General features: G+C 71.3%; 78 protein-coding genes and 15 pseudogenes. 42 read left to right on the top strand and 51 right to left on the bottom strand.

All coding sequences use genetic code 11. The annotated features are described in order from the left end of the window. Window positions 1-268 precede the first annotated feature (268 nt). From ACZ4V6_RS06565 to ACZ4V6_RS06555, 3 genes and pseudogenes are all read right to left on the bottom strand, one after another. Window positions 269-748 (bottom strand): MarR family winged helix-turn-helix transcriptional regulator, encoded by a 480-nt coding sequence (locus ACZ4V6_RS06565; RefSeq protein ID WP_467823078.1) that lies wholly within the window; start codon window positions 746-748, stop codon window positions 269-271. A gap of 34 nt (window positions 749-782) precedes the next feature. Continuing rightward, entirely contained in the window at window positions 783-1,697 is a 915-nt protein-coding gene (locus ACZ4V6_RS06560) for an NADP-dependent oxidoreductase (protein WP_467823075.1), read from the bottom strand. 153 nt (window positions 1,698-1,850) lie between these two features. Further along, window positions 1,851-1,991, bottom strand: a pseudogene (locus ACZ4V6_RS06555) (telomere-protecting terminal protein Tpg); the annotation flags it as partial. Window positions 1,992-2,044: 53 nt separating this feature from the next. Here ACZ4V6_RS06555 and ACZ4V6_RS06550 point away from each other — a divergent pair. From ACZ4V6_RS06550 to ACZ4V6_RS06540, 3 genes and pseudogenes are all read left to right on the top strand, one after another. Continuing rightward, window positions 2,045-2,791 carry a hypothetical protein gene (locus ACZ4V6_RS06550; protein ID WP_467823072.1) on the top strand — a complete coding sequence of 249 codons (747 nt, stop codon included), beginning with the start codon at window positions 2,045-2,047 and terminating at the stop codon, window positions 2,789-2,791. 47 nt (window positions 2,792-2,838) lie between these two features. Continuing rightward, window positions 2,839-4,390, top strand: a pseudogene (locus tag ACZ4V6_RS06545) (ISAzo13 family transposase); the annotation flags it as partial. A 639-nt stretch (window positions 4,391-5,029) separates the two neighbouring features. Then, window positions 5,030-5,575, top strand: coding sequence for an NUDIX hydrolase (locus ACZ4V6_RS06540; protein ID WP_467823070.1), 546 nt, complete (start codon window positions 5,030-5,032; stop codon window positions 5,573-5,575). A 30-nt stretch (window positions 5,576-5,605) separates the two neighbouring features. On the opposite strand, the gene ACZ4V6_RS06535 is transcribed toward ACZ4V6_RS06540, so the two are convergent. Beyond that, window positions 5,606-5,818 carry a hypothetical protein gene (locus ACZ4V6_RS06535; RefSeq protein ID WP_467823068.1) on the bottom strand — a complete coding sequence of 71 codons (213 nt, stop codon included), beginning with the start codon at window positions 5,816-5,818 and terminating at the stop codon, window positions 5,606-5,608. 366 nt (window positions 5,819-6,184) lie between these two features. Between ACZ4V6_RS06535 and ACZ4V6_RS06530 the strand changes: the two genes are divergently transcribed. After that, window positions 6,185-6,379 carry a hypothetical protein gene (locus ACZ4V6_RS06530; protein WP_467823065.1) on the top strand — a complete coding sequence of 65 codons (195 nt, stop codon included), beginning with the start codon at window positions 6,185-6,187 and terminating at the stop codon, window positions 6,377-6,379. Window positions 6,380-7,206: 827 nt separating this feature from the next. Here the strand turns inward: ACZ4V6_RS06530 and ACZ4V6_RS06525 are convergent. The 5 genes from ACZ4V6_RS06525 to ACZ4V6_RS06505 all read right to left on the bottom strand — a co-directional run bounded on the left by ACZ4V6_RS06525 (window position 7,207) and on the right by ACZ4V6_RS06505 (window position 23,842). Continuing rightward, window positions 7,207-9,030: a hypothetical protein gene (locus tag ACZ4V6_RS06525; protein WP_467823063.1), complete on the bottom strand. Its 1,824-nt coding sequence runs from the start codon at window positions 9,028-9,030 to the stop codon at window positions 7,207-7,209. 15 nt (window positions 9,031-9,045) lie between these two features. Beyond that, complete coding sequence (locus ACZ4V6_RS06520; RefSeq protein ID WP_467823061.1) at window positions 9,046-10,911, bottom strand: hypothetical protein; 1,866 nt, start codon at window positions 10,909-10,911, stop codon at window positions 9,046-9,048. Then, window positions 10,908-15,317 (bottom strand): hypothetical protein, encoded by a 4,410-nt coding sequence (locus ACZ4V6_RS06515; RefSeq protein WP_467823058.1) that lies wholly within the window; start codon window positions 15,315-15,317, stop codon window positions 10,908-10,910. The genes ACZ4V6_RS06520 and ACZ4V6_RS06515 overlap by 4 nt, the downstream gene beginning before the upstream one ends. Next, window positions 15,314-20,347, bottom strand: a complete 5,034-nt coding sequence (locus tag ACZ4V6_RS06510; RefSeq protein WP_467823055.1) for a hypothetical protein — start codon at window positions 20,345-20,347, stop codon at window positions 15,314-15,316. The genes ACZ4V6_RS06515 and ACZ4V6_RS06510 overlap by 4 nt, the downstream gene beginning before the upstream one ends. A 159-nt stretch (window positions 20,348-20,506) precedes the next feature. Next, window positions 20,507-23,842 (bottom strand): DUF6603 domain-containing protein, encoded by a 3,336-nt coding sequence (locus ACZ4V6_RS06505; RefSeq protein ID WP_467823053.1) that lies wholly within the window; start codon window positions 23,840-23,842, stop codon window positions 20,507-20,509. Between the two features lie 142 nt (window positions 23,843-23,984). Here ACZ4V6_RS06505 and ACZ4V6_RS06500 point away from each other — a divergent pair, with 142 nt between their 5' ends. Next, window positions 23,985-25,730: a phospholipase D-like domain-containing protein gene (locus ACZ4V6_RS06500; protein ID WP_467823051.1), complete on the top strand. Its 1,746-nt coding sequence runs from the start codon at window positions 23,985-23,987 to the stop codon at window positions 25,728-25,730. A 351-nt stretch (window positions 25,731-26,081) separates the two neighbouring features. Here ACZ4V6_RS06500 and ACZ4V6_RS06495 read toward each other — a convergent pair whose 3' ends face one another. Further along, complete coding sequence (locus ACZ4V6_RS06495; protein WP_467823048.1) at window positions 26,082-26,720, bottom strand: integrase core domain-containing protein; 639 nt, start codon at window positions 26,718-26,720, stop codon at window positions 26,082-26,084. Between the two features lie 294 nt (window positions 26,721-27,014). Between ACZ4V6_RS06495 and ACZ4V6_RS06490 the strand changes: the two are divergent. Next, a pseudogene (locus ACZ4V6_RS06490) lies at window positions 27,015-27,249 on the top strand (IS110 family transposase); the annotation flags it as partial. A gap of 330 nt (window positions 27,250-27,579) precedes the next feature. Here the strand turns inward: ACZ4V6_RS06490 and ACZ4V6_RS06485 are convergent. Next, window positions 27,580-27,801 carry a hypothetical protein gene (locus ACZ4V6_RS06485; protein ID WP_467823045.1) on the bottom strand — a complete coding sequence of 74 codons (222 nt, stop codon included), beginning with the start codon at window positions 27,799-27,801 and terminating at the stop codon, window positions 27,580-27,582. Window positions 27,802-28,304: 503 nt separating this feature from the next. Here ACZ4V6_RS06485 and ACZ4V6_RS06480 point away from each other — a divergent pair. Then, a pseudogene (locus ACZ4V6_RS06480) lies at window positions 28,305-28,445 on the top strand (IS5/IS1182 family transposase); the annotation flags it as partial. 777 nt (window positions 28,446-29,222) lie between these two features. Here ACZ4V6_RS06480 and ACZ4V6_RS06475 read toward each other — a convergent pair. Further along, window positions 29,223-31,625: a M4 family metallopeptidase gene (locus ACZ4V6_RS06475; RefSeq protein ID WP_467823044.1), complete on the bottom strand. Its 2,403-nt coding sequence runs from the start codon at window positions 31,623-31,625 to the stop codon at window positions 29,223-29,225. A 158-nt stretch (window positions 31,626-31,783) separates the two neighbouring features. Between ACZ4V6_RS06475 and ACZ4V6_RS06470 the strand changes: the two genes are divergently transcribed. The 3 genes from ACZ4V6_RS06470 (at window position 31,784) to ACZ4V6_RS06460 (ending at window position 36,266) form a co-directional block, all read left to right on the top strand. Next, window positions 31,784-32,743, top strand: a complete 960-nt coding sequence (locus ACZ4V6_RS06470) for a LysR family transcriptional regulator (protein ID WP_467823041.1) — start codon at window positions 31,784-31,786, stop codon at window positions 32,741-32,743. A gap of 958 nt (window positions 32,744-33,701) precedes the next feature. After that, the gene (locus ACZ4V6_RS06465) at window positions 33,702-33,941 is read left to right on the top strand and encodes a glycosyltransferase (RefSeq protein ID WP_467823039.1); all 240 of its coding nucleotides are present in this window, start codon (window positions 33,702-33,704) and stop codon (window positions 33,939-33,941) included. Window positions 33,942-35,012: 1,071 nt separating this feature from the next. Beyond that, complete coding sequence (locus tag ACZ4V6_RS06460) at window positions 35,013-36,266, top strand: hypothetical protein (RefSeq protein ID WP_467823037.1); 1,254 nt, start codon at window positions 35,013-35,015, stop codon at window positions 36,264-36,266. A gap of 113 nt (window positions 36,267-36,379) precedes the next feature. On the opposite strand, the pseudogene ACZ4V6_RS06455 reads toward ACZ4V6_RS06460, so the two are convergent. Next, window positions 36,380-36,838, bottom strand: a pseudogene (locus tag ACZ4V6_RS06455) (acetaldehyde dehydrogenase (acetylating)); the annotation flags it as partial. Then, window positions 36,835-37,503, bottom strand: a pseudogene (locus ACZ4V6_RS06450) (fumarylacetoacetate hydrolase family protein); the annotation flags it as partial. The pseudogenes ACZ4V6_RS06455 and ACZ4V6_RS06450, both read right to left, overlap by 4 nt. A 411-nt stretch (window positions 37,504-37,914) precedes the next feature. On the opposite strand from ACZ4V6_RS06450, the gene ACZ4V6_RS06445 reads away from it, so the two are divergent. Both ACZ4V6_RS06445 and ACZ4V6_RS06440 read left to right on the top strand, forming a co-directional pair. Beyond that, the gene (locus tag ACZ4V6_RS06445) at window positions 37,915-38,421 is read left to right on the top strand and encodes an ArsR/SmtB family transcription factor (protein ID WP_467823035.1); all 507 of its coding nucleotides are present in this window, start codon (window positions 37,915-37,917) and stop codon (window positions 38,419-38,421) included. A 25-nt stretch (window positions 38,422-38,446) separates the two neighbouring features. Beyond that, on the top strand, window positions 38,447-39,301 hold the full coding sequence (locus ACZ4V6_RS06440) for a M23 family metallopeptidase (protein WP_467823032.1): 855 nt from the start codon (window positions 38,447-38,449) through the stop codon (window positions 39,299-39,301). A 626-nt stretch (window positions 39,302-39,927) separates the two neighbouring features. On the opposite strand, the gene ACZ4V6_RS06435 is transcribed toward ACZ4V6_RS06440, so the two are convergent. Beyond that, window positions 39,928-40,116: a hypothetical protein gene (locus ACZ4V6_RS06435; RefSeq protein ID WP_467823030.1), complete on the bottom strand. Its 189-nt coding sequence runs from the start codon at window positions 40,114-40,116 to the stop codon at window positions 39,928-39,930. Between the two features lie 172 nt (window positions 40,117-40,288). Between ACZ4V6_RS06435 and ACZ4V6_RS06430 the strand changes: the two genes are divergently transcribed. Then, complete coding sequence (locus ACZ4V6_RS06430) at window positions 40,289-41,104, top strand: hypothetical protein (protein ID WP_467823027.1); 816 nt, start codon at window positions 40,289-40,291, stop codon at window positions 41,102-41,104. Between the two features lie 127 nt (window positions 41,105-41,231). Here the strand turns inward: ACZ4V6_RS06430 and ACZ4V6_RS06425 are convergent, their stop codons facing one another. The 6 genes from ACZ4V6_RS06425 to ACZ4V6_RS06400 form a co-directional block, all read right to left on the bottom strand. Further along, complete coding sequence (locus ACZ4V6_RS06425; RefSeq protein WP_467823164.1) at window positions 41,232-42,413, bottom strand: serine hydrolase domain-containing protein; 1,182 nt, start codon at window positions 42,411-42,413, stop codon at window positions 41,232-41,234. A gap of 380 nt (window positions 42,414-42,793) precedes the next feature. Beyond that, window positions 42,794-43,255 (bottom strand): hemerythrin domain-containing protein, encoded by a 462-nt coding sequence (locus tag ACZ4V6_RS06420; protein WP_382870784.1) that lies wholly within the window; start codon window positions 43,253-43,255, stop codon window positions 42,794-42,796. Beyond that, entirely contained in the window at window positions 43,245-44,045 is an 801-nt protein-coding gene (locus tag ACZ4V6_RS06415) for an alpha/beta hydrolase (RefSeq protein ID WP_467823024.1), read from the bottom strand. Before ACZ4V6_RS06415 ends, ACZ4V6_RS06420 begins: the two co-directional genes overlap by 11 nt. A 174-nt stretch (window positions 44,046-44,219) precedes the next feature. Continuing rightward, complete coding sequence (locus ACZ4V6_RS06410) at window positions 44,220-44,897, bottom strand: 4'-phosphopantetheinyl transferase family protein (protein WP_467823161.1); 678 nt, start codon at window positions 44,895-44,897, stop codon at window positions 44,220-44,222. A 137-nt stretch (window positions 44,898-45,034) separates the two neighbouring features. Next, window positions 45,035-45,883 carry a metallophosphoesterase family protein gene (locus ACZ4V6_RS06405; protein WP_467823022.1) on the bottom strand — a complete coding sequence of 283 codons (849 nt, stop codon included), beginning with the start codon at window positions 45,881-45,883 and terminating at the stop codon, window positions 45,035-45,037. Beyond that, window positions 45,880-46,734: a shikimate dehydrogenase family protein gene (locus tag ACZ4V6_RS06400; RefSeq protein ID WP_467823020.1), complete on the bottom strand. Its 855-nt coding sequence runs from the start codon at window positions 46,732-46,734 to the stop codon at window positions 45,880-45,882. The genes ACZ4V6_RS06405 and ACZ4V6_RS06400 overlap by 4 nt, the downstream gene beginning before the upstream one ends. Before the next feature lie 162 nt (window positions 46,735-46,896). Between ACZ4V6_RS06400 and ACZ4V6_RS06395 the strand changes: the two genes are divergently transcribed. Then, window positions 46,897-47,142, top strand: a complete 246-nt coding sequence (locus tag ACZ4V6_RS06395; RefSeq protein ID WP_467823017.1) for a hypothetical protein — start codon at window positions 46,897-46,899, stop codon at window positions 47,140-47,142. 13 nt (window positions 47,143-47,155) lie between these two features. After that, a complete protein-coding gene (locus ACZ4V6_RS06390) occupies window positions 47,156-47,566 on the top strand; it encodes a hypothetical protein (RefSeq protein WP_467823016.1) in 411 nt (136 codons plus the stop codon). 385 nt (window positions 47,567-47,951) lie between these two features. Here ACZ4V6_RS06390 and ACZ4V6_RS06385 read toward each other — a convergent pair whose 3' ends face one another. Beyond that, the gene (locus ACZ4V6_RS06385) at window positions 47,952-49,130 is read right to left on the bottom strand and encodes a TolB family protein (protein WP_467823013.1); all 1,179 of its coding nucleotides are present in this window, start codon (window positions 49,128-49,130) and stop codon (window positions 47,952-47,954) included. A gap of 651 nt (window positions 49,131-49,781) precedes the next feature. Here ACZ4V6_RS06385 and ACZ4V6_RS06380 point away from each other — a divergent pair. Further along, a complete protein-coding gene (locus ACZ4V6_RS06380) occupies window positions 49,782-50,210 on the top strand; it encodes a hypothetical protein (protein ID WP_467823011.1) in 429 nt (142 codons plus the stop codon). 126 nt (window positions 50,211-50,336) lie between these two features. Here the strand turns inward: ACZ4V6_RS06380 and ACZ4V6_RS06375 are convergent, their stop codons facing one another. Beyond that, window positions 50,337-51,194, bottom strand: coding sequence for an esterase/lipase family protein (locus ACZ4V6_RS06375; protein ID WP_467823009.1), 858 nt, complete (start codon window positions 51,192-51,194; stop codon window positions 50,337-50,339). 442 nt (window positions 51,195-51,636) lie between these two features. Here ACZ4V6_RS06375 and ACZ4V6_RS06370 point away from each other — a divergent pair, with 442 nt between their 5' ends. The 3 genes from ACZ4V6_RS06370 (at window position 51,637) to ACZ4V6_RS06360 (ending at window position 57,717) form a co-directional block, all read left to right on the top strand. Next, window positions 51,637-51,789: a hypothetical protein gene (locus tag ACZ4V6_RS06370; protein ID WP_467823007.1), complete on the top strand. Its 153-nt coding sequence runs from the start codon at window positions 51,637-51,639 to the stop codon at window positions 51,787-51,789. A gap of 1,353 nt (window positions 51,790-53,142) precedes the next feature. Next, window positions 53,143-53,976, top strand: a complete 834-nt coding sequence (locus tag ACZ4V6_RS06365) for a formate/nitrite transporter family protein (RefSeq protein WP_467823004.1) — start codon at window positions 53,143-53,145, stop codon at window positions 53,974-53,976. Window positions 53,977-55,566: 1,590 nt separating this feature from the next. After that, window positions 55,567-57,717, top strand: coding sequence for an FG-GAP-like repeat-containing protein (locus ACZ4V6_RS06360; RefSeq protein ID WP_467823003.1), 2,151 nt, complete (start codon window positions 55,567-55,569; stop codon window positions 57,715-57,717). A gap of 128 nt (window positions 57,718-57,845) precedes the next feature. Here ACZ4V6_RS06360 and ACZ4V6_RS06355 read toward each other — a convergent pair. From ACZ4V6_RS06355 to ACZ4V6_RS06330, 6 genes and pseudogenes are all read right to left on the bottom strand, one after another. Further along, a pseudogene (locus ACZ4V6_RS06355) lies at window positions 57,846-58,647 on the bottom strand (transposase); the annotation flags it as partial. Window positions 58,648-58,872: 225 nt separating this feature from the next. After that, window positions 58,873-61,032, bottom strand: a complete 2,160-nt coding sequence (locus ACZ4V6_RS06350; RefSeq protein WP_467823000.1) for a cellulose binding domain-containing protein — start codon at window positions 61,030-61,032, stop codon at window positions 58,873-58,875. 158 nt (window positions 61,033-61,190) lie between these two features. Further along, on the bottom strand, window positions 61,191-61,334 hold the full coding sequence (locus tag ACZ4V6_RS06345) for a hypothetical protein (RefSeq protein ID WP_467822998.1): 144 nt from the start codon (window positions 61,332-61,334) through the stop codon (window positions 61,191-61,193). A 220-nt stretch (window positions 61,335-61,554) separates the two neighbouring features. After that, entirely contained in the window at window positions 61,555-63,108 is a 1,554-nt protein-coding gene (locus ACZ4V6_RS06340) for an alpha/beta hydrolase (RefSeq protein ID WP_467822996.1), read from the bottom strand. Between the two features lie 419 nt (window positions 63,109-63,527). Further along, complete coding sequence (locus tag ACZ4V6_RS06335; RefSeq protein WP_467822995.1) at window positions 63,528-63,938, bottom strand: hypothetical protein; 411 nt, start codon at window positions 63,936-63,938, stop codon at window positions 63,528-63,530. 89 nt (window positions 63,939-64,027) lie between these two features. Next, on the bottom strand, window positions 64,028-64,723 hold the full coding sequence (locus ACZ4V6_RS06330; RefSeq protein ID WP_467822992.1) for a hypothetical protein: 696 nt from the start codon (window positions 64,721-64,723) through the stop codon (window positions 64,028-64,030). 882 nt (window positions 64,724-65,605) lie between these two features. Here ACZ4V6_RS06330 and ACZ4V6_RS06325 point away from each other — a divergent pair. Further along, window positions 65,606-66,001 carry a VOC family protein gene (locus tag ACZ4V6_RS06325; RefSeq protein ID WP_467822990.1) on the top strand — a complete coding sequence of 132 codons (396 nt, stop codon included), beginning with the start codon at window positions 65,606-65,608 and terminating at the stop codon, window positions 65,999-66,001. Window positions 66,002-66,263: 262 nt separating this feature from the next. Here the strand turns inward: ACZ4V6_RS06325 and ACZ4V6_RS06320 are convergent, their stop codons facing one another. Continuing rightward, a complete protein-coding gene (locus tag ACZ4V6_RS06320; protein WP_467822988.1) occupies window positions 66,264-66,734 on the bottom strand; it encodes an ArsI/CadI family heavy metal resistance metalloenzyme in 471 nt (156 codons plus the stop codon). A gap of 78 nt (window positions 66,735-66,812) precedes the next feature. Between ACZ4V6_RS06320 and ACZ4V6_RS06315 the strand changes: the two genes are divergently transcribed. The 3 genes and pseudogenes from ACZ4V6_RS06315 to ACZ4V6_RS06305 form a co-directional block, all read left to right on the top strand. Next, entirely contained in the window at window positions 66,813-67,220 is a 408-nt protein-coding gene (locus ACZ4V6_RS06315) for an ArsR/SmtB family transcription factor (protein ID WP_467822985.1), read from the top strand. Next, a complete protein-coding gene (gene arsB / locus ACZ4V6_RS06310; RefSeq protein WP_467822983.1) occupies window positions 67,217-68,317 on the top strand; it encodes an ACR3 family arsenite efflux transporter in 1,101 nt (366 codons plus the stop codon). Before ACZ4V6_RS06315 ends, arsB begins: the two co-directional genes overlap by 4 nt. Next, window positions 68,310-68,432: pseudogene (locus ACZ4V6_RS06305) on the top strand (arsenate reductase/protein-tyrosine-phosphatase family protein); the annotation flags it as partial. The gene arsB and the pseudogene ACZ4V6_RS06305, both read left to right, overlap by 8 nt. 1,572 nt (window positions 68,433-70,004) lie before the next feature. On the opposite strand, the gene ACZ4V6_RS06300 reads toward ACZ4V6_RS06305, so the two are convergent. The 4 genes from ACZ4V6_RS06300 to ACZ4V6_RS06285 all read right to left on the bottom strand — a co-directional run bounded on the left by ACZ4V6_RS06300 (window position 70,005) and on the right by ACZ4V6_RS06285 (window position 74,077). After that, a complete protein-coding gene (locus ACZ4V6_RS06300) occupies window positions 70,005-70,298 on the bottom strand; it encodes a DUF1330 domain-containing protein (protein ID WP_467822981.1) in 294 nt (97 codons plus the stop codon). A 33-nt stretch (window positions 70,299-70,331) separates the two neighbouring features. Beyond that, on the bottom strand, window positions 70,332-71,765 hold the full coding sequence (locus tag ACZ4V6_RS06295) for an MFS transporter (protein WP_467822978.1): 1,434 nt from the start codon (window positions 71,763-71,765) through the stop codon (window positions 70,332-70,334). Beyond that, entirely contained in the window at window positions 71,762-72,124 is a 363-nt protein-coding gene (locus ACZ4V6_RS06290) for a MarR family winged helix-turn-helix transcriptional regulator (RefSeq protein WP_467823159.1), read from the bottom strand. The genes ACZ4V6_RS06295 and ACZ4V6_RS06290 overlap by 4 nt, the downstream gene beginning before the upstream one ends. 1,101 nt (window positions 72,125-73,225) lie before the next feature. Beyond that, the gene (locus ACZ4V6_RS06285) at window positions 73,226-74,077 is read right to left on the bottom strand and encodes a universal stress protein (protein WP_467822975.1); all 852 of its coding nucleotides are present in this window, start codon (window positions 74,075-74,077) and stop codon (window positions 73,226-73,228) included. A 15-nt stretch (window positions 74,078-74,092) separates the two neighbouring features. On the opposite strand from ACZ4V6_RS06285, the pseudogene ACZ4V6_RS06280 reads away from it, so the two are divergent. Together ACZ4V6_RS06280 and ACZ4V6_RS06275 are read left to right on the top strand one after the other, a co-directional pair. Next, window positions 74,093-75,094: pseudogene (locus ACZ4V6_RS06280) on the top strand (MMPL family transporter); the annotation flags it as partial. Window positions 75,095-75,378: 284 nt separating this feature from the next. Continuing rightward, the gene (locus tag ACZ4V6_RS06275) at window positions 75,379-76,731 is read left to right on the top strand and encodes an endonuclease domain-containing protein (RefSeq protein ID WP_467822973.1); all 1,353 of its coding nucleotides are present in this window, start codon (window positions 75,379-75,381) and stop codon (window positions 76,729-76,731) included. 643 nt (window positions 76,732-77,374) lie between these two features. On the opposite strand, the gene ACZ4V6_RS06270 is transcribed toward ACZ4V6_RS06275, so the two are convergent. After that, complete coding sequence (locus ACZ4V6_RS06270; RefSeq protein WP_467822971.1) at window positions 77,375-77,662, bottom strand: transposase; 288 nt, start codon at window positions 77,660-77,662, stop codon at window positions 77,375-77,377. Window positions 77,663-77,758: 96 nt separating this feature from the next. Then, window positions 77,759-78,973 carry an MFS transporter gene (locus ACZ4V6_RS06265; protein ID WP_467822969.1) on the bottom strand — a complete coding sequence of 405 codons (1,215 nt, stop codon included), beginning with the start codon at window positions 78,971-78,973 and terminating at the stop codon, window positions 77,759-77,761. 307 nt (window positions 78,974-79,280) lie between these two features. Here ACZ4V6_RS06265 and ACZ4V6_RS06260 point away from each other — a divergent pair, with 307 nt between their 5' ends. The 3 genes and pseudogenes from ACZ4V6_RS06260 to ACZ4V6_RS06250 all read left to right on the top strand — a co-directional run. Beyond that, complete coding sequence (locus ACZ4V6_RS06260; RefSeq protein WP_467822967.1) at window positions 79,281-79,757, top strand: transposase; 477 nt, start codon at window positions 79,281-79,283, stop codon at window positions 79,755-79,757. Beyond that, window positions 79,730-80,004 (top strand): annotated as a pseudogene (locus ACZ4V6_RS06255) (transposase); the annotation flags it as partial. The gene ACZ4V6_RS06260 and the pseudogene ACZ4V6_RS06255, both read left to right, overlap by 28 nt. A 12-nt stretch (window positions 80,005-80,016) precedes the next feature. After that, window positions 80,017-80,312 (top strand): annotated as a pseudogene (locus ACZ4V6_RS06250) (IS5/IS1182 family transposase); the annotation flags it as partial. Window positions 80,313-80,655: 343 nt separating this feature from the next. On the opposite strand, the gene ACZ4V6_RS06245 reads toward ACZ4V6_RS06250, so the two are convergent. The 4 genes and pseudogenes from ACZ4V6_RS06245 to ACZ4V6_RS06230 form a co-directional block, all read right to left on the bottom strand. Further along, window positions 80,656-81,660, bottom strand: coding sequence for a helix-turn-helix domain-containing protein (locus ACZ4V6_RS06245; RefSeq protein ID WP_467822965.1), 1,005 nt, complete (start codon window positions 81,658-81,660; stop codon window positions 80,656-80,658). 456 nt (window positions 81,661-82,116) lie between these two features. Continuing rightward, a pseudogene (locus ACZ4V6_RS06240) lies at window positions 82,117-82,435 on the bottom strand (MBL fold metallo-hydrolase); the annotation flags it as partial. A gap of 251 nt (window positions 82,436-82,686) precedes the next feature. After that, a complete protein-coding gene (locus ACZ4V6_RS06235; protein ID WP_467822962.1) occupies window positions 82,687-83,724 on the bottom strand; it encodes an SWIM zinc finger family protein in 1,038 nt (345 codons plus the stop codon). A gap of 299 nt (window positions 83,725-84,023) precedes the next feature. Next, entirely contained in the window at window positions 84,024-86,747 is a 2,724-nt protein-coding gene (locus tag ACZ4V6_RS06230; protein ID WP_467822960.1) for a DEAD/DEAH box helicase, read from the bottom strand. A 1,348-nt stretch (window positions 86,748-88,095) separates the two neighbouring features. On the opposite strand from ACZ4V6_RS06230, the gene ACZ4V6_RS06225 reads away from it, so the two are divergent. Then, window positions 88,096-88,428, top strand: a complete 333-nt coding sequence (locus ACZ4V6_RS06225) for a trypco2 family protein (protein ID WP_467822957.1) — start codon at window positions 88,096-88,098, stop codon at window positions 88,426-88,428. Between the two features lie 41 nt (window positions 88,429-88,469). After that, window positions 88,470-92,330: a tetratricopeptide repeat protein gene (locus ACZ4V6_RS06220; protein WP_467822955.1), complete on the top strand. Its 3,861-nt coding sequence runs from the start codon at window positions 88,470-88,472 to the stop codon at window positions 92,328-92,330. Window positions 92,331-92,405: 75 nt separating this feature from the next. Here ACZ4V6_RS06220 and ACZ4V6_RS06215 read toward each other — a convergent pair whose 3' ends face one another. Further along, window positions 92,406-93,254 carry a phosphotransferase gene (locus ACZ4V6_RS06215; protein WP_467822953.1) on the bottom strand — a complete coding sequence of 283 codons (849 nt, stop codon included), beginning with the start codon at window positions 93,252-93,254 and terminating at the stop codon, window positions 92,406-92,408. 519 nt (window positions 93,255-93,773) lie between these two features. Here ACZ4V6_RS06215 and ACZ4V6_RS06210 point away from each other — a divergent pair. Then, the gene (locus ACZ4V6_RS06210; protein WP_467822950.1) at window positions 93,774-94,220 is read left to right on the top strand and encodes a hypothetical protein; all 447 of its coding nucleotides are present in this window, start codon (window positions 93,774-93,776) and stop codon (window positions 94,218-94,220) included. A gap of 35 nt (window positions 94,221-94,255) precedes the next feature. Here ACZ4V6_RS06210 and ACZ4V6_RS06205 read toward each other — a convergent pair whose 3' ends face one another. Next, complete coding sequence (locus ACZ4V6_RS06205; RefSeq protein WP_467822948.1) at window positions 94,256-94,651, bottom strand: SgcJ/EcaC family oxidoreductase; 396 nt, start codon at window positions 94,649-94,651, stop codon at window positions 94,256-94,258. A gap of 92 nt (window positions 94,652-94,743) precedes the next feature. Continuing rightward, a complete protein-coding gene (locus tag ACZ4V6_RS06200) occupies window positions 94,744-95,025 on the bottom strand; it encodes a hypothetical protein (protein WP_467822945.1) in 282 nt (93 codons plus the stop codon). 585 nt (window positions 95,026-95,610) lie between these two features. Between ACZ4V6_RS06200 and ACZ4V6_RS06195 the strand changes: the two genes are divergently transcribed. Both ACZ4V6_RS06195 and ACZ4V6_RS06190 read left to right on the top strand, forming a co-directional pair. Further along, window positions 95,611-96,540 (top strand): hypothetical protein, encoded by a 930-nt coding sequence (locus ACZ4V6_RS06195; protein ID WP_467822943.1) that lies wholly within the window; start codon window positions 95,611-95,613, stop codon window positions 96,538-96,540. A gap of 633 nt (window positions 96,541-97,173) precedes the next feature. Further along, the gene (locus ACZ4V6_RS06190; RefSeq protein ID WP_467822941.1) at window positions 97,174-97,818 is read left to right on the top strand and encodes a carbonic anhydrase; all 645 of its coding nucleotides are present in this window, start codon (window positions 97,174-97,176) and stop codon (window positions 97,816-97,818) included. Between the two features lie 114 nt (window positions 97,819-97,932). On the opposite strand, the gene ACZ4V6_RS06185 is transcribed toward ACZ4V6_RS06190, so the two are convergent. After that, the gene (locus tag ACZ4V6_RS06185; protein ID WP_467822938.1) at window positions 97,933-98,913 is read right to left on the bottom strand and encodes an L-threonylcarbamoyladenylate synthase; all 981 of its coding nucleotides are present in this window, start codon (window positions 98,911-98,913) and stop codon (window positions 97,933-97,935) included. 204 nt (window positions 98,914-99,117) lie between these two features. On the opposite strand from ACZ4V6_RS06185, the gene ACZ4V6_RS06180 reads away from it, so the two are divergent. Next, the gene (locus ACZ4V6_RS06180) at window positions 99,118-99,876 is read left to right on the top strand and encodes an integrase core domain-containing protein (protein WP_467822936.1); all 759 of its coding nucleotides are present in this window, start codon (window positions 99,118-99,120) and stop codon (window positions 99,874-99,876) included. A 211-nt stretch (window positions 99,877-100,087) separates the two neighbouring features. Here the strand turns inward: ACZ4V6_RS06180 and ACZ4V6_RS06175 are convergent, their stop codons facing one another. Further along, entirely contained in the window at window positions 100,088-100,258 is a 171-nt protein-coding gene (locus ACZ4V6_RS06175) for a DUF5670 family protein (RefSeq protein WP_037661814.1), read from the bottom strand. Window positions 100,259-100,554: 296 nt separating this feature from the next. Between ACZ4V6_RS06175 and ACZ4V6_RS06170 the strand changes: the two are divergent. After that, window positions 100,555-101,051: pseudogene (locus ACZ4V6_RS06170) on the top strand (leucine zipper domain-containing protein); the annotation flags it as partial. A 321-nt stretch (window positions 101,052-101,372) separates the two neighbouring features. Here ACZ4V6_RS06170 and ACZ4V6_RS06165 read toward each other — a convergent pair. The 3 genes and pseudogenes from ACZ4V6_RS06165 to ACZ4V6_RS06155 all read right to left on the bottom strand — a co-directional run. Further along, complete coding sequence (locus ACZ4V6_RS06165) at window positions 101,373-101,714, bottom strand: hypothetical protein (RefSeq protein WP_467822933.1); 342 nt, start codon at window positions 101,712-101,714, stop codon at window positions 101,373-101,375. 43 nt (window positions 101,715-101,757) lie between these two features. Next, entirely contained in the window at window positions 101,758-102,303 is a 546-nt protein-coding gene (locus tag ACZ4V6_RS06160) for a DoxX family membrane protein (protein ID WP_467822931.1), read from the bottom strand. A gap of 275 nt (window positions 102,304-102,578) precedes the next feature. Next, window positions 102,579-102,959, bottom strand: a pseudogene (locus ACZ4V6_RS06155) (transposase); the annotation flags it as partial. Between ACZ4V6_RS06155 and ACZ4V6_RS06150 the strand changes: the two are divergent. After that, window positions 102,954-103,516, top strand: a pseudogene (locus tag ACZ4V6_RS06150) (transposase); the annotation flags it as partial. The pseudogenes ACZ4V6_RS06155 and ACZ4V6_RS06150 sit on opposite strands and share 6 nt — an antisense overlap. Before the next feature lie 194 nt (window positions 103,517-103,710). Here ACZ4V6_RS06150 and ACZ4V6_RS06145 read toward each other — a convergent pair. After that, window positions 103,711-104,199 carry a GNAT family N-acetyltransferase gene (locus tag ACZ4V6_RS06145; protein ID WP_467822928.1) on the bottom strand — a complete coding sequence of 163 codons (489 nt, stop codon included), beginning with the start codon at window positions 104,197-104,199 and terminating at the stop codon, window positions 103,711-103,713. Between the two features lie 531 nt (window positions 104,200-104,730). Here ACZ4V6_RS06145 and ACZ4V6_RS06140 point away from each other — a divergent pair. From ACZ4V6_RS06140 to ACZ4V6_RS06130, 3 genes are all read left to right on the top strand, one after another. Next, window positions 104,731-106,416, top strand: a complete 1,686-nt coding sequence (locus ACZ4V6_RS06140) for a ribonuclease J (RefSeq protein WP_467822926.1) — start codon at window positions 104,731-104,733, stop codon at window positions 106,414-106,416. Between the two features lie 165 nt (window positions 106,417-106,581). After that, a complete protein-coding gene (locus ACZ4V6_RS06135) occupies window positions 106,582-107,658 on the top strand; it encodes an IS630 family transposase (RefSeq protein WP_467822924.1) in 1,077 nt (358 codons plus the stop codon). A gap of 146 nt (window positions 107,659-107,804) precedes the next feature. Then, on the top strand, window positions 107,805-108,986 hold the full coding sequence (locus ACZ4V6_RS06130; protein WP_467822921.1) for a carboxylate-amine ligase: 1,182 nt from the start codon (window positions 107,805-107,807) through the stop codon (window positions 108,984-108,986). A 200-nt stretch (window positions 108,987-109,186) separates the two neighbouring features. Here the strand turns inward: ACZ4V6_RS06130 and ACZ4V6_RS06125 are convergent, their stop codons facing one another. Together ACZ4V6_RS06125 and ACZ4V6_RS06120 are read right to left on the bottom strand one after the other, a co-directional pair. Continuing rightward, window positions 109,187-109,834 carry a response regulator gene (locus ACZ4V6_RS06125; RefSeq protein WP_467822919.1) on the bottom strand — a complete coding sequence of 216 codons (648 nt, stop codon included), beginning with the start codon at window positions 109,832-109,834 and terminating at the stop codon, window positions 109,187-109,189. Beyond that, entirely contained in the window at window positions 109,831-111,066 is a 1,236-nt protein-coding gene (locus tag ACZ4V6_RS06120; RefSeq protein WP_467822917.1) for a sensor histidine kinase, read from the bottom strand. The genes ACZ4V6_RS06125 and ACZ4V6_RS06120 overlap by 4 nt, the downstream gene beginning before the upstream one ends. Window positions 111,067-111,220: 154 nt before the next feature. Between ACZ4V6_RS06120 and ACZ4V6_RS06115 the strand changes: the two genes are divergently transcribed. The 3 genes from ACZ4V6_RS06115 to ACZ4V6_RS06105 all read left to right on the top strand — a co-directional run bounded on the left by ACZ4V6_RS06115 (window position 111,221) and on the right by ACZ4V6_RS06105 (window position 114,920). Then, window positions 111,221-111,964 carry an ABC transporter ATP-binding protein gene (locus ACZ4V6_RS06115; RefSeq protein WP_467822915.1) on the top strand — a complete coding sequence of 248 codons (744 nt, stop codon included), beginning with the start codon at window positions 111,221-111,223 and terminating at the stop codon, window positions 111,962-111,964. Next, complete coding sequence (locus ACZ4V6_RS06110; protein ID WP_467822912.1) at window positions 111,964-114,477, top strand: ABC transporter permease; 2,514 nt, start codon at window positions 111,964-111,966, stop codon at window positions 114,475-114,477. The genes ACZ4V6_RS06115 and ACZ4V6_RS06110 overlap by 1 nt, the downstream gene beginning before the upstream one ends. Before the next feature lie 209 nt (window positions 114,478-114,686). Further along, the gene (locus ACZ4V6_RS06105) at window positions 114,687-114,920 is read left to right on the top strand and encodes a hypothetical protein (RefSeq protein WP_467822910.1); all 234 of its coding nucleotides are present in this window, start codon (window positions 114,687-114,689) and stop codon (window positions 114,918-114,920) included. Window positions 114,921-115,343: the final 423 nt, after the last annotated feature.

Below are 115,343 nucleotides of genomic sequence, written 5' to 3'. Positions count from 1 at the left end.
AAGAGGAGCCGGCCGCGGCGCGGCTGCCCTGCGGGCGGTTGTGGTGTAGCGGCCGGAACGGCGTGGTCTGCGCCTGGGGGCTGTCGGGCCTGCGGTGCGCCGACGTACGTTCCTCGACCGTCGGGGTGATGTCCTCATACGCGGCGCTGAGGCGTCCGCGGAGGGTTCTTGGTGCCCGCGCAGAGCGAGGGCCGCCCTCGAGGCGGGCCTCGCTCTGCGCGGGGCAGGGAGGCGGTTCGCCCGGCGCGTGGCCGCCTCCCGTGCCCGATCAGGCGACAGGCGCCTGCCGGCTGTGGTCCCTGACCGACTTCTCGATGGTGCGCGCGCACGCAGTGAACATCTCGACCTGGTCAGGGGTCAGATCGCGAACGGAAATCTGCTCCAGGGTGCGCCACATGTCGGCGATGGGCTCCTGCAGGGCGCGCCCGGCATCGGTGAGGCTGACCACCATGACCCGCCGGTCGTGGGCAGCGGGCTCCCGGGTGAGCAGTCCGGCCTCCTGCATGCGACGAAGCGACTTGGAGACGGTGGAGTGGTCGAGGCCGACCCGATCCAGCAGCTCTGCCTGCGTCTGGCCGTCGCGGTCGAAGAGCTGCATCAGCAGCAGCTCCTGTCCCGGATGCAGGTTCAGGGCGCGCAGCATGGCGGCGGCGTGGCCTCGGTGGGCGCGGGCGAGCTGGAAGATGGCGTAGCTCAACCGCCCGTCGCGCGCCGCGTTCGGCGGCTGGGACGAGGTGGTGTCGGGCATGGCTGCTCCCTGGTCACGAGAGTGGAGTGATGGGCTAGTTGACAGTAAGGACGATCTTGCCGCGGTTGTGGCCGGCGTCGCTGGCCTGCTGCGCCTTGGCCGCTTCGGCGAGCGGGTAGGTGGCGCTGATCGTGGTCACCAGTGTGCCGTCGGCGGCCTGCCGGGCCAGTTCGGCCAGCCGGGCGGCGGAGCGGCGCTGGGGTCCCTCGGCGAAGACGATGCCGAGTTCACGGGCGCGGAAGTCGGCGGTGGTGACGATCCGGTCGGTGCCGCCGCGCAGGGTGATGGAGTCCTCCAGTGCGCCCTTGCCCGCGGCGTCGAAGACGGCGTCCACTCCGTCGGGGGCGAGCTCGCGGACCCGCTGGACCAGGTCGTCCCCGTAGACCAGCGCACTCGCACCGAGTGAGGCGACGTACTCCTGGTTGGCCGGTCCGGCGGTACCGATGACGCGGGCGCCGCGGGCGACGGCGAGCTGGACGGCGATGGTGCCGAGCGCGCCGGACGCGCCGTGGATCAGCAGCGTCTCGCCGTCCTTGACGTCGAGCAGGTCCAGGACCCGCTCGGCGCCGTCGCTCGCCACCGGCAGGGCGGCGGCGTGCGTCCAGTCCAGACCGGCCGGCTTGGGCGCGAGGACGGTCGCGGGCGCCAGGGCGTACTGGGCGTAGGAGCCGGTGTCGGACCAGCCCAGGACCTCGTCCCCCACCTTCAGGTGGTCGACGCCCTCGCCGACGGCGTCGACCACACCGGCGATCTCCCCGCCGGGCACGGCGGGCAGCGTGGTGGGGAAGATGGCCTCCATGACACCGGAGCGGATCTTGCCGTCCACCGGGTTCACACCGACCGCCCGGACGCGGACGCGGACCTGGCCGGGGCCGGGCTGAGGAATGCCGATCTCCGCCTCGTGCAGGACCTCGGTGCCGCCGAACGTGTCGAAAACGATGGCCTTCATGACTGGTCTCCTCGAGTGGGATGCCCCGCCGGCAACTTCTGTGGCCAGCCACATAAAAGTAGCACCGATTACGTGGCTAGCCAAGTAACCGCTTGGAGGAGCCTCGACGACGACTCCGTGGCCCAGCACCCAGCGTCGACGGCACAGCCGCCGCTACAGGTCGAACTCCAAGTGCTCGATGTCCGTGAACCGGACCTCCTCCAGGGAGCCGACGCGGCGGCCGCTGTCCAGGAAGTGGACCTCCTCGCGGTCGCCGGCGCCCGCCTCCTGGGCGGAGGCGCACACCGCCGGATGACCTGCGGCGAGAACACGACGACTGTCCCCGCAGTCAGCCCTAGGGTGTGCCCATGACCGCGAAGGTTCCCCTGGAGGAGACCGCCCTCAACGCCGAGCGCATCGTCCGCATCGGCCACGAGGTCCACGCTGTCTGCTCCGCGTTCGACGCCGACAGGTTCCTGGACTCGGTCATGGCGGACCTTTCCGAGCTGGAGCTGAGCGCCCGGATCGCCCGGGTCAGCGAAGGCCTGCACACCCACCTCCCGGTCACCGGCCCCGAGGCGCTCGACATCCTGCTGCGCTCACCACCGCCGACGCCCGCGGCCGCGGGGGTGACCAACGACTTCGGCCTGCACCTCTACAGCCCCCACTCCGGTTACGTCTCCCGCTACCTGCGCAGCGCCGAGCACCTGGGCCTGGCACTCGCCGCGCCGGCCCGCATGACGGGGTACTTCTCCGCTGAGCTCCCGGTGCGGCACTTTCTCGCCGACTTCCCCGACGAGACGATGAAGGCCGTCGATGCGTGGAGCCGCAACAAGGATTCCCGGGTACGCCGACTGGCGAGCGAGGCCATCCGGCCCAGCTGCCCTGGGCCCCACGGCTCGCGCTCCCCGCCGACGCGGGCCTCCCCATCCTTGAGAACCTCTTTGACGACGCGCACCTCTACGTCCGCGTCTCCGTGGCCAACCACCTGGGGGGCATCGCTGCCACCCAACCCGACCTCGTGCCGGCCACCCTTCAGCAAGGGAAGGAATCGGGCCGGCTCACCAGTGAACAGTTCGCATTCCACGCCCGGACCGCCCTGCGCAACCGGCTGAAGGAGGGCCGGCCCCCCGCCTACGCCGTCCTCGGCTGCGCCCACGACAGGCTGGCGGAGGTCTCGGAGTCGACTGTTGCACGAGGGCGTGAGGAACCTGCGGGTGGAGCAGTGGCGTTGGGGCGGGTGCGCAGACCCGGCGGTGGGCGCAAGTCTGCCGCCGAGCGCGACCCCGGTCTGGTGGCGGCTCTCGAGCTGTCGATCGAGCCGCGTGAGGTGGGTGATCCGGTGTCCCCGCTGCGCTGGACCACTGCGTCGCTGCGGGACTTGTCCCGGGAGTTGACCGATGCCGGTCATCCGGTCAGCGCCCCGGTGGTCGGCGGCCTACTGCGTGCGATGGGCATTCAGCTTGCAGGGTATGGCCAAGACCCGGTCCGGCAGTCAGGTGCCCGACCGCGACGCCCAGTTCCGGCACATCAACTCCGCCGCCGAACGCTTCCTGGCTGAGGGCCTGCCGGTGGTGAGTGTGGATACGAAGCAGAAGGAACCCATCGGCGACTTCGCCCGGCCCGGCCGCACCTACCGCCCCAAAGGCCGGCCGATCACCGCCCCGGACCACGATTTCGTCGACCCCGACACCCCGGTCGCCATCCCGTACGGCATCTACGACCTGGGGCGCGACAGCGGCTGGGTGAATGTGGGCACCGACCGCAGCACCGCCGCCTTCGCTGTGGAGGCCCTGCGCCGCTGGTGGAAGGTCCGAGGATGCCTCGACCACCCCGGAGTGGACCGCTTGCTGGTCACCGCCGATGCCGGAGGGGCCGACTCGGCCGACTCCCGCCTGCTCAAGATGGGCCTGGCCGACTTCGCCGACGAGTGCGGGCCGAGCATCACCGTCATGCACTCCCCGCCGGGTACTTCAAAATGAAACGAAGTGGAACACCGGCTGTTCTCCCGGATCACTCACAGCTTGCGTGGGCAGCCGCTGACCAGCTACGAGGTGCTGCTGGAGACCATCTCGGCCACCCGCACCAGCACCAGCACCAGACTGACGGTCCAGGCCGTGCTGGACGAGAATGCGTACCCCACCGGCCGCGCACTCACCCGGGCCGAGCGCAAGGGCGTCGAGCGGCGGGTCGAGCGTGATGAGTTCCACGGCGAGTGGAACTACACCATCGCCTCGCAGGATCCCGACCAGCGGCTTCCGGAAGATTCACGCGCCGAGTCGGGGCCACCGGTGCCGGCCGAGGCCACCTTCCTCCTCACCCATCCCGCACTCACGGGCATGCCCCGAGAACAGTTCGTGCTCCACCTCGAACCGTGCCAACAGGTCCTGACCGAAGCCGAACGCCAGAGCGCAGGCAGGGACGGCCGCGGCCGCAACCCCGGTTTCGGCACCCTCGATCACCGCCACCGCGTCCTGGCCGCCGTGCTCCGCAGCCGCAACACCGTCACCCTGACCCTCGCAGCCGAATGGATGGGCCGCAAGCGCAACGTGCTGAGCTACCACGCCGGGAGGTCCAAGCCCATGCCGGCACTCGCCGGCCCCGAACTCGCCAGAGTCCTCGTCTTCCGCCGGACCCGCCCTCCCCGCACGCTCGAAGCCTTGAAGCGCGTGATCGAGCAGCACGACAACGAGATCAACTCAAGCAGTAGTTAAATTACGGCTCCTCACCAGCGCGTCTCCCCCGGCGAAATACTTCGCCGCCTTCCGCAGGATCTCGCGTTCTTCCTCCAGCTCACGGGCCTTCTGCCGTAGAGCGGCGTCCTCCGCCTCCAACGGCGTCGGCGGCTCGGCCGTCGGAACCTCCGCCCGGCGCCACCGGGGCCGGCTCGCTCCGGCCGCCCGGACCCAGTTCCGCAGGGTCTCGGGGTTGATCCCCAGGTCGGCGGCGACCTACCTGGTCGTCGCCTCGGGCCGCGACTGGTACAACGCGACCGCGTCCGCCTTGAACTGCGGCGGACAGTTCTTCATGACCACGAGATGTCCGTTCTCAGATCCTCAGGATCCAGCGTCTCGCGTGTCCGACATCCAGGGTCAAGGCCCATGCACCTCTGCCCTGCGGAACGGACCGCGGGACAGGGGTACAGCAAGTTCTCGCCCCGCCGGGACGGACCCGTGTCGATCTGACAAGCCTTTCGGCGGAACGGGCACGCACCCGGTTGCCGTACGGCGTCCACGGTGAGGAATCATCCGGGAGATCCGGGCGGAACGGTCGCGGCGCCGAGCCCGGTCGCGCGCTCTTCCGCCACGGCGGGAGAGCGGCGGCCGTCCGCCCCCGAGGAGAGCAGGCATGACATGCGGTGGACGGTCCACGGTGAGCACACGCTTCACGACACTTCCTGGGTGCGGCTGCGCTCGCTCGACGTGGAGCAGCCGGACGGCACTCGGACCGACTACCACGTCGTGCGGCTGCGGGACCTCGCCGTCACGGCGGCCGTGGACGGCCGGCAGCGCGTCCTGATGATGTGGCGCCACCGCTTCGTCACGGACACCTGGGCCTGGGAGCTGCCCATGGGCCTGGTCGAGGACGGCGAGACGCCCGAGGCCGCCGCGGCCCGGGAGCTGGAGGAGGAGACCGGATGGCGCCCAGGGTCGATGAGGGAGCTGGTCTACGCGCAGCCGGCGGCGGGGATCACCGACTCCCAGCACTTCGTGTTCCGCGCGGACGGGGTACGGCACGTCGCCGAGCCGACGGAGCGCAACGAGTCGGACCGGATCGAGTGGATCCCGCTGAAGGAGGTCCGCGGCATGATCGCGCGGCGGGAGATCGTCAGCAGCGCGACGCTCGTCGGCGTGATGGCGCTCCTGCTGGACACGGAGGCCGGTCCCGCCGCCGGGTAGAGCCGGCCTGCCGGTCCTACCCGGAAGACCTCAGTCCTGTGACGGGCTGAAACGGTCGATGCCGGCGATGATCTTCCGCTTCAGTTGCAGCGCGGCAGCGATCTCCTTACGCGTGAATCGCGTCGGGTCCTTCTCGTACATCTCACGCCCCCGCTCCGAGGTGAACCGGTCCTCCGGGATGCGGTCGGCGTCTTCGGGCAGGAACTTGGCGACCTCCTCCAGCGCGGCGATCGAATACGTCACGGCCGGACGCGGCGAAGGTTGCGAGGTCACCTTGCGGCCCGTCGGCGGCAGGTGCTTCCGGCACCTGCCGCAGGACGCCGCACCCGGTGGCGGGTGGATCCCGTGCCGCTGGATCTGCCCGGCTTCCCCGGACCTCGCTGAGTCAGCGCATCGTGTGAAGGCGCTCGTCGCTGCCCGGTGAGCGGGCCCGTGAAGAACACCGCGCTCGGCACCGGGCCGGCGAGGTTCGTCAGCCGCCGTCGCGGGCGATCCGCCGGCCGATGCCGGTCCGGACCGGCTCGGTCCTTTCCTCGGGCACGGCGTCGGTGAGGCCGTCGAGGTGTTGGACGGCCTCACGGGTGATGTGGCGGTCGGGTTCGGGGAGCGGTGCAGCAGGTCGGCGTCGAGGTCCTGGCGCTGGAGACAGGCGGCGAGCGTGCCGACCAGGAGGTGGTCGTGGGCGGGGGCGGCGGTCAGGGCGTACAGGAGCAGGCGCTGCCATTGCCTCGTGTGGTGACCGTGCAGGGGCTGCAGGTGCTGGGCGTGGGCGAGGCAGGTGTTGACGCGGCGGCAGGGGGGTGACCAGTGCCAGCAGTTCGGACGGCACGCCGTCGCCGGCCGGGCGCCACGGTGCGGGAGGCGGGCGCGGTCGGCAGGGCGTCACGGATCTGCTGCAGAGCCGTGGCCTGCAGCGGACCGCGGGAGATCTGCGCCGCTGGGGGCGCCTTCGCGGGTGAGGTGAGAACGTGACGGTGCCGTCTTCCGGCGGGCCCCACGGCCCGGCGCCGATCGGGCGGCCGGGGCCGCGGCGGGACGCTGTGAGTGAAGCAGCGCGTCCGGGGCCCGCCTGTCCACGTTGGCCGTGGGCTGACGCGGCACTCGGCCGGGCACCGTCACAACGCAACAGGAAAGGGGCGGCACCACCCCGACAATGACGAACGTTCTGTCCAGGTCACAGAACCGGCCGCTTCCTGGGGACCTGAGCCCTTACAGGGTGGCGGGAGGGACCTTGGGCTCGGAGACGTTCTGCGGCGCGCTCGGCCGGGGAGGGCGGGTGCCCGGCGCAGGACCTGTGCTGGGTCACGGTATGCGCGGTCGGCTTCACCGCGGACTTCGCCCGGTTATGGGGGGTGCGGGCGAAATGCGTCTCCTGCGCGGCCGTCCGCGACACGGACCGGTCGCGCAAGGCGTCGTGCATCCGTTCTCGAGTGCCGTCGGCCATCCGGGGCCGAAGTCACCGCTGGGCCGCGTCCCGCGGGGCGAGACCGTGCGACACCAGCCGCCACGCACGGGCCGTCCCCCGAGGAGGACTCATGGGACGCCTTTGCCTCGCAGGCGCGTGTGACAGCGGTCTTCGCGGACAGCTCGACCGCGAAGACCACCGCCCGTGTCTCGTACCACACAGCCGGTCAGCTGCCCGGTACCTTCCGGATCTCCGCTCCGCCGTTGGGCAGCAGAGCCGACTTCTCCACTTCGACGTCGATCTCCTCGACGTCCGCGCGAACGGCCTTGACCTCCCAGTAGAAACCGTGCGTGTACCCGGCCCCGCCGATCGCCCGGACGGTGAACCTCCCGTCCCGCACCGCCGAGGCGGCCAGCGCGGAGATCTCCTCGTCTCCCTCGAAGCGGGGGGTGAGCTGTACCGTGCGCCCCTCCCGCCGGGTCAACGCCTCGAAGTACTCGGGTAGTTCGACCACGGCCCGGCCGTTCGTCAGGGTGCCCTCGCCCCGGTAGTAGACGCCGTACTCGGGGCCCTCGATCGCCGAGTGCACGAGCGTTCGACCCGCCGGGTCGAGCGGGTGGTCGATGGCGAAGTTCTTTTTCTTGGCGTAGAAGACGCCGTCGCCGAACATTTTGATCGGCCAGTCGTCGCCGCCGCGGCCGCAGTAGATGCCCCCGGTGGCGAACATGTCGAAGGTGACGACGCCGCCGCCGCTCCAGGACGGTACTTGCGAAGGCTCGTGCTGGACCCCGAGGTTGCGCTGCACGTATACCGTGCCGGCCGCGGGGTCTTCGGAGTGCCAGCCCGCCTCGACCCGCACGCCGCCCTGGTTCATCAGGTACAGCCGTTCGGGACCGTCCAGGTGGAGGCGTCCGCGACCGGCCAGGACGTCGCCGAGCACGATGTTGCGCTCGACGTGCAGGTGACCCGCCTCCGGGTCGCCCGCGTGCCAGCCCGCCGTGATGTGCACGCCCTTCTGGTTCAGCAGGTAGAGCCGGTCCGGGCCGTCCACGTGCAGCATGCCCTGGCCACGGATCGCCTTGCCCGCACCGATCACCACGTCCTCACGGGCGGCCAGGGTACGGAGCGTCAGGTCCGCGTAGGGCCGGCCGTCCACGCCGTAGTCCAGACCGGGGAAGTCCTGGCTGCGGTCGGCCAGTTCGAAGCCGTACCCGGCCCGGAACGAGAGCTGCCCGTGCTGGGTGCCCCGGCCCACGAAGCCCAGCCCGGAGACCAACTGGCCGTGCTGGTGGCGTTGCTGGTCGTTGATGCCGCCGAGGTACAGCATGCCGTTGGCGATCCGCAGCCGCTCGACGCCGCCCTGGAGGAAGTCGATGGTGTCCTCGGCGTCGTTGTTCACCCCGATCAGCAGTGAGGCGTGCTCGCCGCCACGCACGTAGTACCGGATGAATGCCTCGTCGCCGCTGCCACCGCCCGGGTCGGGTGGGAACTGGATGCCGGCCTGCCGGTGATTGCCCACGGTGGGGGTGAGGGCACCGGCCTGCACCCGCAGGCCGGAGAGCCGGCGGCTGGTCAGGTCGGTGCGCACCACGCCGCTCTGCCTGGTCACGGTGCCGAGCGGCACGTACCGGGAGTCCGCGGGCAGCGCGGCCACCAGCTCGATCCGGCCCTCCTCGACCAGCCGGGTCTCACCCTTGGCACCTCCCTCGTCGCGGAGTTCGGCGGCGTACTCCTCCCGGTGGATGGTCACCAGGTGGGTTCCGTCTCCCTGCGGCAGCGTCACCCGGACATCCTCGGGCAGCACGATCGCGCTGCCGTCCGCGTCGGTGGCCACCCCGGCGGCCACCGTCAGGTCGCTGCCGGTCGGGGTGAGGTCGAGGCCGCTCACCACTCCGGACGGGACCAGCTGGCGGAGCAGCAACTGTTGCCGGGAGAGCAGGTAGTCCTGCGTCAGGCTGAGGTCCTCGGCCCGCAGGAACATCCGGGTGTAGTAGCGCGAGCGCCGCATCGGCAGCGGAATCCGCTGGTCTTTGTTCCAGTAGATGGTCAACGTTGTCTTCCCCCGTCACGAGTCGTCTTGCGTGCTGTCGGACATGCCGGAGACGGTGTCGAACCTCAGGCCGGCGGCAGCGGCGCCGCCGCCGAGGTGCTTGGCGCGGCCGAGCCACAGGTGCACCGAGCCGTCGTGCCACCGGGCCAGCTGCCACTGCCGGACCACCCGCACCCCCGATCGTCCGACCTCCTCCTCCGGGATCGCCAACTCGGCCAGCCGGTCCGGGTGTTCCGGATCGGGGTGCCATTCCAGCAGTCGGCTATAGCCGGTCACCCGACCGGGAGTGCCGTCGGCTCCGGCCCGTTGCAGCGGCGTGCGGTGCAACCGGATCCGGTCCGGCCGCCCGTCGACGGGCCGAGGAACCAGCGGCACCCAGTGCTCCGGCACCGGGCTCGCCAGGGTGTACCGGTCGGCCGGCACTCCGGACCCGGTGGCGCGCGGTGCGGATTCCGGGGCGATGGCGGCCGAGCGTTCCCGGCTCACCGGGCGGCCGGTGGCGCCGGTCACCGTCCGCTCCACCGCCCACCCCAGGTTGGCCAGTTCGTCCCGGAGCAGCCGGACCTCCTCCACCGGGTCGGAGTGCAGCGTGTTGCCGTTGGTCGGCGGCAGCACCAGCAGATCGGTATCCGGCGCCTCGCCGGTGCGAGTGGACGGACGGAACAGCGACCAGCCCCGGCCGCCCGGCGCGGCCGGCACCAGGGTCTGCACCCCGAAGGTGTCGGTCACCACCAGCGAGCGGATCCGGGTCACCGAGCCGAGCGGCAGGTCGAGCGGTACCAGGAAGTGGTCGTTGGCGTAGACCGTTCCGTACTCCAGCAGCACCATTCGGGCCAGGTCGGCCGTCCGTGCGCCGACCGCGCCGAGGTTGACGTCGCCGTCCTCCAATTCCCAGAACCGCGTGGACGGCATCCCCGGGTAGCCGGCCGGAGTCGGCAGTACGGTGCGCACCACCCGCTCGACGACCGGCTCGGCGTGCAGGGTACGGCCGGGGTCGTGGTCCAAGTGGTACCAGTCCAGCCGGTCGCCGTCGTACTCGGCGGCGCCCAGCACCACTTCGCAGTCGGGGTGCGCGGCGGCCACCGCGAACCGGTACTCCATCCGGTCCGGTTGCCAGGCCGGGCCCTCCAGCCCGGGGACACTGACCAGGGGGAGCGCCTCGGGCGACGGCCAGGGCAGTCGTTGCTCCCGCTCGCCGGACAACGGTTCGAGCACCCCCGGCAGTTGGAGCAGGTACCCGGGGGCCGGGTCGTTCGGCCGGGCCGGTACGCCGAGCCAGTCCAGCCAGGCGGCGACGGCCGCCTGCACCGGCCCGATCAGGGCGTCCGGCACCCCGACCTCGACCACCAGCCGGTCGGCCGCGCAGGCTGCCAGCAGCGGGCGGCCGTCCGGCACCCGGCCGGCCATGATCCGAAGGTAGCCGGTGGTCGACTCGTCCGCCGGCTCCGGTGCGGTGTCCGGGAGCGGATAGCGGGTCAGCACCTTTGGTCGCAGCGCCGCGGCGCCGTGCTCGGTGAGCAGCCGGAGGAACTGCTGACCGGTCTCGGCCGACCAGCGCAGTTCCACCGCCTGGTCGGCCGGCTCGCGTTCGACCACGGCCTCCAGCGGGGCGCCGGTCTCCAGCTCGACCGAGGGACGCCCGTCGGCGCCGCTGCGGTAGCGGGTGAACCGGGCCGCCTCGGCGTCGACCCGGGCCAGCACCGGCGAGCCGGCGTCCTCGCCCTGGAACTCGCCGAACTGCCACTGCCGGGCCAGCAGCCAGAGCGGATCGGCGATGCGGGCCTCGGTGGCCGGGCTGAGGTCGGCGCTCCGGGTGCGCGGCTCCAGCCTGGTCCAGGTGGTGACGGCGGGCTCCGCCGCTCCGGGCTGAGGGGTGGTCACGGCGTCCTCCCGGTGGGCCCGGACGCGGCCGCGTCGGGGGTGAAGTCGGTGGTCAGCGCGCGCTCCTCGGGGTGCACGCTGACCGGGAAGTACAGCGCGGGCAGGAACTGGCCCACCTCGCCGAGCGAGTCCAGGTCCACGGCGCGGGCCCTGACCAGGTCGAAGGCCTCCTCGATGGTCTGGGCCAGCCGGTCGGCCCGCCACTTCGGCGTGCCGTCGGCTGAGACCGCGAGCAGCACCGCCTGCGGCGCGGCGGCGGCCGGGGCGTTGTGCTCGAAGGCCAGCCCCGTCTGCTTCCGGGCGGCGGGCACCACCTCGGTCCACTCGTCCACCAGCAGCCCGCAGACGGGCTTGCCGAGGTCGAGTTCGCCGCAGCCGACCACCAGCAGGGAGAGCGTCTCCCCTTCGGTGGGCGGGTGCTCGGCCGCCCACAGGTCCCCCTGCTCGTACGGAAGCTGAGCCGCCCTGACGGAGAGCGGCAGCTTGACCACGCCGCCCGGCTCCAGTGCCCCGGCGTAGCTCAGCACCTCCTGGAGCCGGGCCAGCGCGGGCCGAACCCGGGCGTACCGCGTCAGCCAGCGCCGCCCGGCGTGCGCGTTGCCGCCCTGCAGTGCGGTGCTCGCGGCCAGCGCGCTGGTCAGCCCGGCGGCCCGGGGCGCCCAGGCGCGCGGCAGCACCGGCAGGTCGTCGCCGAACAGCGCGTGCAGCCGGTCGAGCTGGAACTCCTGGCGGCGGGCGGCGGGCTGCGCCGGGTCGTCGAAGTCGGCCGCCGCGCAGCGGCAGTCGGCGCCGCCGGTGCACACCCCGCCGGGCCGGAACTCCCGGGCCAACCGGCAGTGTTCGGCCAGCCTCCGATCCAGCTCCAGCTTGGCCACCGCTGCCACCTCGCCGACCGGCCCGGCCGGTTCCGGCACCGCGCCGAGCACGCCGAATCCGGCGGCGGTACGCAGTCGAGCACGCAGCTCGGTCTCGGTTCCGGTGGCCAGCCCTGCGGCCGTGCTCTTCATCAACTGCCAGGCCTCGGTGGCCTGCTGAACGGTGTACGGGTCGAAGTCCGGCTGCGCGGTACTGTCCAGCGCGTCCAGGTCGGCGGCGGTCACCGGCCGGGCCTGGGCGAGCAGGTCCCGGACGGCCCCGGCGGCCTGGAGGAACTCGCCGACCGAGACCTTCTCGGCCGCCCAGTCCGGATCACCGTCGAAGTCCAGTTCCAGTACCGTGTTCTCCGGCTGGGGCCCGGCACGGAGCCTGATCCGGCGCTCCAGCTCCCCGTCGGCGGCGCCGAGCGGGCGGGGCGGTCCGATCACGTGGTCGATCACCGATGCTTGCAGATGGTCGAGGCTCACCTCCCGGTAGGGGCCGGGTTCTCCGTCCGCCGGGCGCTGCCGCTGGCGCCAGAACACCCGGTTGGCCGGCGGCAGCAGGGTGGCGGCCAGCGCGTCGGCGGCCGGAGTACCGATCAGCCGGGGCTGCTCGTCCCGGGCGGCCGGCCAGTCCCTGCGCAGCGCGTCGAACCGGCTGTCGTGGTTGACCAGCAGCAGCACCCGGTGGGTGACGGCGGTGCCGGTGTCCTCGGTCCGGACGAACTGGAGCTCGGGCGCGTTTCCGGCTCCCGCCGCCGCGTTCACGGCGGCGGCGGCCCGGGTCGGGTTGCCGGCCGCCAGTTGGTGCACGCCCTCGGCCAGCAGCGCGTCGCCGACCGCGTCCACCGCGTCGGCCAGAGCGGCGAGCACCGACTCGACGGCCGTCCGGTCCGCTGCCGGGAGGGAATCGAGTACGGCGGCCAGACCGCCCGCGCGGCGGAGGCGGTGCAGTTCCAGGCCGTCGGCCACCGCCTCGCTCTCCACCACCGGCACGGGGGTCGCCCCTGGGTCCACCCGGTGGGCCAGCACCGGGGCCAACCGGCGGAACACCGGCAGGTACTGGTCCAGCACCCGGGTGGGGTGCTCGTGCAGGCCGCGCTCGAAACGTCGCCCGAGCAGCAGGCCGAGCGGCTGTCCGGCGCGCACCCCGTCGAGCAGTTCCTCGGCCAGTCGGACCCGGCGGGAGGAGAGGTCCACCGCCAGCGGGTTGTCGTGGCCGCCGCCGTGCGAGCGCCAGGCGCTGCGCAGTACCGAGGCGGTGGTGGCCTGGCCGAGCGAGGGGGCGTGCACATGGCCGCTCTGCTCGGGCGCCGGGTGGACCGGGCCCGCCACGCCCTCGGGCGGGGTGGTCAGCGGGTTGCGGGACGGAGCCGGGCGCAGGTCGTGCAGCCAGCCGTAACCGCCCACGTGCACCCCGTCCGGCAGCGCGGCCGGGCGTGCCTGACGGCGAAGCTCCAGCCGGCGGGTCGCCAGTGAGGTGACCCAGGCGTCCAGCCGGTGCCCGGCCAAGCCCAGCGTCCCGGCCACGTGCCGCTCCAGCTCGGCCACCGGGCGTGGGTCCTCGTCCGCGTAGTCCCGGTGCAGGGTGGTGAGCGCGGCGCGGAACTCGGCCAGTTCGGCGGTCACCCGGGCGTGCCGGGCATCGGTGCCCGGCTCCGCGACGTACTCTCCGGCGGTCCGGCCGGTGCCGGGCACGGGCAGTACCAGGCGGCGGCGCAGGGTCGGCGTGGTCCGGCCGGGGAAGACGTCGACCAGTTCCGGGTCGGGCAGCTCGGCCGCGCCCGGCAGCACGCCCTCGGGGGTCGCCAGGTTCCCGGCGGCAGCCGAGTGTTCGGCGATCAACGCGGCCCGCAGCAGCCGGTGCAGCAGCGGCAGCCGTCCCTCTTCCGGGGTCCGGTCGGCCCGCAGCCCGGGGGCGGCGAGCGCGGCCAGGTAGGAGAGGTCCTCCCCGACCAGCGGAGTGTCCAGCCGGAACGAGCCACCCGCATAGGTGGCCAGCGACAGCCTCGGATCGGCAGCCCCGGTGAGACCGAGCCGGGCCAGCAGCTGCCGGGCCGGGTCGAGCAGCCGGGCCCGCCAGTCGCCGTCCGGGTAGGAGCCGGTGAACCGCCAGAGCCAGCTGACGTACTCGTTACCGAGCACGCTGCGGGCCCGCACCTCGCGGACCCGGGCGTCGGTGGCCAGGATCTCCAGCATCAGCCGGTCCGGATCGGCCGCGCCGGGGTGCACCCGCCGCACCGGGGAGCGCAGCCAGCTCTCGGTCAGGCCCGTCAGCACCCGGACGGCGGCCGCCTCCTGGTCGTCCGCGGCCTGCCAGCCGTGCAGCGCGGCCACCGGCACCAGTCCGTAGGGCTGGCTGCCGACCCGGAGCACGGGCAGCGGACCCTCGGGGTGGACGTACCGCACGAAATGGTCCAGCAGTCCACGCTGCTTCGGGAGCTGCTCCAACGGCAGCAGGTGCTTGAACAGGTAGCCCAGACTGGCCGGCCAGAGCGCCCGGCGGACGGGGCGGCCGAGGGCGCGGTCGGCCTGTTCGCCGTGCGCCGCCCGGCCGAGCGCGTTGGGCGCCCCGGCACGGGCCGGGCGGCCGCGGACAGCGCTCAGCGCGTCGTCCGGCCGCTGGCCGAGCGTCAGGCCGAGCGCGTTCGCGGTGAGCGCGGCGGCGGTCTCGGTGTCCGGGGCCGGGGCGCTCTGCTCGGCGGTGACCCGGGCGGCGAGCAGCTCCGTCCGGGAGCCCGGGCGGTGGCCGGAGGAGACCGTCTCCGTGTTGTTGGTCGGGGTGTCGGGCGGCAGGAATCCCAGGCCCTCGGTGGCAGCGTGCGCTTCCAGCAGCTCGTTCAGCCGGACGGCGGTGGCCTCGGGGGCGGCGGTCTCGTCCACGCCGAAGACCAGCAGCAGCGCCACGTCCTCCGGCACACCGGGACGGCCGGCCTGCTCCGGGACGGTGAGGGTGAGCGCCATCCCGGCCGCCTCGGCGGCGGTGAAGTCGACCAGCCAGCGCATCCCCGCGTCCACCGGCGGGCCGTCGCCGGTCGGCACTGTGGGGGCTGACGGGTCCGGTCCGAGGAGCAGTTGGCCGTTCAGCTGCCGCGACGTGCCGTACAGCGGCTTCCCTCCGGCGGTCCGGCCGACGGCGTGCCAGCGGGTCGGCAGCGCGCGGGCCACCGGCGGCCTGGTCCACCGGCCCGGCCGGTCCTTCGGCTTCGGAAACGGGACGTCGGAAGTGTCCGGCTCCATCACCCGGGCGACCCAGCCGGCGCGGGTCACCCCGTGCAGCCGGATCAGGTCCTCCCAGGCCGCCTCCTGCTGCTCCGCCCCGGAGCCGGCCGCGCCGCAGCGCTCCCAGTATCTGCGGCCGGAGTCCTCTTCCTCGCTGGTCAGTTCTGGTTCATGGCTGTCCACGTGTAGCTGGTCGGGGTAGATCCGCACCCGCAGCCGGGTGCCAAAGAAGCGGGTCTCCAGCCGGACCGGGAGCAGCGCCACCGGGTACCAGGTGGACAGGTCCCACTCGGTCCGCGGGACCGCCTCGGAGAGCGGTGTGGTCATCGGTTTGCCTCCGGTGCGGGCAGGGTCTCGGGGAGCAGGGTGCTCGCGTGGCGGGCGATCAGGACGGGGCGCTGGAGTGTGACCCGGGCCATGTCGGCCGCGTTGCGGCCGTACTCGGCGCCGTCCAGCCGCAGTCCCGCACCGCTGTGGTCGGGGTTGCGGCCGAGGCCGGGGGCGTACGGGGAGAGGTGCCGGGTGTCTCCGGTCACGTGGCCCCAGTGCAGGTCGTCCCAGTGCCGGCCGCGAAACGGCGCGGGGCTCCAGTCGGCGGGCGGAAGGTCCAGGCCGAACCGGGGTGCGGTGGGCTGTTCGCGGAGCACGAAGAAGTACCCCGCGTCGCCCGCCGTGCGGGTGGCCGCGCCCCGGGCCACCGGGGCGGTGAGCGGGAAGCCGAACAGCAGCACGTCCGGGTCGATCCGGCCGCTGAAGATCGGCGGCAGGTCGGGGCCGGCCGGGTCCCGGGTGGTCTCGCCGGTCCAGGCGGCCTGGCGCATGGTCACCACGGTGGCCGGGTAGCGCCGCAGCACCTCGCCTCGGACCACCAGGATCAGCGCATCCTCGCCGGGCGCGCCGACCGAGGTGAGGTGGCTGCCGAGCGGGCCGTTGCGCCATGCGTCGTCCTCGAACGGCGGCAGGTCGGTGAGCGGCCCGCCTGCCGAGCGGGCGTCCCGGACGTCCCAGAACTGGCGGAACCAGGTCTGCCGGGGATCGGTCGGGAACTCCCGCCAGAGCAGTTCCCGGCTCACCTCGTGGTTCAGTCCGACCATGAACGCCTCGATGAACTTCGCGTTGGCTGCCAGTGCGGTCATGGTTTCCGGTTCGACCGCGGGCAGGCCTGGTGCCACGTGCTCGGGTGACAGCCCGCGCAGCAGCTGGTAGGCGGGCAGTTCGAAGGCGAGCCCGGCGAGCAGGCGGCGCAGGCTGTCACCGGTGGCGGGCAGCGCTTCGGCCAGTGGACGGCCGCCCACTCGGAGGCCGGTCAGCACCCGGGCGGGAACCGCCCGTTCCGGGTCCAGCCGGGCGCGCAGCCGGTCGGCCTCGCCGGCCACCGGCACCGGGTCCTGCACGTCCCGCTGCAAGGCGCCGGACACCGAGAGCAGGTGACCCTGGTGCGGGGCGGCCGCCTTGGCGAAGTTGGTGACGGTCAGCTCACGCAACTGCGCGAGGTCGGCCCTGAGTCCGGCCACGGACAGTCCGGCGCCCAGCACGGTGGCGCCGGGGGCGACGGTGTGCAGCGGGTGGGGCTCGCTCCAGCGGGCCACCCCGCCGGAGCCGGTGTTCTCCGCCGCCAGGTCGAAGCCGATCCGCAGCACGGCGGCGCCGTCGATGATCCTGTAGGCCACCAGGTCGGGGGCGTTGGTGCCGGTCAGGTCGGTGACGGCCAGCCCGGTCGCGTCGCTCGGCCCGGCCATCCGCTCCATGGTGTACGGGCCGTGCCAGGCTCCGGTGACCAGGCCGCGCCGGTTGACGCCCCGTCCGACGCCGTACCGGGAGACCCAGCCGTCGGCGTCCCGTCCGTCCACCAGCACCACCAGGTGCGGGGCGCGTTCCGGGCCCATCGCCACCACGTCGACACCGACGCCGGAGATCTCGGAGAAGGTCCACGGGGTGGGGACGGAGTCGGTCCACCCCTGGGTGGCCCGGCCGTCGGCGGCCAGACTCCAGCCGATCCGGTAGTGCACCCGGTTCCGTCCCGGGTCGGTGCCGGAGACTCCGTAGGCGAAGATCAGTTCCGGCGACCCGTCGCCGTCCAGGTCGGCCAGTGTCAGGTCGGCGCCGCGCACGTCGGGGTGGAGCGGGTCGGGCAGCTGGTACGGGCCGAGCCAGCCGCCGGTGGGCAGCCCGTCGTCGTCCAGTGCCCGGCCGATCCGGTACTCGGCCAGGCAGGGGGCGCCCGGTGCGCTCCGGCGGACGGTCAGTACGACCAGGTCCGGGCGGGCACCGCCGGTGACGTGGCCGACCGCGACGCCGAGCGCGCGAGCCCGGTGGTCCAGGGTGAGCACCTCGGTCTGCGCGCCGAGCCCCCGGCCGGGGCGGCCCTCCAGGTCCGGGTCGTGCGCGGCGCCGAGCCGCAGCCGGCTGCGGCCCTGGCCGTCCTGGTCGACCAGCTGGGCGGTGAGGAAGGAGGAGAACAGGCCGAGGCTCGGCCCGAGGTCGGGGCGGGACACCGCTGGGGCGTCCCGTGGGCCGCTGCCGCGCGGGTCCACCGGCAGGCCGTGGTCCCGCCAGGCGTTGCCGACCCGGGAGGTCAGCCGCCCGTCGGCGGTGACCATGAAGGTTTCCTGGCCGGAGCGCAGATCGCCGATCACCGGGCCGATCCGGCGCGGGGCCAGGCCGTCGGGGTGCGCCCAGCGGGCGGGGTCCCAGCTCCACCGTTGCACGGTGTTGCCGTTCGGCAGGTCCTCGTCCCACTGGCCGAGCACCGCCACCTCCAGCTGCCCGGTGGGCGAGGCGACCAGTACGTGCACGCCGGGTGAGCCCTCCTGGAACCACTCCATGCTCTGCCGGCCGACCGAGACCACCTTGCGGTCCGGCAGCGGGCGGCCGTGGTCGACCGAGGAGTACCCCGCCTGGCGGGCCAGGCCGCCGCCCGGGGTGAGGTAGAAGAACCGGCCGTCCAGGTGCAGCGCGGAGGGCGAGCCGTCGATGCCCGGCACCGACTCGGTGAGGAACCAGCTCGCGGCGGCGTACGGGTCGGGGCGGTGGCAGACGAACAGCCGGTTGCCGGTGGTGGCCACCAGCACCTCCTGTGCCGAGAGCGCACGGGGGGACGCGTACAGTCGCTCGTACTGGCCGAGTTGGGCGGGGCGGCCGAGGTTGCGCCAGCTGCGGGCAGCGGTGTCGTAGAGGTGCAGGTTGCCGTCGCCGCCGAGCAGGTGGATGCTGCCGCCCAGGGCGGTCGGACGGCTGGCCGCGCCGCCGGGCGGCGCGCCGCAGTCCCGCCAGACCCAGCGGTCACCGTCCCAGCCGCGTTCCCAGAGCCGGTTGGTGTCGGTCCGTACGTAGACCCGGCCGGGCTCCACCGCGGCGCCCGAGGTGATCACCCGGCTCCCGGCGTCCGGCCGGCCGTGGTCCCGCCAGCTCCAGCCCTCGGCGAGCTTCCGGCGCTCGAACAGCCGCCCGTCCTTGGACCGGACGAAGAACCGGTCACCTCCGAGCAGGTCCCCGCCCGCCCCGGCTACGGTCGTCACCGGCTCCTCCGCCGCGGCAGGGGCGTTCCGCGGCGCGTCTGCTGCGCCCGACAGCGCCTCCTCGGCCGCGCCGCCGGTGGGTCCGGCCGCCGGGTGAGTCTGCGGTGTGCTGACGCCGCCCGCCGTCGGCGAGGCCCCGCTCGCCGGGCCTCCCTCTCCCCCACCGGCCCGCACCGCGGCACCCGCTGATCGGTCCGCCGTCTGTGCGAAGCCCTCCGTCAGCCCGCCGAGGCGGCCCGGCTTGTAGCTGTCCAGCGGCTCCTTCGAGATCACGCCGAAGGCGGCGCCGCCCGCGGGGAGCTTCGCGTCCGGGACGGCGCTGTTGCCGTCCGCCAGCCAGCCGAGCGGGTCGGCGGTCGGCGGGGCGTCCAGGCGACGGGCCAGCGGTCCCCGGGCGCGGAGGAGCCGGCGCATCGCGGTGGAGGTGGCAGCCGCCACCCCCTCGTTGCCGGCCGGATCGGGGCCGGGCGCCGGATCCGCGTCCCGGACCGGCCGGGTGAGCGCCAGCAGTTCCCCATCGGTGAACGCCCGCCCCGGCTGCGCCGCGTCGATCCGCTTGCCGTAGAGCGCGGCCGAGGCGTCCCGGCCCAGCTGCCCCTCGGCCAGCTTCCGGTTGATGTCGATCAGTTCGGCGGCCCGTTGCCAGGCGGCGGCCGCCAGCTCCTCCTGGTGCCGCTGCACCACCTCGGTGCCGAGCGCGGCGGCGGCACGGTAGCGCGGGTCGAGGTTCAGTTCACGCAGCCACTGCGGCGGTGTGTCCGCTGCCGGGAGCCGGACCTCCCCGGCGTGCGTTCCGCCGTACACCGGCGGGGTGAGCCACTCCTGGTGGTGGCTCAGCAGCCCTTCCAGCACCGTCTGCCAGCGCACCCGTTGCTCCGCCGCCCACGGGGTGCGGACCAGTGCCGGTGAGGCGAGCGCCCCCTCGAAGCCGAGCACCGAGACGCCGTCCTGCCCGGGGGCTGCGTCCGGCAGGCCACTCCCCGCCCCGTTCAGATCCACCCGGTGCAGTCCGACGCCGGCGGGCAGCACCCGTCCGCGTAGCCGCCGCACCAAGGTCTCGAAGTCCCCGTCCGGCCCGGTGGCGAACCGCCAGTGGTGCAGCACCGGCAGCGTCACCTCCGTCGGCCCGCCGTCCCGCTCGTCGCCCCATGCCGGGGTCAACGAGCCCTCCTCCCGAGCGGGCCTGCCCAGCCCGGCCCGGCAGCCCGCGTCGAAGGCGGGCACCACGGCGGCCAGGTAGCGCCGCCCGGGCAGCAGCCTGCGCGGGCAGACCAGCCGGGAGAGGGTGCGCTCGGGATGTTCGGCGAGCACCTTCGCCGGGTCCTCGTCGTCGTCCTCCAGCAGCAGCTGGGCATGCGCCCACGCCCAGGACTCGGCCAGGTCCGGCAGTTCGGCCACCGGCGCGGTGAGCCGGGGCAGCGCGTCCGGCGGGGTGGTGAGATCCACGCCTAAGGTGTTCTCCTGGAGCACCACCAGGACCAGCCAGGGGCGCAGCGCGCCGCTTCTCGGCTCCGGCCGGGCGGGGGTGAACTGCCAGGGCAGCTCGGGCGCGTCGAAGTCGATCGAGGCGAAGAGCGAGGACTCGGCGTTCTCGGTGTCCGGAGCCGGGAAGCAACGGATCACCTGTCGCTGGTCCAGCGCGGTGACGTCACCCGGGCCGAGCACCACCGCGTCCGCGTGCGCGGTCACCGACTCGGTGCCGTCCGCATCGCCCCCACCGGCCGTCAGTTCGACGGTCAGCCCCACCTCACCGCGTTGCGTCGGCAGTTCACCCCGCAACGGGTCCTCGTTCGCCAGCGCGCGCACCACGCCGTCGCGCACCCACGGCAGAAATCTCAACCCGGCCATACTCGACTCCCCCAGTCCCCGTGCCTCGCCTGATCACCGCACCCGCTGCGAACCGTCCACCCGGCACCGCGCGGACGCGCCGCACTGCGGCTTCCTCGTGACCCGTCGGCCGTTCCCCTCGTCGGCCGCGGAGCCGCACCTGCCGGATGGTCAGTCCCGGGTCAGTTCCAGCCCGGCGCCGCCGAACAGCGCCGCACCGCTCGTTCTGGTCGCCGCCTCGGCGGCCGGTCCGGTTCCGGCGAAGCCGACCAGCAGCCGCCCGGCACCCGCCGCGCCCGCCCCGGCCGCCGCGGGCCGCAGTGGGCGGGGCGGCGCCGTGACGTCGTCCACGATCCACGCGTCGTACGCGTCGTCACCGTCCAGGTCGGCGGCCACCGTGAGTCCGGTGGCGGGCAGGTCGGAGCCGTCCGGCAGACCGAGCCGGCGGCCGGTCTCCTGCCACTGGTAGCCGGGCTGCTCCAGCAGTTCGGCCGGCTCCAGGTCGCGGAACTGCCCCGGCGCGAACCGGTCCAGGATCGGATCCCCGACCGTCCCGTCCAGGCCGTTGCCCAGTGTGAAGGACCGGACGTCGAACCGGTTCGGCCCCGACACCCTCGCCGCGCCCAGGCGTTCGACCGGGACGCCCAGCGGCAGCACGTTCTGCCGCAGGCCCAGCAGTGTGCCGGGCCGCAACACCAGTCGCCCGGGCAGCTCTGGCGAGCGCAGTACCACCGGTTCCGTTCCCCCGCCGCCGGTGGTCTCCCACGCGTCCGGGCGGGCCAGTGCCAGCCGCAGCTGCTCCACCGCGCGCACCGGCTCCCGCTCGGGCGGCGCGGCCTGCCCGGGCTTGCGGGTGTCGAAGGACTTGCTGATGCTCAGGAACAGCAGCTTGAGTTTGACGTGCCCCCAGAAGCCCCACGGCTGCGGACCGCTGACCCCGATCAGCAGGTCCACCCCGAGCAGGGTCTTGCCGAACACGGAGAGGGTGACCTTCGCACCCAGCTCCGCGGTGAACCAGAACGGGTCGAACCGCATCAGCGCGTCCAGCTGGGCGTGGCCCTCAAGGGTGATCTTCCAGAACTTGATGCTCAGGTCGATCGCGCCGCCGAACTGCATGCTGTTGCTGGTGACCGCGAGGTAGGCGCTGATCCGCCCGGTGCCGTTCAGTGCGATCGCCAGCCGCCGCAGCTCGGGGAAACCGGCAGGGGGTTGGAACCCGGGGTGGAAGCCGCCGAGGGAGAGGGCGAAGGTGCCGTCGCCGTGCCAGCGTAGCCGCAGCGCCAGGTCGCCGGTGATCTGGCGGCCGAGCAGCTTGGAGTCGACCAGGCTGCCGTCGAGCGAGAGTTCGCCCCGGTCGAAGTCGATGACTCCGACCGTGTCCAGCCGCAGCCGACCGGCCTGCCTGAGGTCGAGCACCAGCTGTCCCAGCACCAGGACGCGAATCGGCTCGGGGAGCTCGATCAGCACCGCGAGCTTGGCGGTGAGCAGCCGGCCGAGCATCTCGAGCCGGACCATCACCCCGAGCACGGTGCCGGTGGTGTCCGGCGGGAACATCCGGCCGAGCGTGTCGATCACCGCCGGGGCGTTGGCGACCGGGTCGGCGGGGAAGAGCAGCGCGTCCAGCGCACCGGTCCGGGTGGCCTTGCGGACTTCCTCCACGTCGGTGCGCCGGTTGTGGCCGATCACCAGACCGAGGCCGTTCACGAAGACGCCCCAGCCGAGTGCGATGCCCGGAGTCCACTCGTAGGTGCCGGAGACCAGCAACGAGAAGGTTCCGTCACCGTCCGTCTCGCGCAGCGGACTGCCGTCCGTCGCCCTGGTGTTGAGGACCGCCACGCCCTGGAGCCGCCAGGCCGACAGGCCGCCCGCCCCGGTCAGGCCGAGCTGGAAGACCCCGGCGTACTGCCCCTTCTCCCGGTCGAGGAGCAGGTGGCCGCCGCCGTCCACCGGCCCGGCCTTGACGTCGAGCCCGGCGCCGAGCGGCGGCACCAGGTCGAGATCGGCGTCCAGCCCGAACAGCAGCCCGCCGTCCGGGGCGGGGGTGACGGCCAGCGCGGCGCCGGCCTCCTGCACGGTCACGGCCACCGGGCCGAGCCTCGCGGCAAGGTCCACCGTGGCGGCGAGCCTGAGGCCGTCGCCGTCGGCGGTGCCGCGCAGGGTCAGCGCGGTGACCCGCACCGGGCCGAGGTCCAGGTGCAGCGGGAAGGTCTTCTCCAGCCGCCCGGAGCCGCGCAGGGTCAGGCCCGTCCGGCTCGACCAGATCAGCTCCACGTCGCTCTCGGCCTCGATCGACCTGCCCCCGGCCACCGACGCCAGCAGTCCGTCCAGCGCCGACAGGTCGAGCACCAGCCGCAGCTTGCGCACGGCGACGCTGACGGCGACCTCGTCCACCGAGGTACCCGCGGTGGTCACGGTGGCAGCCACCCGGGCCCCGCCCAGCGTCACCCCGGCGCTCGCAGGATCGCCCAGCACCTTGACCGGCCCGCGCGGTCGCCAGTCCAGCGCGAGTCCGAAGCCGCCGGCGACCTCGCCGCCGTCGGCGCGCGGTACGATCCCGTCCGGGCGCAGCACCACGCCGAGCGCCCCGGTGGTGTCCACTCCGCCGGTGAGCTGCACCTCGACCGTCTCACCGGGGTGGAGCACCGCCTGCGCCGCCCCGGCGGCGTACGGGCCGAACAGCAGCCCGCCCGGCGCGGGCGGCACCGGCAGCAGGACCAGCCCGGCCTCGCCGTAGGCCGCCGCGTCCCCGTCAGCCGCCTGCACGGCGGCCAACGGCACCCGCAGCAACAGCGGGGGCGGTTCCGGTAACGGGTCCGTCGGCGTGCCGAAGTAATGCTGGTAGAGGCCGAGTTCGGGTGTGGAGCGGACGGCGGGCAGGCCGAAGGCGTGCACCGTGTCCTGAACGGCGCGCAGCAGTTTGTCGGCGTCCAGCTGCCCGCCCCAGCCGTAGGCGCGGTGCGCCAGCTCGGACGGGTCGGTGACCAGCAACACGAGCCGGTCCCAGTGCACCTCGGTGCTCCAGGCGCCCTCGGTCCGGTACCGGCTCGGCGCCACCCGCTGCCGGGTGATCACTCCGGTGAGCAGCAGCAGCGCGAACAGCGGTGGCTTCTCCCGGCGGAGCCGGTCGGTGAGCAGGTAACCGGGCAGTTCGGTGGCGAGCGAGGTCCAGAACGCACCCTGGTTCAGCGGTGCGGGCAGTCCGGTGCCGTCGGTGGTGCTCAGTCCTTTGACGGCCGTGACCACTTCGCGGACCTGCCGGACCAGCGCCGCCCAGTCGCCACCGCCGCCGATGAACGCACCGAACGCCTCGGTGGCCTCCTTGGCCTGTCCGGCCACGGCGCGCACCGAGCCGAGCGAGTCGGTGGCGGGCGGCGTCTCGGGCGGTGCCCAGCCGAGGTCGGTCAGCAGTACTCGCAGCGCCGCCTCGTCGCTGCCTGCCGCGATCAGCGGCTCCAGCGTGTCCAGTACCGCCCCGACCAGATCCTGTGCGAACGCCTGTATCCCCACACGCCCTCTCCCCCCGAGATATTGCGTCACGCGATGCGCACAATAGGTCCACATCTTCGCCGCATTGGTCATACTGTCTCGCTACTCGTTCTTTCCACAAGAGACCGCGTAGTTGACTTACCGTCAGACGGGGGACTGACCGATGGCACGCTCCGACGACTTCTTCCTGTCACCCACCGCCACAGGCGACGATCAGGAATTCCGAGCCGACAAGCGCGCGCGCAGCACCGTGCAGCCGATCATTGACGGAGTGGCGACCTTCCAGGCGATGGAACGCTCCATCGCCGAGGCCACCGACACCGTCCACCTGTCGCTGTGGATCTTCAATCCCGGCACCCCGCTCCAGGCCCGGGCCGAGGTGAACCAAATCCTGGCCGGGCGGAAGGTGAAGCGTCAGGTCGGCACCTGGGGCGAGTTGCTCGCCACCGTGGCCGGACTGGGCGTTCAGGTTCGCATCCTGCTGAACGACTTCGACGCCGTGCTGGCCAACCCGAACCACGCCAACAACTGGCGCGCCTGCCAGAAGCTCAACGCGCTCGACGCCCGCTGGGGCGGGGGCAACCTGCAGACCGTGGTCAGCATGCACGACGCCCGTAGCTCGCTCGGCGGGTCCGTGCTGGCGAGCCGGGCCGCCGCCATGCTCCCCCGACTGAACAAGGGCGGCTGGGGAACCGCTCGCACCCGGGTTGCCGAGATGCCGGGCCTGTGGCCCTACCTGACGGTGGCTTCGAGCGGTGACCGATGGGCACTGAAGACCAGCCCGGACTGGCGACTGCACCCCGCCGCCCACCACCAGAAACTCTGCGTGGTGGACCGCACCACCGGCTTCTGCGGAGGACTGGACGTCAACACCGGCCGTCTGGCCACCCCTTCGCACCTCGGTCGGCTCTGGCACGACATCCAGGTCAAGGTGGACGGCGCGGTCGCCGCCGATCTGGACCGCAATTTCCTCGGCCGCTGGAACACCGAGGCCCCGCTCTTCAACATCGTGGCCGGCACCGCCGGGCCGGGCGGCCTGGCCAACCCCGCCCGTCCGGTGACAGCAGCCGTCCCGGTGCCCGGCACCGCTGTGCCCCCCGGGTCCGGCACGGCCACCGCCCAGCTCTGGCGCACCCTCTCCACCGATTCCACCTTCAGCCCGGTGCCCAGCGTGCTCCGGTCCGACATCCGGGACGGCTTCCGGAAGGCCATCGGCCAGGCCAACCAGTACGTCTACATCGAGAACCAGTACGTCCGCTCCCCCGAGTTGGCCGACTGGCTGGTCGCACGCAGGAGCGCCAAGCCCCAGCTCAAGCTGATCATCGTGCTCCCGGTGGCCCCCGAGGAGGTGGCCGGCACCATCGACCCGGTGACCGACCACGGTCTCTTCCTCCAGCACCAGGTCCTGACCGGGCTGCGCACCGCCTTCGGGGCGGATCTCGGCCTGTACTCGATGGTGGCCCGCGCCGCCTCGGCCGGGAAGCACGCCACCAACAGCGCCGGCAGCGCGCAGATCTACGTGCACAGCAAGGCGATGCTGGTGGACGACGAGTGGGCCACCGTCGGCTCCGCCAACGCCAACCCACGCAGTTTCCAGGTCGACACCGAAGCCAACATCGCCTGGTACGACCCGGCCGCGGTGCGAGCCTTCCGGCTCACCCTTTGGTCCGAGCTGCTCGGCGCCTCCGCCAAGACCCTGGCCGGCTGGGCTCCGGCCGACTTCGTCACCCGATGGCAGGCGATCGCCGCCGCCAACGCCGCGAAGAAAGGTGCGGCGGCCGGCACCCGGCAGGGCTTCATCGTCCCGCACGACCCGGCCCGGTTCCCCGGCCACGAGCAGAACCAGATCCCGGACGCCTTCGTGGAGGCCTTCGATCCGACCGACCCGGAGCCGGAGTACGTGGTCTGAGCCCGGCACTGCCGGAAGGATCCCGAACGGGCCCGACCGCTCCGGCCGGGCCCGCCACCACCTCGAGGTGAGCGACCCGCCCGGGCCTGCCGCGGGTGCGGGTCCGGGCTCCGTCTTCGGAGATCATCACATAATGGGCCGTGGTGCGGTGGCAGGGCGCCATGAACCACGGATCATGAGCGGACGCCGCTTGCCCCTCTGATACCGCGGGCTGCCACAGGACGCTCCCGGCCGTCTTCGTCACGCCGGGCCGGCACCACGACAGCATTTGCGCCCGCGCCCTGCTCGAGCGTGTCCGCGTTCCTCGCGCCGGCCGGGCCACGGGCCTTGCCCCGGAATCTTGGACACGGGCTATGCGGCTTGGGGCAGGGTGGTTGATGTTGTGTCGAGTGCTGTCTCGTAGGTGAGGGGACTGCGTTGTCCGAGGCGGGAGTGACGGCGTCGGGTGTTGTAGCGGTGCGGCCGGCGGAACGCGTCGAGGCGGAGCTCGTGCTCGCTGGACCAGCGCTTTCGACCCTGGAGCGGCTCGCGTTTGAACGTCGTGTCGAAGGACTCGGCGAGTGCGTTGTCGGCCGAGCTGCCGATCGCGCTCATGGACTGACGGACGCCGGCCTGGCGGCAGGCGTCGGCGAAGGCCCGGCTGGTGTATTGGGTGAGTTCAATCGGTCGATGCAACAGCCGCCGCACCATACCCGTCACCCTTTGGGAGGTGTGGGTCACCGTCGTGGCCACCATTTGCTGCGCTACTCCGTCGAGCACCAGCCACACGACGGGTGTCACCAGCGCGGTGACCTCTCCGATTCCGAACCCCAGCGGCTCGCGACGCCCGTCCCTGTGGCCTAGTCGCCGTGTCACCGTGGCGTCGTCGAAGCGGTGAAACCCCTCCACAAGCGGCAGTTCTTCCGGCGCGACGGACGCCACTACCGAGCGCACCAGATCCCGCACCGGGTACAACGGAACGTCGCTGGGACTGTCGGTTCCGGATTCCACTCGTCCCCCAGACATCCTGCACCTTCCCGGCCCGCGCAGGACCGGCCTCACAGGATTTACTGTGGCACGGGAGTGACGACGCCACAGAGCTTTCGGGGACGAGGAGCGATGCAGTCAGGACGCCCGCGCCGTTACATTGGAACCTCGAAGTCCGAACAGGACCAGGTCACATCCCCCTCCGTGACCGCACCGCCCCGGCCCAGCCCCCGGCACGGGGGCGGACGCATGTCCGAGCCCCGCACCGCGGCTACGGTGCTCGCATGAGCCAAGGGCGCCCCGCCCACCGGCCTCACGCTCAGCGAGGCCGGCAGACGGCGACTGGTCACGCTGCTGCGGCCGAAGGCCCCGCGGATGGCCGAGCGGCTGGTCGAGGAGATTTTCGCCGCCCTGGACGAGCAGACCGTGACGGTCCCTGGCACCGAGGCGGCCGCGTTGATCGCTTCCGAGCCTGCCCGGATCCCTGGCTGCTGTCCTTGACCAGCGGAAACTTCTGGTCGGGCGGATCGAGGAACTCCTGGAGAACCACCCTCGGCTCGCCGGGTCAGCTCGTCGCGCACGATTTCGTCTCCGTCCCGGGGTTCGGTCTCCCCCGGCATGCCGGGCTTACGCAGCGGCTAGAACTCATCGGCGCGGGCCGCGATGCGCTGCGCCTCTCGGACGGCGGCCTCCGTTCGGCGGCGGTTGCGGCTTCGGCGGCGAGCTCGGCCTGGACGACGTCGTCGGTGCCCAGGTCGTGGACGGTGCCCGCCGCGGCGGCGAGCAGCTGCCGCGGCGCTCCCACTTCTCGAGTTCCGCCCGGCCGCGGGGTCGTCGGCCAGGTCCTCGTGCCGGGAGTCCGGCCGGGCGAAAACCGGTGTGGTCAGCCCCAGATGGACAGGCGGCTGGCGTACGGCGTGACGTCACAGAAGTAGCTGACCGTCAGGCCGCGCGCCACGTAGTCCTTGCCGGCCGCGTCGCAGGCGGCGGCGGTCGGGTACATGCCGACGTAGACGAGGCCGGCGGCCTGGGCGGACGGGGCGAGCAGCAGGGCGGCCGCGGCCAGCAGTCCGGTCAAGCTCAGGGTCGAGATCGCTTTGCGCATGGGTGTGGTGCTGCCTTCCTGTTCCGGGGGCGAGCGTGCGGGCGTTCCGGTCGTGATGGTCCCGGCGCTTGGTGAGCAGCTTCCCCTACGGCGGCCCGGAGGGCAATGGTCCAGACCAAATCAGTCCTCAAGGGGCCCCGCCATGGCACCGGCGTCCATGCCCTGGCCTGGCGGCGTACGACGCGACGGCCGATGCGAGCCGGGTCGGCCGGCTCGCGGGGCGCGGCAGCGCGCGGCGCCCGGACGGCACCGCTGTCGGCGACGGCCCGACAGGAGCTCGGCGGCCTCCTCTGCCCGGGCGACGACACCCCCGTGGGCGGGACGCCGCTTTTCCGCCGGCCGAGGCATCCGCGAGGCCATGAACCGGAGCCGGCCGAAGGTGTCGTAGCGGCCCAGCAGGAGCGTCGACGGCGCGGTCACCCGGCCCGTCACGGCGGCGACCACGGCCTCCGCGCTGGCGCGGGCCCACGGGTGGAGTGTCGGTAGTCGAGAGTTGCAGTATTCGCCCGCAGGGTGAGCAGCCCCGCAATCGCCCCGGTCACCTCAGCGATGACGAGGCGTACGGCTCTCTCCGTGTCAGGCGCTGTCTGCGAAGACGCCGGATCAAGCACACGATCCCGGGGCCGAGGGACCATAGGGCGAGCACAGCGGTCGTCGGCACCTCGCAGGCCGCGGCACACCCGTGGAGTTGACCTTGCCGCCCTCGTAGGTGCCGTCCTCCTTCTCACCGCCGGTGTGCACCTTGACGTGGATGTGGCAGGTGCGCGGTTCCGGGTGTAGCCGGAGTAGACGCCGGACGCGTCGCAGTGCCAGATCTCGACGGCGGAGTTGCGGAGGGGCTTGCAGGTCGCGCTGTCCACGGCGCGCAGTACGAGGAGGAGCGGGATCCCTGCGCGGTCCTCGACCAGGTTCTCCCGGAAGAGTTCGTAGTCGATGTAGTAGGGGCCCTCGATCTGCTCCGTGGTCAGCGACATGCAGGCGCTGGACGCGGAGGCAGCCGCCTTCACCGAATCGAGAGTGCCGGCGCCGGCGGTGCTCCGGTCGGCGGCTCTCGCGACAGCGCCCGTCCCACTGAGGGCAACAGCACCGGCCGCACCGCCCAGGACCAGCATGCGGCGGCGGGACACGAGCCGGGAGACGAGAGCGTTGTCTGGTTCTTCGGGAGAAGTTCTGGACACGTCCATGACAGACCCTTCTGGGCTGTGGGTTTCATGTGGATCGACCGCCCTTGAAGCGCCGGCCTCTGGACGGTGGCGGTCTGGGCGAAGCCCACCACGGCCGGAAGCGACGTTCAGGTCGTTCGCTGCTGGCCCGGGGTGAACTCGGAGTCACTGCGCGACTGGGTACGGGCGGTCGGGGCGAGGCGTTGCCCGGTCCCTCACCCGGGGAGGGGGCGCGGGACCGGGACGGTTCGTGCCTGCTCAGCCGGTCGTCAGGGCGGTGTCGTCCACGATGAAGTTGGTGGCGAGGTAGGCGTCCTCGACGCCGGTGAACTTCAGGGTCACCGTCTGGCCCGCCAGCGAGGACAGGTCGAGGGACTTCTTGCTGTAGCCGGAGGCCGCGTTGGCGTTCGAGTACGTCGCGAGGGTCTTCGAGCCGGCGGTCACCGTCAGCTTGTCGTAGGCGGTGCTGCCGATCTCCGCGGTGTCGATGTGCAGGTAGAAGGTCAGGGTCGCCTTGCAGCCCGCGGGGATCGTCACCGACTGGGACAGCGTGTCGGTGTGCGCGGAGCCCCAGCCGTTGAGCCAGGCCGTCCAGGAGCCGCTGTGGGCCGGCTCACGGGTGTCGTTGTTGATGACGCCGCTGTTGGTCCAGCCGGTGTCGCCCGACTCGAAGCCCGGGTTGGCCAGCAGCTGGGCCGAGGTGCAGCCACCACTGCCACCGCCGCTGGTGCTGACGGTCCAGGAGAAGGAGGCGGTACCGGTCGCGCCGGTGGAGTCCTTCACCGTGACGGTGGTGCTGTAGGTCCCGGCCGTGGTGGGCGTGCCGGTGATCACGCCGGTGGAGCTGTTGATGGACAGGCCGGTGGGCAGGCCGGAGGCGCTGTAGGTCAGGGAGCCGCTGTTGGTGCTGGACGCCTGGACCTGGAGGCTGACGGCGGTGCCCACGGTGGAGGACTGGCTACCCGGGTTGGTGACCGTCACGCCGCTGCTCGGCGGGGTGATGTGGCTGCCGACGTTGATGCCCGCGAAGGCGTTGCCGACCGCCGCGTACTGGGCGGAGTTGGTGCCGTACAGCGCGGCCGCGGCGTTGAGGGCCGCGGTGCGGGCGCCGGCGTAGTTGGTGCTGGACGTCATGTACGTCGTCAGCGCCTTGTACCAGATCTTCAGCGCGGCGTCGCGGCCGATGCCGGTGACTGCGACGCCGTCGGAGGTCGGGCTGTTGTAGGTCACGCCGTTGATGGTCTTGGTGCCGCTGCCCTCGGAGAGCAGGTAGAACATGTGGTTGGCCGGGCCCGAGGAGTAGTGGACGTCGAGGTTGCCGAGGGAGGAGGACCAGGAGTCCGCGGAGTTGCCGTCCTTGCTGGGCTTGTCCATGTAGCGCAGCGGGGTGCCGTTGCCGTTGATGTCGATCTTCTCGCCGACGAGGTAGTCACCGGGGTCGGAGCTGTTGTTGGCGTAGAACTCCACGCCGGTGCTGAAGATGTCCGAGGTCGCCTCGTTGAGACCGCCGGACTCACCGCTGTAGTTCAGGCCCGCGGTGTTGGAGGTGACGCCGTGGGTCATCTCGTGGCCGGCGATGTCCAGCGAGGTCAGCGGGGTGCTGTTCTGGGCGCCGTCGCCGTAGGTCATGCAGAAGCAGCTGTCGTCCCAGTACGCGTTGGCGTAGGCGTTGCCGTAGTGCACGCGGGAGTAGGCGGCGACGCCGTCGTTCTTGATGCCGCTGCGGCCGAAGGTGTCCTTGTAGAAGTCCCAGGTCTCCTGCGCGCCGTAGGCGGCGTCCGCGGCGGCGGTGGCGGCGGTGGAGTTGGTGCCGTCGCCCCAGGTGTCGCTGCTCTGCGAGAACAGGGTGCCGGTGCCGGAGGTGGCGTGGTTGAGGTTGTACGTCTTGTGGCCGCCGCGCGTGGCGTCGGTCAGGGTGTACGACGAGCCCGACTTGGTCGAGGTCAGCGAGACCTGGCCGCTGTAACGGGTGTTGCCGACGCCGGCCTCGATGCCCTGGTACTGGTACAGCTCCTTGCCGGTGGTGGCATCGGTGATGACGTGCAGCCTGCTGGGCGTGCCGTCGTCCTGGAAGCCGCCGATCACGGTCTCCCAGGCCAGCGTCGGGGTGCCGTCGCCGGCCCAGATCACCTTGCGTGCGCTGTTCGTCGAGGGCTTGGCGGCGTCCAGGGCCTTGGCGGCCTTCAGAGCCTTGCCCTCCGCGGCGGCCTTGGTGAAGGTCGCGGTGGTGGAGGACACCGCGATCTTGCGCTTGTTGTTGTACGTGGTGCTCACGGTCCCCTTGGCCCGCGAGGCGGGCGGGGTGTGCACGACGAGGTCGCCTCCCAGGACGGGCAAACCGTCGTAGGTACGCTCGTAGCGCGTGTGCAGCGTTCCGTCGGCGTCCTTGACGACGTCCCTGACGACCAGCTTCTCCTTCGCGCCGAGGCCAAGGGTGCGCGCGGTGCTGGTCGTCTTGTCCTGGACGCTCTGGATCAGGGCCTTGTGCTGGGCCGGGCTGAGCTCGGCCTCCAGGGAGCCGGTGCGCAGGGGGCTGAGGTGGTGCGCGGCGGGGGCGGAACTGCCCTCGGCGGCCGCAGCGGCGGTGCTCGCGAGAGTGCCCGCGAGGCCCGCCGTCAGTGCGAGCGCCGCAAGGACCGCCGTGTGTCTGGTGGGGTGCACGTCTGCTCCACTTCCGTAACGGGGAGTCAGTGGGGATGCGCCTGAGTATGAGCGTGGGCATGGCAAAAAGGGGACCTCCCATCGGGCATAAGACCGGTGTTATGACCAGCCGGCCCGGCCCCCTCCAGGCCGTCCGTCGCCCTGCATATGCTGGTGAAATGCAGCTGGAGTTGAGGCATCTGGAAGCCGTCCGCGCGATAGCGGAAGCGGGCAGCCTGGGGCGTGCGGCGGTTCGGCTCGGGGTCTCCCAGCCCGCCCTCTCCACACAGCTACGGCGTATCGAACAGGTCACGGGCGGCGAGCTGTTCGTCCGCGGCAGGAGCGGCGTCGAGCCCACCCCCCTGGGCGAGTTCGTGTTGTCCGCGGCACGCCGAGTGCTCGGCGAGATGGATGCCCTGACCGCCGGAACGCGTGCCGCCGCACCCCATCCGACGCTGCGGCTCGGCTGTGTCCTGCTCGTCCTGGTGGACCGGTTGTTCGAGTACCTGGAGGAGGAACTGCCCGGCCATGAGGTCGACATCGCCACCGAGCACTCGGCGACCACGCTCACCCGCATGCTCGGTGCCGGGAAGTACGACGCGATCCTGTACGGAGAGGTCGGCGACCACGAAGTGCCGCTCCCCGACGGCGTGGCTGCCCGCACCCTCATCCCGAAGGAACCCGCCTGCGTGCGTCTGTCGGCCACCCACCCCCTGGCCGGGCAGGAGGAGATCGAACTCGCCGACCTGGCGGGCGAAACCTGGACGGCGCTGACCGACGACGACGACGGCGGCCCGGAGGCCATGACCGACGTCTGCCTCCAGGCCGGCTTCACGCCGAAACTGCGCTACCGGATCGCCGATCGCAAGATGCGTTGGGAACTGATCGCCGCCGGACGGGCCATCTCCATGTGCCAGCCCACCTCTCCGCATGTCGAGGGGACGGTCCTGCGCCCGCTGGCCGGCGACCCGCTCACCGAACGCATCCGGATCGCCTGGAACCGGGCCGCAGTCACGGAGCAGCGCGCCCGCCTGCTGTACCGGGCCGCGGGACGCGCGTACCTCGCCAGCATCCCCAACAACACCTTCTACCGCACATGGTGGGAAGCCCGCCCCGAACTCCACCCGGTCCTCGTCTGAGCGCACCGGCAGGCAGCGGGGATGCGGCCTTCGCAGTGCAGGAAGACATCCGGGGGATGGACGGCCCGGGCGGCGGTGCAGCGGACACGGGCGGGCGGAGGCCGGCGGGTTCGCCCTGGGTCAGCTTGTGGGCGGCCTGGCGATGCTGCCGACCGCCTTCGGCCGCGGCGGCAGCAAGAACGACGGCGTTGGCCAGGAAGGAGGGTGAGCCAAGTGGTGAGCTGGCGGGCCGGCCCACCACCGCGAACACCACCCGTAGCGCCAAGCCCGGCAACTGCTTCAGGAAGGCACGGACTTGCCACAAACGGTCTCCTTGCTGTGGCGGGCCTTCACCAGGCCGCTGTCGACCAGAGGATGACGCGTCAAGGGACGGGTGATCCATATGAAATTCACAGGCTGATTCATATGAGATTCACAGACAGCGTTCCTACTGTCCTGCGCATGCCGAGGCCTTCCCCCGAAGAACCAGACAACGCTCTCGTCTCCCGGCTCGTGCCCCGCCGCCGCATGCTGGTCCTGGGCGGCGGGGTCGTGAGGGGGCGAGGCTCCAGGATCGAGGCCGCGCCGGAGCGGCGGGAAGGGGTGGGTCGGTCGGGGGCGGGCACGGTGTCCTCGTTCCTCCGGCCCGCCGACCGGGTCGGCGGTCGTTCGGCCCGCACGCGGATGTGCCCACGAGCTGGGGCCACCGCGAGGAAGGCCCCCCTGTCCGCGGTCTGACGACCAGCCCCGGCAGGGGTCCGTTCTCACCTTGGTCAACCCTTGCGGGGTGAGTTTGTCCGTGTCCGACGCCACACCACCCGGGCGGAGTTCAGCGGGCGGGACGGGTGCTGGACGGCGAGGCTCCGCACCGCCAGTCCGAGGGCTTCCGGCCGCGGAACGTCTCGCCGCTCTCGATCCGCGCCTTGTTCCGGGCGAACTCCCGCTCGACTGCCGACATCTGCCGGGGCGCGCAGCCGGGGTGTCCCCAGCCGACGTCATCCACCAGTGCGGCGCCACGTCGATCGCCGAGTCCCGGGAGTACGCGACCCACCTCCCGCAGGAGGTCCGGGGCCGCTGCCTGGCCACCGACTTCCTCGGCGCCGAACTGCCCGAGGCCCTGGCGCTGGCGGAGGTCGTGGTCTCCCGCAGCGGCGCCGGCACGATCGCCGAGCTGACGGCCCTGGTCAAGCCGTCAGTGCTCACCCCGCCGGCGACGTAGGCCGGCAACGAGCAGACGCACAACGCCCTGCACCTGCAGGAGGCGGGGGCCGCGGTGGCGTTGGTGCGGGAGGCGGTCACGGCGGAGGGCCTGCGTGAGACGGTCGCGCCGGTCCTGGCCTCGGTTGAACGGCGGGAGTCCACGGCGGAGGGCTCGGAGCCTTGGCCGGCCGGATGCGGCGGAGCGGCTGCTCGGCGTCGCCGTGTGAGCTGCAAATACTTGATCACTTTGCCACCTGACATCAGTCGGGTGGGAGCCAGCCCCGGCCGGAGCAGGAACGGCAGTCCTGCCAATGATCGCTCTCAAAAACGTCCCCTTTGCCCCCGCAGTTCCAGCATCGCGCCCACCCAGCACTGCGGTACCGCTGCGCGTCTTCCGATCTGCGTCTCGCCCTCGACAGGTTTCCCACCACAGAAACCACTATGAGCACAATACCGACAAAACGGAGAAAACTACCGCTTGAAGCGCTTTCGGACGACTGGGAACTTATCCCTCCCGCGAAGAACAACAAGACGCCCAAGAGTCCCATTTACTCCCCAGAACCGGATGGGTTCGCATCCTTGCCCGTAGAGCCTTCGACACCCAGCGACATTTCCCCTTTTTATCCCCTTCGGGAGGTTTTCGTGGAATCTCTCCCATCTTGGGCCTTCGCTTCCGCACGGTCTCTTTCATGACCGGAACGGTTCGCGCGTCTCAATCGTGGCCCGGTGCACGGACCGGGACAAGGGTCACGACTACGACAAGCTACCGGACCGCTGTCACCGCGGAGAGCCCCGCGTCGGGATCCGAGACTCCAACTCCCCGAACCGCAGAAGGTCCAGCGCGCGCAACCCTGGTTCGCCCCGCGCGGTCAGCGCCGCGGCCAGGACCTCATCGGCCACTGGTGGTTCGTTCCCGCCGGCCGGCTGCATTGTCTCGTCGCTCACCCGTGCACCGTAGGGCCCGGCGGACGGCCTCCGGGCCAGAACCGCATGGCCCAGCCCACCCGCTCACGCCGTTCCGTTGCCACCGCGCCCTTACCTCAGATCACTCCGCAAGCGATACGGTTGAATGCTGGTTTCACCTGATCTGATGAGCTCCACCGTTCTGGTTCGGCGTTGCGCCGGAACGGGTGGCAGATTCCGTGGTGCACGTCGGTGGCTCATCACCGGCGTCCGCCTCATGCCGCTCGTGCCCGCGGGCGACGACGTCTCCCCGGCCGTGCTCCGTGACATCGCGGTGCGCGCCATCACCGCACTTGTGTTCCCCGAGATTCCGCCCAAGCCCCCCAAGCGGACGAATGTGCGCACTGTCCGCGACACGGGGCGCTTCTGGCCGATCGTCAGGGGGACGCTGCAGGAGCCGGCGTGGAGCCAGGTCAAGGCGAAGACGGCAGAGGCGCGCACCCGTCTGTGGTCCGCCGCCGTTGCCCAACTGTTCTTGCACCGGGGCAACATCCTTTCCGCCCTGGGCTTCTTCGGTGTTCCGGAGACCGCTAAGGGCGCCGGACAGGACCCTCGGTCACTCAAGGTGCTCCTCCTCGGGGCAGAGGCCGGCGACGCGACCGCCTGGGCCGCCCTCGTCCAGCGGATGGCACCGGCGCTGATTCACGCTCCGCAGCCGTTCATCACCGCTGGTCAAGGCAGCGAGGCGGGCGACGGCCGCAAGGGTGTGCGCCGTACTCCCAAAAGCGCCCTCGCCGCCCTCACTCTGGCGTACACGGCAACCAGCGCCCCGGGCATCAGCCGGGCTCTTCTCCTCGCCTTCGCGAAGGCCGTGCTGGAGCACCCGGACGCGACGCAGCCGCCCGAGTCGGAAGACGGCACGCCTCTGATCTGTTACGGAGAGCAGCACTGGGTCAAGGACCGGACGCCGATCACCGCGGGAATGGTGATCGCTCCTGACATCGAGGGCCGGCCCACCGACTACGTCGCCGACAAAGCATGGTTCGACGAGACGTTCCCCGTGGAGCTCGGACACCCGGCCCCGGGCACCCTCGGAGGCACCACCACCTCCCCCACGGCCGGAACGAGCGCGGATCCCACTGTCACCACCGTGCACGGCGCACCGCCGGCCGACCCGCACGACCAACTGGCCACGCTGCGCCGGGAACTGCCCGCCCGTGTCGAACTCGTCGAGGGCGGCTACCAGCAGGCCGTGGACTCCGCCCATACGCTGATGACGGATTTTGAGGAGGCGCACCGCCTGCGAGTCCTGCTCGGAGAGGACGCGCTCCCGGCCGAGCAGCGCATCGAGTGGATGGAGAAACTGACGAAGGTCCGGGCCGCGGCCCAGGCCAGCGTGGCGACGCTCGAACAGGTAGAAGCGCTGATCCTGCAGGTCTGACCGGTGCGGCAGAGCCCGAACCCGTCGTGTGTCGGCGGGCTTCTCGAGGAAGTTGAGGAGCCCGCCTCCTGCTCTCCCCCGAGGGGTGACACGACCGGCTACGTGACAGTTCAGTGGACGTCGGTGACGGCGCTCACCGCGGCGACGACCGGGGCCGTGGCCTGGCCGCCACAGGTGACCATGTTCACGTTCGGCGCGTCGAGGTGGGCATCGCCGTTGACCGGGGGCAGCACGTAGGGACCGATGGCCGCCGGGGTGAGGTCGATCAGGGTGCGGCCGGGTGGGCGCAGCACCTCCTCGTGGCGCTTGTGGGCGTCGGCGGAGGGCGCGTCGAAGACGAGCCTCACGTCGGCGAACTCGTCCATCGTGACGAGACCGTCGATTCCCTCATGGGCGATGACCACCTTCGGGCGGCGAGTGCGGGCCAAGCCGTCAGACTCCGGGTCGATGCCTGCCATCGTGGCGATCTCCAGGGTCTCGGACAACCGCAGCACCTTGATCATGAGGTCGGTTCCGATGTTGCCCGACCCGATGACCGCCACCTCGGTCCGGGGGTTCGTCTCGCTGCTCACGCGTCGTCTCCTTCCCCTCCTTCGGCGGCGAACCCGACCCGCACGGAGCCCAGGTTCGAGATACGGGCTTCGAACGCATCGCCCGGGGCGACCATGGCCGTCGGGCCCAGGGCCCCGGTCGGCACGAGGTCACCGGCCCGCAAGGGGGCACCCATGCCGGCGAGGGCCGAGGCCAGCCAGGCGGCGGCGTTGAGGGGACTGCCGAGGCGGCCGGCGCCGGTCCCCTCGGAGGCCGCCTCGCCGTTGCGGGGCATCGTCATCCGTACGGACCGGAGGCCGGCCGTGCTCAGCGGTACCGGGGGGCCGCCCAGGACGTACAGCCCGCAGGAGGCGTTGTCCGCGACGGTGTCGGTGGTGGAGATGTCCCAGTCCTTGGACCTGGTGATCTCCCACAGAGCGGCAGCCAGGTCTGTCACGTGTACGGGGCAACGGATGTCGTCGGTGAACGAGGTGCCCTGCCGGGTGCCGTCGGCCAGCGCGTGCACCAGCCTCTCGTGCTCGGACCGGCCGTTTCCGATGATCAAGGACGTACGGGCGACGGTCGCCGTGTCGGGGCACAGGAGGCGTACGGCGGTCTCGGCGGTGGCCTTCGCGGCCCCGTAGGGGGTGAGGGGGTCCGGAAGGCAGGACTCGTCACAGCAGTCGCGGCCCGTGCCGGAGAAGACGGGTCGGCAGGGTGTCGGTGCCGCTGTCGTGCGCGGCCCGACTGACGAAGGCGACGGACAGGTCGGCAGCAGTCGCGCCGTACGCACCGACCTGCGGTCCGAGGACGAGGGGCCGGCTGGTCTCAGTGGAGGCGTTGGGGCCACCGGTGGCGCCCCAGGCGGAGCAGTCGGCGCTGGACCGGTATCTGCCTGCCCCTGCCCCTGCCCCTGCCCAGTAGGCCACACACGGCATCAAGATCGAGACAGACCTAATGAAGTCCTATTGGCTGAACGGCTCGCCCTCCGCGGCCGTGCGCCTGCCGCCCGGGCGCCCCATGCCGCGCCCGCCCGTCCGTTCCTTCGCGAGGACGGGGCTCCGCATGCACCCTTCCCGACTTGCACGTGATTACATAATTACGTAATCTCGTCCTCATGGATCTCGAAGAGCGCGTTGCCGAGCTCGAACGGCGCGTGACAGAACTGGAGGGCACGGGCCCGGCCGCGCCCCCCGTGGGAGAAGGCGACTTCTGGGCCCTCGACGCGCTGAAGGCGCGGCATCCGGTGACGCAGGAGGCGGACGGCGCGGTCCTGTTCACCGGGACGGTGCGTGTGCCCACGGGACACCGGTACGAGTGGCAGTACGGCCTCCTCACGGAGACGCTGTTCGACCACGACTGGCAGGACGCCGCCGAGTCGTTCGCCGCGCTCGGCAACCCCGTGCGGCTGCGGCTGCTGCGGGAGATCCTGGGCGGCCTGCGCACCGCTGCCGAGCTGGCCGCGCTCGAGGACGTCGGCACGACCGGCCAGATCTACCACCACCTGCGCCAGCTGACCGGCGCGGGCTGGCTGCACACGCCCGAGCGCGGCCGGTACGAGGTCCCCGCGGGGCGGGTGGTTCCGCTGCTGGTGGTGCTCACGGCCGCGCGTCCCGTCACCTGACCATCACCTGCACGAGGGGGAAGACATGTCGGAGAATCGACGCAAGATCGCTGCGAGGGTCCAGCACGGGCTGTGGCTGATCTTCTTCGTCCAGATCGCCGTCAGACTGTTCGTGGACCTGCCGTACGACTACTGGATGGGCTGGCTGCCCGCACTCGGTGCGATGGCCGTCAGCCTGGTGGGATCACGCTCCGCCCGCCGGAGGATCGACGAGCGGCCCCCGGCGCCGGTGGAGGTCGCGCCCCCGGTCACCGGCCGCTGGTCCGCCCTCAACAGCCCCGCCGACAAGGTGCCGAGCCACGGAACGCACAGCCTCGCACAGACCTACGCCATCGACATCGTGGCCGAGCCGGCGGACGGCCCCTCCCGCCCCGCCCCCGTCTGGTTCTGGCCCGTCGCCCACCGCAACGAGGCCTACCCCGCCTTCGGGGCGTCCCTGCACGCGGTGGCCGACGCCACCGTCGTCCGCGCCCAGGACGGCCAGCGCGACCACCTCAGCCGCAGCTCACTCATCGGTGTTCTGTACTTCTGGCTGATCGAGGGTGCCTGTAGGACGCTCGGCGGGTCCCGCCGCATCGTGGGCAACCACGTCGTCCTCGACCTCGGCGAGGGGACGTACGCCCTGTACGCACACGTCCGGCGCGGCTCGCTCGAGGTCCGGGCGGGCGACAGGGTCGTCGCCGGCCAAGTGCTCGGCCGCTGCGGGAACTCCGGCAACTCGACCCAGCCGCATGTGCACTTCCAGCTGATGGACGGGCCGGACATGGACACGGCGCGCGGTGTGCCGTTCAGCTGGCGCGGGGTCGGAGTGCCCTCCGGGGGCGAGGTGTTCACGGTCGGCGCGGAAGCAGCGGCGCCCACGTCGCCCAGCGGTGCGTGACGCCGGGCCGTATCCGTCACCGGCGCCGTCCCGTCGCCCTCGAGGAGTCACGGGCTGTGCGGCAGCGGGGCGGGGTCGTCGGTGCAGGTGTGCCGGGAAACGGCGTAGCGCACCGGGTCACCGGCCGGCCACGGCGATGACGGCGGCGCCGAGACGATTGCGCGCGGCGTGCGTCGTTTGTGCGGGCCTACGGCTGGCCGTCCATGAGGCCGAGGTCGTTCCATGCTGGCTGGACCTGGCCGGAGGCGCGGCCGGTTTCGGTGTCGGTGAGTTCACCGAGGACGGCCTGGGTGACGGCGACCATGGCGGTGAGGGAGACGGTGCCCTGGACGCCCTCGATGAGCGTGACGATCAGATGACCGGCGTCCTCGGCGAGGGGGGAGGCCCCTCTCCGGCCGCCGCCGGGGCCACGCGAAAGGGACCCGCTCAGGTGGCGACGGCCGTGCGGAACTCCTGCGTCATCTACGGGACCGGACTCGGCCTGTCGGGCGCCGGGTCCGATGGCACATCCGACCTCCCGGCGGATACATGAGCGACCCCCGGACCTGTCAGCCTGGGGGTCGGCACCTGTTCGCGGGCGGAAGGGAGCCTATGCCCGTCCCGGCCGCCGGACGCCTGTGCCACGACTACAGGGCACCTGGAAGGGCCTTGGGCTCGAAGACGTTCTGTGACGCGCTCGGCTGGGGGGTGGTGGACGTCTGGCGCAGTACCCGGGCCAGGTCGCGGTGGATCCGGTCGGCTTCACCACGGACCTGGACGGGGATGTCGCCGCGTTCGGCGACGAGGCGGTCGTAGACGGGGGTCTGCTGGAACACGGTGGGGCGTTTCCTTTCAGCGGACGGTTCACCGGACCAGCGCAGCATACGGGCCCGGCCGTCACTCCCCCTGCCCCAGGCAGACCCTGGGACCCGCCCAGCCGCTGCCCGCCGGACCGTCGCGTTCACCATCGGACTGCCCCGTGTGACGGCCACGGCCTAAGGTGGCGGAATGATTCCGCCTGACGGCCGGACGGCCCTGGACCTGCTGGATGCCCACCTCGAGGCGCTGTGGGGGACGTGGGAGGCGTCGGACGTGCTTCCGGCCGAGCCGCCCGGACTCGCGGCGGAAGGAGCAGGCGAGCTCGTCCACTGGGCCCTCGGCCGGCTCCGGAGCATCCCGCGCGAGCCCAAGGACGCCTTCGCCCGTGAGATCGGCGACCTGATCATGGAATTCCGCTCCCGCCGCAGCCCCTGGAACGCGGCGGCGCTGCGGCTGTTGTACGACCAGTGCATCTTCGTCGCCACCGGCCCGCGGCGGCACGAGGAGTGGACGCATGACGTCCACGCCGTGCTGCACCGGACGGTCACCGATCCCCGCGGCTGGCTCCGGCTGGACATGGACTGCCCCGACCCCGCCCGCCAGGACGTGCCCGCCTACCCCTTCGACCCGCCGGCCCCGGCCGACATGCGCGCCCACCTGCATCCCCTGAACGCCCGGGCGGCAGCCGCCGCGCTGGCCGTCATGGCGGAGGAATGGCAGTCGGAGCAGGTCCCCGTCCGCTCCCGTCCGGACCGGGACGCCCTGCTGGCGGACGCCCGGTTGCTGCTCGAGCGGTACGGGCCCGGCGCGCACTACTGGACCAATGCGACGGCCGCCGCCTCCACCCCGGCCCCCGACTTCCTCGCCTCAGGGCTCCAGGGCACTGAATCCCACCGTTTCCACACCACTGAATACATCGCCGGCCTCGACATCTTCGAGGACCTGGGCGTGATCGCGGTGAACGACGAAGAGGTGGGCGTCTTCTGGTCCTTCGGGGCGTACTGACAACCACCGCACGAAGGCTGCTGGAACGCAGCGGCCCGCCCTGGGTCCGCAGCACCACCGAGTGCTTCGCGGATGTCGTCCACACATTTCGCGTGAGCGAACTCGTTGGTGCAGGCCCGTGGGAGCCTTACGGACGGACATCGCACAACTGTTCGTCCATGAGTGTCATCATGACCTTCTCGGTGTCGGGGCCGCCGTCACTGGTCACGTACACCGAAACGGACCGGGTTCCGTCGTGGGTGATGCCGGCCCAGGCCCGGTAGCCGAGGAGTTCACCGCGGTGGCCGAAGTAGCTGCCGCCGCAGGTGAGCGGAATCTGTGCCAGTCCGAGGCCGTACTTCAGTCCTTTCCCCAGTTCGGTGGCGGGCACGGTGGCCGTCATCTCGTCGAACTGCTCCGCGTCCAGCAGATAGCCGCCGAAGAGGGCCGTGTAGAACCGGTTCAAGTCGTGGGTGGTGCTGATGACCGAGCCGGACCCGGAGGCCATGCTCGGATCGAGCAGCGTCACGTCGGTGCCGGGGCCCCCGCCGTCACCGGCTCCGAACGCGGTGTAGGCGTGAGCGTGCGGACCCAGGACGAAGGGGAAGGTGCCGGGGACGCTGGTGTCCTGCAGTCGGAGCGGACGGATGATCCGGTCGGTGACCTCGCGTTCCCAGCTCCGGCCGGTGATCTGTCGGACGAGCATCGCTGCGAGTACGTAGTTGGTGTTGGAGTAGGACCATGCGGGGTCTGTGCCCGCGTGGGCAGAGGGAGGCGCGGGCCGTTGCCGTAGGGCCATGCCCACGAGCTCCTCGGGGCTGTAGGTGCGCATCCGCTCGGCTCGGTAGCCTTCCGCACTGCTCATGGAGGGAACCTTCGGGATGTCAGGGATACCGCTGGTGTGCTGGAGCAGGTCCCGAACGGTGACCCGGTTCCCGTCGTAGCCGTTGCCACGGACGACGCCCGGCAGCCACTGTTCGACCGTGTCGCTCAGCGACACCCTCCCCTCGCCCACCAGTTGCAGCACGACCACGGCGGTGAACGTTTTGGTCGCGCTGCCTATCCGGAACCGGCCCTCTGCCGGCACCGGCCTTGCCGTACCCCAGCGGGCCGCCCCGGCACTGTCGGAAAGGCGTACGCCCGGAGACAGCACCTCGGCGGAGACGCCCACGACACCCGTGTCGTGGATTGCCTCGACCTGGCGGGAGAGAACATCGTCGTGCCGTGCCGCCACCGCGGCGGCAGGACTGGGCGATGCGGAGAGAAGCACGGTTGTGGTCAGGGCGGTCAGGGCGAGCAGCCCCAGCCGCCGATTTCCTGTCACGTACACCAAGAGCCCCCTTGTCGTCCCGCCGACGTGTAGGGACGCTCGCGGGTCGACGGCCGGCGCATCGTCCCGTTCGGATGCGGTAGTTGTCGGACATCCCACCAGCCGGGTGAGGTCCGGCCCAGCCTGCTGCCCCCAGCAGGGTCGGCCGTGCCAGCCCCCAGGCGGTGCCGGAAGCCCTCCCTACCCGAATCCTGAGGGCAGCCCCCTTGCCTGTCCCGATCACGACCCCAGTAGGGCCGGTCACAGTTCGTGACACAGGTCCGGTTCACCGAAACCTCGGCGGTCGCGGTTCAGGACCCGGGCGAGGCGGTGGCGGTTCCGCTCGAACCCGGGTGGAACCCCGGTCGCGACGTCGGCGGGCGCCGCGACCGGGACGCGGCTCAGCTGATCGGGCCGAAGATCTCGGTGCGGTCGAAGTCGGCATCCATGCCGTCCAGCACCGCTCCCAGTTGCTTCTCCTCGTACTTGAAGTGCGTCTCCATGACCGCCTCGATCCCGTCCAGATGACGGTGTGCCACCTCCGGGTCGGTCGAGTCGGCCACCGCCTTCTGCAATCCGCCGATGAGGTGCTCAATCATGTTGTGGTCCTGAGTCAGCTTCGCAACCACCGGCGCCAGGTCGGGTCGCGCCCGTACCAGTTCCGGGAACAGCGAACCGTCCTCGGCTCGATGGTGGCCGGACAGGGCAGCGCAGAACCCGTGGCAGAACAACAGCAGGTCGGTGGCGGCGTCGGCGGGGTCGCCACCGTCCAGTCCCGCCCGCGCCAGCGCCAGCGCGTTGCGCAGCTTGCCGTGCACCCGCTGCAGCTCCCCGCCCCAGGCGGTGACGCGGTCAGTCGGCAAGAACGCCCTCCTGCCGCAGCCAGGCCGCGCACGCGGTCGTCCAGGACGCGGTGTGCGGCTCGCGCGCAATGAACTTATGCGGCTCGCCGCCGTATTCCACGCCGTCGGCCAGGCCGATACCGTGGCTGCCGCCCGGGTAGACGTGCAACTCCACCGGTACCGCGGCCGCCGCCAGCGCCCGGGTCCACTCCAGGGCGTTGGGCAGGCCCGGCGGGTCCTGGGCGGTGGCCCACACGAAGGTCGGGCACACCGACGCGTCCACGTGCTTGGCCGGGGACAGTTCGTCCTTGATGGGCAGCAGGTCGCCGAGCAGGTTCTCGACCACCGGCGGCGGGAGCAGGTCGAGGTCGGCCAGCGCATAGGCCAGGATCGCGAAGTCCGGTCGGGGCGGGTCGGCGACGCCCTCCTCGATGGACAGGACCCGGCCGGTCATGAGCAGGCCGGCGAGTTGGCCGCCCGCGCTCGATCCGATGACGCCGACCCGGCCGACCTCGAGGCCGTGGTCGCCGTTGCGGATGTGGTCCAACCCGGCCCGGGCGTCTTCGAGCGGGGCCGGGAACCGGTCCGGCAGCAGCCGGTAGGACAGGACGAAGGCGTGGATGCCGATGCCGGACAGCCAGCGCGCGTAGCCTTCGCCCTCGTGCGCTGGAAGTTCCCGGAAGCCGCCGCCGGGCAGGACGAGGACGGCGGGTCGGGGGCCGAAGAACCGGTCCTCGGCGGGGTAAAGCGTGATCTTCTGTGAAATTGGGGTGGGAATGGCCGCGGCCACCTCTCGATACGGCGCCTCCATGCCTGACGATCCATCCGCCACCGGCACGCGACGCTGCCTGAAACTATAACCGCCAGGATCGGATGGGCAGTTGCGTCGAGTTGCGGCAATGGCGTCAGGGTGAGCACGCGGTCTCCGAGGACCGCGAGCCGGTGTCATCGCCTCACACGTCGTTCTCGGCAACGTCAGGCCCTGTCACGCCTCGTGGGGTAAGCGACCTTCGCCAGGACGAGGGCGTTCGACTCGTCCCTCATGGCGCCCGGAGCCCCGGCTCCATGGCCCGCACTCCGTCGGCCCGTGGCCACATCGTCTCCGCCCCTCACTCGAACGCGCCAAACACCGAGAAGCCCATGCCGAGCGAGCCGACGGCCTTCGGGCAGCGCAGGTCAGTCGTCCTTCCTTCCTCGCCGTGGCGTCACGAGCCGGCCCGCCCCGCCCGCCAGGCTCGGCGGAGGGGGGCAGGATGCGGGCGCTGAAGGTGGGTTCGGCGAGGTCGACGGTGATGTCGGCGTCCTCGAAGTCGAGGGCCTGCCCGGTGAAGGGGAACCACGCCTTGAAGACGGCTTCCTCCATGCAGAACAGCAGCCGGTTCCAGCGGGGGCCAGGGTCCGCCGCCGCGAGGAGCCGCAGGTGACTCCGTTCCGTCGCCGGCGAGGTCGCTTCGAGGATCCCCTCGGGCAGCGGCGCGTGGGGTTCCGCGTCGATGCCGATCGGCGCGTACTCCGTGGCTCTGCCCAGAACCGCGCCCCGGTACCCGGTGCAGTGCGGTGAGGCTCCCGGCGACCTCTTCCGGCCAGCGGGGTGCGCCGCCGTCGCCGGGCATGACGGGGCCGGGGACAGGCGCAGGCCGGCGAGGGCCCGGCGGGCACGCATCCGTACGGTGGTGAACTCCCGTCTCCTGGACTCCACCACGTTCCGGACGACCGCCCCCTTCTCCGGGTGGAGAGTGGCGTCGACCGGGTCGTCGGAGGCCTCCGCGTACGTGAGGCCGGCCGGGAGGATCCGCTCGATCACGGCGCGCTCCTCGGCACGAGAACCGGGCGCGGCACGTTCCTGGGGTGGCCGGGTCGCTTCCACTCCCTGGGGTAGCCGACCGACACCTCTTCGAACCGCACGCCGTCGTGCCGGGTGGTCCGGGGAATGTGGAGGTGGCCGTAGACGGCCACGGCGGTGTTGAACCGGCGATGCCAGTCCGCCGTGCGTTCCGTCCCGCACCACTGGGCGAACTCCTGGTGCCTCAGGATCCTCGTGGGCTCCCTCAGCAGGGGCCAGTGGTTGACCAGGACGAGCGGGACGCCGGGGTCGCACGCGGCGAGGCGCCGCTCGGTGTAGGCGACCCGTGCCGCGCACCAGTCCTCACGGCTGGCGTACGGGTCGGGGTGCAGGAAGAACTCGTCGGTGCACACCACCCCCGCCTCGTAGGCCTGGGCGAGCGACGCCTCCTTGTTCGCGGCCGTGGGGGTGCGGAAGGTGTAGTCGTACAGCAGGAAGAGGGGCGCGACGCGGACCGGGCCGCCGCCCCCCTCCCACAGGGCGTACGGGTCCTCGGGGGTGAGCACGCCCAGATCGCGGCAGACGTCCACCAGGTACTGGTACCGCTCGACGCCCCGCAACTGGACCGGGTCCATCTTCGGGGTCCACAGCTCGTGGTTGCCCGGGCTCCAGATCACTCGGGCGAACCTCTCGCTGAGCGTCCGCAGGGCCCAGGTGATCTGCTCGGTCAGCTCCCCCACGTCACCGGCCACGATCAGCCAGTCGCCGTCCGAGGACGGGCGGAGCCCTTCGACGATCTGCCTGTTCTCCGCGTGGGCGACGTGCAGGTCGCTGATGGCGAGGAGCTGCGGCCGGCGCTCGCTCACTGTCCCTCCCCCTCGGCCGCGACCGCCGCGTCGGCCTCGCCGAACCGGAAGAAGGTCCGGTAGAGGTCGAGTCGGTGGTCGAGTATCGGTGCTTCATACAGTACCGGGTGGCCGAGCGCCGCGGCCGCCCGCAGCAGCGCGGTCTCCCTCGGCTTCGTGATCACGCCGGCTCCCACGCACCGCGGCGGGAGGTCCTGCGGGGAGAACGGCACCGGGTCGTCGGCGCGCATGCCGAGCGGGGTCGCGTTGACCACCAGGCCCGCGTCCGTGAACACGGGCGTACGGCTCCCCTCCGCCCGGCCCGGCCGGTACGCGTCGAGCCGCGCGACAAGCGCGTCCAGCTTGCCGGCGTCCGGGGCGTGCAGGGGCACCCGCGCCACGCCCGCCGGCAGCAGGGCCGCCGCGATCGCACTCCCGGCCCCACCGGCGCCGACGACCGTGACGCGCATCCCCTCGGGGCGGTGTCCCGCCTCGGCCAGTCCGGTCACGGACCCGATGCCGTCCAGGTTCCCGGCGGTCCAACGACCGTCCGGTTCGCGCCGCAGCGCGTTGACGGTGCCGGAGGCCGCGACGGCCGGGCTGACCTCGTCCGCGAGGCGCAGGCCAGCCGCCTTGTGCGGAATGGCCACGAGCATCCCGTCGAGATTGTCCGTCTTCCGTAGCCCCTGGAAGACCTCAGTGAAGGCGTCCGACCGGACGCGTACCGGAAACAACACCGAATTCAAGCCAAGAGCGGCGAACAGCAGATCAAGGAGGGACGGCGCCCGTACTTGGGCGACCGGGTCACCGACCACGGCATAGAGACGGGCCGCCCCCGAAATCGACAGAGCCCGAGAAGATCTGTTCTCCACGGGTCAGCCCTTTCCCACCGGGGTCCCGCGGTCCCGCGCGGAGACCTGCCGAGTCACGACCGTCAACACGGGGGACGCCGAGCCACCTCGGAGGGACGACTCCGCTCCCTCCCCCGGGAGACCGTGGAACTGTCTCCGCCCACCCACGAATGAAAAACGAAGATGCCCTACCTGCTGCACATCGACTCCTCCGCCCTCCCCCACCGATCGGTCTCCCGTGACGTCGCGGCCACCTTCCCGTCCGCGCGGCAGAAGGAGAACCCCGAACGCGGCCTCCTGGGCGAGCGCCTCGGTACGCCGGCGGGGCACGACGACCTCGGCGTCCACCTCGATGCGCAGACCGCAGGATTCCGCGTAACCGACGACGTGTCCGAGGGGGAAGACCGACGACCCGGCGCTCGACCATAAGCTCGACCAGGAGGTGCCGGCGGGCCTGGACGTGCATCTGGTGCCGGACGACTACGCGACCCGCAAGACTCCGGCGGGCAAGACCTGGCTGGTGGCCCGTCCCCGCTTCCATCTGCACCTCACGCCCACCGCATCGTCCTGGCTGAACCTGGTCGAGCGGTGGTTCGCAGAGCTGACGAACAAGCGGATACGGCGAGGAGTCCACGGAAGCGTCCAGGCGCTGGAGAAGGACATCCGTACCTGGATCGCCGCATGGAGCACCGATCCCGCCCCCTACGTGTGGACCAAGACCGCGGACGAGATCCTCGAACGCCTCGCCGGCCGTCCGAACAGAATTCCCGGCTCGGAAGACCAGGGCCGCGGGCAGGGCCGTTGGAGAAGGTGGCGGACGTCTTGCAGTACGAAGGCGTCTGCCTGGCCTTGATGACGCAGCCCGCAGCCGGTAAGAGCGCTTCTCGGCGAGGCTGCAGCGGCCACTGGCTTCGCTGACGGTGGTGCACTTGCTGTCATTTCAGCTGTCCGTCACACCGTAGACGTGCGCGCTGACGGTGGTCCGGCGTCCACCAGCGCGCGGTAGCCGCCGGAGTGCCGGACGACTGCGTACCGCACCGGTGGACGCCCTCGCCGACGTTGCCGGAGGGCGCCGGAGCAGGCCGCGCGCCAATTCGTTCACGCGGAGCCGGGTCACCTCCACGTCCGGGCTGCCGTGAGCCGCCCGGCGCTGCCGCCACGTCAGCTGGGGTTCCCGCCCGGCGAGGGAACGTCCCCGGCGAAGACGTCCCGTCGCCGCGGGGTGCCGACGGCGACTGTCAGCGCAGACGCGTGACGAAGACCTGTCGGTCGCCGGCGGTGGACGACTCCCCCAGCAGGTCGCGCGGTACCGCGTCGTACGCCACCGTGCGGCCGTGCGCGTCCACGGTCGGGTCGGACGCCGGCCTCTGGTTGACGGTGCCGTCGGGCCGGGCGGTGACCATGTCCGTGCGGCCGGTGCGCAGGTCCAGCAGGTAGATCACCTGGAGCGGACCGCGCGGCTCCCTCTCCTCGGCCGCCACGAAGACGATGTGCCGGCCGTCCGCGCTGAGGCGGCCGGTATGCGTGGCGAACTGCGGCTTGGGACCCAGGATGTGTCGCAGTGCTCCGCTCCTGAGGTCCTTGAGGAAGACGTCACCGGTGTCGTTGGTGCCTCTGGGCTGCAGGGTGCGGCACTTGAAGCGGAACACGACGTGGCGGCCGTCCCGACCCATCACCGGGTCACCGACCCCGTACTCGGCCGGATCGTCCTCGCACCCCGGGTCGACCCGTACCCTCTTGTCCGTGCGCCGGTCGAGGGCGTAGACGTGCGTCTCGCTGCCCTCGGGGTCGCCCGTCCCGGGGTCTGAGGCCAGGTAGGCGACATGCCTGCCGTCGTGGCTCAGAGACGGCCTCGCGACCCGCTGCTCATCGCCGGCCAAGGGGTCGTCGACCCACTCGCCGGTGCCCCGTGCGAGGTCGCGCAGGCGGATGGCAGGGAGTGCTCCCGTGTCCTGCGTCGGCCGGGCCGTGAAGGTCACGTACCTGCCGTTGCCGCTGATGACCGGGGCGTTGGCGCTGCTGAACCCGGCATAGGTGCCGTCCCTGACCAGTTCGGTACGGCCCGTGCGCACGTCGTACACATGGGCGCTGGCCCTGTCCAGCGTCGGGAAGGCCACCCGCATGCCGTCGGCGCTGATGGACGGGGCCGTGTACGGCGCGCCCTTGTCCATGCCGTCGGCGAGGTCACTGGCCCAGTGCACCTTCCCGGTCCGCAGGTCCTTCACATAGACGTCGTCGACGTCGTCGGTGTCACCCGGCGCCAGGTCCGAGGCGCGCGACCAGAAGGCCACGTAGCGGCCGTTGGCACTGATCGCTGCGTACTGGCTTTGTCCGTTGCCCATCACGTCGTCGGACGTGACGTTCACGTAGTCCGTACCCGGCTTCAGTTCCAACGCCCCTGCGGGCGTCGTCTGCACGGTTGCGCACACCGCTGCCGCAGCGGCGACGGCAGCCGCTCTCCACCCATGACGCATTCTTTCCCCCCGGCCGGCATGTCTCCCCCGGCCTGCGGCCAGGGCCCAGGTTCATGCAAACGTCCTGCAGGTGCCCAGTCAATGCGCTCTTTGCCGTACAACCCGGAGGTCTGATCGACTGTCCGCGCCCGCGTCCGGGACGGGACGGACCGAGGTCCGGCGCGGTACGGGCCGACCGCAGCGCCGGACGCCGCGTCTGTGATCCCGGCGCGAGGCGGTCGCCTGACCCGTCGAGGTGACCGCGTGCGCGCGCCGCCCGCCGTCGGACTCCGGATCCGGACCTCCCTCCCGCGATCTACCGGTGGCCCGGCCGCGGCTCGATGGGTCCCGAGGGGTTCGCCGTGCGGAAGACGTGACACTCCTGTCACAGGCGTGTCCGTCGTCGTCTCGACGGCGAGCGGGGCGGTGGCTTCCCGGGCGAGCCCGTCTCGCGGGCGTTGCGACGTCGCACACCTTGGACGGGTCAGGTCGAGGGTTTCGTAGAACTCGTCACCGCCGAGGATGGCCGACGGGTCGGTGCCCGGCCCCCGGTTGTCGGCGAAGGCGATGTGGCGCCAGTGGCCCTTGCCGTCCCGGACTTTGGGGTTGTCGTCGATGCCACTGCTCATGAGGAAGGTGCCGTCGAGCGCGCTCGACGACCTGACGGTGATCCCGCGCGCCGCCTACCTTCAGCTACACCCTCACGGCCAGCCGTCCATGCGCCGCACCACAGCCCGAGCCCTGTACGTCGAACCTCCCGGCGACGAGCACCAGCACGGGTGGGGGACCTTCCACGGCCGCAGGGTCGGCGGGAAGACCAACGGCTACTCGGTCATCCTGCGCACCGGCGCCCTTGGCGTGCAATTCACCTCACTGCGCCTGGAGCCGGGCTATGAGATCGCCCGGTACGGGGAGAACGGGCAGCAGCTGAGGCTGTGGCCACCCACCGAAGCGCTCTCCTGGCCGCCGCCCACCCCCACGCCCGACGACGAGCTGGCCTCCATGCACCCGGCCCGGGCGTGGGCGAAGAAGCGGAAGGCCTGACGACGCAGACGTGAGGGCGGGGAGCGTGACAGCCCCGCCCTCGCCTCATCTCGGCGCCGTCCCGGTCCGTTTCTCCGGACCTCTCGTCGAATCCGCCGTGCGTCTCTCCACCCTCTCGGGTGTCGGTCACCACCTGGCGGCCCAGTAGAGAGCGTTCATCGTGGCGCGGATGGGAGCTGCACCGTACCTGATGTGGCGCCACGCGCTTCCGTTATTGGTGTAGTTCATGCGGTACCTGCCGTTGGTGGTGGTGCGGAGCTTGCTGTGGTTGAGGCCTGTGACAGCCGCGTACCGTACGAGGTGCTGCGCACCGCTCAGCTCGGGCGATGCCGTGTTCACGGGGGCCACGTGATCGGCGTGGGAGGCGATCAAGGTCCAGTCGGTGCCCTGTTCTGCCTGGGGCAGAGCGGTGCCGAGCCACGACATGAAACCGGACGTGGCGCGCATGTCCGCGCACTGCTGTCCGTCCGTGCAGAGGTAGGCGCTCACAGCTCCCCGGTGGGGCGTCCCGAGCGTCACGACGTCCTCTACGTACAGCTTCGGGGGAAAGCCGGCCTCCTTGCGGTCGGTCCCAGTCAGCGCCGCGCGGGCGATGAGGCCGCCCATGGAGTGGCCGACCATGTCCACGGTCTTGCCGTTGACCGTGTACCGGTTGTAGATGTCCCAGGCTAGCTTCTTCCCCAGCTCCTTGATCGGCGTGTCCGCGTCGCCGTCCCGTGCGATGTTGACGGTGCAGCCCGTGCCCTCGTCGACGGCGTAGAAGCCGACCTTCACGAACTTGCCCGTCCAGCCCCAGGACTTCATGGCCCTGGCCGCTTTATTCCACTTCCCGCATCCGGTGGACGTGAAGGACGGGTCGTAGCCGTGAATGAGGTAGACAGGGTTGTTGGCGCTGTCGGTGCGGGCCGGCGGGGTCGCTGCCACCGAGGCCGAGGCGCTGGTGACCGATGTGGCCAGAGTGCATATGACACTGCCGATCGCCATGGATAAGGCGATCCTGGTCTTCTTTCTCGTCACTGCGAACATCGAGAGCGTCTCCTCTTCCGTCAGTTCAGCACTGCCGCCACCAGCTCGTGGGCGGCTCCCGAGTAATCGTCAGGAGATGAGACGCCGATGCCAATGACTCAGCCTGTCCGGGTCCTGTCCCGGACAGGCGGGACACGTCCGACCTGCACTTTCCGGAGGAGGTGCTGACCGATCACCGGCCATGGCGGTGGTGGAAAGGAGTACCGCTGACCTGATGGAGCGCCACGTTCGGGCGCTGGACGGCGGAGCGTGCGAGGTCTCAAACAAGCCCGAGCCCTCGCAATCGAACACCAGACGCGGCGCCGGCTGATGAAGCTGCGCGGGGAGGCTCTCATCGACCGCATCACGCTGCCGCAGGCCACCCGGCCGCCGCCTGCACCCCACCCGGTACGGGGTGCAGGTGGCGACCGGGTGGCTCGAGCTGCGTGGTCGCCGGCCCCCGCGGGGTGCGACCGGCCCGACCACGGTGCGGCTGGGCGTCGGGCACGGGCTGACGGTCACCAAGACCTCGCTGGCGTTCCTGCAGGACGCCCGCCGCCGCGGCGACCTGTGACAGCCGCTGGCCTGGTTCCCCGAGGTCCACCACCCGCTCGGGGGCGGTGAGGCCGTCATCCCCGGCGCACTGCTCTACTACCGCAGCCGCGGCACCGGCGGGGCGGACACGGCGAGGACGGCGAGGACGGCGAGGACGGCGAGGACGGCGAGGACGGCGAGGACGGCGAGGACGGCGAGGCGATGCTACGGGCCTTCGTGGAAGTGGACCGGGCCACGATGGGACCCGAGCGCCTGGCCACCAAGCTCGGCGCCCACGCCCGTCTCCGCCAGTACGTGCCCACTCCCCCACCCAGGATCGGCCAGCAGTTGGTTGTCCGGGAGGAGAGCTGGCGGCGACGCTGCCAGCTGTTCCCGCGGCTGCTGTTCGTCCTGGACGGCACCGGGCCCACCGGCATCCACACCCGCGTCAAGGCTCCGCAGGCCGCTTGCCCGAGGGCTCGGACGGGCCGCAGCCACGACCGAGCTCCTGCGACACGGCCCGGTCGCACCCGTCTGGCGCCCCCTCCCCGGCCCCGACCACCGCGTCAGCCAGATACACACCGCTGTGTCTGGGTACCTGGGAGCCCTGCCGGCTCGGGGTTGCCACAGAAACTTCTCTGCAACCGCACCCGAAACCGAAGGAAGCGTGTGATGAAGGAACCCGGTGCCGCCCTCAACCCCCTGACCGAGGTCTGCCGCCTCAACGGTCCTCTCCACGACGACCAGGGCCGGATCACTCTGCAAGGCTTCTGCAGCCTGGTCGCCGGACCCAGCGAGGAGGAACGCCGCGGAATCGCCGGCGTCGCCTTCGACACCGACGACGGATCGGAGCGCACCTACAGCCGCAGCACACGGGGCGATGAGAGGTGCAACGTGCTGGAAGGCGTCCGGATCCGGCCCGCCGCCGAGGTCGTCACCCGCCCAGGAGGCGACGCTGATGATCTCGCTTGCGGCATCGTCCCGGCCGCCGTCTCCGCCGGCCTCGCCCTGCGTACGGTGCCCGACCAGAGCGCCGACACGGAGAGGAAGCAACTGCGGCACTGGGCCGGCGAGCAGGTCGGGGCCGGCTACGTGCGGCACTGGAGGACGCTTGAGCCGGACCCGCCACGCTCCGCGCCGGGTATCGGCAACGGCGGCGGCGCCCCGGCAGTGCTGCTCGCCGCAGTGTTCGACGCGCCCGTGCCGTTCTCCGGCACCGGGCTGCCCGCGGGCTATGGGCGTGACTGCGGCGAGAAGGCCGGGGTCGCGGCGCTGCTCCAGGCGGCGAGAGCCTCGCCTAGCTGCTCGACGACCTACCGAACCGCCTGCGCGCCTGAGCGGTCGGCCCCGTGCGGGAACCCGTCCGCCGCCAGGCCGGCGCACCGTATTCCTCGTGACCGCAACCGGAGGAACCGCCATGGAGCCCGACGACCAGATCATGCAGGGACCCGGGGAACGACGGGTCGCCGAAGCGGCCGAGAAGATCGTCGCCGAGGGCCGGCCGCGGCTGCACCGCACCTGGACTTCCCTGGTGGCGACCTCGCTGCTGGGCGGCATCGACGTCGGCGTCGGAGTGATGGCACTGCTGTTCGTGCGGCACGCGACGGGCAGCGAACTCCTGGCCGGCCTCGCGTTCTCCGTCGGCCTCATCGCCCTGCTGCTCGGGCACAGCGAACTGTTCACCGAGGGCTTCCTGGTTCCTGTCGCCACCGTCATCGCGGGCGAGGCCACCTGGTTGCATCTGCTGCGGATGTGGGCGACGGTGCTGGTGATGAACCTGGTCGGCGGCTGGGTGTTCGTCTGGCTGGTCATGCAAGCCTTCCCCGACCTGCACCGAACAGCGGGTGAGGCGGGCGCGCAGTTCGTCGACGGGGGCTACACACTGGGCACCTTCTGCCTCACCGTGCTGGGCGGCGGTGTCATCACCCTCATGACCCGCATGCACCACGGCACCGATTCCATGACCGGCAAGATCACCGCCTCCGTGTGCACGGCGTTCGTCCTGGCCGGGTTCGGACTGTGGCACTCGGTCCTGGATTCCCTGGTCGCGTTCGCCGGCCTGCACACCGGCCGGACATCCTATGGATACGCCGCCTGGCTGGGATGGCTGGCCTGGGCGGTTGTCGGCAACATCGCCGGCGGCCTGCTGCTCACCACGGCGCTGCGCCTGGTGCGCAGCGCTCCCGTACTGAGCGACGACAGCCCGTCGGTGACGGACGGCTCCTGAGCCGCGGGGCCCGGTCCCGCTGGCCCTGAGCGCGGGTGCGACCGCCGCTTGCTCCAGTCCCGGGTGCAGCCGATCGCTTCCCACCTGGCGTCGGTGAACTTCTGCCCGCAGTCCTTGCGCACCGGCCACCGCGCCTTCGCCGCGCGGTCTTCCGCACCGCACGGCGCTGCTGCTCGTGACGGGCGGCCGCCTGGCGGTGGCGAGGTAGGCGTCCGGCGAGGACCGCCACGCGCGGGGGCTGGGCGCGGGTGGAGCAACTGGGTGAAGTCCTCTTTCTGGAGAGCGCGGGCCGCGCGTAGGCATCTCGTACGTGCCGCTCTCGCGGGCCTCGGCCCAGAGGGGCGTTCGGTGATGGGCGTCAGCTAGGGCATGAACGACACGTTCATGCGGCGTACGAGGACATGTGGCCCGGCCATCGGTGAGACGGCCCCGGCCCATGCCTCCAGCACCGGGGCCGGGGCCGGGACCGGTGACGCGTCGACGCTGGTCCCCACCGAGGCCGGCAGGGGGCGGCCGGCTCGTCGGGGGCGCTGCCGGTCCGGCTCCTTCCCCTCCGACCGCACGGTGGTCACGTGCACGGGGTGCCCCGCCACTCCGTCCTCTCTGTCTCCGCCGTCGTCGATCCGATGAACCGCTTTGCGAAGCCGCTCCGCCATACATGGCAGGCTTCGCAGGGCGGTCTCGCCATCCGTTGCCTTTGCGGCATGCGCCACCGCATCGCCCGCAAGGGCATCGAGTCCTCCACCCAAGCTGGGTCGGCACCGCTCGACGATCGAGCGGACGATGTCCTGGCCCGCCGACTGCCGTCGCCTGTACCACCGCCAGGAACGCCAGGCCCGACACTTCCCGGCCTGATCCGCGCCATCACCTGCGCCCCCAACTGCCACCACGGACTAGCCAAATGGGACGAGGTGCTGGCCTCGCCCGCACGGTACGAGGCTCAGACGGACCGACGGGCCGACGGACCGGGCGGCGCTTCGGGCCGCGGGGCGCGGGTCCAGCCACGAGGACCCCCGAACTCGTCGATCTTCACGTACAGTTCGGTGATGAGGGCGTTCCACGTTCTCGTTCGTCACACAACGAAAACGACGCCCTCTCCGCGTCCGTGAAGAGGCGGACCCGCATGACAGACCGTGCCGTCCTGGTGTTCCCGAAGGAACGGGACCGCGTCAACAGCCTGCCCGCCGATCGCACGAGCGGCCTCCTGCTGCACGCCGACGGCCTCGGCGAGCAACCAGGAGTTCACCCACGACCTGCGCAACGAACCCCAGGTCGACCGGTCGGCCAGGGGGATGCCGCTCCACCGCTTCGTGGTGGGGCTCGCTGCGGACTGCACGATGACCCAGGAGATTGACCTGGCCGTCACCGTCGCCGCCGCCGGCTACGCGGTCCGCACCGCCGTCGACGCGCACCTCGACCATCCCGTAGCCCACCCCGGGGGCCCGTCGGCCCTCCGGGAGCGCCGGGTCGACGACGTCGATCCGGCCCGGGCCCTGCGCCTCCTCGGCCCCGCCGTGGAGGAGCTCCGCGACCCGGAGAACCCCTTCGGGCCGCTGACCACCCTTTCCGACAGAACAGATAGGAACCTCTGTGACCGGAAGATCCCCTCGTTCCGCCTGGATGACGGGAATAGTCGCCGCCGGTGTCGCCGCCGGTCTGCTCGGCACCGCGGTCCCCGCGAACGCGGTGGTCGGCGCCGCCGTCACCGACGCCTCGTACGCGTTCACCGCGAACCTGCACATCGGTGAGGGCGACCAGACACGAGCCTGCTCGGGCGCGCTCATCGACGCGCAGTGGGTCCTCACGGCCGCCGCGTGCTTCGCCACCGACCCGGTGGCGGGCGGCACGGTTGCCGCGGGCAAGCCCTCCCTGAAGACGGTGGCGACCGTCGGCCGCAACGACCTCCTGGGCACCGGCGGCCATGTCAGCGAGGTCGTCGAGCTGGTACCGCGCGAGGGCACCGACCTCGTGCTGGCCCGCCTCACCGCCCCGGCGACCGGGGTCACCCCGGTCCCGCTGGCCGCCACGCCCGTGGCCCAGGGGGAGGTCCTGAAGGCGGCGGGCTTCGGCCGTACGAAGACCGAGTGGCGCCCCGACAAGCTGCACGCCGCCACCTTCGGTGTGGACGCCGTCACGAGCGGAGCACTGTCCCTCTCGGGTGCCACCGCCGACGACGCGATCTGCGCGGGCGACACCGGCGGCCCGCTCCTGCGCCAGAAGTCCGGCGGCGGCTTGGAGCTGGTCGGCATCAACACCCGTTCCTGGCAGGGTGGCTGCTTCGGCTCGTCCGAGACGCGTACGGGCGCGCTGGCGACCCGCACGGACGGCATGCGCTTCGGCGGCGCGGCCCTCGCGGCCGGCCAGACGCTCCGGGCGGGCGACGTCCTGGTGTCGGCCTCCGCCCGGGTGGCGATGCGCGCCGACGGCGACCTGGTCGTCTCGTCCGTCGCGGGCAAGAGCCTGTGGTCCACGGGCACGGCCGGCAACGCGGGCGCGACGGCCCACTTCGGCGCGGACGGTAATCTCGTGGTCCGCGACGCCGCAGGCACCACGACTCTGTGGCAGTCCGGCACCAGCGCGACCGGCGGCAGAGCGGCCCTCCTGGACTCCGGCGACTTCGTCATCCGCGACGCGTCCGGTGCCGCCGTGTGGTCCAGCAACACCGCCGTCCGCGGCGACCTCGACCACGACGGCCGCAGCGACATGTCGGCCTGGTACGTCTTCCCGCAGGGCACGGACGCCACGTACAGCTTCTCCGGCAAGCCGGACGGCAGCCTCAGCGGCTACAAGAAGACGTACACCTCGGCCGTGGGCCAGTGGGGCAACGAGCACATGAAGCGCGCCACCGGCGACTTCAACGGTGACGGCCGCGCCGACTTCATGGCGATCCAGGGCTACGGCGACAGCAGCGTCAAGCTGTTCATCGCGCTCGGCAAGGCGGACGGCACCTACAGCGAGCCGAGCAAGGCGTGGGAGGTGGTCCCGAACCACGTCACCTTCCACGAGACCTACATGACCCCGCTGGCCGGCGACTTCAACGGCGACGGCTACGACGACGTGGCGATCTGGAACGTGGACAGGACCACGGGCGTCACCAAGCTGTGGACGCTGACGTCGAACGGCAACGGTGGTGTCGTGCGGCTGATCCCGTCCGAGTGGTCCGGCCCCAAGGGCACCTGGCTGGCCTCCCGCTCCAAGTTCGTGACCGGCGACTTCAACGGCGACGGCCGCGACGAGGTGGGCCTCCTCTACGGCCAGGGTGACAACAGCATCAAGACGTACGTCTTCCCCACCACGCCGACCGGTGTCTTCACCACCCCGACGACGTGGTGGACGGGCCCGGCGGCCACCACGTTCGACTGGAACCGCGCCCGCCCGCGCACCGGCGACTTCGACGGCGACAGCCGCGACGACCTGATGTTCTGGTACGACCACACCGACGGCACGGACACGGTCCAGACCCTTCTCTCCACGGGCACCGCCTTCGGCCCCACGCCGAAGCTCACCCTGAGCGGCCGCCTCGACGTCTCGTCGATGCAGCTGGTGGTCGGCGACTACAACGGCGACGGCCGCGACGACCTCGGCGCCATGCACGGCGACTCGTCCACCGGCGTCGTCCGCCTGTGGACCTGGACGACCAAGCCCGACGCCATGTTCAACGGCGCCCTCCTGGGCTGGGAGTCCTCACCGAACAGCTTCGTATACGGCCAGACGCACCTCATGCACCCGTACTACGTCTGACTTCCCCTCCCACACCCGCAGGCCCGGCCCGCTCCCACGGCCGGGCCTGCGGCCACCCCGGAACCGCCGGCCGGGTCGACGCCCCGGTGCACCAGCCGGGTTTCGTGTCCTGAGCCGGCGGTTGCGAGGAGACGGGGGACGGGGACGGCCGGGTTCTCCAGCCGGCTCTTGCGCGGGCGATCGCGGCAGGGATCCACGAGGGTGAGCCGGTAGGTGGGGGCGCGGATGAGGCGCTCGGGCTCGGTGACGCGGTCGTAGCGCCTGACGGTGTCCAAGGCGAGGTTCAGGCGCCGTGCGCACTGCAGAAGTCCGACTCCGCGCTCGCGCAGGGCGTGGACCTGTTGCCGGCGCTCGCGGGTGGTGGTGGCCTGTCTCCTCTTCCTTACGGACGGCCTCGGCGAGGCGGTGCCACAGGCGCCGGCGGTCGCTGATCTGGACCTCGTCGGGCAGGGCTCGGCGGACCGCCTCGGCGTAGGTGGCCGATCCGTCCCGGCACACGGCCTCGATGCCCGGATGTCCGCGCAGCCAGGCTTCCACAGTGACGGCTTCACGGCCGGGCAGTACCTCGATGCGCTCACCGGACCCGGCGTTGATGACGGCCGTGGCGTAGCCCTGCCGGCGCCGCAGGGCGAAGTCGTCGATCCCGATCTCCCGCGGGATCCGCACCCCCGGCACGGGCGCCCGCCCCAGCAGCCGCAGGACGCAGGCGCACGACACGGGCACGGCCAGCGATCGGGCGAGCCGGACGGGCGCCCGGCCGCACAACTCCATGACCACCTCAGAGAGCCGGCCGGTCAGACGTGTGGTGCGGCGCCGATGGCGCTCCAGAAGACCGGGGACCTGCTCTCGGAAGGTCTGCCGCCTGCAGCCCAGGACCGGACAGACCAGCCGTCGTGTCCTCACCCGGACCACGACCTGCCGGCCGTCGACCATCGGCTCGAGGCCGGACGGCAGCCCGGTCTCGGTCTCGAACACCGGCAGCTGGCACAGGTACGGACGCGCGGTCCCGGCGGCCGGGTTTCACAGGACGGTGTCCCCGTCGAGAACGAAGTACCGGTTCAGCGCCCGCCTCCTGCGGGGTGCGGGCGACGATCCTCCGGCGCGCCCGCTGCCCGGCCCGCCCGCCTGGGGGCGGGCCGGGCAGCGGGCGGTGGATCAGGAGGTGCGGCAGACCGTGCCGTTGAGGGTGAATGTCGTCGGGGTGGGGTTGGCGCCGTTGTTGGTTCCGACGAAGCCGAAGGTGGCGGTGGAGCCGCCGCGCGGGGCCAGCTCGGCGTTGGCACCGTTGTCGGTCACATGGACGCGCGTGCCCGAGCTGGTGACGTTCGCGTTCCAGGAGCTCTGCACGGACTGGCCGGTGGAGGGCCAGGTGAAGTCCAGGGTCCAGCCTCTGATCGGGGCGTCGCCGACGTTGGAGACCGTGACGGTGGCGACGAATCCGCTGCCCCAGCCGCTGTCCACCCGGTAGGTGACCAGGCAGCTGCTGTCGCGCGGAGCCGTGGTGGCGAAGGTCAGCGGCTCGGAGGGGCGCGAGAGGCGGCCGTCGGCGTCCCGGGCGAGGACGTTGACCGTGTGCTCGGAGCCCGGCGGCAGGTTGTGCAGCGTCGCCGAGGTGGAGGTCGAGGTGGCCAGCAACTGGGCGTTGGTGCCCAGGCGTTCGTACACCTCGTAGCGCACCGCCTTGCCGTTCGCGGGGGCCGTCCAGCTCACCGTGGCGGTCGAGCTGCCTACTGCGGTGGTCTTCGGTGCCCCGGGTGCGCCGACCGAGGCCGCGGCGGCGTGCGGGGCGACGGTGATCGTGGTGATCGAGTACGGCGGCAGCACCTGGTCGCCCCCGGAGGTGGCGGCCACCCGGGTGACATCGGTGTCGCCGCGGCCGTAACGGTGCACGACCGGCGCCTGGGCAGTGGGCGTGTATCCGGCGTAACTGATGTCTGCAGTGCGGGAGTTCAGCGGGTCCTTGTTGATCAGCATCACGCTCAGCGTGCCGTCGGCCCGGTGCACGGCGTGCGCGGAGACCTGGTCGCTGTCGGTGGAAGAGGCGACCATCGTGTCACCGGGACGGCCCAGCTTGGTCAGCGACTTGATGCCGAAGTACGGGTGGAACGGCGTGTTCACGGTCGGCTGGCAGACGTCGCCGACGCAGCCGCCGCTGGAGAGCAGGCCGAAGTCGTTGAAGTCGGTGTCGCCGTCCACCGTCTCCACCTTGGTGGGCCCGTTGTGGACGTTCCACCAGTCGACGTTGAAGACGCCGTTCTCCAGCGCCGTCATGTAGGTGTCCGCGGCGAACAGGCCGTTGGGGCGGCTGTTCATCTGGACGTTGGAGTTGACCTCGGTGAGCGCGATGCCGATCTTCGACGAGCGTTCCCCGGCGTACCGGTCGATCTGCCGGCGGACCTCGCGGAGCTGCCCGGGCAGCCGGGCGGTTCGGTCCAGGGCTTCGTCGGCGGTGGCGCCGCCCGGGTAGGAGTGCACGACGGTGAAGTCGATCGTGCCGGCGACCGCGGACAGCACGGTGTGGTTCCAGTCGGCCGAGTCACCCGGGCCGGTGATGCCGTCCGGCCAGTCGCCTGGTGTGGTCAGCACGGCGCCGACCTTGATCGTCGGGTCGACCGCCTTCATCGCCTCGGCGTAGGCGAGGACGTTGCGGGCGTACTCCCGCGGGCTCTTGTCCGGGTGGTCGTCGGCCTCCCAGCCGCTGCCGTAGTGGCCGTTGCCGTAGATCTCGTTGCCGATCTCCCAGTACTTCGCCCCGTAGCCGCGGGTGACGTTGGCGTACCGGACCCAGTCGGCGGCCTCCTGCGGGGAGCCGGTGCCGTAGTTGGCGATGATCATCGGCTGGGATCCGGAGGCGCGGACGCTGTCCATGAACTCGTCGAAGGTAGTGCCGGGCGCCACGTAACCGCCGGGGGCGGTGTGGTCCTTCCAGTGGTAGATGTCGCCGTAGGAGCCGCCCGGGTAGCGCATCGCGCCGACGCCCGCCTCGCCCAGCAGGCCGGTCACCTCGGGGTCGTTCATGTGTGAGTCCCAGAGGGCGTGGTTGACGCCGAACGCCGCCTTGTCGATGGTGCCGAGCCCCACCCCCGCGTTGACGGAGACCTTGACGGTCGCCGCCTCGTCGGCGGCCGTCGCCGTGGCGGCCGGGTCCGCGGCGGTCCGGCCGGTCTCGGCGGGCGCCGGGGAAGCGGCGGCAAGGGCGGCGACCGTGGCCAGGGCGCAGACGAGCGTGGCGGTGGGGCGTCTGCCGACGGTTCTTCCGGCTCTGCGAGGCGGTCGGCTCAACCGGCCGGTGGCGGGGAGGGGTGCGAGCGGCATGACGTGTCCTCCTCGGGCGAGCGCCGCGTCGGTCGGCAGGACGCCCGGTGTGAGTGGTCGGTGGGGTGCCTTCGGTGCGACGCTCATGGGAGCGCTCCCATGATGTGGGGGAGGCATGACCGCGTCAATGGTGCGGACGAGGGCGACCTGATTTCCCGTCACCCGTGCCGCCGCGCGGCGAACCGTTCGGCCTCCGCGTGCCACAAGGCGGGCGAAGGCGGGCCGGTGACGCGGGTGGTCGGCTGGTCCGGGTGCGGTCCCAGCCGGCGCAGGGCGTCGGAGCGGACGCGGATCTCGGCCATGCGTTGCCGCCCGCCACCCTCGTCTTCGACCCCGAACCGCCGACCCAGCCGGACCGGTACCTCCGGCTCCGTGCTTGACCCGCGCCCGTGGTCGGCCCCAGATGGAACGATCTCGACGTGACCGCAGTGATCACGGCGTCGGTGCCGACCTGGACAGGCCCCCTCGTCCCCTGCGGACGAACCGGTGTGCTGACGGCCGCCCGGCGGATCCGTACGGACCTCAGGACATGCTGCCCCGGCACACCGTCCCCACGGCCGGGGTGCGGCCCGTGCGGAGGTATGTGTCGACCGCCTCGGTGACGCAGCGGTTCTGCGGGTATGTGCCGTGGCCCTCCTCCTCGGCCGTCAGGAGCACGCCGACACCGTCGCCCAGGGCGCGGGCCATGCGGCGGGCGCCGGGATACGGGGTGGTCGGGTCGCCGGTGCCGCCGACCACGAGGACGGGGGCCGCGCCGTCGGCGTTCACCTGGGGCGTGGCGCGCTCGCCGTCGAACGGCCAGTCGTAACAGAGGTAGACGCCGGTGGACCAGGCCTCGCCGAAGACGGGTGAGGCGGCTCTGACGCGGGCCTCGTCCCGGTCGAGGCGCGCGAAGCCGGGGCGCAGGCTGGAGTCAGCGCAGGTGATCGCCGTCTGGGCGACACGGCTGTTGTCGAGCGGGGTCGCCGCGTGGTCGGCCGAGCCGGCGTCGTCCGCGCCCTCGCTCAGCGGACGGCCGTCGTTGTGGTCGATCAGCGCGGTGAGCGCCTCGGCGAGCGGCGACCAGCCGTCCGTGCCGAGGTCGAGATGGTCGCTGACGGCGTACGCGAGGTCGTCGGCGTCGAGGTTCCTTCCGCCGCCGGCCGGGGCGGGCTCCTTCTCCAGGCGGTCGGCCAGGCGCGCCATGCGTCGCGCGGCCTCCTCGGGCCCGTCACCGGTCGGGCAGTGGCGGATACGGGCCGCGCAGTACGCGGCGAACCGGTCGAACGCCGCCTGGACCGCCTTGGCCTGTGACACCTGTTCCTCCACGAGGTTCTCGGTCGGGTCGACAGGCGCTTCGAGGACGAGCCGTCCGACGTGCGACGGGTACAGGTGGGCGTAGACCGCGCCGAGTTCCGTTCCGTACGAGACGCCGAAGTAGTACAGCCGCTCGTCGCCGAGGAGGTAGCGCATCAGGTCGAGGTCGCGCGCGGTGTGCGAGGTGCCGATGTACGGCAGGAGCGCCCCGGAGTGCTCGGCGCAGGCGTCGGCCCCGTCGTAGCCGGTGTCGTCCGCGGTCTTCCCGCAGCGCACGGGGATGGTCGCGCCGACGCCGCGCGGGTCGAAGGAGACCAGGTCGTAGCGGTCGAGGAGCGGCTCGTACTGGTCGAGGTATTCGGGCAGTCCGCTCACGCCGGACACGCCGGGACCGCCGAAGTTGAGGACGAGCGAGCCGATGCGCCGGTCGTTCGGGCCGGTGGCCTTGCGGCGGATCAGGGCGACGTCGATCGTCCTGCCGTCTGGTTTCCGGTAATCGAGGGGGGTCTTCATGACGGCGCAGTCGTAGCCCGTGCGCGCGGTGGGCGGCGAGGTGCAGCGGGACCAGTTCAGGTGCTGGCCGGTGGTGAGCGCGGTGGGCAGACCGGCGGGCGGATTGCTCGCGGTGAACTCCGTACGCGGCTGCGCACTCCGGCCGGGAGCGTCGTGCTGGAGCCAGGCGCTGACGGCCCCGATCGCGGCGAGGACGACCACGGCGATGATCCGCGCACCGACCGAGAGGCCCGGTCTGCGGCTTCGTATCGGATGTGCGTCACTCATCGAATCCCCGCGCTCCCGCCCCTGGACGCCCGCCCCGTGCCCGCATGCCCGTGTTCGTGATCGTCCGACCGTCGAATGAGCGCAGAATACAAGCCGCCTCCGACAACAGCTCAGCTCCTGGCGTCACGGATCCCCAGCCCGGTGAACGTATGCGGTCACAGCACTGGTTACAGACCCTCACACCGAAGTCTTGCCACTCTGTGGGTTGCGGGTCGGGCATGCCGGCTCGTCCTGCTGACAGGAGAGGTGTGCCATGACCTCGCGCCGTGAGCCTCGCCTGGCCGACGCTGCCGAGATCGCGGCCGGACAGGGCCTGTCTCCCGCGCGGACCAGCATGCTCTATGGCCGGCGTGCCGAGAACGGATTCCCCAAGACCGCCGGCATGCGCGGCCGCGCCCGGCTGTGGGACCACGCGGAGGTCACCGAGTGGCTCGCGAACCGCCAGCCGGTGAGACTCCGTGGCCGCACGCCGCCCTCCCGCAGCCCGGAGGACCTGCTGAACGCGGCCGAGACCTCGAGGTTCCTGGGTTACAAGAATCCCCAACCAGGTCGACACTTACGTCCGCGACCACCCCGGCTACTTCGACGGCCGCTTGCTTCAGTGGCGCGGCCGACACCGGCTGAGGATCCTGGACGGCGAGCACACTGGTCTGCCCGGCGCGGGCGACGGCGGTGGCGAGTACTCGGGCGTTCGGGACGGTGCGGACTGGCAGCTCGTCGATCACGTAGCGGCGTCCCCCTGGTCTGTCCGGCGCGGGGGTCCATGCGGCGTTCATCGGCAGCAGTTCCAGATAGCCGCTCCGGATGAGCGTCACGGGTCCCTGGCCCAATGCCTCCGTGACAGGACCGAGGACCGCGTCCCACAGCTCTCGCGTGACGTTCTCGAGCCGGGCCCACCAGTTGAGCGTTCCGTCCTGTATCAGCGCCCCCCCAGCCGGCGTATGACCTGCTCCCTCGTCAGCGCGGGCAGGTCCAGCGGCCGGGCGTCGCCCTCGTCGACGATGAGAGCCGCCCCGCCGTAGTCGGTCGTGACGAGATACACCAGCCGATCGGGCGCGCCGGCCGCCACGTCGGCGAAGGTCGGCGGCCTGAGGAAATCGGCCCGTCCGGTGGTGGTTCTGATCTCATCGACGAGACGATCGAGGTCGGTGCGGGCGGCCCTGACAGCGGCGTCGTGATCGGCGAAGTCCGCGACGCGGGTGCCGCCGAGCAGGTCGCGCTCCAGCCCGTCGCCCGCGGCGGCCAGCCAGCGAGCCGCTGCGGCTTCGAAGCGTTCGGCCAGACCGTGCTGACCATGCTCGCTCAACCATTTGACGTCCGCGGAACCAAGTTGGAGGGCTTCGCTGAGGGAAACGGCCCGAGCGGTCTCCACCGCCATGCCCGCGGCTTGGCGGTCTCCGGCCCGCGCGAGGGCGTAGGCGGCGAACGCCCCGAAGTCCGGGTTCTGTCCGATCACGCGATTGCGCGGCCCGCGGCTCACCTGGAGACGCACGAGCTCGCCCAATACTTCGGCCGCCGCACGGGACGCCTCTGCCGCCTGCTCCCAGGCCTCACCCCCAGCGGCCCAGCGTGCCCACTCCACGCTCGCGGCACGCTTCACCCGGGGGTCGGTCACCTCGGTCGCGGTGCAGAGCCTCCGGAAGGTGGCTGTGGCTCTGGCTCTGGCTCTGGCTCTGGCTCTGGCTCTGGCTCTGGCTCTGGCTCTGGCTCTGGCTGCCGAGTCTCCCTGATGTGTGTGGCGCGTGCTCAGTGCCTCGGCGAGGTGGAGGGCCGTGTGTTTCTCCATCAGCGTCCCGGCCGGGGAGGAACGCACTGCCTTCCGGGCCAGTTCGACGGCCTCGTCCAGGTCTGCCAGTTCGTCGGTGATCTGGAACTTCGCATCTGCCGCCAGCCGGTGCCGCAGCAGACGTGGCCGCTGCGCAGCGCGCGGGCCTGTTACCTCCCCCACCTCCGCGGCTGCTGCCGGAAAGGGGCGCAGGCCCGGTGGCCGGTGGTGCCCGGGCGGTCATGGCGTACTTCCCTCCGTCGGACCGGTGAAGGCTGTGACGCAGGCGGTGCAGCGTCCGTCGCCGTGCGGGTGGGCGCGGCGTGGGGTGGGGCCGGGGCAGATTCGGCACAGGGGCCAGTCGAGGCCGACCGGGCAGAGGTCCTGGCCGGGGACGCCGCAGCCGGTGCAGTCGGCGCCTTCGACCAGCGCGCGGTAGGTAAGGTCAGCGCAACGTCCTGAGCTGCCGGTGGGTGATGAGGCAGCAGGCGAGTTTCGCGGTCAAGCGGACCAAGGCGGCAGGCGCGGAACTGGCCCGCATCGACAACCTCTACCCCGGGCGGGCGACGACGCGGGAGTCGGCCCCAGTCTCAGAACCCGGTTGCCGTCCCGGCGAGGCGGGGGCTCCCGCTAGATGATCGATTCCAAGGGTTGGTGGCCGTAGCGATTCCGGACCGGAAGGGTGGCGCGGCCTCATAGGCTGAGCCCTTGTCCGCACTGTCGGGGGGAGTAATGACCAGTAGGTTCACCGAGTTGGTTGACGACTGCCACAATCCGGAGCGGCTCGCGGCCTTCTGGTGCGCGGTCCTGGGCTTCAAGGTGATCGACCGGAGCGAGGGCAAGGTCGAGATCGGTTCCTGGGAGCCGACCGTCGAGGAGGTCCGGATCCGCCAGATGCCGCCCACTCTGGTGTTCATCCGGGTGCCCGAGGGCAAGACCGTGAAGAACCGGCTCCACCTGGACGTCAGCCCGATCGACGGCAGTACCGACGACGAGGTGGCCAGGCTGCTCGGCCTTGGCGCCGCCAAGGTGGACGTGGGTCAGGGTCCCGGCCGGAGCTGGGTGGTCATGGCCGACCCCGAGGGCAACGAGTTCGATGTCGTGCGCACCCTGGCACCGTCCACCTAGGGTCCGTCTTCGAAGATCATCAGGTCGTGGATCATGGTGGGGTGGCACGTCGTCATGAACTCACCGATCACAAGTGGGAGTTGCTCGCCCCACTGGTACCGCGGGCCGCGACAGGCCGGCCCCTGCACGATCCGGCACGGCGGCGGCACGGGAGCTTCCGATCCGTAGCCCAACGGAGCGCCCTGCGGCTGCCGCATGGCGTGCTGACGCGAGTAGGCCCCGACCGTAGCCGGGGCTCGTCTGCACTCGCTCCTCGCACTCCCTAGCCGCAGGCGCAGCCCGCGGCGCTCGGCGCCTCCTCGGCGGCCTGGCTGGTGCAGCAGCCGTCGCCGGTGGCGTGGGGGTCGGCGCTCTTGCCGAGGGTGTCGGCGTCGGCCTTCACGACGTAGACCTCCCAGGGCTCCTTGCCGGGGCCGTGCACCCACACCTTGTCCTGGAGGGCGTAGCAGCAGGACGTGTCGTTCTCCTCGAAGGTGGCCAGGCCGGAGTCCTTGAGGCGGGTCGTGGCTGCGGTGACCTGGTCGGTGGACCCGACCTCGACGCCGAGGTGGTCCAGTCGGGTTTCCTCGCCCGGCTCGCCCTCGATGAGGACTAGCTTGAGCGGGGGCTCGGTGATGGCGAAGTTGGCGTAGCCCTCGCGCCGCTTGGCCGGTTCGGTGCCGAACAGCTTCGAGTAGAAGGTGATCGACGCTTCCAGGTCACTGACACGCAGGGCGAGCTGAGCGCGGGACATGGCAGGGCTCCCATCCGTTGTTTCGATGTCTGTCGATGCAACATTGCGCGCTGAATCGGAGGATGTCAATATAGAGATATGTCGAATCAAGAGTTTGTGGTGTTCGGTCAGACCGACGAGTCCGGGGCCTGCTGCCCAGGGCTGTTGACCGCTCCCCTGGATGAGGGCCAGGCCGTGGAGCTGGCGAAGGTGTTCAAGGCGCTGGGTGACCCGGTGCGGCTGCGCCTGCTGTCGATGATCGCCTCACGGGCGGGCGGTGAGGTGTGCGTCTGCGACCTGACCCCGGCCTTCGACCTGTCCCAGCCGACGATCTCGCATCACCTGAAGCTGCTGCGGCAGGCCGGTCTCATCGACTGCGAACGGCGCGGCACGTGGGTCTACTACTGGCTGGTCCCGGAGATGACCGACCGACTGGCGAGCATCCTGACCCGCCCCATGGGCGAGCCTCTGCCCGACCGCAGCGCGCCGGCCGGAGCTGCTTCGTGAGTACCGCTGCTCCTGAGCAGAGCGTAGCGGGGCGTCTGTCCTTCGTGGACCGCTACCTCGCCGCCTGGATCCTTGCCGCCATGGCTGTCGGGCTGGGCCTGGGCCGCTTGGTTCCGGGCCTGGGTGACACGCTGGCCAAGGTGACCGTGACGGGGGTGTCCCTGCCGATCGCCTTGGGCCTGCTCGTGATGATGTACCCGGTGCTGGCCAAGGTCCGCTACGACCGCCTCGACACCGTCACCCGCGACCGCCGCCTGTTGCTGCCGTCCCTGCTGCTCAACTGGATCATCGGCCCGGCGCTCATGTTCGCCCTGGCCTGGCTGCTCCTGCCGGACCTGCCCGCCTACCGCACCGGCCTGATCATCGTCGGCCTGGCGCGCTGCATCGCCATGGTCATCATCTGGAACGACCTCGCCTGTGGCCACCGTGAAGCCGCCGCCGTCCTCGTCGCCCTGAACTCCGTCTTCCAGGTCATCGCGTTCTCGGCGCTCGGCTGGTTCTACCTCTCCGTCCTGCCCGGCTGGCTCGGCCTGGAACAGACCGGCCTGGACGTCTCGGTGTGGGAGATCGCCCGCAGCGTGCTCGTCTTCCTCGGCATTCCGCTCGCCGCCGGCTACCTCACCCGCCGCATCGGCGAGAAGACCAGGGGCCGCACCTGGTACGAAGCCGAGCTCATCCCGCGCATCGGCCCCTTCGCCCTGTACGGCCTGCTCTTCACGATCGTCATCCTCTTCGCCCTGCAAGGCGACGCCATCACCTCGCAGCCCCTCGACGTCGCCCGCATCGCCCTGCCGCTGCTGGTCTACTTCGTGATCATGTGGGCCGGATCGATGTTCCTGGGACGTGTGGTCGGCCTGGACCACCCGCGCGCGACGACGCTGGCCTTCACCGCCGCGGGCAACAACTTCGAACTGGCCATCGCGGTCGCCATCGCCACCTTCGGTGCCTCCTCCGGCCAGGCCCTCGCCGGCGTCGTGGGTCCTCTCATCGAGGTGCCCGTACTGATCGGCCTCGTGTACGTCGCCCTGTACGCGCGCCGCTACTTCACCGCTCCGGCCGCCGCCCCCGCGCCCCAGAAGGACGCCGCCCATGCCTGACACCGCCGTCCCGTCCGTCCTGTTCGTCTGCGTCCACAACGCCGGACGCTCGCAGATGGCCGCCGCCTTCCTCCCCCACCGCGCGGGGGACCGCGTCCAGGTCCGCTCCGCCGGCGGAGGCAGCCGTCGACCGGGGCCGCGCACCGACGTCAGCACGCCTCGTAGGGGGGTCCGATGTTCTCTCATCTGGAGATCAGGGTGTTGCCGCCGGGTCCCCGGTTCGCTACCCAGGTGCGGTTCTGCGTCAACGGCGAGGACATCGTCGAAGCAGCGGTCGACGAGGGCGGCCGCGGACCGTACGCCGCCGATGTACTGCCGGCGAAGAGGGTCAGCCCTCTCCGGGCGACCGGAGAGGCCCGCCGCCTGGAGCTGGGGGAACCCGAATGCACCGGCGGATGCTGCGGCTTCCTGACCGTGGTGGTGCAGCGGTTCGGGGAGATCGTGCAGTGGTCGGACTGGCAGGTCCCATGGACAGCGCACACCTGCGCGCCCTGCCCCCCGCCGGAGCTCCACTTCGATGCGGGCCGGTACGACGCCGAAGTGGCCCGCGCCGAGGCAGACGCCTGGCGGCAGGTGCGCCCACAGGCCCGACAGGGCACAACCCGCCCGGCTGCGGGCTCACACCGGCCTCGCGTCCTTGGTCAACGGGAACGGCTCAGCAGGCCCGGGTGCCGTCGGAACTCGTGAACATTCCCGCCAGGCCACGACCGGCAACCGCCTCCCGAACCGGCGTCGAAGTGCTCCTCGCTTTCGTGAACGGAGCCGATCGTTCGTGATTCGGCTGAAGCTGCTCGGGCATTGCCGTAGTCAGCGAGGGCGACGAGCTGCTCGCGGACGCCGGGTCCTCCGGTAGCCCGAAAACGGGCCGACGCCACCCTGCGCGGCAGCCAGACGATGCGTCATGACAAGGCAAAGAGTGTCTGATGCGGTACTAGGCGAGCCGGGCGACGGGATGGCTGGGCTGGGAACACAGGCGCACCGGCCGCCCATGGCGCTCCGCCCACTCGGCGGGGACCCGCTCGTCCAGCACCCCCGCGCGTGGTGGGCCATGGTCTCCAAGGCGGCGCGGACCGCCTCGGTCACCACCTCCAGGCGGGTCAGCTCCCGTGCGGCGGACAGGATGTGGTGGAGTCGGTGCGCGGGTACCGCGGTCCTCGAGCAAGCCGGCCGCCGGATCCGGGTGAGCACCAGGCCCAGCAGCCGGCCGGCGTGGCCGCCCTCGGTGAGCCGGTCGCGGAGGTCGGACAGGATGCTGTGGTGGAAGCCGGGCCTTCCAGCTCCAGGCCGAGGGCGTACTCGACGTCGATGCGGCAGCGCACCGCCTCGGCGGCCTGGCGGCCCGACAGGTTCAGCCCGTACTGCGGCACGCAGACCGTGGCGAGCTGGGCGGGGAGGGCCCGGGGCGGCCATCGCGCGGGTACCAGGCGGTGAAGTCCCCGTCGTGCCACAGGCCGTCGAGGCGGTCGCGGACCCACATCGCGGTAGTGCCGTGGGGTTTGCCGGCGCGGGCGACCCGCGCGGTCAGCGGCGGGATCTCCGATCCGAACCGGAGCTGGAGGGGCATGTCCGGCTCCCCGGGAACAGGGCATCATGTTCCCGGGGAGCCGGACGCAACGTCACGATCGTTAACTGCCCGTCCTCAAGGTTCCCGGCAGAGTCCTTCGGTGAAGATCCGACTGGACCTCGGTCAGTCGACGCCTTCGACTATGCGGAAGTCGCGCTCGACGCCGTCGGAGAGGACGACCAGCGCCTCCTGGTAGGCCGCGTTCTCGCGCGCCGCGACGGCCTGCTCGAAGCTGTCGAACTCGACCAGGACGGTGCGCTCGGCGATTCCGGCGTCGTGCGCCACGACCCGGCCGCCACGGACGAGGACCCGGCCGCCCCCGGCCTCGACGGCCAGGCGGGCCAGCTTGTTGTAAGCAGCCAGCTTCTCGGGGTCCGAAATGGTGCGGTAGACGCTGACCCAGTAGCCCTTGGGCATGGAACCTCCAGTGTGGGGATGAGTGCATCTGTCTTACGGGGTGGTCTCGGACGAGCGTCGGCGGGCGAGAGCGAGGCTTGTCAGCGCCGTGACCGCCATGGCGCCGGTGCCGACCAGCGCCGCGGTGGTGTAGGCGCCGTCGTCGGGGAAGAGGTGGCCGGAGCCGGTGTCCGCGGCGAGGATCAGACCGCCGATGGCGCTGCCCAGGGAGTAGCCGACGCTGCGGACGACGTAGTTGAAGCTCATGGCGCTCGACGTCTCGCTCCTGGGGGTGACGGCCAGGATGACGCCGGGCATCGCGGCCGAGAAGCCGCCGACGCCGAAGCCGAGCACGCCCATCGCCGCGAACAGTTCGACCAGGTCCGACCGGGCCGCCGCGAACAGGGCGAACCCGCCGCCGACCACGACGGCGCTGCCGGCCAGGAGCAGGGGGTCGGCGATCCGCGTCCGGACCCGCGGCGTGAGCTTGCCGGCGACGAACCCCAGCACCGAGAACGGGATGAGGACCAGCCCGGCGACGAAGGTCGTCAGCCCGAAGCCGTAACCGGCGCCGTGCGGCGTCTGCGCGTACCGGGTGATGAGCGTGAGCAGGAGGTACATGCCGATCCCGCCGACGAACATGGCGAGGTTCGCCCCGGCGACCGCCGGGTGCCGCACCGCCCGCACATCGACCAGGGGCGTCGTGCTGCGCAGCTCGATGACGGCCCAGACGCAGAGCAGCACCACCGCGACGACGGCGAGGCCCGCCGCCACGGCGAGGTGCCGGCTCCACAGATCCCGTTCGCCGACGAGGAACAGCACCAGGAGCAGCGCAGCGGCCAGGACCACGGCGCCCGCCACGTCCACGTGGGCGAAGCGGCCTTCGGGGGCTTGGGGCACGGAGCGCCACGCCGTCAGGAGGGCGGCGGCGGTGACGACCAGGCCGAGGCCGTAGGCGGCCCGTACCCCGCCGAGCTCGGCGAGCAGTGCGGCCAGCGGGTAGCCGACGCCGGCCCCGATGATCGAGACCACCGAGATCAGGGCGATCACGGCCGCGCTGCGCTCCTCGGGAAGGTGGTCCCGGGCCACGCCCATCATCAGCGCCGTCAGGCCGAGCCCGAGGCCCTGGGCCGCCCTGCCGGCCAGCAGCCACGCGAACGGCAGCGGCAGCACGGTGAGCGCGCTGCCGGCGACGACGATCGCCAGCGTGGTGAGGATCGTGGCCCGCCGGTGCGGACCGGTTCCGAGCCGGCCCAGGACCGGCGTGGCGACGGCGCCGCTGAGCAGTGCGACGGTCAGCGTCCACTGCGCGCTGGCGAGCGAGACGTGGAACGAGGTCGCCACGCTGGTGATGAGCGGCGTCCCGAGGCTGGCGACCGCCGCCACGACCAGAGCGATGAACATCAGGGCGGGGACCAGCAGCCGCGCCTCGGAAGGCGCCGCCGGGAACGCCTTCACCGCGGCCCCGCCGGTCGGCTGCCCGGTCACTGCTTCGGCTCCTCGCGGTCCTGGCTTTCGAGCTCTGCCAGATGCTTCAGCGCCGGAAGGGCCGCCATCAGCGCCTCGACCTCGTCGCCGGTGAGTTCGCCGATCAACCGCTCGAACGCGTGGATGCCCGCCTGGCGCCGCGTGCGGACGTAGGAGGCGCCGGCCTCGGTCAGGCACACCAGGGTGACCCGCTTGTCGGACGCGTCGCCCCGCCGCTCGACCAGGCCGGACTTCTCCATCACCCGCACCAGGGTGGTCATCGCGGGCTGGGTGACGCCCTCGACCGCGGCCAGATCGGTGATGCGTCGCGGGCCGGTCCGGTCCAGGGTGGCCAGGGTGGCGGCGGACGTCAGGCTCATGTCCCGGGGCAGGCGTCTCGCGGCCCTGGTGGCCAGGCCGTAGAGGGCTGCCCCGATGGCGGCGGACGCGCCGGGAACGGTGTCTTGACGACTCATGCTCGAAGTATAGCCTTTTTATATTCACAGTTTATGGAAAGGGTTGACTGGCGCGGGCGGCCCCGGTCCGCACCCGCGACGGCGGCCGGCCATCGCGCTCGGTGCGCGGCCGGAACCTGCCGTGCCCGTCGACCAGGAAGTGCTCGTCCAGCACCTCCGGCGCGTGGTGGGCCATGACCGCCTCAGCGCAAGAACGGCGGTCCGTGCGCCCGCCCACGGCGTTCCAGCAGTACCTCGGCAGACGAGGACCGCACCAGCCCCTGCGGTGGAGGCAGGGTAAATGCCCCCCGAACCTCAAGATTCCCGACAGGTTCGCTCACGGCAGGGAATCGGGCTCACCGTCCGCCCTCACGGCGGGTACGCGCGAGGGCGGAGCCCAAGCCACGGCATGAGACGGGGAGCACACCCCGGCTTCCCCGACCAGGCAGGCGGCCACGCCCGACCACCCACCGCCAAACCGCGGCACGCCCACCGACCGACCATGGTCGGTTCCATGGCCGGGCCGACCAAGGGGCCTTTCGCGTGTGTGACGAGTGTGCACACACGCAGCGGCGCAACACTCCCGGCGCTCCATGTGCGGGTGGCTGCGCAACGCGTGAGGAGTTCTGCACAGTCGGCGTGCGCGGACGGGGGTGCACAGCGGGGTGCACAGTCACCTCGGACTGCACAGTCGGTCCGCTGGTGCACAGCCGGAGCCGCGCCCGGGCCTTGCCGGGTGTCGGCGCGCGCCTCCTCCCCTCGACTCCTGTGGCAGCCGGGGGTCGGCGCGGGGCTGTGAGCCTCCGCCGACTCGAAACCGCAGATCGAAGGGCTGGTGTGACCGGTGTCCGGGTGCTCACGCTGGTCGAGGGCAGCAGTCTGCGGAGTAGGTCACCTGGCAGAGCGGTCGGCTCACCGGTTCCTGCCTGCGGTGACCGGGCGGGCCTTCTGCGATCCGGACTGCTCGGAAGTCAGTCCGCATGGGGTCGGCCCGGAGCCGCTCCAACCGCCTTCGCCGCCCTGGTTTCACCCGACGTCGATGGCTCCTGGTCTTCGCGGGGAAGGCCGGGGCACACCTACCAGGGCGACGGGACAGGACGAGTGGCGTAGTGCGGTGTGGTGGGTGGGTCTGAGTTCGCGGCGCACCATGCCGTGCCGGTGTCGGACTCCGAGAACGAGTAGGTCGGCGTTGTGCGCGGCTCGGGTCAGGGCACGGTGCGCGGGGCCGTCGACGACTTGTCTGTGCACGGTGATGCCGCTTTCGGCGACTGTCCGGTCCGGGACTACCGTGCTGAGGAGCGCGTCGGCTGCCGGTGAACCGAGGCCGGGTGGGTCGTGCCGCGTTTCCGGACGGCTGAGGGCGTGAACCGCGATCAAGTCGCAACCACGGGCCTGCGCTTCGCGGAGGGCGAAGGCGACATGGGCGGCGTCGGCGCCGGTTCCTTCTCCCACGCCGAGGACGACCCGCCGGTGTCCTGATGGGCGCCCTGGGGTGGAGTCGCCGACGACCACAACGGGGCACCATGCGCGTTCTGCCACACCGGACACGGTGGAGCCGCTGGACAGGTGTCGCATGAGGGCACGGTGTCCGCGATGGCCGACGACCAGCGCGAAGGTGTCTTCTCCCGCGTGGACCAGGACGTCGATGGGCTCCCCGGGCAGCACTTCGGCGTGGGCCCTGACCTCGGGGCGGCGCTCGCGGACCCGGGTTTCGGCGTCGGTGACGATCTCTTCCAGTGCGGCGGCCTCAGTTCGGCCTCCGGGGAGATCTTCCGCGGGGGTGGCGCCTTCGAAGCGTTCCCATACGGACGCGTGCACGATACGAAGGGGCCGGCCGTGCAAGGCGGCCTCGTCGGCGGCCCAGTCGAGCGCCCTCATGCCGGAGGGAGAGCCGGAGCACGCTGGCGACGGGCGGCCTTCGCCGCGCAGCGCCGGCCGCTGCCCGCGCTGCTCGCCGCCCTGGTCACGCTGCTGGCCCTGTCCGCACCCGCACCGGGCATGCGCCTGGGCTTCGCCGACGCCGGAAACGACCCGAAGACCTCCACCAGCAGGCAGGTCTACGACCTCCTGGCCGAGGGCTTCGGTCCCGGCTTCAACGGCCCGCTCATCGTCACCGGCCAGGCCGACGCCGCAGCCGGCCGGCAGTTGCAGCGGGCCCTGGCGGACACCGGCGGCGTCGCCGCGACCACCCCGCCACTGCCCTCCGGCGACGGCACCCTCGCCACGGTCCTGGTCTTCCGGACAGTGCGCCCCAGAACGCCGGTATTGAAGAACTCGTGCACCATCTGCGCGAGAACGTCCTGCCGGGCGTCGAGAAGACCACCCGCGCCGACTTCCGCATCGGCGGACCCGCCGCGGCCGCGCAGGACTTCGCCGACACCCTCGCCGACCGGCTGCCGTTGTTCGTCGCCTCGTGGTCGGCCTGTCCGTCCTGCTGCTGACGGCCGTCTTCCGCTCGCTGCTGATCCCGGTCAAGGCCGCGCTGCTGAACCTGCTGTCCATCGCCGCCGCACTCGGAGCCATCACCCTGGTGTTCCAGCATGGATGGCTCGGCGCCGGACCCGGGCCGGTCGAGGCGTCCATCCCCGTCTCGCGGTACGCGAAGGACTCGCGGCCACCGGCAAGGTGATCACGGCCGCCGCAGTCATCATGATCGTCGTGTTCGCGGCCTTCGTGCTCAGCCCGAGCCGGATGCCGCAGCGGTTCGGGCTCGGCCCGGCCGTGGCGATCCTGCTCGACGCCGTGGTGATCCGCTGCCTGATCGTGCCGGCCGTCATGCACCTGATGGGCCACTGGGCCTGGTGGCTGCCCGCGCCGCTCGCCCGGCGGCTGCCACGGGTGGCGCTGGAAAGACCCCGGGCGGACCGACCGGAGCGCGCGTCAGGACGAGCGTGACCGAGCGGCCGTGAACAGCCCCTGACGGCATGCCCGGTACAACCGTTTCCCGTGGGGAGCTGCCCCCCGCGGGGGCGAGGACGACGTTGTTGCGCAATTCGTCCGGGCTCGGGCCGCTGATACGCAAGGGTGACTTGTCCGATTTTGGGGTCCTGGTGGTGAGGCTACGGGCACGGGAGGTGTTGACGAGCCAAATACTCGGGCAAACAGGGTCGCGGGCGGCGGCCCGGTCGACCGAGGCATTCGGGAGCCGTTGCCGCATTGCAGACCGTTAACCTGTCGGTATGTCAGAGCGTGTCATGCCCGGTCGCACGGATGGTCTGATCACTCTGGGTGCCGCGGATGCTCTGTGGGTCGATCTGACGGCCGGGAGTGCTGTGCCGACGGCTTCTGGGGCGTTCACCTGCTTTCCTGCCCGTGCCCAGTCGGGGTACGTCCTGCTCGGTGGTCATGTGGTGGCGACGGTGAGGGCGAGCGGCGGTCGATGGAGTGTTGCGGAGGTTGAGGTGCGCCGGGCGGCCGCGCAACTGAGCGCGGTGGGGATGGATCGGCAGGACCTGGTCCGCATCGGTCCGTTTCGTAGGGCGCCGAGGCAGGAGTGCGACGAGGCAGCGCCGCTGCGTTGGCGCCAGCGCATCGCCGGAGGACTGCAGGAGCTGGACGGCTCCGAACGGGCAGCGCGAGGTGAAGTCGGCCGGCCGTACCATCTGGCGGGGATCGACTGGCGGAAGATGCTCGTGGAGCACACCCGCGACGGAGCGCAGCGGACGTGGTGGCTGCCGCGCGCTGCGGTCAGGCTACTCGACGCGGCCGAGCACGCCGAAAAGCAGTGGGTGCAAGCCGGGCGGGCCCGCCCGGCAAGCGCAGCCGTCACCGAGCCGCCCTCCCGTCCCCGGCAGGCCCGAGACGCCGACGGTCGGCACAAGACGGGCCCCGAAGGCCCCGCCACCGCACTGCGCCCGTACGGCAAAGAGCTGGAGGGCCAGCTGTACTCGGTGCTCAGCAGGAAGCCCGGTACCTCCCGCAGGGTGGCCGGGTGGGCGTGCGCCGTCTGCCGCACCGCGCCCGCCACCGTCCTCGACCACTGCCACGAACACGGCTACGTCCGCGCCCCCGTCTGCCAGTCCTGCAACACACAGGAACGCCCCGACCACCTGTACGGCAACGACATCCGCGTGGCGAACCGCTACACCCGCCTCTTCCACACCGACACCGACGACTGGCTCCGCCACTGGCACCGTTGCACGGGTTGCCGCGCACGCACCACCCTGCCCCTGCCGCACCTCGCCGCATGGACCGCCCACATAGCCTGCCGACCACTGCGCCCGACCCACCGCGATCCCAGTAGCTCCCGCGGGCGCAAGCCCTGCGGTGTCCTGCGCGTGTCCTGGACCGGCAGCCAGAACGCGCCCCGTTCCTGCCTGCTCACGGTCGCCGTCGACTTCTGCCCCTCCGGCGAGCACCGCGTCCTGGCGCAAGTCCCCTACCGCGAAGCCGCCGAGCGGTTTCGTGTCTGGCTGGCCGAGACGGCCCCCGCCGTGGCCGCCGCGGCCGGCCCCGACCGCCTGGACGGCCTCCCTGCCCAGCCCCGGCCGGTCATCGCGGACACCAGCGACGAGGACCTGGAACTGTTTTGAGCGGGCACCGGGAGACCTGGCACCTCACCGTCACCCCGCAGCTGCTGGAGGGCGTCTGAAAAGGCCTGTCAGCAGGCTGGTCCCGCGGGGCGGCGGAGGAGAAGCACGGTCGTGGTGGGATGGATGACGTTCTCCGAGTTGGTCCGTAGGTACTCGTAGTCCTTCGACAGTCGGCGACACCGTCCCGGCCGGGCGAACGTCCTCTCCACCGCCCGGCGTCGCGGGACCACGGTGAAGAGCGGTGCCGCAGGTGGTCGTGTTCCCGCCTGGCCCCGTCGAGCGGAAGCCGCCGTCACGACGCCGCACGATCTGCACGGTGATGCCCGTGGCCTCCTGGGTCCGGGCAGGGAAGCCGGTGCCGCGACAGCCCTGGTCCGCCCGCACATGCCGCAGGTGTGGAAAGTTCTCCCCGGCCCGGGAGAAGAGGGCCGCGGTGCCGTCACGGTCGCCGACGCCGGCCGGACCGACGCAGGTGAGCAGGACGGTGCCGCGGGTGCCGGCCGGGAGATGGCGTCCGACACCGCTGACCTTCTCGCCGCCGTCGCAGCCATGCGGCCCTCCACGCTCCGTGGCCCGGACACCCCGGCTGTCCACGACGGCAGCGCCGGGAGTCGGATCACGGCCGCATTCCATCCGCTCGCGCTCACACAGGGTCGCCGGCATCTCCTCCCACACGCCGCCCTTCCTGCCGACGTCGCCGGTAGTGGCAGACCGTCTGCCAGGGCGGCAGGTCATGCGGCAGGAGCCTCCAGGCACAGCCGGCCCGCAGCCGGCACACCAACGCGTTGAGGATCTCCCGCCGAGCGTGCCCGGCCGGTCGCCCACCAGGCTCGACCGGCAGAACCAGCGGCCCGACGATCTCCCACTCCGGATCAGGCAGAACCGTTGGATAACGGGTACGCAGCCCGCACCCCCCGACCCCCGAAAGCACGTCACCGCCCCGCTACCAGGAACTCGACCGCCGACAAGCTTTTCGGACACCCTCCAGGCGTTCGGCAGAAGCATCCGCGGGCGAATCTCTGTGTGTTCAGGACCGTTCGTTGCGGTCCGGCCCGACGAGGCGTGCCCCTACTGTCAGGACCATGAGCGCCGCGGTGCAACCTCCCAGCAGCATGACCGCGGACGGAGAGGTGCGGTCCAGGACGACTCCCCCGACGAATGCACCAACAGAGATCGTTGCCTGAAACGAGGCGGTGAACAGGACGGATGCCGCTTCCGGCGCACGCGGTGCCGCCTTGGAGAACCAGGTCTGCGACGCGACTGGTACGGCGCCGTACGCGATGCCCCACACGATCAGCAGCATCACTGCGCCGGTCTCCCAACGGCCCAACGCTGGAAGCAGGAGGGTCACCGCGGCGATCAGGGCGGCCGCGAGCCCGAAGACGGTCCGCGGATACCGGGCCGCCCAGGCGCCGCCCAGAAAGTTGCCGAGTATGCCAGCGGCACCGTAGAACAGCAAGAATGTAGTGATCAGACCACCGCTGGCGTGGGTGACCTGTTCCAAGAACGGCGCCACGTAGGTGTAGGTACCGAAGTGAGCCAGCACAACGAGGAACGTCAGCAGGAGTGCAAAGCGAGTGTCGGCGCTGCGGAGCATGCCGTTGAGCACGCCCAGCCGTGTGGCTTGGACCGGAGGAAGCGGCGGCACGAACAAGAGCAGCATGACCAGGACGCCGGCCGTCAGAACTCCCATGACGGTGAAGGCCGTTCGCCATCCAGTGAGATCTCCGATGAGGGTGCCCGCCGGCACGCCGAGGACGGATCCCAGCGGGACGGCAGAGAAAATCACAGCAGTTGCCCTGCCGGCAGAGGCCGGCGGCACCAGTCGTTCCGCCAACCCGGCTCCGATCGACCAGAAGCCGCCGATCGTGATCCCGACCATGATCCGGGAGGTCAGTACGAGCCAGTAGTCGGGTGCCGCGGCGGCAAGGAAGTTCGCCAGTGCCAGCAAGAGCATGAAGACGCACAGCATCAGCCGGCGGTCGAAGCGTGCCGTGGCCACGGTGACCAGTGGAGCGGCGATCGCCGCCAGGAAGCCCGGCATGGTCATCATCAGCCCGGCCATCCCGTCCGAGACGGTGAAACTGGTTCCGATCGAGGTCAGCAGACCGATTGGCAGGATCTCGGTGGTGACGATGACGAAGATCCCCAGCATCACCGAGACCACGGCCAGCCACCCCATCAGCGGGGACCGAGGGGATAAGGGTTTGCCGTGGACTGAAGCGGTAGTGGTTGCCTGCATGGCGTTCCGTCCTGTGAAAGACAGCATGTTTCGCGATCAGTCCAGCAGGTCTCATCAAGGGGTGGCTGGCAGATCTGCGACTGCACCCTTGCCTTCACGGGTGACGTCGCATTTCGGCTACTGAGGTTGAACTCATGGTGCCGTCGGGGCTGACGGACGGCAGCCCTCTGCGGTATCACCGGGGCGTGCGGTAGCCACAAGGGGGCGGGGTGACCGCGACAGGCGCGCCGACCTTCCCGATGCCGGCGACGCGGCCGTCCTCACGCTCCGGCTTCTGGCCCAGCGCGTTCAGCAGCTGACAGTCAAGGTGAAGGAGTTCGCGCGCCGGATCGCCACAGCCGTCCGTCGCTGCCATCCGCAGCTCCTGGACGTCATCGGCGTCGGACCTGACAGTGCAGCTGTCCTGCCGATCGTCGCCGGCGACGATCCGGAGCGGCTGTCCAGCGAGGCGGCGTTCGCCGCCCTGTGCGGTGTCAGCCCGGTCGAGCAGTCTTCCGGAAGGACCCAGCGCCGGAGGCTGAACCGCGGAGGCAACCGGCAGGCCGACGCCGCCCTCTACCGCATCGTCGTGACTCGTCTTCGCCGAGACGCCCCTACACGTCTCCACCTCGAACGACGCACAGATGAAGGCATGCCGAAACGCGAAATCATCCGCTGCCTCAGACGCTACGCCGCCCGCGAGATCTGCCGTCACATCCAGCCGACCTCGGCCCTTGCCGCCTCACCTTCCGCCACTCGACGCGAAACAGGGGCATCCTCAACACCCACCTGGCCGCCGGGCTGAAGCGGCACGAGGCCGAGCACGACTGGCTCACCACTGTCCGTCTCCCACCCTGTGCACCCGACCTCAACCCCGTCGAAGGGATCTGATCGCTCGCGCGCCGAGCCATGGCCGACACCACCTTCGACACCCCGCCGACCTCGACCGCACACTCCGTCGAGAGTCACGCAGAATCCAGAACGGACCCCACCTCATCGACGCCTGCCTCACTGCAACCAGACTGCCCTTGAGTACACCGATCCCACCCTGAAAACCTCAGTGATCGCAGAAGCACAAGCAGCACGGCATGACCGTGCAGGTCATCGCACGCCCTGACGGCGCACCGCTCTGGTCCTCCCGAGCGACACCGGGCCGCACCCCGTACCCCGCTACCGCGAACAGCCCGAACCCCACCAGCAGTTCAACCGCGACCACGCCCGACTCGCAGTCCCGGGCGAACGCGCCTTTACACAGTCGAAGTCCTGGCGAATCCTCCGGCGAGTCAGATGCTCCACCCGCCGCATCAGCACTACCGTCCAGGCCGTCCACACCCTCCTGACCTGCAGCCACTCAGGATGAAAACAGCTCAGTGGCCGCAGTGCGGGTTGTCTGGCTTGCGCGTTGTGTCAGACCGTGGCGGTCAGCTCGCGAACAACACGGAATAGCCGCCGACCAGTACGATCACCATGAGGATGATCAAAGCCAGCAGAACACCCATGCAGAAGCCACAGCCCTGACCCGTCCCGCGGCTGAACGAACCGCCGCCCCCACCGGGTGCCTGTCCATAACCTGTCATCTCGCCTCCCGCATTCTCCCGGATACCACAGGTGTCAGGGCCTGTTCTGTCCCCCCGGTGCCGCGCACCCATCGTGGTGTGCCGTGTTCTCGTGGAGTTGGCGACGGGTGCGGAGCGGATGTGCATTCAGCGCGAAGAACGTGCTGCGACCGTGCCGTCCCGGAACTGCCGGGGTGTCTCGCCGTAGGTTCTCTTGAACACGCGGCTGAACTCGCCCGGGCTGGAGAACCCCCATTGGGCGGCGATCACGCCGATGGGCTGCTTGCGCAGGGAGGGTGTGGCGAGGACTTGCCGGCAGCGTTCCAGTCGTCGGCGCCGCACGGTCGCCATGACGCCTTCGGGCTCGGCACTGAACAGTTGGTGCAGGGTGCGAACCGAGATGTGGTGTTGTGAGGCGATGGCGGCCGGGGTGAGCCCCGGGTCGCCGAGGTTCGCATCGATGAACGCTCCGATTCTCGCGACGAGGGCTCGACGCCTCGTCTCGGTGGGGAGGAGGCCACTGACGTCGATGTGGCCGGCGAGGAAAGCGGCTGCCAGGTCGACGGCGATCGTGCCCAGGCGCTGGTTCTCCGCCTCCGACTGGTCCGCGACCTGCCCGAGCGCGGATCCCATGAGGTGCCGCAGGAGAGAACCCGTGGCACTGCGCGTGGACAGCGGCTGGGCGAGCAGCCGGTCAACCTGGTCGCCGGGAAACGGCATCGACGCTCTTGGCAGTCGCAGGATCGTGACGACAACGTGGTGTCCAGGGTCCGGAAACACTGCCTCCAGAGGGTAGGAAGTGTCGAAAAGCACCAGCTCACCCGCCCGAACGGCCGCTGTCTCGTGTTTCTGGGCCACCTGCATGGGAGCACGCTGGATAAGCCCCAGCATGTAGGTTTCGGGGTCACCGCGCCGGATGTGGCGGGCGGTCCGTACTGCGTCGAGAGCCGGGAAGGAGAAGGTCGCCAACTGGGCGGCGCCGAGATCGGCGCTCACCACCCGCGCGGTGAAGTCCCCGGAGTAGGGGCTGGACAACGCGAAGGGAGCGATTCCCTCACGCACCGCATCGATGTACCAGGCGAAGCGATCGGGCCGGCTGAGACCACTGTTCGACTGAGAGAGCACGGGAGTGGCGGCATGAGATATGGACACGTCGTCATGGTCGAGACCGCAAGACAGAGACGGGAAGTAGGTCTTCAGCCACGACCGGGGCGGCGCCGGACCCTGGGCCGAGTCACCGCGATCGCTGCCGCACCCCGTTCACGCATGCCGCTGTTCGTCGCCCTCGGCTCCCTCTGCACCACCGCACACCAACCCGACAGAGCTCGGCTGACGCTCGAGGGCACGGAGGAGGTGATGAATCCTCTGCGGCTGCGTCATGAAGGCGCTTCTATCGACTCCAATACCCCAGCAGGACTTTGCTTTCTGACCCGCGGGTTTCGCTGGGCGGCTGGAGCACGGGGAAGGGCAAGGGCATGAATCGCTGAGCAGTGGCTTCGTGCTCCACGCGGGGTGCTCCGTCCAAGGCTCGCAGCAAACGATCGTGCTCTTCAGCCGGGAGACGCTCCAGCATCCGCACCATCTCCCCCATCTTGTCCCCGACCGACGTCACCGCTCACCCGCGAGGTCGAGATCCTTCTTGCTCGTCTCGGCCACACCCTCAGTACTCCGGGGACGCCGCCAGGGGTGCGCGATCGGACCCGGGACCGCCCGCCACCACGCCTCCTTTGGCAGCACCCCGCCGGCTCGAACGGCTCACCCGGCCGCGGGAACGCCACCGCCTGTCCGGCCTCCCCGGCCGCGTCCTTCGTCCACTCCCCCGGCTCCGCCCACGCGTGCGGCGCCAGGTTGAACGCCCCAGTGGATCGGCAGCAGGACCCCGTCCGTGGGCCTGCACCCGCTGCGCAGACGTCATGTGGATGTCTGGCCGCATGCCAGACAGCGGCGTATAGTCCGTGCGGTCCTTGGGTAATTTGTCGCTCTATCAGGCTCCAGGGCCCGGCCACGCCGTGGCGTCCCGACCTCTTCGAGATCCGAGTGGGCCTTGTGCGAGTCGCCGGATGTCGTCCGGTTCAAAAGCCTGCGGTCGGTCGGGCCTGCGGTTTGCTGGTGGGCGTGGACGGACGGTAGTCGCCCCCGAGTGATCCACCGGACGAGGTGTGGAGCTGACCCGGCCGGTCATGTCCCCGGCAGGATCGGCAGCAAAGCCTCCACGGCGTCCTGGGAGGGATGGCCGGCCGGCCACCACTGACCGGACTGCTTGCGGAACGGGTACCAGTGACCGTCCGGCCCGTACCGCAACTCGACACCTTTGCCGACCAGCTGAAGACGACCGCCGGTGCGGCGCAGCAGAGGAGGGCCGGACGGGCCGGGAAGCAGCCGGGTCAGGAGTTGTTCGCGTGCCACGGTCTCCGCGGCACGCGGTGGCACCTGGCCTCCGTCGAGGACGGCCAGTGCGCGTTGGCCCCCGTGCTTCCACGCCGCGCCTGCCCGCGCGAGCCGTGCACGCGCCCGGTCCGAACTGTTCAGCAGACGGCCGACGACACGAGGGTCGCCGTCCGCTCGTGCCGCGCGCCGGACGGTGTCCAGCCAGGGGTCGGTGTCGAGCCAGAGCCGGGCGGCGGGGGCGCCCCCGGCGGCGACCGCGTGGCTGTAGGCATCGGCGGCACGGTGGGCGGCGTCGTCGGCCAGCATGCACAGCCGGTCAGGGGCGACAAGGCTGTCCTCGCGGCCCGGATCCGGGAACGGCCCGACGGTGACGGGCCCGGCCGCTGGAGCGGGAAGCTCCGGCAGGGGCGGCAGACCGCCTTCCTGCCTGGCCCGCGCGAACGCCTCGCCGGCCGGGACTCCGCGAGCCGCGCCCGCCCTGGCCAGTTCCGCTTCTTCAGCAGCCTGTTCGGCAGCGGCGGCCTCGCGTTCGGCGCGCCGGAGCGCTGCTTCCTTACGCACGAAGTCCAAGTGGTGGCCACGCAGCAGCAGGAGGGCGTCGGGGCGGGCGTCGATGGCCCGGGCGTACTGGTAGGAGACTGCTGCCGCGTGTTTGCAGGGGAAGCCCCAGTCGGGGCAGGTGCACTCGTAGTCGGTGATGCCGGGCCTGGGCACCAGGGCGATGTCTTCGGAGACGGCGATGCGCGCGGTTGCCTCGCCGAGCTCCCCGCGGGACAGTTCGGCGGCGGCGTCGACATCGTCCGTCCATGCCTCGAGCAGCCGGTCCACCTCCGCCTCGAGCAGTTCGGGAACACGGAGTGTGACCCTGTACGGGCGGCGGCCACTACCGGTGACCCGAGCGGACAGTTCGCCCGCGCGTACGGTGATGTCTCCGACCGCCCCGCGCCGGGCATAGGTGCGAGCGCGGTCGAGCCTTGCCGTATGCCCGGAGTCCCGACCACGGGGACTTTCCAGGGCTGCGATCCACAGGATGCCCCACGGCCCCTCCGTCAGTTTCCGCTGCCCCGGTACCGGCGGCGGCTTCGGGAGGACCAGATCAACGGGGCGCTTGCCTGTGCCGTTGCGGCTCATCTGCTGCTCCGGTCGGTGATGGTGTGCAGGGCGACCAGGTCGGCGAGTTCGTCGTCGGTCAGGTCGCTGATCGCGGCCTCTCCCCGGCTTCCGCCGAGGACCGAGTCCGCAAGGTCGCGCTTGGAGGAGATGAGCTGTGCGATGCGCTCCTCGACGGTGCCTTCGGTGACCAGCCGGTGGACCTGGACCGGCTGGGTCTGGCCGATGCGATGGGCGCGGTCGGTGGCCTGGTCCTCGACGGCGGGGTTCCACCAGCGGTCGTAGTGGACGACATGGGACGCCCGGATGAGGTTGAGGCCGGTGCCGGCTGCTTTCACGGAAAGCAGGAACACGGGGACCTCGCCCCTCTGGAAGGCGTCGACCATCTCCTCGCGGCGGTGCACCGGTGTCCCGCCGTGCAGCAGGAGCGTCCGCACACCGCGCCGGGCCAGATGCGCCTCCAGCATCCGCGCCATCCGCGTGTACTGGGTGAAGACCAGCACAGACGCGTTCTCGGCCAGGAGGACGTCGATCAGCTCGTCGAGGAGTTCGAGTTTGCCGCTGCGTCCGGTGAGGCCGGCCGCCGTGTCCTCCTTCAGGTACTGGCCGGGATGGTTGCAGATCTGCTTGAGGGCAGTGAGGAGTTTGAGGACCAAAGCGTGCCGGGTGATGCCCTGTGCGTTGCGGATCTCGTCCATCGACTCTCGCACCTGTGCCTCGTACAGCACCGTCTGTTCCCGGGTCAGCCGGACCGGGTGGTCGGTCTCGGTCTTGGGCGGCAGCTCGGGGGCGATGCCCGGGTCGGACTTGCGGCGGCGCAGCACGAAGGGGCGGATGAGGCGGCCGAGCCGTGCGGCAGCAGCGGCGTCGGCCTCGGCCTCACTGCCGCGGGCGGCGCGTTCGGCTGCCCGGCCGTAGCGGTCCCGGAAGGCGGTGAGCGGGCCGAGCAGACCGGGCGTGGCCCAGTCCAGGAGCGACCAGAGTTCGGTGAGGTTGTTCTCCACCGGTGTGCCGGAGAGCGCCACCCGGGCCTGGGCGGGGAGGGCGCGCAGGGCCTTGGCGGTGACCGAGGCGGGGTTCTTGGCGTGCTGCGCCTCGTCGGCGATCACGAGTCCCCACGGTCCGGCCCCGCAGAGGTCGGACAGGTCACGGCGGAGCGTGCCGTAGGTGGTGAGGACGATCTCCCCGGGCCGGATGTCATCGAGGGCACGTGCGGGTCCGTGATGGCGGCGCCAGGGCGTACCGGGCGCGAATCTGTCGATCTCTCGCCCCCAGTTGCCGAGCAGCGAGGCGGGACACACCACCAGGGCGGGGCCGCCGGCCGTCCTCGGATCCTCCTGTCGGCGCAGGTGGAGGGCGATGGCGGTGATCGTCTTGCCGAGCCCCATGTCGTCCGCGAGGCAGGCGCCCAGGCCGAGACGGGTGAGCCGGTCCAGCCAGGCCAGGCCGCGCAGTTGGTACCCGCGCAAGGTGGCCTCCAGTCCGGCGGGAGGCAGTAGCTCGGCATCCGCGGCGTGCTCCGGTGCGGTCAGCCGGTCGTGGAGGGAGGCAAGCCATCCGTTCGGCCGCACCGGGGTGACGGATCCGTCGTCGCCCGCCACCTCGCCCGTGAGAACGGCCGACAGCGCCTCCAGGGCGCCCAGTTGACGCGACCGACTCCGGGCCTTGCGCACCAGCGCCTCGTCGACGACGACCCACTGGTCCCGCAGCCGCACCAGCGGGCGCCCGGCCTGCGCCAGCCGGTCGAGCTCCGCAGGGGTGAGAGTGCGGTCGCCCACCGCCAGCTCCCAGCGGAAGGAGAGCAGCGCGTCGGGTGTGAAGAAGCCCGATCCCTCCGGCTCTTCGTCCGGCGAACCGCTCCCGGGCTCGACGACTGCCTGTACGACGAGGTCCCGGACCAGGTCCTTCGGCAGGTGCACCGCCACACCCACCTGTGCCAGGGCACCGATGCCGTCGTCCAGCAGGGCGAGGAAGGCGTCGTCGTCCACGTCCAGTGCGTCCGTCCCGGCCGGTTCCAGCAGTCCGGCGAGTACGGGCCAGACCTCGGCGGCCGCACGCAGCGTCGCATCGACCCGCGCACGGTCACGAGGACCGAATCCGTCCACGGTCCCCCGCCGCACCTCGGCCAGGTCGGCGAGCAGCAACGGATCCGCCAGCGAGCGCACCTGGGGCACACACCGCACCACCGCTGCGAGGCGGTCCGCCGTGCCCGTGCCGTCGTCGGTGTCGTCGAAGCACCCCTCCGTACCCGGCAGTTCAAGGCGGAGGGAGACCTGGACACCGGCGTCCCGGCCGTCGGCGACCTTGGCGGCCCAGCCCCACAGCTCCGGCAGATGCCTGGGGTCCCGACCGGCGAAAGCGGCCTGCCCCGCAGCGGCGGCAGCGGCGGGCGTGCGCGGCAGCAAGTCGGCCACCGCGTCCAGGAACAGACGCAGCCGGTCGTACGGATGCGGCAGAAGCAGCGGAGTACGTCCACGCCCGGCCTGCTGCAACGAAGTCGCGTACGCGGCGGGGTCAAGAGACCCGGCCAATGCCCGTACCCAGCCGGCGTCCTCCTGCGAGAACGGCCCCAGCCTCCAGGCGTCGTACCCGCCGGCACTCAGCCCGGGCAGCAACAGCCCTCGGCCGGCCATGTGCAGCGCGTAGAGGGCCGCGTGGTGCCACGCGGCACCTGTCGCGGCAAGCCGCTCCGGCGGCTCGTCGAGCAGCAACGGCAGAACGTCGGCGAGCGGGCACACCACCGCGGGAACGGTCCGTCGCCGCCCGCCGCGACCGTGCGGAAGGACCACCAGGAGGTCTTCGGTGGGAGCACCGGTCGGCGGCCGCCCTCCCTGGGCGTGGAAAGCGATCCGTCCGGAGCGCGGGGGATCGCCCGGCAGGAACACAGCCGTGCACCCCCTCAGATCCTCCCACCACACCGGGTCGAACACGACGTTTCCGGGAACGGTTGACACCCGTTCCCGCTCCGAAGTGGCGGGCGGGTCCACAGGCTGCCGCTGCGGAGAAGGGATACGCCCCCTGGACAGGTGGGGATCATCGATCTCCCGACCGTCCGCGTCGAAGTACTGAGCGCTCTGCTCCTGGCCTTCGTCGTTCATGGTCACCACGCGGTAGACCGTGGCCATCGTCCGGTTCCCCTGTCGATGTCCCCCAGCCGCACCTGCCGCCGGTTTTCCTACTGATTGCCCCAGCCGTAAGCCCACCGACCGAATTGCCTCAACGCTACCGGAGCGGACAACCTCGTAGTGAAGCTCTCCACGATCGGTGGACGCTCCCTCTCGTGGCTCCGCCTACCGGTTTTGGTACTCGATCGGCATTGCGCCACTCCTGAGGAAACAGTGCCCCTCTCAGGCGCCCGCCGGATGCGGGCCCCCGCGTCGGCAGCGCCACAAAGCGCTGCTCCACTGGTGGCCTCCGCTCACGACGGCGACCGTCGACCGCATGCAGGATGCGTGCGCGTCCCTCGGACGCCATGTCCAAAAGCATGTGGACCAGGACAGCAGGCCCCCCACCGCCGTGCTCACCGCTCCCCCGTCGACACCAGCCCGGCCATGGAGTTGGCCGCCGGCACGATATGGCGGCCCCAAGACCGCGCGAGCGGTGCGGATACCGCACACCACCAGGGTCTGGGCAGTCGCCTGTGCGCCGGCAGGTGGCCTTCTGGGCGGCATCGAGTGCGGTGTGGCGGCAGCCGTCGCGGCGACGGAGAAGGCCCGCGAGGGCGCACCACGCTGCAGCGCCGTCTGGATGCCGCCGCCATCGCGATTGCCGAACTTCACCACGACAACACGCCGCTTCGGCAGGAAGTCGCCGCCTGCGGCGGCAGAGTTGATCCCCCTGCACCGCCCCTCGTGATCCCGCCAAGAACAAGAACTGACTGCCGCTGACGTAGACCCCGGGTACAGGCCCGGAGAACCGCCCAACGACTTCTCCGAGACCAGGAGCCGTACGCCCGGCCGCGCATTACAGTGGCTGAACCGGTGGTCGATGTGGCGGCCGGCTTCTCTGGAGGGTCAGAGGACAAGGGCATCCGGACGGTCCTCGTCGTGGCGGCGGTGGAGCACACCGGGGCGAGGGAGACGGGGCGAGATGACCGGTGCGAACGGCGGGTCCGACCCGCAGATGATGGACCTGGCCGATGCGATCACCCTGCTGCGGGACCAGATCGCAGAGGCACAGGAGCGGATCGCCGACACGGCGGGCCAGGGCCCTCGGGGCGTGCTGTTCGCGCTGGAGGAGATCACGCTCGAGCTCGGCCTGGAGCTGACCGGGACGAAAGGCGTCGACGGCGGCCTGCGATGGAGCGTCATCGGTCTGAACGGCAAGAAGGAGAACACCCGGACAGCCACCCACACGGTGACGGTGGCGTTGCGGCCCCACTTGCCCGAGGGCGGCGACATCGACGTCAGCGACGACGAATAGGGACGTCCAGCAGCGAGCGGACCGGCACGACAGGGGGGATCGTGGAGTTCGACCGTCGAGTACAGGTCCGGGCCCGAAGACCGGGCGCGGAGACCCGGGTCTTCGGTTCGGGCTACCTGATCGCGCCGAGACTTGTCCTGACCGCCGCCCATGTCCTGGCCGACGCGCCGTCCGGTGCGGTGACGGTCGCCCGTCCGGACGTGAGCAGCCAGGAGTTCCCCGCGGTCGTCCTCTGGCGGCGGCAGGACGAGACGGTCGACGCGGCACTGGTCGAGATCACCGAGAGCGGTGACTGGCAGACACCGGAGTCCCTGGCCAACCCCCTCCTCCTCCAGCGGTTCGGCCACCTCATCGGCACACGTCCCTGGCCGGTCACCCTCACCGGATTTCCCCGGATGCAGAAGGACCCGGTGGGCGGCGAACGCTGGGACGAACAGCTCACCGGCCACATCGCGCCGGGAACCGGCACCCTGGCCGGGCGCTACGAGATCCTCAGCACCGAACCCACTGTGCCCGTGCGGTCCCGGAGCCAGGACAGCGGCCGCTGGTCCGGCATATCGGGGGCCGCCGTCCTCAGCGACGGCGCCCTGGCCGGCGACGACCTGCTGTGCGGGCTCGTCCGCCGCGACCGGAGGGCGGACGGGGGGTCCAGACTGACCGCCACACCGGCCGCCCACCTGCTGGCCGACGAGGACTTCCTGGCCATCGTCCATCACCGCACCGGATGGGAACCCGTCCTCGAACCCGTGGAGACCGTCGGCCTGTTCGCTCCGGCCGCCCCGGTACGTGTACTGGACTCGCCGACCGCCCTGCTCCGCGCGGACGCCGAAGCCGTCACCTTCCGCGGCCGGGACGCCGAACTCGCCGACCTGACGTCCTGGTGCGCCGACGGTCCCGCCGCGGCACAGGTCCGCGTCCTCACGGGGCCCGGTGGTCAGGGCAAGTCCCGCCTGGCCCGCCGCCTCGCCGACGACCTGCGCCGCCGGGGCTGGGTCACCGGTCATCTGCGCTCCGACCTCACCGACCACGACGCCGCCCCCGATCTCACACCGCTCACCACGGCCCTGCCGCTGCTGATCGTCGTCGACTACGCGGAGACCCGGCCCCGCTTGGTGCGACGGATCATCACCCACCTTCATGGCTCCCGCCACCGGGTCCGGGTGCTGCTTCTCGCCCGGTCGGACGGGGAGTGGCGCAGCGACCCGATGACCGCCCTGCCCGCTGTACGGAGGCTGCTGGCCGGAGCGCCCGTCACCGAACTGGGCCCGCTGGTGCCCGGCGGGTGGGGAACCACGGAAGAGCGGCGGACCGCCTTCGAGGAGGCCGCCCGGGACCTGGCGCTCCTCCTGCCCTGCGTCTCCTCGCTGCCCGGTCACGACTGGGCGGGGCTGGCCTCGGGCCTGTACCCTCCGGACGACCTGGCCCACGCCCGGTATGACAGCGTTCTGACCCTGCAGATGACCGCCTTGGGCGGACTGCTGCAGCGAGGGCCCCGGCCCGCGGACGTACCGGCGGACGCACCCGCGGAAAGAATCCTGCTGGAGCACGAGGGACGCTTCTGGGAAAGCGCCGCCGACGCCCCTGCGTTCCGGCTGGGCCTGCCGACCAGCACCCTGGGGACCGTGGTCGCCGTCGCCGCCCTGACCGGGGCGCGCTCCGCGGACGAGGCCGCCCAGGTGCTTCATACGATTCCGGATCTGCCTGCCGACCGGATCCCGGGCACCGCGGAGTGGGTGGCCAGGCTGTACCCGGCCGAACCGGACCGCTACTGGGGGTCGCTCCAGCCCGACCGCGTCGCCGAGTTCCACTCCGCGGCCGTCCTCGTCAGGAGCAGGATTCGGCTTCCGGACCTGCTCCGGGCCGCTGGCTCCGCGCAGCAGGCCCGGATCCTCACCGTCCTCTCCCGCGCCGTGACCGCTCACTACAACGCCGGGCGGGCCAGGGACGGCGCACAGGTCACCTCGGTCATGGAGTCGGCGCTGACCGGCGCGGCACTGGACGTCCACGTGGTCGAGGAGGTGTCGAAGTCCCTTCCCGTTCCGTCCGGATCCCCCTCCCTGCTCAGCTCAGTCGCCCTTCAGCTTGTCGAGGGCCTGGTCGAGGAAGCTCGTCGGCGCGCGGCACTCGATCCGGCATCCGCCGAACCCGCGCTGGCGAACTTGCTGTCCCACCTCGCTATACGTCTCACGGAGACGGGACGCACGGAGGAAGCTCTGCACGCCGAATGTCAGGCGGTGAAGATCCGACGGCGGCTCGCAGCGAGCGATCGCTCACGGTACGAACCGCAGCTCGCCGTATCGCTGGCCAACCTCGGTAACCACCTCGTCGACGCCGACCGCCATGACGAAGCGCTCGAGGCGACTGAGGAAGCAGTGAAGAGATATCGCCGGATCACCAGCGACATCTGGGCCTACGTTCCGCAACCCGGGGCCTACCAGCCGCACCTCGCGTCCGCGCTGACGGATCTCGGCGGGCGGCTGCACATCCTGGGCCGCACGAGGGAGGCGCTGCCCCACATCGAGGCCGCCGTCCGGATCTGGGAGCGGCTCGTTGCGGAGTACCCGGCGCAGTACGAGGATCGGCTGGCGGACTGCCTGGAGAACCTGGCGGTGTTCCTGACCGCGGAGAGCCGGCAGTGGGAGGCGAGCGCCGTGGTTCACAGATCCATGGAGATCAGGCGGCGCCTCGCTGCCCGGGACCCGGCTGCCTACGACCCTGCACTGGCGCGGTCGCTGGGCCTCCTGGCGCAGCCGCTGGAGAAGGACCGTCCCGAAGAGGCGCTTCCGGTGCTCCGGGAGATGGTGGAGGTCCGTCGACGACTGTCGGACGCGGCCCCCGGAACCGGCAGGCCGGAGCTCGCGCGCACGCAGTACAGGGCGGGCGTCGTCGCGCGCCGAACGGAGCAGGCCGACGAGGCACTCGCCCACATCCGGGCAGCCGTAGACAATTACCGCGAGCTGGCGGCCGAAGAGCCCCAGGAGTACGAGCCTCTCCTCGCTCTTGCTCTTGCCGAGCTGGGTGGCCTGCTCTCCGGGGCCGGCCGGCACGTCGATGCTCTAGCCGCCCAGGCACAGGCCCTCGAGATATCCCGCAGACTCGCTGCCGGCGGCACCGTGGAGCTGCGAGTATGGCTCGCACACCAGCTGTTGAGGCTCGCGGACCTTCTCTTGGAAGCAGGTTGTGAGGACCGGCTCTTCGAGCCGCTCGAGGAGGCCGTGGAACTGCTTTTCGAGACCGCGAAGGCAGACCTGGACACCGGAGGCCGGGGCCTGGTGGCGGTAGGCCGGAGCCTGGTGGGGGCGTTGCAGACCCTGGCCACGAGACAGTGGGCGGCCGGCCGCCACGAAAGCGCGGCCGAGGCGGAACTGAACGCGGTGGAGGTCTTCGGCAGGCTCCTGAACGCGGACCCGGTGGCCACCGACGTCGACGAGATCGAGGAAGCTCTGGTACCCCTCTGCCGTCGGCTGGGGGAGGCAGGCCGTCCCGACCTCGCTGTTGAAGTGGGGCTCACCGCGTCGGAGATCTGGCGCAGCTGGTACCCGGTCGAGCTGGTCGTCGCCAGGGAGGGATCGCTCGCAGCGGTGTTGAGCGGCCTGGCCGCCGAGATGGCGGCGGCCGAGCAAGGACAAGCTGCCGCGCTCGTGATGGAAGGCGTTATAGAGCTCTTGGACCGGCTGGTTGGCGACGATCCGGACTACCTGCCGAGCCTCGCCGGCACGCTGCTCGGATACGCCATGCTGATCGCCTCGCTGGGAGACCTCCGCCAGGCGCTGAAGACGGTGGGGAGCGCCATCGAGTGCTTCCACCGCCTCCCGCAGACGAGCCCGGCACGCCTGCGGGGCCTCCCCGAAGCCTTGCGCCTCCGGAACGACCTGAGCGATGACCTCGGGGCGACCGGCTGAAGGCGTGCGGTGGCGGTCGTGACCACTGTGAACCGACGGCGCAGCGGATCGGGGCCGCCCGGCAGTTCGTCTGTCTCAAGTCCGGCCCGATCCGCAGCGATCGAGTGCAGCACGAACCTGGTCGAGGCCCTCCACTCTCCAGTGGCCCCGGTCGGGCATTTGGTCGTCCTGGCGCCAGCGCCAGGCGGAGAACATCGCCCAGTTCAAGGCGCGGCACCAGTGGATCAGGTCGTGGTCAGCCCCCGCATAGCGCCTTCCCACGTCTTCGGGCGCATGGGCGAGGTCGAACTCGACCGGCCCACGGCAGCAGGTGGCGAGGTCTACGAAGAGCGGCCCTCTCCTCGTGTTCAGGAGGTTGCCTGGATGGGGCTCCCCGTGCAACAGCTGGTCGTCGGCTTTGTCGATGCTGATCGCGGCGCTCAGTCCACTGAGCGTGTCGCTGAGGAGCTTCCGGTCAGAATCGGGCAGCTCGGGGGACTGGTCCCGGTCGTTCACCTCTCTCAGTGCCACGGCGACTCGATCGGTGAAATGCGGTGCGGCCAGATCGATCTGGCGCAGGGCGGCATGGTGCCGCAAGAACACGTCTGCGTAGTCGGCCGGGGCGACCTCTGATCCCACCGGTTCGTAGTAGGTCCAGAGCGAGATGGCGAAGGCACCACGCACATAGACTCGGGGCTCGACCCGAGGCTCAAGCTCAGCCACCGGAGCGTCGACGTCGGCGAGACGGCGAGCAACCTCTGCTTCGAACTCGGAATCAGCCAGATGCCCCAGCGGTGCGATCCGAGCCAGAACCTCGCAAGGGGCCAGGCGCAGCGCGACGCGGTCCGAGTTGTGGATGACGATCGCATCGTCGACCTGAAGGCCCAGCTCTGAAGCAGTCGCTCGTCCTACCTCAACTGCGCGGCGGAGTTCTAATGGCCCCATACCGTTCTCCCTCTATGGTGAGTACACATACACGTCCGGGGACAGCAGCGATGCCCCGATGTCTTCGTGAACATCATTCGGTGGCCAAGATCGGACCCGGTGATAAGCGTCGCAAAGCAGGAGCTGCACAGGCCCGAGGATCTACTGCCGAGCACGACGACGTCAGGTGGCCCTACAGTCAGAAGGCTCGCGGTGCCGCTCAACCTCCTGAGGGCCCCATCCCATGGTCGCGGCCACGTCCTCGTGTGGAGGGGCAGGATCAGCAAGTCCCGCGGTACCTCGGCCGGTCCTGGGCGTCCCTGCCAGTTCCGGCTCCGGCTGTAGTCATCGATGATGTCGTCGGTGAAGACGCGATCGCCGTCAGGGGCGAGATACTGCATCGCGACGGGGCAGCCAGGTCCGCCGGCCGGGCCGTCGCCCCCGGCGTCGCGCCCCGACCGCCCCGACCGCTGAAAGCTGCTCGAGCAGTGCCTCGGGCCCCCCGCCCGGTCCGTGAACAGTCACGCTACCTTTGGCCGGATGCAGCCACAGCAGCCCTCCACGCCCCTCGCCCCCGCCTCGACGTCTTACGAGCAGCCGGCCACGCGCACGAGGACCGTGGTGCTCTCCCTCGTCGCCGGGCTCGTACTCGGCGCCGCGGGGACAGGCACCGCATGGGCGATGAGCACTGATTCCGACTCCCCTGCCGGCGGAGCCCCGGCAGCAGATGCCCGTGCCGCCTGCGAGGCGCTCGACGGATTCGATGCGGCGAAGTACACGGAGAAGGGGCCTGCTGGCGAGATCGCCTTCAACCGCTTTGCGGCCGCCGGGGCGCTCTCCGCGTCGGCGGCAGCGGGCGACGCGAAGTACAAGGAGCTCGCACAGGCCATTCGCCGCGCGCAGGACCGCCATGCCCAGGTCTTCGACTTCGACGCGACGGCGAAGAAGGACTTGGACCGGGCTCGCGAGATCTGCCGCAGCCTGTAGGCCAACCCCTCCCGAGACTGGTTCCTCGCCGATGCCTACGGCCTCCAGGGGGCGGAGCGCGGTGCCATGGTCGAACGGCAGGCGCGTGGGACTCTGCTGGGTCTTCGGGTTCGGCCTGTTCCTGGGCACAGCACCGACGGGTAGACCTGGCGGACCTTGACCGCCGCCACGTCGGGCCACAGGAACTGCGTGTGCACCGCCTCGTAGGTGACCTCTCCGTCCCAGTTCGCGGCAGGCAGCACGGAGCGGGTGAATTCGGCGATCGCGTCCAAGCCGATGAGGACCTTGCCGTGGGCGGTCGTCCACAGGGCGTCCGGGTGGAACAGCGCGAGGAAGGCGTCCACGTCCTTGGCACGCTGGGCGCGCTCGACGGCGGCCACGACCTGTTCGACGGCTTTGACATCCGCGGTTTCGGTGTTCGTACGGATCACTCTGGGACCTCAAGCCGGCTTGAGGTCAAGGCCGTCGGTCCGGAGGTCTCCGAGCCGAGTTCTCAGGGATGCCGACGATTCCCGCACCCTCGTCACCACGCGCCGATGACCGGCTCGCCGGCCTCGTGCTGCCGCCACGCCTCGTTGAGGCGCGCGAGCCGGTCGGTTGCGGCGACGCCGATCAGGGCCGTGACCTTGCCGTCGCCGACTCCGAAGGCCACGGCGCCCGCGACCCGGTCGCCGACCACGGCGAGGACGGCCGGTTCGCCGAGCTCGACGTCGTGGCCTGCATGCAGCCGCGGCACTGCGCCCCGGACGCCGCCGGTCCGGGCAAGTACGGGGCCGAGGGCGTCGGCGAGCACCACTGGTCGCACGCCTGGGCGTTCCGCAACCTGCGCGAGGCGGGGACGAGGCTCGCCTTCTCCACGGCCGCGACGGCGGCGAGAAGGTCAGCGGTGTCGGACGCCATCTCCCGGCCGGCACCCGTGGCACCGTCCTGCTCACCTGCGTCGGTCCGGCCGGCGTCGGCGACCGTGACGGCGCCGCGGTCCTCTTCTCCCGGGCCGGGGAGAACTTTCCACACCTGCGGCATGTGCGGGCGGACCAGGGCTGTCGCGGCACCGGCTTCCCTGCCCGGACCCAGGAGGCCACGGGCATCACCGTGCAGATCGTGCGGCGTCGTGACGGCGGCTTCCGCTCGACGGGGGCAAGGCGGGAACACGACCACCTGCGGCACCGCTCTTCACCGTGGTCCCGCGACGCCGGGCGGTGGAGCCGACGCCGATCTCCTTCTCCATGAGCTGGGCGGCGAGCTTCTTCGTCATGTTCTTCTCGGGACTGGTCTGACTGTGGTGCCCTCGGCCCTCATGGACCGAAATACCTGATCACCGTCCCGGTACGCTCGGTTCGAGCGTACCGGGACGGTTTCCTGCGTTCGCGGCATGAGAGAGGGGGAACCGATGCCGGACGTCGAGAACGACGCGCACACCGGGGACGACATGGACGCCGCCGACCCGTGGGACGCGCCGGGGCCGCTGGAGCCGCGGGTACTGCCCCAGGGCACCCAGGCCGACCTGGTGACCGCGGCACTGCTGACGGTGGGGCGGTGCTGCGCCGCCCTGCAGCCGCCGGCTGCCTCCCCCTGGTACGGGTCGGTACGCGACGGCCTGTGCCGGGCTCACGACACGGCCGGGGCCATGCTGCGTTTCGGTTACGGAGAGGGCGAGGACCGGGTGGAGCCGTACCAGGTCGGGTTCGCGCGGGCGGATCTCGCGCTCGCCATCGAGGACTTCGCCGCGGGTTCCGTTCCCCACGACGAAACCGTCGGACTGCTCCTCGACCTCGCCCGGACCGTGTTCGACCTCGTGGCCGACCCCGGCGGCACGGAGCTTTTCGACGCCGCCTGCGCCCTCGCCGACCGGCTCGGCGGGGAGCAGGAGCGCACACTGCGGTCACGCGACCTGGCGGAGCTGGCCGCTGACCGCGAGGCGGGCCGATCGCCCGGCACCCAGGCCATGTCGGAGCGCGACGAGGATCACGCTCAGGCGTTCGCGGAGCGGGTCAGGGACGGCCTGCGGGCCCGTGGCCACCGCTTCGGCACGGTGCTGACCGGACTTCCGGTCCCGGCCGGTGAGGAGGAGCTCGACCTGGTGCGGGAGATCGTCGCGGCGATGGCCAGCCGCTTCGGGATCAGCGACGAGGAGGCGGTGCTGCGGGTCACGGACTACTTCTCGGACTGGGACCTCACCGACGACTCGGGCGCCAGAGACTACATCGGGCACCAGACGCCGATGGAATGGGCGGGCGGCATCTACTTGGGGCTGGACTTCCACGAAGCGCAGCCGGACGCCGACCTCAGCGGCCACCGGCCCCGGCCACTGCCTCAGTAGCCTGAACCCCCCGCTTCCTGCACCCGGCAGGAAGGCGGTGCTCGCTGACAGACCACGGGGGGAACCGGCGAGGTTGTCGCACGAGGAGGGAGCACGGATCGAACGGGCAGCTCCTCCAGCTCACGTCCGGGCCGACCGGTCTTGTGGAGTACGTGATGTGTACCGGCTCATGCAGGCATTACGGTCGGGTGGACCGAACCGGTGGGCACTCGCCGTGCCGGGCGGGCTCTGCTGCCGGGGAGTGCGTGTCGTGATCGCTCTTTCGCTCGAAGCTGTCGCGGCGGCCGTCGGCGGCCGGCTGTGAGACATGCCGGATGCGTCCGTGCTGGTGACCGCGCCCGCCGTGGTCGACTCGCGCACGGTCGAGCCCCCGCGACCGCGACCACGCCCTCCCCCTGGCCCGCGAGATGATCCAGCCCGGGGACATCGTCCTGGTCAAGGGCTCCCACAGTGCCGGGCTGGAGCACACGGCAAAGCGCCCGGCCCAGCACGACACCATGAACGACGACCGCTGACGGAGGCCGGCGGGGCGGTCCGCGGGCGCCAGCAGCAGGAGCGGCTCACGGCCCCGCCGGACGCTGGCCAACGAGACCAGGCGGTGCGACCGCTGGTAGGGCCTCGTATTCTGCCGCTATGACCGAGAAGATTCAGACGCCGACACCCCACGATGCCTTCGAGCTGCTCATGGCCGGCAACCAGCGCTTCGTCACCGGCACGCCTAAGCACCCGAACCAGGACGCCGTCCGCCGCACCGAGACCGCCCCGTCCCAGAAGCCGTTCGCCGTGCTGTTCGGGTGCTCCGACTCCCGGCTGGCCGCCGAGATCATCTTCGACCGCGGCCTGGGCGACCTGTTCGTGGTGCGCACCGCCGGCCACGTCGCCGGTACGGAGGTGCTCGGCTCCATCGAGTTCGGCACGGCAGTTCTCAACGCGCCGCTGGTCGTGGTGCTCGGTCACGACTCGTGCGGCGCCGTCGCCGCGGCCTGCTCGGCTCTGGAGAACGGGCAGACGCCGGGTGGCTTCGTCCGGGACGTCGTCGAACGGGTGACCCCGAGCGTGCTGGCAGCCCGCGCCGCCGGACGCGAGAGCGCCGAGGAGGTCCTGGCCGAGCACATCGAGCACACCGTGGACCTGCTGCTGGAACGCTCCCACGTCCTGGCCGAGCGGGTGGCTGACGGCCGCCTCGGCGTGGTGGGCTTGTCCTACCGTCTGGCCGACGGCAGCGCCCAGCTCGTCGCCGCCCGCGGCCTCGACGTCGCGGTTCCCACCGCGTCCTGACCCCCCGCCCACACGAATCGACCGCGAGTCCAGCCCGCGGCCCGCGCCGACCCGGCTGGGCCGCGGGCTGTCACGTGGGTCAGGGCCTGAAACGGTTTCGGCTGCCGGCGGTGGTCACACGACGGTACGGGGCCCCGCGGCGCGGCGGAGCCGGTTGGCGATCGCCAGTCCTAGCCCCTCCTCCGCCGGCAAGGAGGCGACGATGAGGTCGCATCCCTTCTGGTCGAGTTCTCGAAGGAACCCGTACAGGCCGCGCGCGTAGGCTGCCATAGAGGCGGGGACCGCCACCACGGCGTGCGCATGCACCGGAGCGTCGGCGAACGCGGCGGGGAGGAAGACGCCCACCTGGTGCCCCAGGTCGGAAGCGAGTGCCGCTTCGGCGATGACCTTCTCGGGCTCGACCAGGACGACTCGCGCACGCGGTGCGTAGTGCGAGGGATGCTGGCCCGGCACCCGGACGTGACTGGTCGCCGGCACGGTGAGTGGGTATCCCAGCACCGCTTCGAGGTCCTCGCGGGTCACCCCGCCGGGCCTGAGGACAGCCGGGGTTTCGCCGGTGACGTCGACGATGGTGGACTCGACGCCGACCTCACAGCGGCCACCGTCCAGTACGAAGTCGACGGCGTCGCCGAGCTCGGCACGGACGTGGTCTGCGGTGGTGGGGCTGACCGAGCCGAAGCGGTTGGCGGACGGAGCCGTGATGCCGCCGCCGAACGCCTCCAGCAGCTCGAGCGCGATCGGGTGGTCCGGCACACGCACAGCGACCGTCTCCAGGCCCCCGGTCGCTTCCAGCGGCACGCGGGCACCGCGGCGCAGGACCAGCGTGAGCGGTCCCGGCCAGAAGCGCTCGGACAGCAGGCGGGCCGCCTCAGGCACGTCCTTCACCCAACCGTCCAGGTGCTCCGCACCGGCGATGTGGACGATCAGCGGGTGGGTGGGCGGACGCCCCTTGACCTGGAAGATACGCGAGACGGCGGCGGGGTCCTCGGCATTGGCGCCCAGTCCGTAGACAGTCTCGGTCGGGAGGGCCACCAGTCCGCCGGCGCGCAGCACCGCGGCCGCCTTGTCGATGTCGCTTGCGGTCACCCTCCCCATCCTAGGTGGGCCGGGGACCGGCGACGGTCATGATCGGACTCACGGAAGGCAGCCGCACAGGCGCTGCGCGGCGTCCGCACACCGAGGACGGTGCCCTTGCCGAGAACCTCATCCGCCGAGGTGGGAGCTGGTTTGCGGGATGCGCGGATTCTCGAGCACGGACGCTGGAACCGGTGCTCTCGCGAGAGTGGCGAGCACCCCGGCATGACGGCTGGCCGCGCTGCGGCTCGCCCGCGAGAACTCCGACCGCTGGTAGCGCCGCATCCCGGCGGACTCCTCGTTCCGGGCGTTACGGTAGCCGCCTCCTCCGTCTGGGAGATCCTCCAGGAAGCCGGGATCGACCCGGCACCCGAGCGTGCTGCGAGTACATGGGCGGACTTCCTGCGCTCCCAGGCCGACGTCCTGCCGGCATGCGACTTCCTGGAAACGATCACCTTGTCCGGGGCGCGGTTCTATGCATGCGCGGTGATCGAGCACGTCGGCCGCCGGATCCGGGGCCGGGACGGAAAGTTTCCCGCCTTGTTCGGCACCGTCCTCAACGATGCGGAGATCGAGACAGTACTCAGCGGAGCACGGATGCCGCGCATGGACTCGATCATGGAGAGGTGGGTGCAGACCTGCCGACACGATTTGCTGGACCGCACCCTGATCCGGAATCAACCACACCTGCTCCACGCGCCACACGAGCGCGAAGACTTCTACGACTCCCACCGACCCCGTCAAGGCATCGCCCGTACCCGCCCGTTACGCCCCTTACCGATGCCGAACAGCGATCCGGAGCAGATCACCCACCTCGGCATACGACGACACCGACGACTCGGCGGCATCCTCCACGAGTACCGACACACCGCCCGAGCTGGGCGGATGAGCTTCTCGGCAGGCGCAGCACCGTCTGTGGGCATGGTCGCCGGGGCCGAACTGCGTGGCCCGGCCACCCGGCTGAACCAGATGCGCGCCCGATAAGCACCGGCCCCGCGGACAGGAGGAGCAGGGTTCCACTGCTGAGTCTGCGGGGCCGGTGCATGACTCACGTACCCTGCGGTGCGTCCGATAAGCCCGTTCCCTCCGAACCACCGTAAGAAAGCTTCCCTTTCACGCCGGTGGGCCCGGCCGTGTCGGCCGGGCCCACCCATTGCTCGCGCGTGACGCGCTCCTCGCGTCGGGCGTCTTTCGTCTACCAGCGGTACCAGCGGCCCTTGCGGCCGCCACTGTCCGCGGAGCGGACGACGAAGCCGAGCAGCCACACGATGAGCACGATCACTGCGATCCACCACAGTGCCTTCAGCGCGAAGCCCGCACCGAAGAGGATCAGAGCCAGCAGAAGAACCAGAAGCAGGGGAACCATCGTTATCAACCTCCTGACCACCGGATGCCCTTACTTCAGCCCTACAAGCACACAAAATATGAGTTACTTCTGAGAGATGAGGGGCATATGCGCGCTGCCCGCCGTGGACGGTTCCCCTTTTCCCGCACCTCACGCACCGCAGACACGCAGCGTGTATCGCTCAAAGCGATGCCGTGGCCTTGGACTTACGGGGCCGTTACCGGGTCACGCGTACGACCGGCACCCCAGACCGCGTTGTCAACGTCGGCAGGGCTTGATCACGGCGAAGACCTCCGGTGTGGTGAAGCCGTCCAGGACTGCGCCGCCCGGAGGTCTCAGCGTCCCACCGCAAGGCCCGGTCGACCGTCCACGGCAGGCGGCTTCTCGTCGAGCGTGGCCTCACGGGCCGCCCGGTCGCGCACGTCGCAGCCGAGACGGGCATCTCACGCGTCACCGCCCACAAGCGGGTTCGCCGCTGACGGGCCGAAGGCGAGCAGGAACTGCACGCCCGCCCCAACCGTCCTCGCACGACACCGCACCGCACGCCGGCGGCGACCGAGGCCCAGGCGCACCGCCTGCGCCAGTACCGAAAGCCCGGTCCCGCCCGCATCGGCCCGATCCCTGACCTGTCCGCCTCGACCACCCACCGGATCCTGGTCCACCACGGCCTCAACCACCTGGTCTTCCCGAACCGGCCCACCGGAGAGGTCATCCGCCGCCACGAACACGACCGGCCCGGCGAACTCGTCCACGTCGACGTCAAGAGACTCGGCCGGACCCCGACGGCGGCGGCCACAAGGTCATGGGCCGCCAGCCGACCGGGCCACCCGCAACACCATGGGCTTCGGCTACATCCACCCCGCCTTCGACGCCGCCGGTCGGCGGGGTGCGGGAAGGCCAGCCAGCCGGGAACTGGGCGCGGAACGACCAGCAGGCCGCGCGGCTCGCGGACCGGAACGCGCAGCGGCGGGCGGCGGGCGAGACGGTGTCCAGCGTGGGGGAACTGCTGGAGAGCCGACGGGAGCAGCCGAACGAAGCACCACGCCCAGGCCCTGCTCTGCCTCGCCAGGCGCCGGGCCGACGTCTTGTTCGCGATGCTCCGCGACGGAACATTCTGCGAACCCAGCCCGTCAGGTCAGGCTGAACCGCCGAGAGCCTGCCGCGCTTCAGCCCGCAACCGCTTGAACTCCTCCGCGGAGATCTCGGCCGCCTGCGGCTGGCCCTGCCAGCCGTCCACGGGACCCTCGGCGAGGACGCCGTACTGCCGTTCATAGCGGCCCACCACTGCGAGATCGGCGTGATCACGCAAGTGCAGCACTTCCTCCAGAGAGGCCGCTGTCACCGGTCGTGAGTCCCGCCCCCGGACCTCAACCTGTCGCGCCGCCCAGCCCTCGTCGTCGACCTCGGAATACAGCCACAGATCCTCGTCCTCGTGGTAGGTGCGGAACCAGACCGTCATGCCGCTGTCCTGTCCCACGACCTTGACCGAAGAGATGGGGATAGGGCCCCCGCGCCAGTGGTCAGTCGCGGATGAGGAGAACCAGGCCGGCGAGCACCACGGCCAGCACCACAGCGATGACGCCGTACACCAGCCGATGCTTCTTCAGACCGGGGAGGTAGCGGTCGACGGCGAGCCTGCCGGGACCGGTGAGAGCCAGTCCCGCCGCACCCGCCGCCAGCAGAACCTCGTACTCGACCCCCTCGGGTGCGAAGAACCCGCCGCCCCACTTGACTGCCAGCGCGTTGATCATGGTGCCGAGAACGGCGGCACCCGCGAGCGGCGTGAGGAGGCCAAAGAGCAGACCGAGCCCTCCGAGGGTCTCGGTGAGGCCCGCGACCATCGCCATCGCCCTGCCTGACGGATACCCGCTCATGGTGAAGAACTGACCGGTGCCCTCGAGGCCGCCTCCGCCGAACCAGCCGAACAGCTTCTGTGCGCCGTGGGCAGCGATGGTCAGGCCCAGCGCCAGGCGCAGGACCAGCAGACCTACGTCATAGGCGTGAGGAGAGGAGACCTCAGGGCCACCGACGGTGGTCGTACCGGCAGGGCGGGTGGTGACGGTCATGGGGAGACGAGCCTTCCTTGACAGAAAATTGAAAGTTCAAGCTGTGGGTACGACCATAGCAACTGCGTGAAACTTCAACAAAGAGAGGGCTCGTCGTGCCGCAGCCGAACGGACATCACCCAGCGCCTCAAGTTCGCCGCACTGGCCGAACAGCACCCCCCAGCTCGCGCCGCGCTTCGCCATGGAGATCCACGTCCACTTCGCCGCCGCCTACCCGACCGCCCCTGAACCCGGGCACCGAAAGCCGGCGCGGGCGACGCCTGAACGGACAATCGTGGCTGCCTGGGCGGGACCGCCTTGCGCAGGACGCGGTCCGAGCGCATGCGGGCCAGGACCTGCACGGGCAGGCCCCGCAGGAGACGGGCCAAGCGGGGTGCGTCGCATCCGGCGTCCGCGACGATGAGGACGTCCGGGTCCCCGGTCCGCCACCGGCCTGCGGCGATCAGCCGCTTGACGAGCCCGCGCAGCTGTCGGGCGGTGACGGTGTCGGTGTCGTCCCCAGGTGCCAGACGCGACGCGTCCAGCGGTGCGGTCCACGAGCGGCGGCCCGGCTCCAGCGCGCAGACGATCGAGCAGGGCCACCCGGAAACGGGGATGCGCTGGTCCTTGCCCCGGCCGTAGGTATGACACAGGATCCGCTGGGGTGAGGTGAGGAAGGACGGGACGGCGAGCCATCGGCCTGCGCGCCCGACCCCCAGAGCGTCAAGACCTCCACCAGCGTCCCCGCCGTCGGCCAGGGCACCGACGCCGGGAAGAAGACCACGGGACGCAAGCGGAGCACCGTCACCGACACGCTTGGTCCCCTGCTCGCGATGCTGGTCACCGCGGCGAGTGTGCAGGATTCCGTGGCCGGCACCCGTCTCCTGGACCAGGTTGCCGCCGAGCACCCCGGCGTCCGCGAGGCCTGGGCCGTCGGCGGCTACCGCCGGCACCTCCTCGAACATGCCGCCGCCCTCGGCATCGACATGGAGATCAGCGCACGCGCACCCGGGGCCAAGGGCATCACCCCGATACCGAAGCGGTGGCGATCGAGCGCACCTACGGCCGGCTCATGCTCCACCGCCGCCTCGCCCGCGACCATGAAACCCTGCCCATCCGCTCCGAAGCCATGATCCACCTCGCCATGGCCGACCTCATGGCCCGCCTCACCGGCGAGAACACCATCCCCTGGGGCGGCCCGACACCACAGACAAAACAGCTAATTTCGAGGTAAAACATCAGACGAAAACGACCTCTACGCTCGTAGGACCCCTTCGAAAGGCGTCCGGCAGCGCCCTCGCCTCGCCCCCGATGCGGGGGCGGGAGGAGGTCGCTGGCGCAGGCGATCCCCCGCCAGGGCGGAGACGACGGCGTACACAGAGCGCGCCATGAAGGCGAGGCCGGTGCCCTGCGGACCGGCACACCGCGTCATTCCGAAGGAACGCGGAACTCGAATTCGGGACGGTCCCACAGCACGGCGGGCGGATTCGCGAGCGCGGTTCCAATCAGCACCGCACCGACGCGGTGGTAGAAGTCTTCGGCGGGAACATGCGACACGACCTTGACACGGTCGAGCCCGGCGGCACGGGCCTCGGACTGCATGTGCGCGACGAGCAGTCGTCCGATACCCCGTCCTTGCGCTTCGTCGGCGACGAACAGCAGGTCGAGCTCCGGCGGGGCGAGGACGAGCGAGTAGAACCCGAGGACCCGGCCTCCCTCCTCGTCGGAGCCGACGGCCACGAAGACGCGGTGGGCCTCGATGTAATCAGGACCGACGCGGTAGCCCGCGACTGCGGCTGCGTACTTGCCCTCATAGGCGCCTGAGCCACGTACGAGCCGCGTAAGCCGTTTGGCGTCCCGCGCAACGGCCCTCCGTATCGTGATCGGCCGGCCGATCGGGGAAGTGCGTGAACCCATCTGGAGAGTATTTCGCACCGGGGAGTGCCCTCGTGCGGCGGGTCGGTTGCCCGGGCAGGCGCCCCTGCACCGCTCCCGGGACCCACTCGCCCAGGCCCCGATCAACCACGTCGCTGCCGCGGAACAGGTCGCCCGCCGGCAGCGGCTGGACGCCCGAACCGCTGCGGAGGAGCCAGCTCCAGACGAGACGCCACCCGCTCGGAAGCCTCACCAGGCCGCGCCCCGCCTACGCGGGGCTCCCGCCGGAGCCTACCGACGGGGCCCTCACGTGCCACGGACGCCCCTGGAACGAGGGGATGTGGGAAACCGGTCTGGCCACGTGGCTGCTCGACGACCTCGACCACCAGCTCGCCCTCCACCGGGCGAACGGTTCGGCCACGGAGGTGGTACCGCTTTCGCCCCTCCCTGTCCCCGGTCACCGGCATGATCCGATCGTGCCCAGGCATCCGCTGCGGGTGCCCCGCTCCGTCGGGGAAAGGAGATCGCACAGGCAATGGATCAGTCTGCCCGCTCTCCGGGTACCGTCAGGGTATGAGCCATCCGCACCCCGAGCTGAAAGCCGCCCCGCCTCTTCCCGAAGGAGGGCTGCGGGTCACCGCCCTGGGCGGCCTAGGTGAGATCGGCCGCAACATGACCGTCTTCGAGCACGCGGGCAAGCTGCTCATCGTCGACTGCGGCGTGCTGTTCCCCGAGGAGACCCAGCCCGGCGTGGACGTGATCCTGCCGGACTTCACCTCGATCCGAGACCGACTGGACGACATCGTGGCCGTGGTGCTCACCCACGGTCACGAGGACCACATCGGCGGTGTGCCGTACCTGCTGCGCGAGCGGTCCGACATTCCCGTCGTCGGCTCCAAGCTGACGCTGGCATTCCTGGAGGCCAAGCTCAAGGAACACGGCATCCGGCCGCGCACAGTGCGGGTGCGGGAGAGTGACCGGCGCGGCTTCGGGCCCTTCGACTGCGAGTTCGTGGCAGTCAACCACTCCATCCCTGACAGCCTCGCGGTCGCGATCCGCACTCGGGCCGGGATGGTGCTGCACACCGGCGACTTCAAGATGGACCAGTTCCCCCTCGACGACCGCATCACCGATCTGCGCGCCTTCGCCCGCCTCGGCGAGGAGGGCGTGGACCTGTTCCTCACCGACTCCACCAACGCCGAGGTGCCCGGGTTCACCACCTCCGAGCGTGAGCTGAATCCGGCGATCGAGCAGGTGATGCGCACCGCGCCGCGCCGGGTCATCGTCTCCAGCTTCGCCAGCCATGTGCACCGCATCCAGCAGGTCCTGGACGCCGCCCACCAGCACGGCCGCAAGGTCGCCTTCGTGGGCCGGTCGATGGTCCGCAACATGGGTATCGCACGTGACCTAGGTTATTTGAAGGTCCCGTCCGGTCTGGTGGTGAGCACGAAGGAGCTGGAGAAGCTTCCGGACCACAAGGTCACTCTGGTGTGCACCGGTTCCCAGGGCGAACCGATGGCCGCCCTGTCACGGATGGCCAACCGCGACCACATGATCCGCATCGGCAAGGGCGACACCGTCCTGCTCGCCAGCTCCCTCATCCCCGGCAACGAGAACGCCATCTACCGGGTGATCAACGGCCTCACCCGGTGGGGCGCCCATGTGGTCCACAAGGGCAACGCCAAGGTGCACGTCTCCGGACATGCCAGTGCCGGCGAGCTCGTCTACTGCTACAACATCGTCAAGCCCCGCAACGTCATGCCCGTGCACGGCGAGTGGCGCCATCTGCGGGCCAACGGCGACCTCGCCATCCGTACCGGCGTCGATCCCGAGCGGGTCGTCATCGCCGAGGACGGCGTCGTCGTCGATCTCGTCGACGGGCGCGCGTCCATCACCGGGAAGGTACCCGCCGGCAACGTCTACGTGGACGGCATGGAAGTCGGCGGCGCCACCGAGGCGTCCCTCAAGGACCGCCTCACCCTCGCCGCCGAAGGCGTCGTCACGGTGGTGGCGATCGTCGACGCGGACACCGGTGCCCTTGCCGAGCCCCCCGACTTCCTGGCCCGCGGCTTCGTCCACGACGACACCACCTTCGAGCCGGTCGTCCCTGTCATCGAGAAGACCCTGGCCACCGCAGCCGAGGAAGGCGTCGGGGACGCCCGCCAACTCGAACAACTCCTCGCCCGCGCCGTGGCGAATTGGGCGTTCCGCACCCACCGCCGCAAGCCCCTCATCATCCCCGTCATCATCGACGCCTGAGCCACAGCCCGGCAGCACGGCCCCCGCTCCCGTCGCGGCCCCGCCGGCAGTGGCGTCGGGCACGGGAGTCAGCAGCCACCCCAGCAGCCGGGGTGGCAACGCACTCCACATGCTGGGTCATCGAGAACACGTCCCAGTCTTCTGAGTCAGGAATTCTGTTCGGATGTGCAGGGTTGCGGGGTGGCTCGTGCTGGGCGGCCGAAGGCCGAGGTGATCCTGTCGGATGCGGAGCGGGCTGCGCTGGAGGGATGGGTGCGGCGCCGTTCCACGCCGCAGGCGTGGGCTTTGCGCCGGCGGATCACCCCGGCCTGCGCGAGCGGCGCGTCGCACAAGGACGTGGCCGCTCGGTTGGTCTCCATGCCGCATGCGGTGGGGCGGTGGCGGAAGCGGTTCGTCGAGCACCGGGGCGCCGGCCTGGGTGACCTGCCGCGTCCGGGCGGGCCGCGGACGGTCACCGACGGGCAGGTCACCGCGGTGGTCACCAAGGCGCCGGAGTCGACGCCGGAGAGTGCCACGCACTGGTCGACGCGGGCGGGGCGGTGGCGAAGGAGATGGGCCTGTCGCAGTCGACCGTGTCGCGGATCCGGCGGGCCTTCGGCCTGCAGCCGCACCGCACCGCACCGCACCGAGACCTTCGGGTTGTCCACGGATCCGTACTTCGTCGACAAGGCCCATCATGTGGTCGGCCTGGGTCTGGATCCGCCCGAGCGGGCGCTGGTGTTCTGCGTGGACGACAAGAGCCAGATCCGGGTGCTGGACCGCTCCCGGCCGGTGCTGGCGATGATGCCCGGGGCCCCGCAGCGGATCACACAGGACTACGTGCGCGCCGGCACCCTGTTCGCCGCCCTGGAGGTCGCCACGGGCAAGGCGATCGGCTCCCTGCACCGCCGGCGCCGGGCCGAGGAGTTCAAGAAGTTCCTCATCAAGCTCGACCAGGAGGTGCCGACGGGCCTGGACGTGCATCTGGTGCCGGACGACTACGCGACCCGCAAGACTCCGGCGGTCAAGACCTGGCTGGTGGCCCGTCCCCGCTTCCACCTGCACCTCACGCCCACCGGATCGTCCTGGCTGAACCTGGTCGAGCGGTGGCTCGCCGAGCTGACGAACAAGCGGATACGGCGAGGAGTCCACGGAAGCGTCCACACCGCCGGTCAGCCGACCGCTGTAGACACCCTCGTAGGAGACGGCTCCGGCCGCTCCCGCCTCGGTGGCATCCAGCGGCGGGTCGGCATGAATCTGTAGGACGTCCGCGATATGCGCGTCCGGCATGCCGACGCTGAGTGCGGGGAGGCGCAGTAGGCTGGCCGCTGCGGCGACTGGGACGGAAACCGGACGAGTGCATCGTTTCGCCGCCTCTGCGGCGGTGTTTTCTGCCACAGTCGCACATCATGACCAGACAGCCTCAGCAGCAAGCACCAACGGACAACGCCCTCGCTGCCCGCCCCGGCACTTCTGTGGGAATGTCCGCTCCGTTGACGGTGGGGGTGGAGGAGGAGTTCCTCCTCGTCGATCCCGTCAGCCGCGCTGTCAGGCCTGAGGGCCCGCAGGTGACCGCCGCGGCCGCCGGTGAGCTCGGCCACCGTGTCGGTACCGAACTGACCCGCTATCAGGTGGAAGGCCGCACCGACCCCCATACCTGTCTGAGTGATGCGGGTGCAGAACTGCGTGCTGTACGGGCGGCGTTGGCACGCGCGGCCGCAGGCCGGGGTCTGCGCATCGCCTCCAGCGGTTCCCCGGTCATCGGTCTGATCGCGCCGGTGCCCCTCACGCCAGGCCCGCGGTACGCGGAGAGTCTGTCCCTCTTCCGCGCGCTGGATGACGAGCAGAGTGCGTGCGCGTGCCATGTGCACGTCGGCGTGGCCGACCCGCGTGAAGCGATCGAAGTGAGCAACCACCTGCGGCCCTGGCTGGCGACGCTGACCGCGCTGGCGGCGAACTCACCGTACTGGGACGGCCGTGACACCGGCTACGCCAGCTGGCGCACCACCACCTGGGGGCGATGGCCGGTGGCCGGCCCGCCGCCCTACTTCGACTCCCCCGCCCACTTCAAGGAGCTCGTCGAGGAACTCACCCTCACGCGGACGGTCCTGGACCACGGCGGCCTGTACTGGGACATCCGTCCCTCCCACCACCTGCCCACCGTCGAGGTACGCGTCGCCGACGCAGCCCTCACCCCCGAGGACACCATCCTGCTCGCCGCCGTCATCCGCGCCCTGGTCGCCACCGCCCTGACAGCCATCCGCGCCGGCGAACCGGCCCCCCGCCCTGCCACCGAGATCCTGCGCGCGGCCTCCTGGCGGGCAGCACGCGACGGTCTGAGCGGACACGCCCTTGACCCCCTCACCCGCCGACTGGTCCCCGCGGCCGGGCAGGTCGAGCGCATGCTGCATGCCCTGTCCCCTGCCCTGCGCCGCAGCGGTGACCTCGACCTCGTGCGCGCCCAGTGGAAGCGCCTGCGCGCCCAAGGCAGCGGAGCCGACCGGCAGCGTGCCGCCTACCGGCACCGCTCCAGCCTGCCCGACGTCGTCGACCACGTCATCGCCGTCACCTGCCCCTCGCAGGCCCTCTGAGCAGCACCGCCGGGCCTGCCCGATGGTGGACTGATGACCTGACCAGCAGCGCCACGGTGGTGTCGGTTCAGGAGAAGACGACGGAGCGCAGGAGCAGAGGCGGTCGGATGCGCCTGTGCCTGGGGGCAGGGTGTGGGAGGTGTCGCCTTCGCAGTCGCCGTTGAGGAAGACGGTGGCGGTGGCGTCGCCGCCCCCGCCCGTCAGGTCAGGCCGGCGTCCCTCACGAGCAGCGCCACCTGAACGCGGTTGGACAGGCCGAGCTTGGCGAGGGCACGGCTGACGTGTGCTTTCACCGTGCCCTCGCTCATGGAGAGTTCGCGGCCGATCTCGGCGTTCGACAGGCCGCGGGCGACGGCTCGTACCACGTCGTCCTCTCGGTCCGTCAGCACCGACAGGCGTTCCCGGGCGCGGGCCACGTCGGCCGACTCCAGCCCGGCGAAGGTGTCGATGAGCCGCTTGGTGATGCGCGGCGCCAGCATCGCGCTGCCCTCGGCGACCGTGCGGACGGCGGCGGCCAGGTCGCGCGGTGAGGTGTCCTTCAGGAGGAAACCGGCGGCGCCGCTGCGCAGCGCCGTGTGCACGTAGTCGTCGAGGTCGAAGGTGGTCAGCATGATGACGCGCGGCGGATTCGGCGCGCGGCGCAGCTCCTTCAGCGCGGTGAGGCCGTCCATGCCGGGCATGCGGACGTCCATGAGGACGACGTCCGGGCGGTGCCGGGCGACGGCGGTCACGGCGTCGCTGCCGTCACTGGACTCGCCCACCACCTCGATGTCGTCGGCCGGTTCGAGGATCATGCGCAGCCCCGCCCGTACCAGTGCTTCGTCGTCGACGACCAGGACCCGGATCACTCGTCTTCCTCCATGGTGTGCGGGGAGAGGGGCAGGCGGGCGCGGACGCAGAATCCGCCGCCCGAGCGGGGGCCCGCTGTGAACTCGCCGTCGAGCAGCTCGACCCGCTCCCGCAGCCCGACCAGGCCCATACCGCTGCCGGGCAGCGCCTCGACGGGACGGCGGGGGACGCCGTTGCAGACCGCGATCTCCAGACCACCGTCGTCGTAGCGGACCAGGACCTCCGTGCGGGCGGCACCGGCGTGCTTGTGCACATTGGTCAGGGCCTCCTGCACGACCCGGTAGGCGGCGTGTTCCAGCAGCGTGGGCAGCCTCGAGGGGGTGCCCTCGTCGCGGCGGCTGACGGTCATGCCCGCGGCACGCGACTGGTTGAGGAGCCGCTCCAGGTCGACGAGCGTCGGCTGGGGGCCCAGTGCGACGCCCTCGCCTTCGGCCTTGAGGACGCCGATGACGTCCCTGAGCTGGCTGAGGGCCTCGCGTCCGATGGTGCGGATCAGCTCCGCGGTGACGGCCGTCGTCTCGTCCTTGGCGTTGATCTCCAGGGCACCGGCGTGCAGCACCATCAGGGACACCCGGTGGGCGACCACGTCGTGCATGTCCCGGGCGATGCGTGCGCGTTCCTGCGAACGGGCCTGCTCGGCGCGGGCCGTCTGCTCGCGTTCCAGCTGCTCAGCCCGCTCGTGCAGGCCCTCGACGACGTCCCGGCGGGCCTTGTTCCACAGGCCGAGGGCGAACGGCAGCCACACGAACAGGGCGACGCCGCCGAGCGACGACAGCATGTCCTGCCACACGACCCCGGCCGCCCCGACGGCCAGTCCCATGGTCGTCGGCAGCACCGTCAGGGCGCTCGCCGCGACCACGTAGGTGAGCTGGCGCAGCGGGCGGCGCACGGAGAACGCCACGACGTAGGAGGCGACGCACAGCGCGGCCCAGGTCGAGGTGAACACCCACGCCGCGCAGCCGGTCACCACCACGGGCCAGCGCAGCCGGGGCAGGACCAGCGCCGAGGCGGCCGACGCGACGGCCACGGCGACGGCCAGCGCGAGGGCGAGGCCGTCCAGTGGCGTCAGGCCGAGCTCGGTCTGCACACGGGACACGAAGGTGCCGTCGATCGGGACGAACGCACCGGCGGCGAGGAGGACGGCCAGGAGCACCGGTCCCCTGCGGCCGAGCCGGCGCCGCAGGCGCGTCGCCCGTCCCGCTCCGGTGGCCGTATGGGTACGTCGGGTCACATGCCGAGCGTAGTTGCTCGTCGGGGCGTTTCCATCCCACCGGAGTCTGCCCCTCCCCCCAACGAAGGTCGGGTACGACCACGACCTAAGTGGGACGTGACCGTGGACTTTCCGGCGACGCGGGGACGGCGGCCGCCGCTCCAGACTCGGCTCCATGACTGAGACCACAGACGCTGTCCGGGCTTCGGGGCTGGGCAAGCACTACGGGACCGGCGAAGCCGGGGTGACCGCCCTCGCAGGCGTCGATGTGCGGTTCCCCCGCCAGGAACTCACCGCCATCATGGGCCCCTCCGGTTCCGGCAAGTCCACGCTGATGCACTGCGTGGCCGGCCTCGACAAGGCTGACGAGGGCGAGGTCTGGATCGGTGACACCGAGCTGACCGGGTTGAGCGACGACGCCCTGACCGATCTGCGCCGGGACCGGATCGGGTTCGTGTTCCAGGCGTTCAACCTGCTGCCGACGCTGACCGCCCTGGAGAACATCCTGCTGCCGTTCGACCTGGCCGGGCGCAAGCCGGACCAGGGGGTGCTGGACCGGATCGTCACCACCGTGCACCTACGGGACCGGCTCCACCACCGGCCCAGCCAGCTCTCCGGCGGCCAGCAGCAGCGGGTCGCCGTGGCCCGCGCGCTGGTGACGGAGCCGGACGTCGTCTTCGCGGACGAGCCGACCGGTGCGCTCGACTCCGCGGCGTCGGCGGAGCTGCTGCGGTTCCTGCGGCGCAGCGTCGACGACCTCGGCCGGACGGTGGTGATGGTGACCCATGAGCCCAGCGCCGCGGCGTTCGCCGACCGGGTGCTGTTCCTGAAGGACGGCGCCCTCGTCGACGAGGTGTTCGCGCCCACCGCGGACAGTGTCCTGGAGCGCATGAAGTCCTTCGAGAAGGCTGTGTCCTGATGTTCAGGACCATGCTGCGCGATCTGCTCGCGCACAAGGGCCGGGTGCTGATGACCCTGGTGGCGATCGCCCTGGGTGTCACGACGACGGTCGGCAGCTGGGTGGTGAGCGACTCCATCGCGGCCACCCTGACGCTGCGCGAGACGCGGGACGACGTCAGCGTCGCCGTGCAGAGTCCCGGCAAGGAGCCGGTGCTGGGCGTCGCGGAGCGGGACAGGCTGGCGGCGCTGCCGGGTGCGGCGGCCGCCGAGGGTGTCATCGTCAGCCGGGCGGGGCTCGTCGGCCCGGACGGCAAGCTCGTGAAGACCGGCACGGTCCTGGACCGGGCGGGCACCAACTGGAGCAACGACGAGCGGTTCACGCTGGACGCGGGCCACAAGCCGGCAGGCCCCGGCGAGGTCGCCCTCAACAGCACGGACGCCGAGAAGGCCGGGTTCGGCGTAGGCGACACCGTGCGGGTGCTGCTCGCCGACGGGCGCTCCGAGCGAGCCGAGGTGGCCGGCCTGTTCACCTACCACCGGCTCGGCCCGCAGGCGGAGGCCGACTCCGACGAGGCATCGGACGCCGCCCCCGTCGTCGCGTACGACGACACCACCGCCGCCCGGCTCCTCGGCACCCGCTACCACCGTGTCGAGCTGACCGCCGAGTCCGGTGTGGCAGCGGACGCGCTCGCCCGGGCCGCTCGGGCCGCCGTGCCCGGCACTTACCTGGTGGAGACCGGCCGGGCCCTCGCCGACGCGGCGGCCGCCCAGTCGGAGGACGAGGCGCAGGACCTGCGGCTGACGATGCTGCCGTTCGCGGCGGTCGCCCTGCTGGTCGGGATGTTCGTCATCGCCAACACCTTCACGATGCTGGTCAGCCAGCGCACCCGGCAGTACGCGCTGCTGCGTGCCGTCGGCGCCCGCAGGCGCCAGGTCAGGACCGGGATCATCGCCGAGGCCGCGGTGCTGGGCGTGGCCGGCGGCACCATCGGCACGCTCGCCGGCATCGGCCTGGGCCCGCTGCTGATCGGCCTGATGCGGCCCGACGACGACGTGGAGTTCACCGTACGGCCCACGGCGGTCCTGCTCGGCTACGGCGTCGCCATGGTCGTGACGGTGCTGGCCGCCTACACGTCGGCCCGGCGTGCCGCCGCCGTCCCGCCGGTGGCCGCGCTACGCACCGACGCGGTGATGCCGCGGGAGACCCAGCAACGGCGGAACCTGCTCGGTGTGGCACTGCTCGCCGTGTCCGCCGCCATGGTGATCGCGACGGCCGACCCCAGCTCCTCCAACCTGCTGCGCATCGTCGCCCTGGTGGGCACGGTTCTCGGGGTGGTCGGCGCGATCCTGCTGGCGCCGTTCCTCGCGGAGCGGCTGCTGACGCCGCTGACCCGGCTGGTCGGCCTGCGGGGCGGTCCGTCCGTGCGGCTGGGCCTGCGCAACGCGGCGAGCGATCCTCGGCGCACGGCGGGCACGGCGACCGCCATCACCGTGGGACTGGGCCTGGTGTGCGCGTTCGCGACGCTGAGTGCCTCCTTCGCCGACCTGATCGCCTCCACGACCCGCGCCAATGTGCCGCTGACGACGACCGTGCTCCAGCCGGCGGCGGGCGGCGAGTCGACGCTGACGCCCGCCGAGATGGAGCGGGTACGCGCGGTACCGGGCGTCGACCGGGTCGCCGCGAGCCGCGACGTGCTCGCCGATCTGACGTACGACGGCGGCAAGACCGTGCGACGCATCTCGGCGATCGAGCCCGAGGCGCTGCGCACCGTGCTCACGCCCAAGATCACGGCCGGCTCGCCGGATCTGACCCGCGGGGTGGTCATCTCGCGGAACCAGGCCGACATGCTGGGGCTGGGCATGGACGACGAGCTCACGCTGAAGCTGGACGCCAGGACGTCCGTGACCCAGCGCGTGGTGGGCATCTACGACGCGACGGAACTCCAGGCGAGCATCTACCTGGACGCGGCGAAGGCCCCGGAGGCGCTGCGCCGACAGATCACCCTGCTGTACGCCACGGGCGCCGACCCGGACAAGGCGCGGGCCGGTATCGAGGCGGCGTTCCGGGACCGGCCCGATGTGACCGTCACCGACCGTGAGGGCCTGGTCGATCAGGGCGTCGACCAGCAGCGGTTCGCGTTCACGCTGATGTACGCCATGTTCGGGGTCGCGATCGTCATCGCGGTGTTCGGCGTCGTCAACACGCTGGTGCTGTCGGTGATGGAGCGGACCCGGGAGATCGGCGTGATGCGCGCGGTGGGTGCCAAGCGGCTGCTGGTGCGGCGGACCATCCGGGCGGAGAGCATCGTCGTCTCGATGTTCGGGGCGCTGCTCGGCGTGGTGGTGGGCGTGCCGGTGGGTGCCGTGATGCAGCACGCGATGTTCGGGCAGTTGCTGTGGGACTTCACCATGCCGTACACCGTGATCGGTCTGGCGCTGGTGGGCATCTCGGGGGCCGCGGTGCTGGCGGCGATGTGGCCCGCCCGGCGGGCGGCCGGTACGGACATGCTGGAGGCGATCGCCGGCAAGTGAGGTGAACCGGGGCGGGGATGGTCAGCGGCTCGCGCCGACCTGCCGCACCGACAGTGCGGGTCGTCGCCGCGGCGCAGGACGGTCGGTGTCGTCCCCGGGGCCGGGTGCACCAGCGCGGTGCCGGGACCGGCCGGGTGTGCGGCGGCCCTGCGGTGGGGTGCGGTGTCCCCGGGGCGGCTGGTCCGCGCCTCCGCGTCGCCGTCGACACCGTGCCGCAGGGTGAGCGGACGGCCGTCGGCCGCGTCCACCCGCACCCAGCGGGTACGGCCTGCGTGGCGCTCGGCCTCCACCACGTGCCCGCCGGGAGCGAGCAGCCCGGCGACGAGGACGTCCGGCCAGTCGTCGGGCACTGCGGGGAACACGTCCACGGCGTCGCCGTCGGCGCCGACGAGGAGTTCCACAAGCGCCTGTCCCGCCGGGGAGGGGGCGGCGGCGCACGGTGAGGCGGCGTGCCGGTAGAGGGAGTCGGGCGCCAGGACGTCCGCCTCGTCACCGCTCACGGTGGTGAGGTGGCGCAGCAGTTCCAGGACGAGGGGCGCGTCGCGCTGGTTCGTACGCCACGGCCGCGGCCGTGGCCGTGGCCGTGGCGTACGAACCAGCGCGCCAGGCGTCCCGCATGTCGGCCCAGTGGCGGAGGCTGCGGTGGGCGAGAGCGGGGTCGGCGTCCGGGTGGGGGACCTGTCTCAAGAGCAGCAGCCAGACGAGGTGTGAGGGCTCCGCGCAGGAGCGCGCGACCCGGAGCCCGGCCCCGATCACGACGTCGAAAGTGCCGGTGTGACACGGCGTGAGCCTGGCTGCAAGGCCTTCCCGGTGGGTCAGTCGGGAGTCCTTCTCACGGAGCCCGCGCGTGGCCGTGACGAGGGTCG

The organism is Streptomyces sp. NPDC029152, from assembly GCF_055564355.1.
This window is presented reverse-complemented; position numbering and strand designations above follow the sequence as displayed.

Bases quoted from the DNA above. Each gene is read 5' to 3' on its own strand.
- ACZ4V6_RS06445 (WP_467823035.1), top strand. From the start codon at position 37,915: ATGGATCTCGAAGAGCGCGTTGCCGAGCTCGAACGGCGCGTGACAGAA.
- ACZ4V6_RS06160 (WP_467822931.1), bottom strand. From the start codon at position 102,303: ATGACCGTCACCACCCGCCCTGCCGGTACGACCACCGTCGGTGGCCCT.
- ACZ4V6_RS06140 (WP_467822926.1), top strand. From the start codon at position 104,731: ATGAGCCATCCGCACCCCGAGCTGAAAGCCGCCCCGCCTCTTCCCGAA.
- ACZ4V6_RS06180 (WP_467822936.1), top strand. From the start codon at position 99,118: ATGACGGCTGGCCGCGCTGCGGCTCGCCCGCGAGAACTCCGACCGCTG.
- ACZ4V6_RS06460 (WP_467823037.1), top strand. From the start codon at position 35,013: ATGAGCTCCACCGTTCTGGTTCGGCGTTGCGCCGGAACGGGTGGCAGA.
- ACZ4V6_RS06440 (WP_467823032.1), top strand. From the start codon at position 38,447: ATGTCGGAGAATCGACGCAAGATCGCTGCGAGGGTCCAGCACGGGCTG.
- ACZ4V6_RS06315 (WP_467822985.1), top strand. From the start codon at position 66,813: ATGTCGAATCAAGAGTTTGTGGTGTTCGGTCAGACCGACGAGTCCGGG.
- ACZ4V6_RS06190 (WP_467822941.1), top strand. From the start codon at position 97,174: ATGACCGAGAAGATTCAGACGCCGACACCCCACGATGCCTTCGAGCTG.
- ACZ4V6_RS06375 (WP_467823009.1), bottom strand. From the start codon at position 51,194: ATGGCGATCGGCAGTGTCATATGCACTCTGGCCACATCGGTCACCAGC.
- ACZ4V6_RS06210 (WP_467822950.1), top strand. From the start codon at position 93,774: ATGCAGCCACAGCAGCCCTCCACGCCCCTCGCCCCCGCCTCGACGTCT.
- ACZ4V6_RS06185 (WP_467822938.1), bottom strand. From the start codon at position 98,913: ATGGGGAGGGTGACCGCAAGCGACATCGACAAGGCGGCCGCGGTGCTG.
- ACZ4V6_RS06350 (WP_467823000.1), bottom strand. From the start codon at position 61,032: ATGCCGCTCGCACCCCTCCCCGCCACCGGCCGGTTGAGCCGACCGCCT.
- ACZ4V6_RS06430 (WP_467823027.1), top strand. From the start codon at position 40,289: ATGATTCCGCCTGACGGCCGGACGGCCCTGGACCTGCTGGATGCCCAC.
- ACZ4V6_RS06470 (WP_467823041.1), top strand. From the start codon at position 31,784: ATGCAGCTGGAGTTGAGGCATCTGGAAGCCGTCCGCGCGATAGCGGAA.
- ACZ4V6_RS06290 (WP_467823159.1), bottom strand. From the start codon at position 72,124: ATGAGCCTGACGTCCGCCGCCACCCTGGCCACCCTGGACCGGACCGGC.
- ACZ4V6_RS06115 (WP_467822915.1), top strand. From the start codon at position 111,221: ATGACTGAGACCACAGACGCTGTCCGGGCTTCGGGGCTGGGCAAGCAC.
- ACZ4V6_RS06500 (WP_467823051.1), top strand. From the start codon at position 23,985: ATGGCACGCTCCGACGACTTCTTCCTGTCACCCACCGCCACAGGCGAC.
- ACZ4V6_RS06340 (WP_467822996.1), bottom strand. From the start codon at position 63,108: ATGAGTGACGCACATCCGATACGAAGCCGCAGACCGGGCCTCTCGGTC.
- ACZ4V6_RS06515 (WP_467823058.1), bottom strand. From the start codon at position 15,317: ATGACCACACCGCTCTCCGAGGCGGTCCCGCGGACCGAGTGGGACCTG.
- ACZ4V6_RS06195 (WP_467822943.1), top strand. From the start codon at position 95,611: ATGCCGGACGTCGAGAACGACGCGCACACCGGGGACGACATGGACGCC.
- ACZ4V6_RS06300 (WP_467822981.1), bottom strand. From the start codon at position 70,298: ATGCCCAAGGGCTACTGGGTCAGCGTCTACCGCACCATTTCGGACCCC.
- ACZ4V6_RS06565 (WP_467823078.1), bottom strand. From the start codon at position 748: ATGCCCGACACCACCTCGTCCCAGCCGCCGAACGCGGCGCGCGACGGG.
- ACZ4V6_RS06345 (WP_467822998.1), bottom strand. From the start codon at position 61,334: ATGGCCGAGATCCGCGTCCGCTCCGACGCCCTGCGCCGGCTGGGACCG.
- ACZ4V6_RS06395 (WP_467823017.1), top strand. From the start codon at position 46,897: ATGCCCTACCTGCTGCACATCGACTCCTCCGCCCTCCCCCACCGATCG.
- ACZ4V6_RS06145 (WP_467822928.1), bottom strand. From the start codon at position 104,199: ATGGGTTCACGCACTTCCCCGATCGGCCGGCCGATCACGATACGGAGG.
- ACZ4V6_RS06485 (WP_467823045.1), bottom strand. From the start codon at position 27,801: ATGCGCAAAGCGATCTCGACCCTGAGCTTGACCGGACTGCTGGCCGCG.
- ACZ4V6_RS06380 (WP_467823011.1), top strand. From the start codon at position 49,782: ATGCCACTGCTCATGAGGAAGGTGCCGTCGAGCGCGCTCGACGACCTG.
- ACZ4V6_RS06550 (WP_467823072.1), top strand. From the start codon at position 2,045: ATGACCGCGAAGGTTCCCCTGGAGGAGACCGCCCTCAACGCCGAGCGC.
- ACZ4V6_RS06320 (WP_467822988.1), bottom strand. From the start codon at position 66,734: ATGTCCCGCGCTCAGCTCGCCCTGCGTGTCAGTGACCTGGAAGCGTCG.
- ACZ4V6_RS06410 (WP_467823161.1), bottom strand. From the start codon at position 44,897: ATGCGTGCCCGCCGGGCCCTCGCCGGCCTGCGCCTGTCCCCGGCCCCG.
- ACZ4V6_RS06415 (WP_467823024.1), bottom strand. From the start codon at position 44,045: ATGGAGGCGCCGTATCGAGAGGTGGCCGCGGCCATTCCCACCCCAATT.
- ACZ4V6_RS06325 (WP_467822990.1), top strand. From the start codon at position 65,606: ATGACCAGTAGGTTCACCGAGTTGGTTGACGACTGCCACAATCCGGAG.
- ACZ4V6_RS06540 (WP_467823070.1), top strand. From the start codon at position 5,030: ATGCGGTGGACGGTCCACGGTGAGCACACGCTTCACGACACTTCCTGG.
- ACZ4V6_RS06285 (WP_467822975.1), bottom strand. From the start codon at position 74,077: ATGAGGGCGCTCGACTGGGCCGCCGACGAGGCCGCCTTGCACGGCCGG.
- ACZ4V6_RS06265 (WP_467822969.1), bottom strand. From the start codon at position 78,973: ATGCAGGCAACCACTACCGCTTCAGTCCACGGCAAACCCTTATCCCCT.
- ACZ4V6_RS06560 (WP_467823075.1), bottom strand. From the start codon at position 1,697: ATGAAGGCCATCGTTTTCGACACGTTCGGCGGCACCGAGGTCCTGCAC.
- ACZ4V6_RS06110 (WP_467822912.1), top strand. From the start codon at position 111,964: ATGTTCAGGACCATGCTGCGCGATCTGCTCGCGCACAAGGGCCGGGTG.
- ACZ4V6_RS06130 (WP_467822921.1), top strand. From the start codon at position 107,805: ATGACCAGACAGCCTCAGCAGCAAGCACCAACGGACAACGCCCTCGCT.
- ACZ4V6_RS06275 (WP_467822973.1), top strand. From the start codon at position 75,379: ATGTCAGAGCGTGTCATGCCCGGTCGCACGGATGGTCTGATCACTCTG.
- ACZ4V6_RS06225 (WP_467822957.1), top strand. From the start codon at position 88,096: ATGACCGGTGCGAACGGCGGGTCCGACCCGCAGATGATGGACCTGGCC.
- ACZ4V6_RS06175 (WP_037661814.1), bottom strand. From the start codon at position 100,258: ATGGTTCCCCTGCTTCTGGTTCTTCTGCTGGCTCTGATCCTCTTCGGT.
- ACZ4V6_RS06215 (WP_467822953.1), bottom strand. From the start codon at position 93,254: ATGGGGCCATTAGAACTCCGCCGCGCAGTTGAGGTAGGACGAGCGACT.